This is a genomic window from Algibacter sp. L4_22, assembly GCF_023473045.1.
In the GTDB taxonomy this organism is placed as follows: Bacteria; Bacteroidota; Bacteroidia; order Flavobacteriales; family Flavobacteriaceae; genus Algibacter.
Genome location: NZ_JAMCOK010000001.1, coordinates 576,716 through 692,058 on the forward strand (window position 1 = coordinate 576,716; position 115,343 = coordinate 692,058).

Annotated in this window: 89 protein-coding genes and 1 tRNA gene (2 of these 90 running past the window's edge); 47 read left to right on the plus strand and 43 right to left on the minus strand. The window is 33.2% G+C overall.

Translation table 11 applies throughout. The features are described from left to right. From M4I23_RS02500 to M4I23_RS02520, 5 genes are all read left to right on the plus strand, one after another. A protein-coding gene (locus M4I23_RS02500; RefSeq protein WP_249753328.1) for a hypothetical protein crosses the window boundary here: on the plus strand, positions 1-85 show its end. It extends 1,160 nt beyond the left edge of the window; 85 of the gene's 1,245 nt are visible here — the last part of the coding sequence; its start codon lies beyond the left edge, outside the window; its stop codon occupies positions 83-85. Then, positions 82-1,188, plus strand: coding sequence for a glycosyltransferase (locus M4I23_RS02505; protein WP_249753329.1), 1,107 nt, complete (start codon positions 82-84; stop codon positions 1,186-1,188). The genes M4I23_RS02500 and M4I23_RS02505 overlap by 4 nt, the downstream gene beginning before the upstream one ends. 211 nt (positions 1,189-1,399) lie before the next feature. Next, positions 1,400-2,386, plus strand: coding sequence for a UDP-glucuronic acid decarboxylase family protein (locus M4I23_RS02510; RefSeq protein WP_249753330.1), 987 nt, complete (start codon positions 1,400-1,402; stop codon positions 2,384-2,386). Positions 2,387-2,397: 11 nt separating this feature from the next. Beyond that, positions 2,398-3,747, plus strand: a complete 1,350-nt coding sequence (locus M4I23_RS02515) for an undecaprenyl-phosphate glucose phosphotransferase (RefSeq protein WP_249753331.1) — start codon at positions 2,398-2,400, stop codon at positions 3,745-3,747. An 11-nt stretch (positions 3,748-3,758) separates the two neighbouring features. Beyond that, entirely contained in the window at positions 3,759-4,538 is a 780-nt protein-coding gene (locus M4I23_RS02520; RefSeq protein ID WP_249753332.1) for a glycosyltransferase family 2 protein, read from the plus strand. On the opposite strand, the gene M4I23_RS02525 is transcribed toward M4I23_RS02520, so the two are convergent. Next, the gene (locus tag M4I23_RS02525) at positions 4,519-5,829 is read right to left on the minus strand and encodes a phenylacetate--CoA ligase family protein (protein WP_249753333.1); all 1,311 of its coding nucleotides are present in this window, start codon (positions 5,827-5,829) and stop codon (positions 4,519-4,521) included. The genes M4I23_RS02520 and M4I23_RS02525 overlap by 20 nt on opposite strands. Before the next feature lie 154 nt (positions 5,830-5,983). Here M4I23_RS02525 and purD point away from each other — a divergent pair, with 154 nt between their 5' ends. Next, the gene (purD, locus tag M4I23_RS02530) at positions 5,984-7,255 is read left to right on the plus strand and encodes a phosphoribosylamine--glycine ligase (RefSeq protein WP_249753334.1); all 1,272 of its coding nucleotides are present in this window, start codon (positions 5,984-5,986) and stop codon (positions 7,253-7,255) included. On the opposite strand, the gene M4I23_RS02535 is transcribed toward purD, so the two are convergent. After that, positions 7,250-7,477 carry a uracil phosphoribosyltransferase gene (locus tag M4I23_RS02535; protein ID WP_158846555.1) on the minus strand — a complete coding sequence of 76 codons (228 nt, stop codon included), beginning with the start codon at positions 7,475-7,477 and terminating at the stop codon, positions 7,250-7,252. The genes purD and M4I23_RS02535 overlap by 6 nt on opposite strands. 70 nt (positions 7,478-7,547) lie before the next feature. Between M4I23_RS02535 and M4I23_RS02540 the strand changes: the two genes are divergently transcribed. Then, a complete protein-coding gene (locus tag M4I23_RS02540) occupies positions 7,548-8,471 on the plus strand; it encodes a DUF6427 family protein (protein ID WP_249753335.1) in 924 nt (307 codons plus the stop codon). Here M4I23_RS02540 and upp read toward each other — a convergent pair. Next, positions 8,460-9,119, minus strand: coding sequence for a uracil phosphoribosyltransferase (upp, locus tag M4I23_RS02545; RefSeq protein WP_249753336.1), 660 nt, complete (start codon positions 9,117-9,119; stop codon positions 8,460-8,462). The two genes, M4I23_RS02540 and upp, sit on opposite strands and share 12 nt — an antisense overlap. 72 nt (positions 9,120-9,191) lie before the next feature. Here upp and M4I23_RS02550 point away from each other — a divergent pair, with 72 nt between their 5' ends. Next, a complete protein-coding gene (locus M4I23_RS02550) occupies positions 9,192-9,797 on the plus strand; it encodes a DUF4254 domain-containing protein (RefSeq protein WP_249753337.1) in 606 nt (201 codons plus the stop codon). 68 nt (positions 9,798-9,865) lie between these two features. After that, complete coding sequence (locus tag M4I23_RS02555; protein ID WP_249753338.1) at positions 9,866-10,885, plus strand: glycosyltransferase family 9 protein; 1,020 nt, start codon at positions 9,866-9,868, stop codon at positions 10,883-10,885. 41 nt (positions 10,886-10,926) lie between these two features. Here M4I23_RS02555 and M4I23_RS02560 read toward each other — a convergent pair whose 3' ends face one another. Together M4I23_RS02560 and M4I23_RS02565 are read right to left on the minus strand one after the other, a co-directional pair. After that, complete coding sequence (locus tag M4I23_RS02560) at positions 10,927-11,415, minus strand: ATP-binding protein (RefSeq protein ID WP_249753339.1); 489 nt, start codon at positions 11,413-11,415, stop codon at positions 10,927-10,929. A gap of 13 nt (positions 11,416-11,428) precedes the next feature. Further along, a complete protein-coding gene (locus M4I23_RS02565; protein ID WP_249753340.1) occupies positions 11,429-12,487 on the minus strand; it encodes a ferredoxin--NADP reductase in 1,059 nt (352 codons plus the stop codon). A gap of 138 nt (positions 12,488-12,625) precedes the next feature. Between M4I23_RS02565 and M4I23_RS02570 the strand changes: the two genes are divergently transcribed. The 3 genes from M4I23_RS02570 to M4I23_RS02580 are packed head-to-tail and all read left to right on the plus strand — an operon-like array spanning position 12,626 to position 15,231. After that, entirely contained in the window at positions 12,626-13,033 is a 408-nt protein-coding gene (locus tag M4I23_RS02570; RefSeq protein WP_158846567.1) for a DUF2059 domain-containing protein, read from the plus strand. Between the two features lie 8 nt (positions 13,034-13,041). Beyond that, a complete protein-coding gene (locus tag M4I23_RS02575; protein WP_249753341.1) occupies positions 13,042-14,514 on the plus strand; it encodes a DUF5687 family protein in 1,473 nt (490 codons plus the stop codon). 6 nt (positions 14,515-14,520) lie between these two features. Continuing rightward, positions 14,521-15,231, plus strand: a complete 711-nt coding sequence (locus M4I23_RS02580; protein WP_249753342.1) for an ABC transporter ATP-binding protein — start codon at positions 14,521-14,523, stop codon at positions 15,229-15,231. A 4-nt stretch (positions 15,232-15,235) separates the two neighbouring features. On the opposite strand, the gene M4I23_RS02585 is transcribed toward M4I23_RS02580, so the two are convergent. The 17 genes from M4I23_RS02585 to M4I23_RS02665 form a co-directional block, all read right to left on the minus strand. Next, complete coding sequence (locus M4I23_RS02585) at positions 15,236-16,465, minus strand: murein hydrolase activator EnvC (RefSeq protein WP_158846573.1); 1,230 nt, start codon at positions 16,463-16,465, stop codon at positions 15,236-15,238. After that, positions 16,462-17,232: a DUF4292 domain-containing protein gene (locus tag M4I23_RS02590; RefSeq protein WP_249753343.1), complete on the minus strand. Its 771-nt coding sequence runs from the start codon at positions 17,230-17,232 to the stop codon at positions 16,462-16,464. The genes M4I23_RS02585 and M4I23_RS02590 overlap by 4 nt, the downstream gene beginning before the upstream one ends. After that, complete coding sequence (locus M4I23_RS02595) at positions 17,232-18,587, minus strand: lipopolysaccharide assembly protein LapB (protein WP_249753344.1); 1,356 nt, start codon at positions 18,585-18,587, stop codon at positions 17,232-17,234. The genes M4I23_RS02590 and M4I23_RS02595 overlap by 1 nt, the downstream gene beginning before the upstream one ends. A 103-nt stretch (positions 18,588-18,690) precedes the next feature. Next, a complete protein-coding gene (locus M4I23_RS02600; RefSeq protein WP_249753345.1) occupies positions 18,691-19,710 on the minus strand; it encodes a sugar phosphate nucleotidyltransferase in 1,020 nt (339 codons plus the stop codon). 49 nt (positions 19,711-19,759) lie between these two features. Next, the gene (gene dut / locus M4I23_RS02605; RefSeq protein ID WP_249753346.1) at positions 19,760-20,194 is read right to left on the minus strand and encodes a dUTP diphosphatase; all 435 of its coding nucleotides are present in this window, start codon (positions 20,192-20,194) and stop codon (positions 19,760-19,762) included. A 16-nt stretch (positions 20,195-20,210) separates the two neighbouring features. Beyond that, positions 20,211-21,674, minus strand: coding sequence for an oligosaccharide flippase family protein (locus M4I23_RS02610; RefSeq protein ID WP_249753347.1), 1,464 nt, complete (start codon positions 21,672-21,674; stop codon positions 20,211-20,213). A 58-nt stretch (positions 21,675-21,732) separates the two neighbouring features. Further along, on the minus strand, positions 21,733-22,233 hold the full coding sequence (locus M4I23_RS02615; RefSeq protein WP_249753348.1) for a hypothetical protein: 501 nt from the start codon (positions 22,231-22,233) through the stop codon (positions 21,733-21,735). Between the two features lie 142 nt (positions 22,234-22,375). Further along, positions 22,376-23,236 carry an ATP synthase F1 subunit gamma gene (atpG, locus tag M4I23_RS02620; RefSeq protein ID WP_249753349.1) on the minus strand — a complete coding sequence of 287 codons (861 nt, stop codon included), beginning with the start codon at positions 23,234-23,236 and terminating at the stop codon, positions 22,376-22,378. A gap of 106 nt (positions 23,237-23,342) precedes the next feature. Continuing rightward, on the minus strand, positions 23,343-24,923 hold the full coding sequence (gene atpA, locus M4I23_RS02625; RefSeq protein WP_249753350.1) for a F0F1 ATP synthase subunit alpha: 1,581 nt from the start codon (positions 24,921-24,923) through the stop codon (positions 23,343-23,345). 27 nt (positions 24,924-24,950) lie between these two features. Continuing rightward, on the minus strand, positions 24,951-25,487 hold the full coding sequence (gene atpH, locus M4I23_RS02630) for an ATP synthase F1 subunit delta (protein WP_158846592.1): 537 nt from the start codon (positions 25,485-25,487) through the stop codon (positions 24,951-24,953). Between the two features lie 6 nt (positions 25,488-25,493). Continuing rightward, positions 25,494-25,985, minus strand: a complete 492-nt coding sequence (locus M4I23_RS02635) for a F0F1 ATP synthase subunit B (protein WP_249753351.1) — start codon at positions 25,983-25,985, stop codon at positions 25,494-25,496. Positions 25,986-26,070: 85 nt separating this feature from the next. Beyond that, positions 26,071-26,271 carry an ATP synthase F0 subunit C gene (gene atpE, locus M4I23_RS02640; RefSeq protein WP_044401428.1) on the minus strand — a complete coding sequence of 67 codons (201 nt, stop codon included), beginning with the start codon at positions 26,269-26,271 and terminating at the stop codon, positions 26,071-26,073. 40 nt (positions 26,272-26,311) lie between these two features. After that, positions 26,312-27,397 (minus strand): F0F1 ATP synthase subunit A, encoded by a 1,086-nt coding sequence (gene atpB / locus M4I23_RS02645; RefSeq protein WP_249753352.1) that lies wholly within the window; start codon positions 27,395-27,397, stop codon positions 26,312-26,314. A 130-nt stretch (positions 27,398-27,527) separates the two neighbouring features. Next, a complete protein-coding gene (locus tag M4I23_RS02650) occupies positions 27,528-27,911 on the minus strand; it encodes a DUF6168 family protein (protein WP_249753353.1) in 384 nt (127 codons plus the stop codon). Further along, entirely contained in the window at positions 27,901-28,134 is a 234-nt protein-coding gene (locus tag M4I23_RS02655; RefSeq protein WP_249753354.1) for an AtpZ/AtpI family protein, read from the minus strand. Before M4I23_RS02655 ends, M4I23_RS02650 begins: the two co-directional genes overlap by 11 nt. Next, positions 28,097-28,510: a polymer-forming cytoskeletal protein gene (locus M4I23_RS02660; RefSeq protein WP_158846600.1), complete on the minus strand. Its 414-nt coding sequence runs from the start codon at positions 28,508-28,510 to the stop codon at positions 28,097-28,099. Before M4I23_RS02660 ends, M4I23_RS02655 begins: the two co-directional genes overlap by 38 nt. A gap of 6 nt (positions 28,511-28,516) precedes the next feature. Further along, entirely contained in the window at positions 28,517-31,084 is a 2,568-nt protein-coding gene (locus M4I23_RS02665; RefSeq protein ID WP_249753355.1) for a tetratricopeptide repeat protein, read from the minus strand. Positions 31,085-31,803: 719 nt separating this feature from the next. Between M4I23_RS02665 and M4I23_RS02670 the strand changes: the two genes are divergently transcribed. Continuing rightward, positions 31,804-32,820, plus strand: coding sequence for a TQO small subunit DoxD (locus M4I23_RS02670; protein WP_249753356.1), 1,017 nt, complete (start codon positions 31,804-31,806; stop codon positions 32,818-32,820). A 219-nt stretch (positions 32,821-33,039) separates the two neighbouring features. Here M4I23_RS02670 and M4I23_RS02675 read toward each other — a convergent pair whose 3' ends face one another. From M4I23_RS02675 to M4I23_RS02685, 3 genes are all read right to left on the minus strand, one after another. Next, complete coding sequence (locus tag M4I23_RS02675) at positions 33,040-33,495, minus strand: 6-carboxytetrahydropterin synthase (RefSeq protein WP_249753357.1); 456 nt, start codon at positions 33,493-33,495, stop codon at positions 33,040-33,042. Positions 33,496-33,594: 99 nt separating this feature from the next. Then, on the minus strand, positions 33,595-33,771 hold the full coding sequence (locus M4I23_RS02680; RefSeq protein ID WP_199269913.1) for a hypothetical protein: 177 nt from the start codon (positions 33,769-33,771) through the stop codon (positions 33,595-33,597). 42 nt (positions 33,772-33,813) lie between these two features. Further along, a complete protein-coding gene (locus M4I23_RS02685; RefSeq protein WP_158846608.1) occupies positions 33,814-35,148 on the minus strand; it encodes an MATE family efflux transporter in 1,335 nt (444 codons plus the stop codon). Positions 35,149-35,266: 118 nt separating this feature from the next. Between M4I23_RS02685 and M4I23_RS02690 the strand changes: the two genes are divergently transcribed. The 10 genes from M4I23_RS02690 (at position 35,267) to M4I23_RS02735 (ending at position 44,980) form a co-directional block, all read left to right on the plus strand. After that, positions 35,267-36,061 carry a universal stress protein gene (locus tag M4I23_RS02690; RefSeq protein WP_249753358.1) on the plus strand — a complete coding sequence of 265 codons (795 nt, stop codon included), beginning with the start codon at positions 35,267-35,269 and terminating at the stop codon, positions 36,059-36,061. A gap of 5 nt (positions 36,062-36,066) precedes the next feature. After that, positions 36,067-36,140 (plus strand) — tRNA-Ala (locus M4I23_RS02695). Between the two features lie 502 nt (positions 36,141-36,642). Next, positions 36,643-37,110 (plus strand): hypothetical protein, encoded by a 468-nt coding sequence (locus M4I23_RS02700; RefSeq protein WP_249753359.1) that lies wholly within the window; start codon positions 36,643-36,645, stop codon positions 37,108-37,110. 60 nt (positions 37,111-37,170) lie between these two features. Beyond that, on the plus strand, positions 37,171-38,955 hold the full coding sequence (locus M4I23_RS02705) for a class I SAM-dependent DNA methyltransferase (protein WP_249753360.1): 1,785 nt from the start codon (positions 37,171-37,173) through the stop codon (positions 38,953-38,955). Next, positions 38,955-40,274, plus strand: coding sequence for a restriction endonuclease subunit S (locus M4I23_RS02710; RefSeq protein ID WP_249753361.1), 1,320 nt, complete (start codon positions 38,955-38,957; stop codon positions 40,272-40,274). Before M4I23_RS02705 ends, M4I23_RS02710 begins: the two co-directional genes overlap by 1 nt. 13 nt (positions 40,275-40,287) lie before the next feature. Next, positions 40,288-40,767, plus strand: coding sequence for a chaperonin family protein RbcX (locus M4I23_RS02715; RefSeq protein WP_249753362.1), 480 nt, complete (start codon positions 40,288-40,290; stop codon positions 40,765-40,767). An 81-nt stretch (positions 40,768-40,848) separates the two neighbouring features. Next, positions 40,849-41,238 (plus strand): hypothetical protein, encoded by a 390-nt coding sequence (locus M4I23_RS02720; protein WP_249753363.1) that lies wholly within the window; start codon positions 40,849-40,851, stop codon positions 41,236-41,238. 99 nt (positions 41,239-41,337) lie between these two features. Beyond that, positions 41,338-41,478: a hypothetical protein gene (locus M4I23_RS02725; RefSeq protein WP_249753364.1), complete on the plus strand. Its 141-nt coding sequence runs from the start codon at positions 41,338-41,340 to the stop codon at positions 41,476-41,478. Positions 41,479-41,525: 47 nt separating this feature from the next. Continuing rightward, positions 41,526-41,993 (plus strand): hypothetical protein, encoded by a 468-nt coding sequence (locus M4I23_RS02730; protein ID WP_249753365.1) that lies wholly within the window; start codon positions 41,526-41,528, stop codon positions 41,991-41,993. A gap of 5 nt (positions 41,994-41,998) precedes the next feature. Further along, positions 41,999-44,980: a type I restriction endonuclease subunit R gene (locus M4I23_RS02735; RefSeq protein ID WP_249753366.1), complete on the plus strand. Its 2,982-nt coding sequence runs from the start codon at positions 41,999-42,001 to the stop codon at positions 44,978-44,980. Positions 44,981-45,235: 255 nt separating this feature from the next. On the opposite strand, the gene M4I23_RS02740 is transcribed toward M4I23_RS02735, so the two are convergent. From M4I23_RS02740 to M4I23_RS02805, 14 genes are all read right to left on the minus strand, one after another. Further along, positions 45,236-45,991: a relaxase/mobilization nuclease domain-containing protein gene (locus M4I23_RS02740; protein ID WP_249753367.1), complete on the minus strand. Its 756-nt coding sequence runs from the start codon at positions 45,989-45,991 to the stop codon at positions 45,236-45,238. Beyond that, positions 45,981-46,592 (minus strand): hypothetical protein, encoded by a 612-nt coding sequence (locus tag M4I23_RS02745; RefSeq protein ID WP_249753368.1) that lies wholly within the window; start codon positions 46,590-46,592, stop codon positions 45,981-45,983. Before M4I23_RS02745 ends, M4I23_RS02740 begins: the two co-directional genes overlap by 11 nt. A 10-nt stretch (positions 46,593-46,602) precedes the next feature. Beyond that, positions 46,603-46,944 (minus strand): plasmid mobilization relaxosome protein MobC, encoded by a 342-nt coding sequence (mobC, locus tag M4I23_RS02750; RefSeq protein ID WP_249753369.1) that lies wholly within the window; start codon positions 46,942-46,944, stop codon positions 46,603-46,605. A gap of 123 nt (positions 46,945-47,067) precedes the next feature. Beyond that, the gene (locus M4I23_RS02755) at positions 47,068-47,919 is read right to left on the minus strand and encodes a toprim domain-containing protein (protein WP_249753370.1); all 852 of its coding nucleotides are present in this window, start codon (positions 47,917-47,919) and stop codon (positions 47,068-47,070) included. Positions 47,920-48,011: 92 nt separating this feature from the next. Next, positions 48,012-49,037: an AAA family ATPase gene (locus tag M4I23_RS02760; RefSeq protein WP_249753371.1), complete on the minus strand. Its 1,026-nt coding sequence runs from the start codon at positions 49,035-49,037 to the stop codon at positions 48,012-48,014. After that, on the minus strand, positions 49,027-49,326 hold the full coding sequence (locus tag M4I23_RS02765) for a helix-turn-helix domain-containing protein (protein ID WP_249753372.1): 300 nt from the start codon (positions 49,324-49,326) through the stop codon (positions 49,027-49,029). Before M4I23_RS02765 ends, M4I23_RS02760 begins: the two co-directional genes overlap by 11 nt. A 141-nt stretch (positions 49,327-49,467) precedes the next feature. Beyond that, on the minus strand, positions 49,468-49,962 hold the full coding sequence (locus M4I23_RS02770; RefSeq protein ID WP_249753373.1) for a hypothetical protein: 495 nt from the start codon (positions 49,960-49,962) through the stop codon (positions 49,468-49,470). A 236-nt stretch (positions 49,963-50,198) separates the two neighbouring features. Next, a complete protein-coding gene (locus M4I23_RS02775) occupies positions 50,199-51,434 on the minus strand; it encodes a site-specific integrase (RefSeq protein WP_249753374.1) in 1,236 nt (411 codons plus the stop codon). 249 nt (positions 51,435-51,683) lie between these two features. Next, on the minus strand, positions 51,684-52,406 hold the full coding sequence (locus M4I23_RS02780) for a hypothetical protein (protein WP_249753375.1): 723 nt from the start codon (positions 52,404-52,406) through the stop codon (positions 51,684-51,686). Next, the gene (locus tag M4I23_RS02785; RefSeq protein WP_249753376.1) at positions 52,406-55,765 is read right to left on the minus strand and encodes an alpha-amylase family glycosyl hydrolase; all 3,360 of its coding nucleotides are present in this window, start codon (positions 55,763-55,765) and stop codon (positions 52,406-52,408) included. The genes M4I23_RS02780 and M4I23_RS02785 overlap by 1 nt, the downstream gene beginning before the upstream one ends. Before the next feature lie 144 nt (positions 55,766-55,909). After that, positions 55,910-57,376, minus strand: coding sequence for a SusE domain-containing protein (locus M4I23_RS02790; RefSeq protein WP_249753377.1), 1,467 nt, complete (start codon positions 57,374-57,376; stop codon positions 55,910-55,912). Between the two features lie 25 nt (positions 57,377-57,401). After that, on the minus strand, positions 57,402-58,529 hold the full coding sequence (locus M4I23_RS02795; RefSeq protein WP_249753378.1) for a SusE domain-containing protein: 1,128 nt from the start codon (positions 58,527-58,529) through the stop codon (positions 57,402-57,404). Between the two features lie 20 nt (positions 58,530-58,549). Continuing rightward, positions 58,550-60,151 (minus strand): RagB/SusD family nutrient uptake outer membrane protein, encoded by a 1,602-nt coding sequence (locus M4I23_RS02800; RefSeq protein WP_249753379.1) that lies wholly within the window; start codon positions 60,149-60,151, stop codon positions 58,550-58,552. 11 nt (positions 60,152-60,162) lie between these two features. Next, positions 60,163-63,084 (minus strand): SusC/RagA family TonB-linked outer membrane protein, encoded by a 2,922-nt coding sequence (locus M4I23_RS02805; RefSeq protein ID WP_249753380.1) that lies wholly within the window; start codon positions 63,082-63,084, stop codon positions 60,163-60,165. A gap of 237 nt (positions 63,085-63,321) precedes the next feature. On the opposite strand from M4I23_RS02805, the gene M4I23_RS02810 reads away from it, so the two are divergent. The 24 genes from M4I23_RS02810 (at position 63,322) to M4I23_RS02925 (ending at position 110,614) form a co-directional block, all read left to right on the plus strand. Next, positions 63,322-64,395, plus strand: coding sequence for a LacI family DNA-binding transcriptional regulator (locus tag M4I23_RS02810; RefSeq protein WP_158846634.1), 1,074 nt, complete (start codon positions 63,322-63,324; stop codon positions 64,393-64,395). Between the two features lie 164 nt (positions 64,396-64,559). After that, complete coding sequence (locus M4I23_RS02815; protein ID WP_249753381.1) at positions 64,560-65,927, plus strand: MFS transporter; 1,368 nt, start codon at positions 64,560-64,562, stop codon at positions 65,925-65,927. Between the two features lie 8 nt (positions 65,928-65,935). Further along, the gene (gene pgmB, locus M4I23_RS02820) at positions 65,936-66,598 is read left to right on the plus strand and encodes a beta-phosphoglucomutase (protein ID WP_249753382.1); all 663 of its coding nucleotides are present in this window, start codon (positions 65,936-65,938) and stop codon (positions 66,596-66,598) included. A 94-nt stretch (positions 66,599-66,692) separates the two neighbouring features. After that, the gene (locus tag M4I23_RS02825; RefSeq protein ID WP_249753383.1) at positions 66,693-68,999 is read left to right on the plus strand and encodes a glycoside hydrolase family 65 protein; all 2,307 of its coding nucleotides are present in this window, start codon (positions 66,693-66,695) and stop codon (positions 68,997-68,999) included. Positions 69,000-69,015: 16 nt separating this feature from the next. Next, entirely contained in the window at positions 69,016-71,127 is a 2,112-nt protein-coding gene (locus tag M4I23_RS02830; protein ID WP_249753594.1) for a glycoside hydrolase family 97 protein, read from the plus strand. Positions 71,128-71,145: 18 nt separating this feature from the next. Then, positions 71,146-73,098 (plus strand): glycoside hydrolase family 13 protein, encoded by a 1,953-nt coding sequence (locus M4I23_RS02835; RefSeq protein ID WP_249753384.1) that lies wholly within the window; start codon positions 71,146-71,148, stop codon positions 73,096-73,098. Between the two features lie 20 nt (positions 73,099-73,118). Beyond that, positions 73,119-74,090 carry an alpha/beta hydrolase gene (locus tag M4I23_RS02840; protein WP_249753385.1) on the plus strand — a complete coding sequence of 324 codons (972 nt, stop codon included), beginning with the start codon at positions 73,119-73,121 and terminating at the stop codon, positions 74,088-74,090. Between the two features lie 51 nt (positions 74,091-74,141). Continuing rightward, positions 74,142-76,022 (plus strand): alpha-amylase family glycosyl hydrolase, encoded by a 1,881-nt coding sequence (locus M4I23_RS02845; RefSeq protein WP_249753386.1) that lies wholly within the window; start codon positions 74,142-74,144, stop codon positions 76,020-76,022. A 53-nt stretch (positions 76,023-76,075) separates the two neighbouring features. Then, on the plus strand, positions 76,076-77,737 hold the full coding sequence (locus M4I23_RS02850) for an alpha-amylase family glycosyl hydrolase (protein ID WP_158846646.1): 1,662 nt from the start codon (positions 76,076-76,078) through the stop codon (positions 77,735-77,737). 197 nt (positions 77,738-77,934) lie between these two features. Further along, positions 77,935-80,748 (plus strand): triple tyrosine motif-containing protein, encoded by a 2,814-nt coding sequence (locus tag M4I23_RS02855; RefSeq protein WP_158846648.1) that lies wholly within the window; start codon positions 77,935-77,937, stop codon positions 80,746-80,748. 279 nt (positions 80,749-81,027) lie between these two features. Then, positions 81,028-84,162 (plus strand): glycosidase, encoded by a 3,135-nt coding sequence (locus M4I23_RS02860; RefSeq protein ID WP_249753387.1) that lies wholly within the window; start codon positions 81,028-81,030, stop codon positions 84,160-84,162. 13 nt (positions 84,163-84,175) lie between these two features. After that, a complete protein-coding gene (locus M4I23_RS02865) occupies positions 84,176-85,588 on the plus strand; it encodes a glycosyl hydrolase family 16 (protein WP_249753388.1) in 1,413 nt (470 codons plus the stop codon). A 32-nt stretch (positions 85,589-85,620) separates the two neighbouring features. Then, entirely contained in the window at positions 85,621-86,472 is an 852-nt protein-coding gene (locus M4I23_RS02870) for a family 16 glycosylhydrolase (protein ID WP_249753389.1), read from the plus strand. 40 nt (positions 86,473-86,512) lie between these two features. Then, positions 86,513-89,605 (plus strand): PKD domain-containing protein, encoded by a 3,093-nt coding sequence (locus M4I23_RS02875; RefSeq protein WP_249753390.1) that lies wholly within the window; start codon positions 86,513-86,515, stop codon positions 89,603-89,605. Between the two features lie 631 nt (positions 89,606-90,236). Continuing rightward, entirely contained in the window at positions 90,237-93,251 is a 3,015-nt protein-coding gene (locus tag M4I23_RS02880; protein WP_249753391.1) for a TonB-dependent receptor, read from the plus strand. 12 nt (positions 93,252-93,263) lie between these two features. Further along, positions 93,264-94,733 (plus strand): RagB/SusD family nutrient uptake outer membrane protein, encoded by a 1,470-nt coding sequence (locus M4I23_RS02885; protein WP_249753392.1) that lies wholly within the window; start codon positions 93,264-93,266, stop codon positions 94,731-94,733. Between the two features lie 12 nt (positions 94,734-94,745). Further along, positions 94,746-96,788 (plus strand): PKD domain-containing protein, encoded by a 2,043-nt coding sequence (locus tag M4I23_RS02890; protein ID WP_249753393.1) that lies wholly within the window; start codon positions 94,746-94,748, stop codon positions 96,786-96,788. Positions 96,789-96,800: 12 nt separating this feature from the next. After that, positions 96,801-98,474 carry a family 16 glycosylhydrolase gene (locus M4I23_RS02895; RefSeq protein ID WP_249753394.1) on the plus strand — a complete coding sequence of 558 codons (1,674 nt, stop codon included), beginning with the start codon at positions 96,801-96,803 and terminating at the stop codon, positions 98,472-98,474. A 107-nt stretch (positions 98,475-98,581) separates the two neighbouring features. Then, a complete protein-coding gene (locus tag M4I23_RS02900; protein WP_249753395.1) occupies positions 98,582-102,031 on the plus strand; it encodes a hypothetical protein in 3,450 nt (1,149 codons plus the stop codon). 10 nt (positions 102,032-102,041) lie between these two features. Continuing rightward, a complete protein-coding gene (locus M4I23_RS02905; RefSeq protein ID WP_249753396.1) occupies positions 102,042-103,286 on the plus strand; it encodes a glycosyl hydrolase family 17 protein in 1,245 nt (414 codons plus the stop codon). A 36-nt stretch (positions 103,287-103,322) separates the two neighbouring features. Then, entirely contained in the window at positions 103,323-104,813 is a 1,491-nt protein-coding gene (locus M4I23_RS02910; protein WP_249753397.1) for a glycoside hydrolase family 30 beta sandwich domain-containing protein, read from the plus strand. A 45-nt stretch (positions 104,814-104,858) separates the two neighbouring features. Continuing rightward, the gene (locus tag M4I23_RS02915; protein ID WP_249753398.1) at positions 104,859-107,192 is read left to right on the plus strand and encodes an MFS transporter; all 2,334 of its coding nucleotides are present in this window, start codon (positions 104,859-104,861) and stop codon (positions 107,190-107,192) included. A 4-nt stretch (positions 107,193-107,196) separates the two neighbouring features. Next, complete coding sequence (locus tag M4I23_RS02920; RefSeq protein WP_249753399.1) at positions 107,197-108,129, plus strand: glycosyl hydrolase family 17 protein; 933 nt, start codon at positions 107,197-107,199, stop codon at positions 108,127-108,129. A 445-nt stretch (positions 108,130-108,574) separates the two neighbouring features. Beyond that, positions 108,575-110,614 (plus strand): discoidin domain-containing protein, encoded by a 2,040-nt coding sequence (locus M4I23_RS02925; RefSeq protein ID WP_249753400.1) that lies wholly within the window; start codon positions 108,575-108,577, stop codon positions 110,612-110,614. Between the two features lie 74 nt (positions 110,615-110,688). On the opposite strand, the gene M4I23_RS02930 is transcribed toward M4I23_RS02925, so the two are convergent. The 4 genes from M4I23_RS02930 to M4I23_RS02945 all read right to left on the minus strand — a co-directional run. After that, on the minus strand, positions 110,689-111,408 hold the full coding sequence (locus M4I23_RS02930; RefSeq protein ID WP_249753401.1) for an NUDIX domain-containing protein: 720 nt from the start codon (positions 111,406-111,408) through the stop codon (positions 110,689-110,691). Positions 111,409-111,500: 92 nt separating this feature from the next. Beyond that, positions 111,501-112,349, minus strand: a complete 849-nt coding sequence (locus tag M4I23_RS02935; RefSeq protein ID WP_249753402.1) for a S9 family peptidase — start codon at positions 112,347-112,349, stop codon at positions 111,501-111,503. Position 112,350: 1 nt separating this feature from the next. Further along, entirely contained in the window at positions 112,351-115,110 is a 2,760-nt protein-coding gene (locus M4I23_RS02940) for a PD-(D/E)XK nuclease family protein (protein WP_249753595.1), read from the minus strand. A gap of 81 nt (positions 115,111-115,191) precedes the next feature. Further along, a protein-coding gene (locus M4I23_RS02945) for an OmpA family protein (RefSeq protein ID WP_249753403.1) crosses the window boundary here: on the minus strand, positions 115,192-115,343 show its 3' end. 1,243 nt of this gene lie beyond the right edge of the window; only the last 152 of its 1,395 coding nucleotides appear in the window; its start codon lies off the right edge, out of view; its stop codon occupies positions 115,192-115,194.

Consider the following 115,343-nt stretch of genomic DNA (forward strand, 5'->3'; position numbering starts at 1 on the left):
TATTAGAGGTGCTGGGATTTATCCTTTAATAAGTTTTCTTTTATTTTTTATTTTTATGAAAATCTCAGTTTTTAAATCTACATGAAACAAGCTTTAATACACGATTGGTACTACATCAGTGGCGGTGCTGAAAAAGTAGTACACTCTTTTAACAATATTTGGGATGATTTTGATCATTTTGCCTTGGTCGATTTTTTAAATGAAAAGGATAGAGCATTTATTTTAAATGGAAAAAAAGCGAAAACTAGTTTTATACAAAAATTACCAACAGCCCGATCTAATCACCGAAAGTTTCTTCAACTATTTCCTTTGGCAGTAGAACAATTTGACCTTAGAGAATATGACTTTATTTTATCATCTTCAGCATCTGTAGCTAAAGGTGTTTTATCTAATCAAAATCAACTACATATTTCTTATTGTCACTCTCCAATGAGGTATGCGTGGGATTTGTACCATCAATATTTAGAAGATGCTAAATTAAATAAAGGTCTTAAAGGAATGTATGCCAAATGGGTACTTCATAAAACAAGAACATGGGATTTTATTAACACGCAACGAGTAGATTATTTAATAGCGAATTCAAATTTTATTGCCAAAAGAATAAAAAAAGTATATGGCAGAGAAAGCACTGTTATTTATCCACCGGTAGATGTTGATAAGTTTCAACTACATGTAGAAAAGGAAGATTTTTATTTTACAGCATCTAGAATGGTGCCTTATAAAAAAATACAACTTATTGTAGAGGCTTTTAATAAATGTCCAAACAAGAAACTTATTGTTGGTGGAGATGGTCCTGAATTTCAGAAAATTAAGAGTATCGCTCAAAGTAATATTGTCTTTTTAGGCTTTGTGTCTAATGAGGTTTTAAGTAGTTATATCCAAAGGGCTAAAGCATTTGTTTTCGCCGCCGAAGAAGATTTTGGAATCATTCCTGTTGAAGCTCAGGCATGTGGAACTCCTGTAATTGCTTACGGTAAAGGAGGTGTTGAAGAAACAGTTATTCACGAAAAAACCGGAGTTCTTTTTAAAAATCAAACGCAAAAAGATATAATTGAGGCTGTTGATTATTTTGAAACACTAACTTTTTCTGCCCAAATGATCAGAGAAAATGCAGAAAGATTCAGTAAGGCTAGATTTGAAAAAGAAATTGAAGATTTTGTAAATAAGAAAAAAGAATCATTTTTTTAGAATTGTTTAAACTTTTTAAGTTGAGTGCATAATCATCTTATTTTATAAAAAAAATGATGCGTTTTTTTTATTTTTGTTTCCAAGGAATATATAATTTTTTATATGAAGGTTTAGCTTATTTAAACGTGACAATTATGTTGTTTTGAATTATGATGTAAAATAAATTGATATTTCGAATAAAATAAATTAAAGTTGTAGTAATTTGAAAAGAATGAAAAAGATTTTAATAACAGGTGCAGCAGGATTTTTAGGATCTCACCTCTGCGATAGATTTATCAAAGAAGGCTTCCATGTTATTGGAATGGACAATTATATTACTGGAGATCCTAAAAACCTTCTTCATTTAAAAGAACATCCAAACTTTGGTTTTATAGAGCATGATGTTACCGAGTTTATAAAAATAGAAGGCAAATTAGATTATATTCTACATTTTGCTTCTCCAGCGAGCCCGATAGATTATTTAAAAATTCCAATTCAAACTTTAAAAGTTGGTTCACTTGGAACTCATAATTTATTAGGTTTAGCAAAGGCAAAAAAAGCAAGGATTTTAATAGCATCTACTTCTGAAGTCTATGGAGACCCATTAGTACATCCGCAAACAGAAGAATATTATGGTAACGTAAATACCATTGGGCCAAGAGGTGTTTACGACGAGGCTAAACGTTTTCAAGAATCGATAACCATGGCCTACCATAGGTTTCATGGTTTAGAAACTAGAATTGTACGCATATTTAACACCTACGGACCAAGAATGCGACTTAATGATGGTAGGGTTATTCCTGCTTTTATGGGGCAGGCTTTGCGAGGAGAAGATCTTACAATTTTTGGTGATGGCTCTCAAACTAGATCGTTTTGTTATGTAGATGATCAGGTAGAAGGTATTTATAGGCTATTATTGAGTGATTATGTAGAGCCTGTAAATATTGGTAATCCACATGAAATTTCTATAAAAGATTTTGCTGAAGAAATAATTAAATTAACAGGAACCAATCAGAAAGTTATTTATAAAGAATTGCCTGTTGACGATCCGTTACAAAGACAGCCTGATATCTCGTTAGCGAAAAAATTACTAAATTGGTCTCCCAAAACCGATAGGAAAGAAGGAATGAAAATAACATTTGAATCATTCAAAAACTTGTCAGAATTAGAGCTTTATAAAAGCGAGCATAAAGATTTTAAAAAACATATTAAAAACTAGGTTGCGTAAACATGTTTAAACAAAACAGATATTCAGGTTTTATTAAGCCGCTTTCTTATATAGTAGACTTAAGTATCATTATAGGGTGTGTTTTTTTGTTTAAAATTAATATTACGCAGATATATGGTTTTATTGCATATGTAAGTTTATTTTGGATTATTATTGCATTTACAAATCATTTTTATGATATAAGTAGGCATACAAAAATTGTTAAAGTAGTTACTTTAGTTATTAGGCAGTTAGTGTTTTTTTCTATTACACTTTATGCTTTTATCGGTATATTTAGACAACCAAACATTAGTAGACTAGAATTAGGAAATTATTTAATTTGTATTTTTTCGCTGATAACCTTTGTTAAGGTTCTTGTATTTTCACTACTGAATAAGTATAGAGCAACCTTAGGAGGGAATTATAGGAAGGTCATCGTAATTGGCGATAACGAGAAAACTAGGCAGCTAATCAATATTTTTAATAAAAGGCAAGATTTCGGATATAAGTTTGAAAAACAGTTTACTATTAGGGATGATGATTTTTCGTTGCATAAATGTTTTAACTATATTATTGAAAATGATATTAACGAAATATATTCTTCAGTAGCCGAATTATCTAATAAACAAATAAACAGATTAGTTGATTTTGCAGATAATAACTTGCGAGAACTTAAGTTTATACCAGATAATAAAGATATTTATTCTAGAAAGTTGAAGTATGAATATTACGATTATATACCAATTTTATCATTTCGTAGTATTCCAATTCAAGAGCGAGTAAATAAAGTTGTTAAACGTATTTTCGATATATTGTTTGCATCTTCTATAATAGTATTTGTTCTATCTTGGTTAACTCCAATAATAGCGATTTTAATTAAATTAGAATCTAAAGGCCCTGTGTTCTTTAAGCAATCTAGAAATGGGTTTAATTACAAAGAATTTGATTGTTATAAGTTTAGGTCTATGACGCCTAATGAAGATGCGCATTTGCATCAAGCGACCAAAGGTGATATTCGTATAACAAAAATGGGAGCTTTTATTCGTAAAACGAGTATAGATGAGCTGCCTCAGTTTTTTAACGTGCTCTTAGGAGACATGTCTGTTGTTGGGCCAAGGCCTCACATGGTAAGTCATACTAATTTGTATGCCCGTAAAGTTGATAAATTTATGGTGCGCCATTTTGTAAAGCCAGGGATTACAGGTTTAGCTCAGGTAAGTGGTATGCGTGGAGAAATAGAAGAAGATAAGGATATTATAAATCGCGTAAAATATGATATCTTTTATATTGAAAACTGGTCGTTACTACTCGATATTAAAATTGTGATACAAACGTTTGTAAATGCAATAAAAGGCGAAGAGAAGGCTTATTAATGTTAAAAATTTTGACACCTTCAGTCTCCATAATAACACCCATGTTTAATTCTGAAGTCTTTATTTCAGAAACTATAGACAGTGTTATAAATCAAACTTATAAAAATTGGGAGTTGTTATTAATTGATGATTGTTCTAACGACAATACTTTAAAAATAATTCAACCTTTCTTGCAAGCGCATTCCAATATAAAACTTATTAAAAACCAAGTTAATTCTGGCGCCGCGATTTGTAGAAACAAAGGTATTCAAGCTGCAAAGGGTGATTATATTACTTTTTTAGATGCTGACGACCTTTGGAAACCAGAAAAACTTAAAACTCAAATTACTTTTATCGAAAAAGAAAATTGTGATGTGTGTTTTTGTAGCTATGATTTAATAAACGAAAAAGGAGACAAATTAAACAAACGAGTTAAAGCTTTAGAAATACTTAGCTATACCAAACTTTTAAAGAGTAATTACATTGGTAATTTAACGGGTATGTATAATGCTCGTGTTTTAGGTGAAATAACAACGTCTAATCTAAGAAAACGGCAAGATTGGCTCTTATGGTTAGCTGCAATTAAAAAGTCAGGAAAACCCGCCAGAGGCATTCAGGAATCATTGGCTTACTATCGTATTCACGAAAATTCAATGTCTTCAAATAAGTTAAGTTTGGTAAAGCATAATTATTGGGTTTATAAAAAAGGATTGAGGTTTTCTACGGTAAAGTCAATCTTTTCGATGCTTGTATTTTTAAATGAGCACTTTTTTGTAAAGTCGAAGCAAATCATTAAGATAAATAAGACTTAAATTGCTTTAGTTTACCACTTTTAGAGCGTTCAAGTTTTTCTTTACGTTCAAACACAACAATTAAATGAGGTTCTAGATATTTTGAAATCGCTTTTTTTATGTGTTCTAAATTTTCCTTAGTTAAAAGCTTATTACTAACATAGCTAATCTTGAAGGTGTCCAACTTTAGTTGCTCAATAATAAACTCTTTTACATTGCCATCATTCTCTATAATGGTTTTTGTAACGTAATAAAAAGTTAATCCGGCCGCTTTTTTTCCGCTGGGTAGCATCACCAAATCACTAGTTCGTCCTACTAATTTTTCTAGAATAGGTTTTTGTAACGTGCTTTTTTTAGATAGAGTTCCAATATCGCCTAAATCGTATCGAATAAATGGATGCGCTTTATTGTAAAGCGACGTAATAACAATACGTCCTTCTTCGCCGTAAGGTAATACGTTATTATTTTTATCTAAAATTTCAACAAATAAATCTTCAGTATTAACTACCCATTGGTCAGTTTTATTTTGGAAAGCAATTAAGCCTAATTCGGCAGCTCCATATTCATTAATAACAGGGATACCTAGTTGTGCTTCTAAAAGGTTTTTATCTTCGCGAAAAAGCATTTCTGAAGTTGTAATACAAGCTTTTAAGGATGGGCAAATGGTTTTTAAAACAATATTATGTTGTTCTAAATATTTTGCAAATTGAACAATAGAACTTGTGTAACCGTTAATATAATCGAACTTAGTTTTGCTGAATTTCTCAATATTTTTTTCTAATTGAGAATCACTTAAATCGAAAACGGAAAAGCGAAACCGATTACTTAATGCATCTTTAAAACGTTCTTTATAATAGTCTTTTTTATCTAAAGGAATTCCATAGAAACGGGCTTGTTTAGAGTGATTCAAATCTAAATTAAAGCAACTGTATCTATCCATAAAATTTGCCCAAATTAAGGCATGGCAAAATTTATCTTTCGCAAAAATAAAGGGTGTCCCCGATGATCCAGAAGTTTTATTAATAAAAACAGTTTTGGCAGTAAATCCTTCAGAAAGTCTTTGTTCTAGAGGTTGCTGTAAATCACGTTTTGTCATTACAGGAATGCTATTCCAATCGCTTAAATCTACGTTTTTTACAAACTGTTTATAAAACGGATTATGTTTTAAATGATGATCTAGAATATCACGTTTTGAGGTTTCAATATAACTTTGAAAATCTAATTTTTGTTTACTTTGGATTGTTTTCAAAAAGGCCTTAGCTTCCTTTATCGGGAAGCCTTTTAATTTTAAAGACAAGTTGAATAATTTCAAAATAAAATAGAGTATAATAGTTTTTGTAAAGTAAATAAAAAATATTCGTGTTTTCGTGGCATTAGTTTTATTTTTGTCTTTCGTAATTACGAAAAATAATAATCAACAATTTGTTATTTCCGTGTAAACGGAAGTATAAAAACATCGAAAAATAATGAATATTTTAATTCTTGGTTCAGGCGGAAGAGAACATACATTTGCTTGGAAAATTGCTCAAAGTCCTTTATGTAATCAGCTTTTTGTTGCTCCTGGAAATTCGGGAACTGCAAACGTGGCAACCAATGTAAATATTGGTGTTACCGATTTTGATGCTATTAAAGAATTGGTGTTAGACAAACAAATCGATATGGTTGTTGTTGGTCCAGAAGATCCTTTAGTGCAAGGCGTTCACGATTTTTTCTTGAATGATGATACTATCAAGCATGTCTCTGTTATTGGGCCGCAAAAAGTGGCAGCTGAGTTAGAAGGTAGTAAAGAATTTGCAAAAGAATTTTTATACCGTCATAATATTCCAACCGCAGCTTATGAGAGTTTTACAAAAGAAACTGTAGAAAAAGGTTATGCTTTTTTAGAAACTTTAAATGCGCCTTACGTATTAAAAGCCGATGGGTTAGCAGCTGGTAAAGGTGTTGTTATTCTTAATGATTTAGATGAAGCTAAAGCTGAACTAAAAAGTATGTTGGTTGATGCTAAATTTGGAGAAGCTAGTAACAAAGTGGTTATTGAAGAATTCCTTGACGGCATAGAATTAAGCTGTTTTGTTTTAACCGATGGAGAAAATTATAAAATTTTACCAACAGCAAAAGATTACAAACGTATTGGCGAAGGTGATACCGGTTTAAATACAGGTGGTATGGGAGCAGTGTCTCCGGTACCGTTTGCTACCGATGAGTTTTTAAGCAAAATAGATGAACGTATTGTAAAACCAACAATTAGTGGTTTTAAGAAAGATAATTTACCTTATGTAGGCTTTGTGTTTATTGGTTTAATTAAAGTTGGAGACGATCCAAAGGTTATTGAGTATAACGTGCGCATGGGAGATCCAGAAACAGAAGTGGTTTTACCAAGATTGAAAAATGATTTTGTTGAAATTCTTCAAGCTATGGCAAACGGTACTTTAGATAAAATTAATATCGAAATCGACGAACGCGCTGCAACAACCATTATGTTAGTATCTGGTGGGTATCCAGAAGCTTATGAGAAAGGTAAAGAAATTACAGGAGTAGATACTATTGAAGATTCTATAGCTTTTCATGCAGGTGCACAACTACAAGATGGAAAAATTGTAACCTCTGGAGGCCGAGTTATGGCAATAACATCTTATGGAAATACGTACCAAGAGGCCATAAAAAAATCTTACCAAAACATAGATAAACTAAATTTTGATAAGATGAATTATCGTAAAGATATTGGATTCGATTTATAAGTAAGAATGAGCAGAAATGCTTTTGTTTTCTTCGTTATTATCGTTGAAACTTTTTAATTGTAACATCCAGTAAACCATTGCTGCAAAGCCAATGATTACAAAAATCCAAGAAATAGTACTTGCTGCAAACCAATTTTCAAGTTCTAAAGCTCTTAAAGCATCCATAGGAGTTAAAAGAACATTAACAAATAAATCTTGTATTGCGTAAAAGAAATCTTTCATGTGTGTTATATTATTTCTAACTTGGTTAGATTGTTAGTATATTTACATGGCAAAAATACAAAAACAGTTAATGATTACAAGTATTTTTAGTAAATCTAAGCCAATAAATTTCATTATCGTATTTTTTATTACGCTATTGGCATTTATTGTGGGGCGGTTAGGTTTGCCAACCGAAGAGGTTACAACGCTTTTGGTATTGGAAGAATTCGGGCTATTTTGCGTTTGTTATGTCTCTATTTTACTTGTTAATTTTATAGTTAGTAAAAATAGTTTAAGCGGAAAAAGTAACTATGAAATCTTGTTATTTAGTCTATTTTTATTCAGCTTAACGCAAACTACGAGCAATATAAATATTTTGTTTTCTAACTTTTTTGTATTGTTGGGCTTACGGCGTGTTATAAGTTTACGTTCTCAAATCCAGATGAATAAAAAGTTGTTTGATGCAGCATTTTGGTTTGCTATTGCGGCACTTTTTTACTTTTGGGCCATTTTGTTTTTCATACTAATTTTGGTATCGTTGGCCCTTTATAACGATATAAAAGTAAACCATTGGTTTATTCCTTTTACAGGAGTTGGTGCCGTATTTGTTATCACTTCGGCTGTTTCTATTGTTTATTATGATAGTTTTTTTGATACATTTAAAAGCCTTCCAGAAGTTAGTTTTAACTTTAATAGTTACAATTCCGCCTCCTATATTATTGCAATAACCATCCTTTTATCCTTCGGTATTTGGTCTTCTTTTTATTATATAAAGAGTATTAAAGAGAAGAAAAAAGCATTTCGAGTATCATTTAAGTCTATTTTGCTTTCTGCGATAATAGGCTCTGCCATAGTAGTGTTATCGCCAATAAAAGATGGTAGTGAGTTTTTATTTGTATTCGCACCTTTGGCAATAGTTATAGCCAATTATATTGAGATTATTGAAGAGAATTGGTTTAAAGAAACCTTTCTTGCTATATTGTTTATTCTCCCTTTTGCACTGTTATTGTTGTAGTTTTTGGCCAAAAGCTAAATCTCCAGCATCACCAAGTCCGGGAATAATATAACCTTTATCATTCAGTTTTTTATCAATAGCAGCGATCCATAAATTTGTGTTTTTATCAAAATGTTTTTCAATAAAACCTACACCTTCTTGTGCTCCAATTATGCAAGCTAAATGAACTTCTTTTGGCGTCCCAAAAGGTTTTAAGGCTTCAAAAGTTGCAAGCATAGATTGTCCCGTGGCTAACATAGGATCTGCTAGAATTAGTGTTTTATTTTCTAAATCCGGACAAGCTAAATATTCAACTATAATCTCAAAACTTCCGGGCTCATGTTTATGGTGACGGTAGGCAGAAATAAAAGCATTTTCTGCAGTATCAAAATAGTTTAGTAAGCCATTATGCAAAGGCACACCAGCTCGTAAAATAGAGCATAAAACTATATTGTTATCCAACTCATTAATAACACAATCTCCTAAGGGTGTTTTAATTGTGGAAGCTTTAAAGTTGAAGTTTTTACTCATTTCATAACCCAAAATTTCACCGATACGTTCTATATTTCTACGGAAGCGCATGCTGTCTTTTTGAATTTCAATATCTCTCATTTCAGCGAGAAACGTGTTTAACACAGAGTTTTGTTCAGATAAATGATGAATATGCATAATGTTGTTCGAATTTCTATCAGTAAAGTTAAGTAAATATCAAGTATATTTGTACTTTAAAATTTATACAATATGTTTACAACTAAAGCTAATAAAATTTTTCAGGACGTTATTGCCAAATACCACATTATTAATACAGTCGATCAACCTTTTACAAACGCTTACGCGGAAAGTGATTTACTAGAACATTTATTATATAGAAAATGTTGGATTGATACCGTGCAATGGCATTATGAAGATATTATTCGTGATCCACAAATAGACCCGGTTGCAGCGTTAACTTTAAAACGTAAGATTGATGCATCTAACCAAGATAGAACAGATATGGTAGAATATATCGACAGTTATTTTCTTGAAAAATATAAAGATGTTAAGGTTAAAGATGGTGCTACAATTAATACAGAGAGCCCAGCTTGGGGTGTAGATCGTTTATCAATTTTGGCGCTAAAAGTATACCATATGAATGAAGAAGCAATGCGTACAGATGCTTCCGATACTCATAGAACAGCTTGCCAAACAAAACTTGATATTTTGTTAGAACAACGTGTAGATTTATCTACTGCTATCGATACGCTTTTAACCGATATTGAAAAAGGTGATAAATACATGAAAGTGTACAAGCAGATGAAAATGTATAATGATGATGAATTGAACCCTGTTTTAAGAGGGCAAAAATAATTTATAGAATTATAAAACGGATTGTGCTTTTTTTTGGTTCAATCCGTTTTTTTTAGTGTTGAAATTTAATGCCTAAACCAAAACAACATATTTTAGTTATCCGTTTATCAGCAATGGGAGACGTAGCTATGGTGGTGTCCGTTATACGTGGTTTAGTTGGTAAGTATCCAGATGTAAAAATCACAGTGCTAACCAGAGAATTTTTTACTCCATTTTTTAGAGGTTTACCTCAAGTAACCGTTTTTCCTGCCGATCTAAAAGGTAGGCATAAAGGCGTTTTTGGTCTTTGGAAACTTTCAAAAGAATTAAAGGCCTTTAAAATTGATGTTATTGCCGATTTACACAATGTATTGCGAAGTAATATTTTAAAATTATTTTTCTTCGGAAAACGAACAGTTCAAATTGATAAGGGGCGAGCAGAAAAGAAAGCATTGGTTTCTGGTAAAAAATTTCAGCAATTAAAAACCACACATCAACGTTATGCTGATGTTTTTGGTAAGTTAGGTTTCCCAATTGATATTTCTAACCCCACATTTCCAGAAAGAGTAGTTTTAAGTTCTAAGCTTCAAACGCTTATTGGGCACAGTTTTAAAAAAATTATTGGTATTGCACCTTTTGCAGCTCACGAAGGTAAAATGTATCCTTTAACTTTAATGAAAAAAGTTATTGATGCACTTTCAAAAGATTATCAAATTGTATTATTTGGTGGTGGAAAAAAGGAAGTGGAGGCTTTAAATGATATAGAAAATACATTTGAAAACGTTGTGAGTGCCGCAGGAAAACTTAGTTTAAACGAGGAATTGGACCTTATTTCTAATTTGGATGGTATGTTAGCCATGGATTCGGGAAATGCGCACATGGCAGCTATGATGGGCGTAAAAACAATAACTATTTGGGGTGTAACGCATCCGTTTGCTGGTTTCGCACCATTTAATCAACCTAAAGATTACGCTTTGGTTGCCAATAGAGATCTATTCCCTGAAATTCCAACTTCTATTTTTGGTAATAAATATCCCGAAAACTATAAAGATGCAGCAGGAAGTATTAGTCCAGAAACTATTATTTCAAAAGTAAAAGGTAGTATTTAAACCATTTTTTGTTTCAAGACAACGCTTCTAATGTTGAGGTTTTATTTTTTAATTATAATTCCGTTAGTCATTTCAATATCACCAGGTTTTTCAAACCAAGTTTCCATAAAATCAAAATCGGTTTTACTAACTTCAAATTCAAAAGTATCACCTTTTTCAATATTTCTTTTTAAAACTCTTTCGTAGCGTATTTCTTTAGAGATATCTAGAAAATATGTAGTGAGTTTATAGCCGTTTTCAGAAGAAAACGTTCTGAATTTTTCGCGATGTTTAAATTTTGATAGTCCTAAATCTAAAATAGAATCAGTTCCAGCTTTTTCTAGTTGATGGATTAAATCCAAAATTATGGTTTCAGAGCGTTCAATACGCTCAAGAAACCAGTCTAAACTATCTGTTGGTTTTTTATCCGGAAGAAACAAATTTTTATTCCATGTATCAATAGAAAAAAGAACAGCTTTAGATTTTTCTTTTAAACTATTTGCATAGGTTGTTTTCCCAGAACCTGTATTCCCAACAATTAAGTGAATCATTAAAACTTATTTTTTAAACATCATCAAAATCTACCGTAATAGTTTCTGTTGTTGGGTGTGCCTGGCAGGTTAAAATTAAACCTTCGGCAACTTCACTTTCGGTTAAAATATTGTTTTGGCGCATAGTGGCTTCTCCTTCAGTAATACGGGCTAAACAACTACTGCAAATCCCGCCTTGGCAGGAGTAAGGCGCATCTAAATCTTCATCTAAAGCGGCTTCAAGAATAGTTTGTTTTTGCGACATTTCAAAAGTTGTGCTTTCATCGTCAACGGTAACTGTAATTTTAGTTTTTCCGTTAGGAGTAGCACTGTCTTTGTTAATTTCAGCAGGTTTTGATGCTTTAAAAAGTTCAAAATGAATGCGGTTTTCATCAATATCATGTCCTGTTAAAACATCTTTCACCATATGTATCATAGCCTCTGGGCCACAAAGGTAAAAGGCATCTACTTCAATATGTTTATGTTTGTTTTTTATAACATAATTAACCGTGCTTTTTTCGATTCTACCAAAAATTGCATCGTCTTGATCTTGCTGACTAAAAACAAATTGTACAGAAAAACGATCTTTATGAGCATGTTGAAGTTCTAAAATTTCATCAAAAAACATAGTGTCTTCTTTAGTTTTGTTCCCATAAACTAAAATAACATTACTATGTGTTTCTTCTTCTAAAGCACATTTTATAATACTTAAAACAGGTGTAATACCACTACCAGCAACAAAAGCGGCAATATTTTTGGTTTTGCTATCGTTGGGTGTAAAAGTAAAACGACCTTTTGGTGGTGCAACATCTAGAGTATCTCCAACTTTTAAAGTATTGTTGGCATAAGCCGAAAAGGTGCCATCTTTCACTTCTTTTACGGCAACTTTAAGTTCACCGCTTTTTGGCGAAACGCATAGTGAATAATCACGACGTATTTCGTTACCATTAATTTCGGTTTTTAGGGTAATATATTGTCCCGCCGAAAAAGAAAAAGTTTCTTTTAAATTGTCCGGTAAATTAAAAGCAATGCTAATAGATTTTTCGGTTTCTCTAGTTATGGTCTTAACAGATAGTTTATGGAATGATGACATGTGTATTAATTTTTAACAAAAATAGTGAAGCTTTAAGTTTTTGCCGAAAATTTTTTAACTTACTTTGTAACAAATCACTTAAATTTCTTACTAACAATCATAATTCAATTAAGTATAACCTATTAAATTTCGATTAAAATGAAAAAAGTACTACTCGTTTGTCTATTTATGGTGGCTTTCGCTACAAAATCTAACGCACAAGATTCTTCAGAATTTAAAAATGAAACTGTTGAGTTTATTAAAATTACTGGGGCCGCTAGCGCCTTCGAGAATGCTATCGCGCAATTAGGTATGATGGTTTCTGATGAAAATAAGGAAGCTTACACTACAGAAGCAAACGGAACTTTAGTTGGTCTATACGATAAAATGGCTGATTTATATATGAGTGAATTCACGCAAGGTGAAATTCAGGAATTGGTTAAATTTTACCACACCGATTTAGGTAAAAAGTTAGCGACTAAGCAATTAAAACTAACACAACGCGCCATGGCTTTTGGACAATCTTGGGGAATAGAAGTACAGGGAATCGCTGCTAAATATAATTAAGACGCACCATGATTAAACTATTTTTAAGTTTAGAATGGAAAGCGTTTTTTAGGTCGGCTTCATTTAAAATGAATCTGGTTTTTAAAATCCTATTGGGATTTAGTGCTCTATGGATGCTCGTTACTTTTCTTGGTTTAGGTGTTGGCGCTTATTATTTAATTGAAAAACAATTGCATTTAGATCCATTAACAACCATTAATAATCTGTTGCTTTTTTATTTAGTTTTCGATTTAGTATTTCGTTATTTTCTCCAAAAAATGCCAATCGTTAATATCAGGCCATTGCTTTATTTGCCTATTAAAAAGAGTAAAGTTGTAGGTTTTGCTTTGAACAAAACTATTCTATCTTTTTTTAATATTTTACACGCCTTCTTTTTTGTCCCGTTTTCCGTGATCTTGGTTATTGAAGGACATCCATTTATCAATGTTTTAGGGTGGCATGCGGCAATTTTAGCATTAATTTATTGCAATAATTTTATTAATGTTTTTGTAAATAGTAAAGATTCTGTTTTTTATTCTATTCTTAGTCTTTTTGTTATTCTTGGTGGACTAAAATATTTTAATGTATTTGATATAGCGAGTTTTACAGAACCGATATTTCAAGCATTTTATAACGCTCCTTATTTTGCTTTAATTCCAATTTTGGGTTTAGGTATATTATATAAAACAGCGTTTAGTTATTTTAGAAGAAATTTATATCTCGATGCTGGTTTAGCGAAAAAGGTGAAAATTGTAAAAACTGAAGATTTTGCATGGTTGAATCGTTTTGGAAGTTTATCAACTTTTTTAAAGAATGATATTCGGTTATTAAAAAGAAATAAACGTTCTAGAACGACTTTATTAATGAGTGGTTTATTTATTTTTTACGGACTTCTATTTTTTACAAATTCAATAGAAGCTTACAATGGTCCTTTTTGGAAAATTTTTGCTGGTATTTTTGTTTCTGGTGGCTTTTTGTTCAATTTCGGACAGTTTGTTCCAAGTTGGGATAGTGCATATTACCCGTTAATTATGAGTCAGAATATTAGATACAAAGAGTATCTATCTTCTAAATGGTATTTAATGGTTTTCGCAACTATCGTATCGACCATCTTCGCTTCATTTTATTTATATTTTGGATGGCAAGCGTACGCAGCTGTAGTGGTAGGAGCTATTTATAATATTGGTGTAAACTCACATATGGTACTTTGGGGAGGCGCTTATATTAAAACACCAATAGATTTAACATCTAATAAAAAGGCTTTTGGCGATAAAAAATCGTTTAATGCCAAAACGTTATTATTAACTATTCCTAAGTTAGTTTTACCTATGGTTATTTATGCTATTGGTCATTTTGCTTTAGGAGAAGTATTTGGTTTTGTACTAGTATCACTGGTCGGTATTGCAGGGTTTTTATTTAAAAATAAGGTTTTTGGTATTATTGAAAAAGTGTATAAAGCAGAGAAATATAAAACTATAGCAGCTTACAAACAAAATAATTAAAGGATTATGATAACAACATCAAACTTATCAAAAACATATAACGGAATTCAAGTTTTAAACATTGAATCTTTAGACATCCCCAAAGGCCAAAGCTTTGGTTTAGTTGGTAATAATGGAGCCGGGAAAACTACTTATTTTAGCTTGCTTTTAGATTTAATACAGCCTACAACGGGCTTTATTACAAATAATGGTGTGCAAGTTAACATCAGTGAAGATTGGAAACCCTTTACTTCTGCCTTTATAGATGAAAGTTTTCTGATAGGTTATTTAACACCAGAAGAGTATTTCTATTTTATAGGTGAATTAAGGAATCAAAAAAAAGCAGATGTTGATGCGTTGATAGGTCAATTTGCTGATTTTTTTCACGGTGAAATTTTAGGTCAGAAAAAGTACTTACGTGATTTAAGTAAAGGAAATCAAAAGAAAGCGGGTATTGTTGCCGCACTTATTGGCAATCCTGAAGTTATAATTCTAGATGAACCTTTTGCGAATTTAGATCCAACTACACAAATCCGTTTAAAAGGTATTATTAAAGATTTAGCCGAAAAACAAGGCGTTACCGTATTAGTTTCTAGTCACGATTTATCGCATGTAACAGATGTTTGCGAGCGTATTGTAGTTTTAGAAAAAGGAATGGTAGTGAAAGATTTACAAACTAGTGAAGCAACTCTAAAAGAATTGGAGGCACATTTTGCTGGTGAAGAAGTTGTAGAATAGAAAATTACATCTTATAAATCCAACTCGCCGGATTTTGAGTATTCGTATCTTTAGAAATTACAAAACTCAAAATAGTTTCTCCAGTTGAAGGATTGGTAAATACCTCGCCAATATCCTGCTTTGTAGTTACTTTATCTCCGGTTTTCACATAGATTTTAGACAAGTTTTTGTAATAGGTAATATAATTTCCGTGTTGAATAATTACAAACGGATTCACATTTTTATTAGCAACAACTCCAATTACTTCGCCATTAAAAACAGCTCTAGCTTTTGCGCCTTTTTCGGTTGCAATACGCACACCGTTACTATTTATAGTTAGCGATTTTATTACTGGGTGAGGTTGTTTACCATAACCCATTTGTACGACGCCTTTACTTACTGGCCAAACTAATTTACCACGGTTGGCTTCAAAGTTTTTAGCTAATGCTAAGCCTTCCGGCGTTAGAGCAAAAGTTTTTGAACTCGTCGATTTACCTGCCTTTTTATTCGATTTTGCTATAGCTGCTCTAATAATTTTATTTATTTCTGCATCAATACGTTTGGCTTCTTTTTCTTTTTTCTTAATTTGGTTAGCGTAACGTGAAATGTTACCTTGAATCTCTTTCATTAAAGCTTGCTGCTGTCTGCGCTCACTTTCTAAAGATTTTTGTGTCACCTTGTTTTCAGCAATAAGTTTGTTTTTAATTCCTTTTTGCTTTAATAGGCTGGTGTTTATTGTTTGTAATTCCAGTGTTTTTGCTTTAATTGTTTCACCTTGTTTTTTTTGGTGATCCGCATATTGTTGCATGTATTGCACGCGTTTGTAAGCTTGTTTAAAATTGTTTGAAGACAATAAAAACATAATCCTGCTTTGCTGATTTTTGCTCTTATAAGACTTTACAATCATTGCGGCATATTCAGCCTTCAATTGCTTGAGTTCGTCTCTTAAACTGGTTATTTTGTTCTGGTTTGTGTTTATTTCACGCGTTAGTAAATTGGCTTGGCGGTTAGTAACCTTAATTAAGTTATCCAACACATTTATTTTGTGATTAAAATCTTCGATTAAAGAAAGTTTAGACTTAGCAATCGTTTTGTTTTCTGTACGTAATTCGTTTATTTTCTGAATTTCGCGACGTAATTCCTGACGACGTGTTTCTAACTCTTTTTGTTTATTGTTTTGAGAAAAACTAAGAGAGCCACAAAGCAAAAAGCCTAGTAGAAATATTATTTTATATGAAGATTTTCCTAAAATCATTCCAATTCAATTTTTTTGAAACCTGAAGGTATTTTAAACGGAAAACGTAAGTCTTCGTTTAAAGCAACACTTTTAAATTCGAGATTTATAATGGTTTCTTCATTACCTTCCACAGCAATTACTTTTATATTTTCTGGAAGAATTTGTTTTTCAACCTCTTGATGTGATAAATAATCGATTTGTAAATGTCTGAATTCTTTAGGTTGACTTATTTGTTGCGATTTTATTTTAAATAAAGACGGATCTATTAAAAAGAAAATTTCAAATAAAAGCTGTTGTTTTTTAGGTTGAAGTACATAGGCTTCATCAATAATCGAAGTGCTGTAAGAACCACTATTTAAGTTGAAAATAGCATCGCCTAAAAGTAAATTTTGTACTTTTTGAAAATCGAGCTCTGTTCCTAATAATTTGCTTAAATAACTAAAATCACCTTCAAAATAAGTATTGTCTAATTTGTTGTAGAAGCCAACTTTTTCGGGAGTTATCATGGCTCTAATTACCGAAAATGGAGCGTTCATCCATAATACTTCATCCTTTTTAGCTCTAAAACTTACGGTATTGGTTTGCGACTTTCCGTTTTTATTAAAGTTAATTCTAAGTTTAGCTTGCAGTGTTTTAAAATCTGGTCTTTTCTTAGTGTTTTCTTTAATAACAGCTTTGGACGACATGTTTAAATCGCCACCTCCACCAGTAATTGTTCGCGCCGATTTACAGCTAAAACTTAGTAGGAGGATAAAACTTAAAATGTAATATATAGATTTGTTCATTAATTTTTTAATTGTTGTGCCTTGTCACTAAACGTTTTCGCTTTGTCGGTATTGTTTAAAAGTGTGTAAGCTTTACTTAATTGGCTGTAAAAATCGGCTTCCATTTTAACATCATCAATAATATAATCTAAACCAATTTCTAAAGTATCGATTGCTTTTTTAGGTTGATTTAGGTTATTTAAAGCCACGCCGTTTATTAAGTATAGCAAAGGTTGCGATGGGTATTTTTCTAAAGCGTCTGTACTTTTTTCTTCAACTTGTTTATAATCTTGTAAATCTATTTGAAGCAATAAAATATTTTTTAGGACCGCAAAATTATTGCTGTCTTGGGCTAAAGCTTTTTCGAAATACTCTAGAGCTTTTGGTTTATCATTTTTAGACAAGTAATACTGGCCCATTTCTAATAACGATTTTTCGTTATCTTCCTGGCTTACCATAGCTGTGGCTTCTAGTAAATCGGCTTCGTATTGTGGGTTTTGTTTAACGAAATTCACAAAATCTGATAATACTTTTACTTTAGCTTCAGGTTTAATTTGTGTGCTTTGCACAACAATTTTCATAGATTCAATAGCTTTGTCTGTATTGTTTTCATCTAAATAAAACTTGTACAATGCCAAATGTACTAATTGCGAATTCGGGTTCGTTTTAAGAAGTTCCTTTGCTGTTTCAAAAGCCTTTTCTTTGTTGTTGTTTTCGCTGTAGCGGAAAATTAACGCTAAATAATTCGACTCTTTATCAGGGTTGTTTTCAACACGAGATTCTAAATTTTCTATCTGATCTTTTTTACGACCTGTCGCTTCATATGCTATATTTCGTAAACGATCTCTAGCGATAGAAACTCCAAACTTAGTATCTAATTCATCTAAAAGTTGAAGAGCCTCGTCGTACTTTTTAGTTTTCACATAAAGTGATGCTAAATCTTCTTTGTAATCGGGATGATAACTAACAAGTTGCTTAACCGTTTTAATGGCATTGTCTAAATCGTTTTGTCCTGCATAAAAACCGTAAAGTTCATCTAGAAACCATTCGTTATCGGGCTCTAAATCTACTGCTTTTTTCAAAGCATCTTCTGCAGCGTTATAATTTTTAAGTTTAAAATAGCTTTTCCCTAATTCAAAATATAAAACAGGAACTGCTTTATTTAAAGCAATACATTTCTGAAAATTTTCAGCCGCACGATCGAAATTCTCAATGCTTTTCTGTTTTAAAGCTTCGTAAAATAACTCTTGGAACTCATCGTCATTATTACCTAAATCATCATTTGGTAATTTGTTAAAATCCACTTGCGCATAGTTCACCTCCGGAAAGATTAACATTCCAATGGTGAAAATGAATAAGTAGATTTTTTGTTTCATTTTAAAAAGACCTTTCAACTATCATTAAAGTTGAGAGTTAGATTTTAATTAATAATGTAAACTTCAATTTATAAAATTTCCTGTTTCAAGGGAGTGGACAAAATTATTCTAAAACAGAATAATCACCAATACTAATACTTGTAAAATCTCCGTCGTATTTCACGTGATTTCCAATCATAGCATTATCTAAATTTGCGTTTTTAATGTTTGAATTTGTTTGAATTAAACTGTTTTTAATAGTCGAATTTTCAACAACTGTATTATATCCGATAGATACAAAAGGTCCAACGGTAGCATCCTTAAGCACTACATTTTCACCAATAAAGCATGGCTCTATGATGTTCGAGTTTTCTAACTTCGCCGATGAAGCTACTAATTGCTCTTCACCATCTGCCTTTAAAAAACCTAACATACGTTGGTTAGTTTCGATGGTAATAGCTTTGTTTCCACAATCCATCCACTCATCTACAGTTCCGGTTTTAAACACTTTGCCTTCGGCCATCATGCGTTTTATACCGTCGTTAATTTGGTATTCGCCACCGTTCATAATGTTTTCGTCAAGAATTTCTTGTAGCTTTCCTTTTAAAACAGCAACATCTTTAAAGTAATAAATACCAATTACGGCTTGATTGCTAACAAAAGATTCTGGTTTTTCAACAAGCTCTATAATTTCCTTATTATCGTTTAACTTTACAACACCATAAGCTTCTGGATTATCTACTTGTTTAGTCCAGATAACACTATCGGCTGTTGGATCTAAATCGAATTCGGCACGTATTAATGTATCGGCGTAAGCAATAACTGCTGGGCCAGAAAGTGAAGGCTCTGCACACATAATAGCGTGGCCAGTTCCTAATGGTTTATCTTGACGATAAATAGAGGCTTTTGCCCCTAAGTTTTCGGCTAATGCTTTTAGACTATCTACAACATCGTCACCAAACCAAGCAGGATCGCCTAAAACAAAGGCAATTTCTTCGATAGGTTGTTTTAAAACTTTTGCAATATCTTTTACCAAACGATGAACAATAGGTTGCCCGGCGACTGGGATTAATGGTTTTGGTACGGTTAAGCTATGTGGCCGTAAACGAGATCCTCGTCCTGCCATTGGAACTATTATTTTCATAGTAAGTCTATTTTATTCCTTTGTGAGGAATTGGTTTTGTTTAAGTTGATTATTTTACGCCTGTACTTCCAAATCCGCCTTCACCTCTTGAGGTTTCAGATAATTCTTCGACAGCTATCCATTCGGCACGTTCATGCTTGGCAATTACTAATTGTGCAATACGTTCACCATTTTCAATAATGAAATCCTCGTTTGAAATATTAACTAAAATCACACCAATTTCACCACGATAATCAGCATCAACGGTTCCTGGTGCGTTTAAAACGGTTACACCTTTTTTTGCAGCTAAGCCACTTCGTGGGCGTACTTGTGCTTCAAAACCTATTGGTAACTCGATAAAAAGCCCTGTTTTTACAATAGTTCTCGCTAAAGGTTTTAACGTGATAGCTTCTGATATATTTGCTCGTAAATCCATACCCGCCGATGCTATGGTTTCATAGTGCGGTAACTCGTGGATAGATTTATTTATTATTTTTATTTGCATGGTTTTTACTAACGTTTTACTTCGTTTTTAAGATATTTTTAATATCATCTTTCTCTGAAAAATAAACGATTCCCAAAAATACAATTAACATTGATATGCCTACAACATAATTGCCTCTAAATTGATAAAAGGATAATATGGCTAGACCAATGGAAAGGATAAGATATAATAATATTTTTTTTAGATTATATGGAATTGGATAATATTTTCGTCCAAAATAATAGGATAAAATCATCATAAAGGCATAAGCTGAAAGTGTAGCCACGGCAGATGCTTTATAGCTATATTCGTTTATAAAAAGGATATTGATTGTTAGAGTTATAATGGCGCCAGCTATTGAGATGTAAGCACCAAATTTTGTTTTGTCTGTAATTTTGTACCAAACCGATAGATTATGATAAATACCTAAGAAAAAGTTTGCCATTAAAATAATAGGTACTACCCACATAGCTTCCCAGTAATCTTCGCTTCTAACTATTATTGGTTTTAAAACATCGGCAAAAACAACAACGCCAAGCAAAATAATGGACCCAAGCGCTACGTAAAACTCTAGTATTCTAGCATAGTTCTTTTGCGGATTTTTAGTTTTTGCGTGACTGAAAAAATAAGGTTCAATACCTAAGCGATAGGCTGTTGCAAAAAGCGTCATAAACAGTGCTAGCTTATAACATGCAGAATACATGCCAATATCGGTATCGGCAATGTTTTCTGGTAATAGTTTTTTTAGTAGAATACGGTCGAATGTTTCATTTATAGAAAAAGCAACGCCAGAAATTAAAACGGGGTAGGCGTAACGCATCATACGTTTCCATAGATCGGAATTGAATATATATTTAACTCTCGTGTAGAAAGGAAACATTAAAAGTAGAGTTATTCCGCTTGCAATTAGATTGGCTATAAATATGTAACTAATTTCAAAGTTGTCTTTACAAATACTATCGAAAATTGAAAAGTTATATGATAAATCTTTTAAAGCGAGTAAAAAGAAGAGGTTTAATCCTAAGTTAATAGCGACATTCAAAATTTTTATTACAGCATAGCGCATGGGCTGCTGCGTTGCTCTTAGCCACGCAAAAGGTATAATAACTAAGGCGTCTAAAAGTAGTATCCAAATAACAAGGTTAATGTATTTTACGTCAATATCTATAAATGAAGCAATTTGGTTTTGAAAAAATAATGCCAAAACGAAAAAGAATATTGACGAAATGATAAGTGATATTGTTGAAGTCCCTGTAACAGTAGTGTTATCCTTTTCGTTATTGAAAAATCTAAAAAAAGCCGTTTCCATACCATAGGCAAGTATGACGTTGAATAGTACGAAATATGAAAAAATAACCGATACCTTACCATATTCACTAACCGATGAAAGCACGCCATCACTTGTATAGAGAGGTACAAGCATAAAACTCAACATTCTTGGCAAAACCGTGGCTAAACCATAAATAAAAGTTTGTTTGAATAGTGATTTAAGTGCGCTCAATGATTGCTTGTTTGATGGGCTAAAAATACGGTTTTAGCTAACGTAATGCAAAGATAAGTTATTGCTTGTTATGTGTTGTGCTTGGATAGTTAATTGATGGTTTTTTAGAGATATTCAAGATTTTATAATACATAGTTTTTTCACCATGTTTAAAGGTAATTACGCATTCGTCATTGTTTAAAACAAAGGGAATCGGTTTTGTCTGTTTTTGGATGGTATTCCCATATTCTTCTTCACGATTGCTACTTAGGTTTATATGAGGTTTTTGTTTTGTTATAAAATGTGCAACGTATATGTTGTTTTTTAATAGCTCTAGCTTTTTAACCTGATTTTTAAAGTAGACGCTATCTAAAGCAATTTCATTATTGGCATTTATGGAAATATATAAATTTGTGCCTGAATCACCATGTTTTATACCAGAATTCCAGTTTTGAAAGTAAGTCTCTCCGAGATCAAACGGCATTTTTTTTTGTAACTTTTGTGAGCTTGCACATTGTGTAAAAGTAAACGATATAACTAAAAGTAAAAAGGCAGATGATATGAGTTTTAAAAATTTCATTTTAATATTCGTTTGAATTTATAAAAGCATAGTTTCAATTTTAATGCCAAAAAGAAAAGGCCCTTCAGGTTATATAACTTGAAGGGTCTTTTAATATTTTAATGAGCTACTGAAAATCTCTTTAGCTAATATAAAGTTTCGTCTAATTATTTAATGCTTCTGCACCACCAACAATTTCTAAAATCTCGTTAGTAATAGAAGCTTGACGTGCTTTGTTGTAAGTTAATTTAAGTTGATCTCTTAGCTCGGTTGCGTTATCTGTTGCTTTGTGCATAGCAGTCATACGAGCGCCGTGTTCACTTGCAAAAGAATCGCGAATACCTTTATATAATTGTGTTTTTAAAGACTTAGGAATTAACTCCTCTACAATTTCTAGTTTTGATGGTTCGAAAACATAATAAGGAATATTATCTACTCCGCCCTCAACTGGTTCAACTGGTAAAAATTGCTCTGTTGTTACAATTTGTGTTGCTGCATTTTTAAATCTATTATAAACCATTACGATTTTATCGAATTCGGCGGTAATAAATTTATCCATTAACATTTCGGCAATTTCAGAAACGTTATCAAAAGTTAAATGATCGTAAATATCACTTTTGTTATCAATAACATTATTAGTTTTCTTAAAGGCATCATTTCCTTTTTTACCTATAGCAAGATAAGAAACCTCTTGGTTTGCATAAGTTTCAGAAGTCAATTTCGCAACTTCTTTAATAATGTTAGAGTTAAAAGCACCAGCTAAACCTCTGTTAGAGGTTATTGTTACAATTAGCACCTTTTTTACTTCACGTTGCGTTGCGTATGCACTTCCAGAATCATCATCCAAAGTGGCGCTCAAACTTTGTAAAAGTTCGGTTAACTTATCTGAATAAGGACGCATTGCGGTAATAACATCTTGTGCCTTTTTTAACTTTGCAGCCGATACCATTTTCATGGCACTGGTAATTTGCATCGTTGAAGATACCGATGATATTCTGTTACGTATTTCTTTAAGATTAGCCATTCTTTATTTTTATAAAGACTCTGTGATTGCCATCAGAGTGACGTTAATTTTATAATTTAAAAGAATTTATGAGTTAGACAATTCTAACTCATAAATTCAAAATGTTTTATGCTTTATATTTAGCTGAAAGCTCTTTACATACAGATGATAATGTATCTGTAACTTCATCAGTTAATTTACCTGCTTTTAAAGTATCTAAAACACCTCTATGTTTAGCGTTTAGGAATTCAAGATAATCTCTTTCGAATTCTTTAATTTTATTAACAGGAACGTCTTTTAATAAGTTTTTAGATCCAGCATAAATAATTGCTACTTGATCTTCAACTTTAAAAGGATCGTTTTGTGCTTGCTTTAAAATCTCAACGTTACGTTTTCCTTTATTAATTACGTTTAAAGTAACAGCATCTAAATCTGAACCAAACTTAGCGAAAGCTTCTAGCTCACGGTATTGTGCTTGATCTAATTTTAAAGTACCAGATACTTTTTTCATTGATTTAATCTGTGCATTACCACCAACACGAGACACCGAAATACCTACGTTAATTGCTGGACGTACACCAGAGTTAAATAAATCTCCATCTAAGAAAATCTGACCATCTGTAATAGAAATCACATTGGTTGGGATATATGCAGAAACATCTCCTGCTTGTGTTTCAATAATTGGTAAAGCAGTTAAAGAACCACCACCTTTTACTAATGGTTTTAATGAATCTGGCAAGTCATTCATTTCACTAGCAATAGCATCATTATTAATGATTTTTGCAGAACGCTCTAATAAACGAGAGTGTAAGTAAAATACATCTCCAGGATATGCTTCACGTCCCGGTGGACGACGTAATAATAAAGATACCTCACGGTAAGCAACAGCTTGTTTTGATAAATCATCAAATACAATTAAAGCTGGTCTACCAGTATCTCTAAAATACTCTCCAATAGATGCTCCTGTAAAAGGTGCATAAACTTGCATTGCAGCAGGATCTGATGCATTTGCAGCTACTATTGTTGTGTAAGCTAAAGCGCCTTTTTCTTCTAAAGTTTTAGCAATAAGTGCTACTGTTGAAGCTTTTTGACCTATAGCAACATATATACAATATACAGGCTCGCCTGCATCGTAAAATTCTTTTTGATTTAAGATAGCATCAATACAAACTGCAGTTTTACCTGTTTGTCTGTCACCAATTACTAACTCACGTTGACCTCTACCAACTGGAATCATAGCATCAATTGCTTTAATACCTGTTTGTAACGGTTCTGTTACTGGTTCTCTATAGATAACACCAGGAGCTTTACGCTCTAAAGGCATTTCATAAGTTGTTCCAGCTATTGGTCCTTTACCATCAATTGGGTTACCTAATGTATCAACAACACGACCAACAATACCTTCTCCTACTTTTACAGAAGCAATACGGTTAGTACGTTTAACTGTAGAACCTTCTCTAACTCCTACTGAAGTTCCTAAAAGTACAATACCTACATTGTCTTCTTCAAGGTTAAGTACGATGCCTTCTAAACCACCATCGAATTCTACTAATTCGCCGTATTGGGCATTAGCTAATCCGTAAGCACGAACAATACCATCCCCTACAGTTAATACAGTTCCTACTTCATCTAAAGTAGCACTTGCTTCGAAACCTGCAAGTTGTTGTTTTAAGATTGCTGATATTTCAGCTGGTTTTAATTCTGCCATCTTATTGTTTATTTAGATCTAAAGACCTTAGTTTAATGTAAATTCTCTTTTTAGTTTATTAAGCTGATTGGCAATACTTGCGTTGTACTGCAAGTCACCAATACGTAAAATGAAACCACCAATAATGTTTTCATCTATAATATTTTCTACTTCTACATCTTTTCCTGTAAAAGTTTTAGCTTTTGCTAAAACACTTTTCTTTAATGTATCTGTTAGCGCTACTGCTGTAGTAACGGTTGCTACTTCAATTCCTTTAGATTTATCTAATAATTGACTGTATTTTACAGCGATATCGCCCAAAATATTAATTCTATTATTAGTAATTAAAGTATCAATTAAATTATTTGTTAAATTATTAGAGTTTTTAAAAACTTCTAATAAAGTTGATTTTTTAATTGAAGATGGAATTACAGGACTTTGAAGTGCTTCGCTTAAATCTAAACTTGTAGCCAAAGTATTAGAGATTAGCTTCATATCATTACCAACAGCATCGGCTGTATTTTGATCTGATGCTAAACTTAATAATGCTTTAGCGTAACGTATTGCTGCTCTTGCTCCCGCCATTATAATTTAGTTTAATGATTTTTCAGCTAACATCGTTTCAACCAATTGTAATTGCTTGTCGTTGTTAGATAATTCTGTACGCATTACTTTTTCGGCAATTTCTAAAGAAATACCAGCAACTTGGCTTTTAAGTTCTGCTATTGCGGCTTTCTTTTCGCTTTCAATAGCAGTTTGCGCTTGAACTATCATTTTATTAGCTTGCGTTTGCGCTTCAGATTTGGCTGACTCGATCATGTTGTTTTTCATTTCGCGTGCTTCTTTAAGCATAACTTCACGTTCAGCTCTGGCTTCTTGCAATAACTTTTCGTTATCTGCTTGTAAATTTTGCATTTCAAGTTTTGCTTTCTCAGCAGACTCCAATGCATTATTAATAGATTCTTCTCTACTCTTAACGGCTCCTAAAATAGGCTTCCAAGCAAATTTCTTTAATAAGAAAAAGAATACAATAAAGATTATCGTAGTCCAAAAAATTAAACTTTCTGGTGCAGTAAAGTTCATGTCTCTATATTATTTAATTAAATGTTTAATTTTAAAACAGTTCCAGAACCAACCGTTCTGGAACTGTTTAATTTCTTTTCAAAAATTATTTTGCAATTAAAGCAACTACAACTGCGAAAAGTGCAACACCTTCAATAAGTGCAGCAGCAATAATCATTGCAGTTTGAATTTTTGAAGTAGCTTCCGGTTGACGTGCAATGGCATCCATTGCAGATCCACCAATTTTTCCAATACCGATTCCTGCACCAATTGCAGCTAAACCAGCTCCGATTCCAGCTAATACCATAATAATAAAATTTATTTAGTTAATAATTAAAAAACTCAAATTAATGATGGTCGTGTTCGGCTACTGCCTGACCAATAAATAATGCTGATAGTAATGTAAATACATACGCTTGTAATGCAGCAACCAACATCTCTAATACACTCATAAATAAAACAAACGCACCAGAAACGGGTGATATAAATATGCTTTTAAATATAAATATTAAAGAAATTAAACTTAAAATAATAATGTGCCCTGCAGTAATGTTTGCAAATAAACGAATCATTAATGCGAAAGGCTTTGTAAATATTCCAATAATTTCAATTGGTACCATAATAGGGTATAATGCTTTTGGTACCGGAGGTGTTAAAATATGTTTCCAGTAATCTTTATTACCGCTAAATGTAGTTATTAAGAAAGTGATAAAAGATAAAACAAAAGTAAAAAAGATATTACCTGTTAAGTTTGAACTAAATGGGAAAAAAGGAATTAATCCAAAGATGTTATTAATCCAAATAAAGAAAAATATTGTTAAAAGGTAAGGCATGTATTTAGCGTATTTTTTCTCGCCAATATTAGGGATAGCTATATCATCTCTTACAAACAACACTAATGGCTCTAAGAAGCCGGCTAGGCCTTTAGGGGCTTTGTTGTTTTTCTTATATGAGCGTGCAAGTGCGCCAAACAATAAAAACAACAATATTGCAGATAGTAACATTGAGAATACTAATTTCGTAATTGAGAAGTCCAAAGGTCTAGCTCCAAAATTAAAAGCACTTTTATCTTCTTCTGCTAATCCGGCATAATCATCAGCGTAGTATATTATTTCGTTATGACGTACAAATTTTTCACCGTTCGCCTCTACTACATGTTCACCGCTATTGTCGTGGTGAAATTTTTTCGAAGAAAATATAGTTAATCCATTGTCCGACAAAAGAATTACAGGTAGGTAAAAAGAAATAGGGTGTCCATCCCAATCTGCGATATGAAATTCGTGAGAATCGCCAATGTGACCGTTAATTAATTCACTTGCGTTAAATTCCTTATCGTCACCATGTTCACCACCATTATATGCAAACCCAAAGAATGGGAGCATAGCAATAATAAGCGTTGCGATTAATGTGATAGGTTTTTGTACTACCGTCATACCTTTTATAATAAAAAATTATAGTCCTAAAAATTCGGTGCAAAGGTATGGTTTTTCTTGAAACTTTATAACTATTCTTAAAAAAAAAACACCTAGAACGCAATTCATTAATAATTAAGGCTTGAAACAATTATTTATTAAGAAGCTTAACAACATATACTGTTTCTAACAACAGGAAAAGAAAGTAAGGTATAAAGAAAGCAATAACATCATTTATAGCATTTAATTCTTTGTTTTGAATTAGCGGTAATAAAAACACTATTGAAGCCATCATTTTTATTAAACCACAAGCCATAAAAGCAAATCCTGTTTTATCTGAATAGGTTTTATTTACAAAAAGTACAGATATGTAAACTAGTAAAGTAGCGATAGAATGAAATATATATACACTACATGTATTAAAAAATAGTGACAAATCGAGACCTACTTTTTTGACTATAAATAATTGAAGGGCAAATAAAATTAAAGAAAAAGGTATTAGTATTATTGAGAATGATATAAGTTTATTTTTCATTGTTCATTGAGGCCACTTGTTTAATAATTTTGTACATAGCTAGTAATACCCCTAATAAGGAGAATATTACAGTGTAGAGGCTATAATTATTGGTGAATTTAGAATCTAACCATTTGCCAAAAACCACAAATAGATATATGGTAATTCCCATTTGTACAGCAATCCCTGATAGCTCTGTAATTTGTTTAAGTTGTTTTTTGGGTTGCTTTTTGTTGTCCGCCATTATTTCCATCTTTTTTGTAACCCTTCATAGCACATGACACATTAAACGTAGCGCCAGGTTCAACGGCTAATTTTCCAGCCACAACGTCGCCTTCAATGTTTGCGGTAGATTTTAATGTTAAGGTTCCAGCTAAATTGAGCTTCCCAATAAAGGACCCTTCAAAATGTGCATCGGTACCTTGTAAAGAGCCCTTGATAGATCCAGATTTACCAACCACAACTTTGCCCGTAGTTTTAATGTTGCCTTCGACGTCGCCATCAATTCTAAAATCGCCTTCGCTAATTAAATCACCAACGATTTTGGTGCCTTTGGCTATAATATTTTGGTTTGTAGTAGCATCTGCCATTTTTTTGTTTTTTTTGTTATCTGAAAACATAACGTGTTATTGATTATTTATAGTTAAGTAAGATTCTAGATTTTTATGAGTTTGAACAACTTGATAATTCGCCGATGAAATTACGAAGAAAGGTTTAATAATCTTCTTTTTGTTTTTATCGGTTAATAATTGAGTAAATGTTTTAGCTACGGTTTCATTTTTTAATCCATGAGCTAAAACAAAGGTTGTATTGGGACTGTATAAATCTACAGATGATGATAATTTATAATATTTAATATCTTTTAAAACAGAATCCAGTGTTTTTTGAAATTCTAGAATATTTGCTCGTTCCGAATTTTTAAACTGAAAAACTACTTTGTAATGTGCTGGAATACTATCTATAGCTTCAATAAAATCGGTGCTTGCAATTTTTGGAAGCACTTCATTTATTATCTTTTGGGCTTGTTTACCTTCGTTAGTGTTGGCATAAGTTACAGATAAATGATTGATGCCTTTTTTGTAAGCCTCAAAACCATTTAGACGTCCGTTTGCAGTTGCTTTTAAAAGTTCTAACTTCGGAACAATAGGTTCGCCATCAAAGCGTTTTATATAGTCTTCACTTTTAGAAATAACTTCTGCATAGTTTTGCTTTCCATGCAAGCTATATAAAGCTTCATATAAGCTTTCTGGGCTGTTTTCATCTTTATCAGAAACTAATTCCGGATGCTCTAAAATATTTGCATAGCGAGAGTCGGGATAGTTTTTAATAATTTCAGATTTTGCAATCGAGGCTTCATCATTTTCACCTAAAAGCTCATAGATTTTATATAAATTATATTTTGAAGGAAGAATTAATCGTTCCTCAGGATCGCTTTCTAGTAAGTTTTGAAACTTAGTTTTGGATAACTGATATTCTTTGAATTTCTCTTTATATATTAATCCTAATTGATAATAAGCATAGTTCCTTTCTTTAGAAATACTGTCGATTTCTTTTTCTTCTGCAGGAATTTTAGAAATATAAAACTGCGGATCAAATTTTTCTTCATCTGATGCTAAAGCTAATAAATCGTTGGCCGATCCTGCAGCATTATTACCTGTAATGCTATTGCTTTTACTAGACCATCTCCAATTATCTTCTAAAGCACGGTTGCCCCAAACTTTAACAAATTCGTTTTTACCGTAAGATGTTGTGGTTGGATTGTAGAAATAAAATAGTGCAGCCTGGCCAGGTAAACCACCTCGCGAGCCAATAGTATTGTTGTTATTTGTTGTAATTAATCCTGTATTAGAATTCCGTTCTGCAGCTTCCGTTTTTTCCTTTTCTTCTTCTGCTCTAATTTTAAGTTCACTTATAAAGGATTCGAAAATAATTAATCTTTCAGCTTCTGGTAAGTTAACTAAGTGTAAAATGCTATCGTTTGTTTTGGCGATAGCTTCGTAATAAATAACATCTTCTAAGTTATCACGTTTGCGCTTAATAACTCGAAAAGGTTTTGAATTAAGCTTTAAATTACTCATGGTACTATCGAAATAAGCACCGGCTCTCGCATATTCCGAATTATCGAAATACATATCACCAAGCGTTTCGTAGTCTTTTGATTTTAATATGTTATCTCGGGAATTGGTGCGTAATGACTTATTGTAATAGGCAACAGCCAAAGAATCTGATCCATTATTTAAATGAAAATCACCAATTTGATAATAAATTTTATCTAAAAACGGACGGTTTTCTCGGTTCTCCTCAAGTTCTGTAAGTAATTCTACGGCCTCTAGCTTATTCCCGTTTTCGAAATCGAAGTTTTTAAATTTTTCGAGATAAGCGGTAATCATATAAATCCTTGGTGTTCTTCGATTAAGATCTATAACCTTATCGAAAGCATAATTAGCGCTATCTTTTAGGCCTAATTGGTTGTAAAGTTGTCCTTGAATAAAACGGTATCGCCCACGCTCGTCGTTATTTTTCGTTGAGTTAGATGCGATTTCTAATTCGGTAATTGCACTATCTATAGATTTTGTGTTTAAATATGCTTGTGCTAACATGGATGTAGCATCGGCTAAATCTTGACCTTCTAATTCTTCTTGTTTTAAAAGGCGTTTTAAGTTTTTAATAGCCAACTCGTTATTATCCAAACGCATATTGGTTTTTTCACGCCACACTTTAGCTTGGTTTATTTTATCGCTCGCAGGGTATTTGTAAAGAATATAGTTGAAAGCTTCTATTGCAGGTACAAAACGCTGATCGAAATATCTTGCTTTACCGAGTAGGAGGTAAGCCTCGTCCATTTGTGGGTTTATTTCTTTACCCCTAATATTCATGCTGTGTTTCTGGATGGCTTTAACTGCTTTTTCTTCGGCACGAGAAAAGTTTTCGTTTTTAGATTGGCCAGGCAGCATTACTTCTTCCGAAATCTGCATACGTTCTATAGGTAGCAAATCCCAATAGTTATCAAAGTAAGCGTCGTTTAAACTTGTTCTACCTTCTTCTAAAGCATTGTAACCATTAAAAAGCGGATTGAATTCGGCGGTGACTGCGTGGAAATTTCGACTAATGAATTTGTCTTTTTTTCGTGAGCAGCTCACTATTAAAATAGTCGCTATTAAAAGGAATAATATAGTTTTAAACGATGTTTTCAATGCTGGTGTTTTAAGTCTAAAATAATAACAAGAAACTCAGGGTATTATTATATAGTGTCGTAAAAATAAGCATCTTTTTGGATTTAAACCTTTTACTTTATGAAATTAGTTGGGTTTTGGATGTTTAATAGAAAGTTAGTTTTACTTTATTGTTTTTTTTACCATTAATTTTAATGGTTGGTGCCAGTTGCTTTTGAATAGCTTGTTTGGGTTGAAAAATGTTTTTATAAAAAAGGAAGAATTTGTTTTTTAGTATTAAATTTGCATAGTGAAAGACAAATTAAATATAAGAAAAACGAATGTTGTGATCTCTACTTTGGGGTTAGCGCTTTTGTTATTGCTTTCGCCATGCAAGGTTAGGAAATTTATCCAATTGGAACTCGGTACTCTTCAAACTGAAGTTTTAAATAAGAGTAAAACAACTATTGGTAATTCAAATTGCAATACGTTTGAAGTAACCGATAGTGTATTAACAGTTTCAAGATTATCCCTTCAGTTTTTACCTGCTTGTGCACTAAACTTAGTTCATTATTTTAGTGTAATTGAAGATAGGAGGCAACCTTTTGACTCTTATAAAACAAAGAATCACTCCATTTCTTTTGTTCCTTACTATATTTTGTATCGGAACTTTAAAGTTTATCTATAAGCATCTTTTTTTTAAAAAATGTTAACCAGTGTACTTTGCTGGGTGTTTATTAATTATAGATAAGTAAAATAAAATGAAAAATATTAGTATAAAAAATGATGCAGGACTCTTAGTTCTTGCTCTTAGATTGGTTGTGGGTTGGACATATTTTTCTGCTTTTTTTAGGCGGACGATTTTAGCAGATAAGTTAGACCCAGATTTAGCAGGATATATTGGAGTTAAGTTTAATCACTTTTTGCCAAACGCATTGGGTATAAAACCTATTATTCAATATTTAGTAGAAAATCCAGATGTTTTATGGATAAATATGGTTGCCTTTACTATTGTAGAAGGTATTGTGGGCTTGTTTATAATGTTCGGTTTGTTTACTCGAATTATGAGTATTGGTGTTTTTGGTTTAGCAATGGGTATTCTTCTTGGTTCGGGCTGGATAGGCACAACTTGTTTAGATGAATGGCAAATTGGGGTGTTAGGTATAGCCGCCGGATTTGTGTTATTTCTAAGTGGTAGTAGTAAGTATTCCGTGGATAATTACTTAATTAAGAATGGTTTTTCTATTACTAATAATAAGTGGTTTTCGTGGTTAGGTTCAGGTATGTTGCCTATTAGAGAAGGGGTGTTTCCTAAGGTTGTTTTAATTGGTTCTATTTTGATTTTTGGAATGACTTTAATGACAAACCAAATATTTCATGGTGGATTATGGGGGACGCTACATAACAAATCGGTAAAACCGAAGTTAGAAATTACTAATGGCATGATTGATAATAATAAACTTTCGTTTGATGTTTTTAGAACTGAAGGCGTTGATGTTTACGGAGCTTGGATAATTGGTGTAGAATTGTTGGATGAGCAAAATAGCACTGTTATTAAATATGCTCAAGATGATTTGGCTTTATTAGAAGATGAAAGTATTTTAAATTATTATGTTGCTAAGGTAAAGGCTGGTGCGCATAGTTTAATTGTGCCTTTAGGAGCGAAAGCAAAAATTAATTTATTTAATAAGGGTTTAGATAGTTTGCCTAAAGGTAATTATACTATTAAAATCACCGATATAAGTGATGCTTTTTGGGTGGTTAAATTAAAAAAATGACAACTAATAAAAGATGAAAAAAAAGAGCGACTTTAAAATTTGTTCAAAGTTGCTCTTTTTTATTTATAAGAAGTTTTACGATTAGAAAAAGCGATTTTTAGTTTATAGCCTAAAACAAAAATACATAAGACGAATTTGCGTTAGGGATTGAACGGCTTGTTTGAGCTCCCGACCTTAGGAGGAGCGAGTAGTGAAAGCCCGACCCTTTTGGGTAACGCCCTAGATATTATCGTGAGCAAACCACTGCGCGAACGAGCTATCTGTTTCTTGTAATTTTAGTGAGTGTAATTTGATATGGTTTGGTAAACGTTTCTGGATTTTTTTTGAAAAATCAATTACCATCATTTCGCTAGTTGGTTGGTAATCTACCAATAACACATTGTGATCGCGAGCTTGAAGTTCTTTTGCTAGTTCTACGTGTGGTGTGTTTTTATTGAAAACTGTGGCGTGATCGAAAACATCTACAATTTCTTCTTTTACAATTTTTTTAAGATCGCCAAAGTCGATAACCATTCCGTATTTTACATTGGTGTTATCTGTAATAGGTTCGCCAATTACGGTTACGGATAGCTTGTAGCTATGGCCGTGTACGTTTTTACATTTTCCGTCGTAGCCATATAGTGCGTGACCGGTTTCGAAAGCGAATTTTTTTGTAATACGAATGTTATTGCCCATTATCTTCTTTTTCTACGGTTTACTACGTAAACAACGATTAATACTATGGCTAATAGCAGAAATAATCCATTTCCGCTTATAAATGAGAGAATATCCATATTATAAAAATTTATTGTTATTTTTATTATATCTGTAAATAAGGTAAGCTAAAAGTACGAGTAGAATAAAAGGCAGCATTGCGCCAATAAAAACACCTATTTCATAAGCTTTATCGGGGGCGTCTTGTATTTTTTTTTCAATGCTATTTTCTTGAAAAAAACTTATTAATAAACTCATTATAATTTTTAGCGTATTTTATATAATAATTACGATACAAAGTTAATGTTTTTGAGACAGCGGAATAAATATTTTTCGGAATTTTATAATTAAAGGAATACCGCGTGCAATAATCCAGAAGGTGAGCGCAATGAATATGCCGTGAAGTTGGTAGCCTAGAGAATCTAGCCAAAATAAAATGGGTAGAAATACGAGTCCTGTGGCACATAAAAGTACGTTTCTTAGAAATTTCATTCTCCCTAAGCCTTTAAACATACCATCGAAAATAAAAGCTAAGGCGCAAAACGGTTGCATGATTAACACTAGCCAAAAGGTACTATAAAATAACGAAAGAACTTCGGGGTCTTTGGTGAACAAACGCCCTAAGGGATAATAAAAAAGGGCTCCGAAAACAGCTAGCATGATGCCAACAATAATGCCGTAGCGTATAAGTTTATTACTTAGTTTTAGTAATGTAGAATACGCTGTTTGCCCATACAGTTTACCTGATAAAATATTGCCAGCGCTTGCGTAGCCATCGACAAAAAAAGCTGCAAAAAACCATAAATTTATGCAAATAGTATAAGCTGCTATTTGTGTTGGGCCGTAACCTGTGGCAAAGCGTGTGGCGAAATATAATGTGATGTTTAGAGCTAAGGTACGCACGAATAAATTAAGAATCATGACAACCAATTTGTTGATTTCTTGGTTTAATGGAAACGTGGGTTTTAGTGGGATATCGGTTTTTTTAAGTAAATAAATGGCTGCTAAAATTGCCATAATAATTTGAGCAATTAAACTGGCGTAGGCTGCACCTTTTATATTCATGGCAGGAACGTAGTTTTCTATGCCGAAAACAAAAATATAATCGAGTCCAATGTTTAAAAATGCGCCAATAGTGGCAATTATCATCGGGTAATAGGTGTTTTGTAAACCACGGAATACTCCAAAAACAGCCATAGTAAATAAGGTAAAAGGGAAGCCGAAAACACGAATTCTGTAATAATCGACACTGTAATCTAAAATGATGTTTGTGGCATTGTATAGCTTGAAAATTGAGGTCGCGAATGGATAGGTACCAATTATTATGAGCAGGCTTAGCATAGTTACTAAAAAAATAGCTTGTGCTGGCAGGTTTTTAATTTCATGTAATTTGTTAGCTCCCAAATATTGAGAAATAATGGACGAAATAGCACTTCTAGTTTGTCCCAAAATCCAAATAAGCATGGAAATAAATGTACCCACAATGCCTACAGCTGCGAGAGATTCTGTTGCGTTGCTATCTATGTTTCCAATAATGGCGGTGTCGGTAATAGATAAGATGGGTTCTGCAATTCCGGCTATTAATGCTGGTATTGCCAATTTATTTATATGTTTAAAACTAATGTTTGTGCTCACAAGGTGTGTTTGATTTTGTATATTTAGCTAGCAATTTTTATATTGCAGTTAAATGAATCGTTTTAATGTTTACTTTTGCTTCTTTAAACAGCAAATTTAATATATAATATTAGTTATTATGAAGAATATTTTAGTTCCTGTTGGGTCGTCGAAAAATGCGTTAAGTCATTTACAATATGCAGTAGATTTTGCAGAAGCCGTTGGTGCTAAGCTTTTTGTAGTGCAAGTGTATAATGTTTATACAAAGGCTGGAACTATGATTCGGGTTGATGGGCCAATACAACGCGAAAGTAAAGAGTTTTTAGATAATTTAGTTTCTAAAATTGATACTAAGAATGTTGATGTTATTGTAAAAGTTTTAAAAGGAAAATTAATTGATACGTTAGAGTTGGCTTGTAAAACTGGAGATGTAGATTTAATTTTAGTCGAGCCTAGAACTAATTCCATAAAAGATGAAGTTTATTTAGGTAAAACCTCGGGTAAGATTATAAAACAAACTAATATTCCAGCGCTTATAGTGCCGGAAGGTTATGTTTTTAAGCCGGTAACAAGTATTTTATTAGCAATGAAATCGGCTATAATCAAAAATAAAAAAGCGTTAAATCCATTAAAAGAAGTAAAAGAAATATTTAAAGCTGAAGTGAATTTATTACTTGTTAAAACGCCATATTACAATGATGGTGATTTTGATGTTAATGAAACTTTAGGAGAGTTAGCAAGTAGTGTAACTAAAAGCGGGAACGCTACCACATTCCAAGGTGTTTTAGAACATTACAGATCGCACAATCCAGATATGCTTTGTGTGGTACGCCGTAAGCGTGGTTTCTTTGTTAAAAAATGGGAAAAAAATGTCATTCTTAAAAAGGATTTCTACAGCAACTTACCTGTTTTAGTACTACGTGGATTGAAATAATATTTGGGGATGTAGCTCAGTTGGCTAGAGTGCTTGACTGGCAGTCAAGAGGTCGTCGGTTCGAATCCGATCTTCTCCACTAGTGATAGCAAGGCTTCCAAGAAATTGGGAGCTTTTTTGTTTTTATAAATTACATACATTTTACATACTATTATCGATATATAATGAAAACAACATCCTTAAAGCTATTTGTTAAATTAATACTAGCGAAGTCTTTTTAATTGAAATTTCGATTTTATTTCATCTTAAATTATTAAAGAATTTATCTAGAGTTTTCTAATATTAATGTGCACGAGTACTGCACAAAATTTATTTATTTTTATGTTGAAGATTTGTAGGAGGTTATTACAAATAGTCATGAATTTAATCCTTATTCTTTAGCAAGAAAAAAATACTGAGACACTATAAAAAAAATTTGATTGATGAATTAAAAATATTATTGTTAATGAAGTTTTGAGTAAACTTGAACAACACTGTTTATTATTAAACTATCCCGAAAAAAAAGAAACTACAATAATTTTTTAACCAACGCAAAACCACTGCACACATAAAACTTACATTTGTAAAACAAAAATCAAGTTATGACAAAAACAAATTTTGGTGAATTTCGAGAAGAAAATTTATATGGCACTAATGGTGTTATTAACGAGTTTATGCGGGCCTTTGATTTAGATTTATTAATGTATATGTCCAATGGAGACACGCCTCTTGGTTTTGAAGTACGAGATTATTATGATATTAACGAAGGTGGTAAAAACTATCTATTAAGTCTTAATAGCGAACTAAAAGCATTTAGAGACGATTACTACAATCTAAAATCGGCTTACGAAATAGCAGAACGTATTGATTTAACTGTAAATATTGTGTATCCTTATGTAAAGAAAAGAACATATTCTGACAGTGGTTTAAACATGCGGCCTGTTCGGACTTCTGTCCCTTTTAAAGATTTTAATAAAGCTAGCAAAGTGAGTTATTTATCCAGCTTTCAAATACTAAAAGATATACAAAGAGATTATCAGTTAGAAAAATTAAGAGCAAGAATAAAATAACAAAGCACTACTGCGGCAATCACAAAACATATATTTGTATTATACAAAGAAAATCAAATAATGAGTAACATAAATAATAAAGTAGACGTAGGATTCATATGGCGTATAACAGACGATGTCTTGCGTGATGCATTTAAGAAAAATGAAATTGGAGATGTACTATTACCTTTTGTAGTGATACGCAGGCTAGATTGTATGCTAGAAAATGTAAACGAGAACGTACGTAAAAGCTACAACGATTTTAAAGATAAGGTTAGCGAAGACAAGTTAGACCCAATCCTTAAAAAAGCAGCAGGTGGTTTAACGTATTACAACACATCAAAACACACGCTTAATTCGTTAAAAGACGAACCACAATACATTGAAATTAACTTCAATAACTACTTAAACGGATTCAATCCAGAAGTACGCGATATTTTAGAAAGCTTTCAGTTCGATAAAATTATAGCGCGATTGGTAAAAAACCGTTTGTTGTATGAAATGATTGATGCCATCTGCAAAATAGACTTGCATCAAGATACTATAGATAACCATAGTATGGGTTATGTGTTCGAGGAGCTAATTCGTATTTCTAACGAGCAATCCAACGAAACCGCGGGAGAGCATTTTACCCCACGTGATGTTATTGCTTTAATGAATGCTATCATCTTCACTCCTGAAAAAGATGAGCTTTGTAAGTCTGGAATTATACGTACTATTTTTGATCCTGCTTGTGGTACAGGTGGTATGGTCAACTTGGGGAAAAACTTTGTGTTAGACGAGATCTGCAAAGACTCTAACAACAAACCAACCATGCTTACTTATGGTCAAGAATTAAATGAGCAGTCTTGTGCTATTGCAAAATCTGAAGCCTTAATCTCTGGTGAAAACCCTAGAGATGTAAAACACGGTAACTCGTTTACAGATGATCAATTTCAAGGGAAGCAATTTCACTACATGATGGCAAATCCGCCTTATGGAGTCACTTGGAAAAAAGATAAAAACTTTATTGAAAACGAAGCACTAAACCCAGCAGGTCGTTTTTATGCAGGAACACCACGTACTAGTGACGGCCAATTATTGTTCTTACAACATATGATTGCTAAAATGGACAAAACTAACGGTTCTAGAATTGGTGTGGTTACTAACGGTTCCCCATTATTTACAGGAGATGCAGGAAGTGGCGAAAGCGACATACGTAAATGGATTATAGAAAACGATTGGCTCGAATGTATTGTGGCTTTACCTAAAGATTTGTTTTATAACACAGGTATTAACACCTATATCTGGTTTTTAACCAATAAAAAAGCTGAAAACCGTAAAGGTAAAGTGCAGTTAATTAATGGTAATGCCAGTAAAATTATTGGCACTAACGCTAAAGGAAAAGAAGAAAGTGAGCACATTTTTGCACGCTCTAACAAAAAGAGTTTAGGGAACAAACGTAACGAGCTTACCGAAACACATATTGAAGCTCTATTGGATTTATATACCAATTTTAAAGAAACCGAGCATTGCAAAATTTACAATAACGACGATTTTGGCTTTTACCAACTCACCATAGAACAACCGTTATACAAAGATGGTAAAATGGTAATGACTAAGGGCAACCCAAAACCTGACTCTAAAAAACGCGATAAAGAAAACGTACCATTAACAGACGATATAGAAACCTATTTCTCTAACGAAGTATTACCACACGTGCCTGATGCTTGGATAGATTACGATAAAACACGTATTGGTTACGAAATTAACTTTACCAAATACTTTTACGAATACAAAGGCTTACAACCTGCTGCTAAAATTAAAGCTGAAATTGTTGAGCTTGAAAAAGACATTACAACCCTTTTAAATGATTTGTTAGCCTAATGAAGACATACGAAGCATATAAAAATAGTGGTATAGATTGGATTGGCGACATGCCTCAAGATTGGAATGTATCTCAATATAAATTTGTATCTGAAGTTCAAAATGGATTTGCGTTTAAATCTAATTTATTTGACAAATCTGAAGGATTTCCTATATTAAGAATTAGGGATATAACATCTGGAAGAATTAGTACATATTATCAAGGAAAATTTTCGGATGATTACATAGTCAGTGAAGGCGACCTTTTAATTGGAATGGATGGTGATTTTAACGTTAGATGGTGGGATAAAGAAGATGTTCTATTGAACCAGAGATGTTGTCGTATTTTTAATAAAAGTAATGCTGATAGAAGGTTTCTTTATTATATTATTCCAATCAATTTGCAGATAATTAATGATTTGACATATTACACTACTGTGAAACACTTGTCAAGTGGTGATATTAATAATGCTAAATTTTCTTTACCAAGTCTAAAAGAACAAACCCAAATAGCCAACTACCTAGACCACAAAACCCAAATTATTGATGCTTTAATAGAAAAAAAGGAGCTATTAATAAAAAAACTACAAGCACAACGCCAAGCCATAATTAACGAAGCAGTTACCAAAGGTTTAAACCCTAATGCCAAAATGAAAGATTCTGGTATTGAGTGGTTAGGTGGAATTCCTGAGCATTGGGAGGTTGTGAAGTTTAGGTATAAGTTTGAAACAACAAAAGGATTAACCATAACTAAAGCTAATTTGTTAGACAGTGGAATACCTTGCGTTAACTATGGAGAAATACATTCAAAATATGGCTTTGAAGTTAATCCAGAAATTCACAAACTAAAATATGTATCCGAAGATTATTTAGATACTAATGAAAATTCTTTGTTATACAAAGGTGATTTTGTCTTTGCGGATACTTCCGAAGATATTGAAGGCGCAGGTAATTTTACGCATTTAAATTCAGATATTCCAACATTTGCTGGTTATCATACAATTATTGCCAGATTAATTGATAATAGTAATTATCGATTTGTTGCTTATTTCCTTGATTCGATAACTTATAGAACTCAAATACAGAATCTAGTTAAGGGAGTTAAGGTTTATAGTATTACAAATAAAATTTTAAAGGATACATTTTTATTTTTTCCGCCAGAAAATGAACAGGATGCTATTGCTCAATTTATAGATAATAAAGTGAAGAAAATATCTTCTTCAATCAAAATATTAGATGAATCAATCAAAAAACTAAAAGCCTATCGTCAATCTATAATCAGCGAAGCTGTAACGGGTAAAATAAATGTAAGAGATTGGCAACCACAAAAGTTAAATTAAAAAAAAAGATACTATGCCAGCATATATTATTAAAAACGAAAAATTTAAGTTTGAAGTAGACAAAGCTTCAAAACATGACACTCGCTTACCTGCGTCATCTGTTTTTAATCAAGGATCTAGTTATTTTCAAAGCTATATTTTGGCTAATTTTGATATTCTTATAGGATGGTATGGTGCAAATGATGATTTTGAGACTAACACCTTTCAAGTTATTTATAAAGATGTTGTTTTAATATCCATTATTGTCTCGCAACTGCAAAATGTTGCAGATTATTTAAATAAGTTTAATTCAATTTCAAAAGAGGAACTAAAAGAACTGTATGAGCAGGCTCAGTTAAAAGAAAAAACGGAACTAGAATTAAGAATTGAAAAACTTAGAGAGACAGAAAAAGAACTTAAAGAAAACATTGCTCTCTTCATGGAAGTTGAAAATAAGGGGAAAGAATTAGGTAAGTTATTAGAAAAGCTGAATAATGTTAACATATTACCGTAAACCCATCATTAGTGAAACAGTAACAGGTAAAATAGATGTAAGAGATAGGGTAAAATAATTAAAAACGTTTAAATTTAAAATATGAAAAATATAGTAAATGTTAAATTTCATTATTTTGCTTCTCAAATCAAGCACATAAGTATCGAGTGCAAAAAGAAAGATTATTCTATGCGCCCCAAAGATGTAGGAGGTATTCATATTGGAAAATATGTTGGATCAGCTCATACAGACACTTTTACAAGAAAATATACTGAATTTTCAAAACAGCAATTGTTAGGTATACAAAATATTCTATTACAAGCATACGTGTTTTCACACGATAAACTTGAGGAAGCAATTGAAGATAATGATTCAAAAAAGAATTTAGAAGAACTGAAAGAGAAGATTCTTGTAATCCGTACTCATTTAAAATATATCACTAAATATATAGATGATTACGATGAGATGAAAAATGAATTTAAAGATGTTTAAGTAGTTTACAATGCAGTTTTCTTATTGAAAAACAGCAATAGAAAATTTAATATAGGTAAAAAATATACGATATAGTCAACCTAAGACAATACAAATAATATGCAAAACACAAACTTATTACAAACAGAAAACAATCTAGTAGAACCAATGCAAGCAAGTAAAGCTTATTGTGGCGCTTGTCAGGAAGATCCATGCATGTGCAGCGATCCTGAACAAACAAGTACAACACTAGATTGGTAATAAAAACACAACCCTCTCTTTTATTAACCCCATAAAAAAGCATTATTATGCAGAAAGACATTTTCCAATGTATTGTAAAAAACGAAAAATATGAAGCCGCTTCTTTTAAAGAAAGAGCTCCCGATAATACGGTCTTAACTCAGCTAAATCCTAAGCATAAAATTTATAAATACAAGCTAAGTAATGGGGTGTTTGCAGAAATAAAACGCACTCCGAATAAAGGATTTGAAGGTTCCCGATTATTGTTTTATTACAACGATCTTTTAATAGAGAAGCTAATAGAAACTAATTTTCAGTCGTTTGCAGATCATCTAAATATGTATAGCCAGTTTAACGATGTCGAGTTAAAAAAACTGCAAATTGAAGTTCAAGAAACTACACTTTTTCAACTTGAACAGGACATAGATAATTTGCAAATACAAAAAGACGCGCTTGAGGAAGATTTAGAAGTGCTTTTGGAAATCAAGAAAAAAGCTAAGGAGATTAAAAAGTTGAGTAAAAAAATATCAAAATAAAAATCATGGCAACTGGCACTAAAGAAATTCATTTTGAAGCACATATAGAAAACTACTTAGTTAATACAGTTAAAGAATACCATAGTGTATCACCTAATTTGTATGATAAAGACTTGTGTGTTATTCCTTCAGAAATTATTGTGTTTATAAAAGATACGCAACCTAAGAAGTATGAAGAATTAGCTAGACAATATGGTGCCTTAGTAGACGCCAAAATAGTAGAAAATGTTGCCAAAAACGTTACTAAAAACAAAACCTTAGAAGTACTGCGAAATGGTGTTAAAGATCGTGGACAGAAACTAGATATAGCTTATTTTAAGCCAGCCAATAACAAAACTCCAGAGCACGAAGTAGCATATACCAAAAATAGATTGTCGATTGTACGCCAACTTAAATACTCTAACCGCAACAACAACGAGATAGATATAGTTCTATTTATTAACGGCTTACCCGTAGTAACAGTAGAACTTAAAAATGCCTTAACAGGACAAAACCACCACAATGCTATTAAGCAGTTTATGCAAGATCGCGATCCTAAAGGTGAATCATTTTTAGATTTCAAACGTTGTTTGGTACATTTTGCAGTAGGTACAGAAAAAGTATTTATGGCTACGGAGTTAAAGGGGAAGTCGACTTATTTTTTACCTTTTAATACCGGATTAACAAACCATTCGGACACGGGGTATCAAGTAGAATACCTATGGGAAGATGTATTACGTAAAGATTCATTATTAGATTTAGTGCAAAACTTTATTAGCGTACAAACCGATAAGGAGAAAATGTATAATCCAAAAACCAAAAAGTTAGAAGATAAAAAATCTACTAAATTGTTGTTTCCTCGTTTTCACCAACGCAGAGCAGTAAAACGTATTTTGGAAGCATTAAAAGTAGATGGTACTGGAAAAAACTATTTAGTACAGCATTCCGCAGGTTCAGGTAAATCTAACACCATTACTTGGTTAGCTTACAGGTTAGCTAATTTTTATCAAAACTATACCGATACTAAGGCGCTATACGATTCGGTAATTGTGGTTACAGACCGTCGTGTGCTAAATAAACAGATACAGAATAACATTCGCCAACTAGACAACACACCAGGTGTTGTAGCCTACATCGATGAAAAATCTACCTCTCAAGATTTAAAAAATGCTATTGAAGATAAAAAACGAATCATAATTACCACCATTCAAAAATTTCCAGTAATTGCGCAAAATGTCACCAATTATCCAGATAGGAAATATGCTATTTTAATTGATGAAGCGCATAGTTCACAATCTGGAGAATCATCTCGACAAATGCGTAAAGCGTTAAGCTTAGAAGAAGCAGAGAAAGACGAATCAGATATAAAAACCGCTGATGAAATTATAGCTGAAGAAATTTCTAAAAAAGGACAACAGCCAAACATTTCGCAATTTGCTTTTACAGCAACTCCAAAGCAAAAAACAATAGAGTTATTTGGCACAAAAACAAATGGAAAGATTGAGGCTTTTGATGAGTATACCATGGAGGAAGCCATTAAGGAAGGCTTTATAAAAGATGTATTACAGAACTATATGTCTTTTAAGCGCTATTACAAACTAGTAAAGCGTACAGAAATTGAAGATAAAGAGTACGATAAAAAGAAAACAGTACGAGTTTTAGGTAACTATGTAGACTTGCAAGACCACGCTATAGAGAAGAAAGCACGAATTATGTTGGAGCATTTTACAAGCCAAACACAAAACGAAATACAAGGACAAGCCAGAGCAATGTTGGTAACAAAGTCTAGGTTACATGCTGTACGTTTTAAACTAAAGTTTGATGCTATTCTAAAGGAAATGAATTTGCCATACAGAGCATTGGTAGCATTTTCAGGCACCGTCAAAGATCCTGATACAAATGAGGAGTTTACAGAGAACGGCATGAATAACTTAGGCGGTAAAATTAGCATTCCAGAAGCTTTAAAATTACCCGCAAATAGATTGTTAATTGTGGCCAATAAATTTCAAACAGGTTTTGACGAACCTTTGCTGCATACCATGTTTGTAGACAAAAAATTAGGAGGTGCAAGTACGGTACAAACCTTATCCCGATTAAATAGAAATCGAAGAGGAAAGGACTCTACAATGGTTTTAGATTTTGTTAATGATCCCGAATTAGTGCGTGCTGATTTTCAGCATTTCTATGGTAAAAACTTTATGGAAGAAGAAAATGAAACCGATCCAAATAGTTTATATACTCTATTAGACGAAGTAGATAGCTTCAATGTGTTTTATGAAACCGAAGTAGACGCTTTTGCAGAGATATTCTTTAAGCCAAATGACAACATGGAGGCTATTCAGCCTATTTTAGCAGCTATTGCAAAACGTTTTGATAATGAGCTTGAGGATGAGGACAAAAATGCATTTAAAGCAGCTGCAAAGTCTTACACTAAAATATATCGCTTTTTAAGCCAAATTATTCAATTTACAGATATAGACTTAGAGAAAAAATATGTATTCCTTTCTGCTTTACTTAAAAAATTACCATACGTAAAAAGTGATTTACCTGTAGATGTAGTTAACGATATTGAATTAGATAGTTATAAAATACAACATAAGTTTACAGCAAGTCTAGACCTAGTGTCTGAGGATGGAGAAGATTATGGTATGACACCAGGAAGTGGAGGTCAAAAGCCAGAAGAAGAGGTTGATTTTTTAACCAAAATTATAAAAGTTTTAAATGACACGTTTGGGGCAGATTTTACCGAAGAGGACAAAAAGGACTATCAAAGTATTTTAGATAACACCTATGATGACGAGGAATTGTTAAGTTATTTTAATAAACAAAATTCGAAAAGCAATATCAAAGATAAATTTGATGAAAAGATAGATGACAATCTATTAAGCTTTATTGATAAAAAATTGGATTTCTATAACAAAATGACTGATGGAAAAACAAACATCTTATTTAAAACACTGTTATTTAATGAGATATATGACAGAGAAGTAAGAGGGATTAGGAAATAATATTTTATAATAAACAACCTACAAATAATTATATAGATTTCTGATTAAAAGTAAAGCTTACTCATGTGGTTTTACCGTTTTAAAAATCAGTTGATTTTTTCTTCACAAGCAAGCATTAAAAATCAACTGATTTTAAAAATGCGCCTCAGCGGCAGGCGTCACGTATTGCTGGTATATTTATATACTAAGCTATAAGTGTATAAAAATATAAAGCTACAATTGTATATTTATAGCTTTATACTTTTAAATAAAAACTTATCTTTTAAAGGGAAAGGGTCTATTTATTTTATTCATCTGTTTTTCCTGCTGTTCGTAAGACAATAGTTTTTCAATTCCTTTTAATGAGTATTTTCTATTAATATTAGAGCCTTTAAAGTAAACACCTTTTTCATCTGTAAAACCGACTCCTCTTCCTTTCTTTGTTTTAATTCCCATGTTTTTTAGATGAAAAACAAAATCTTCAAAGGAGTCTGATTGTTTAATAGCAGATTCTATTTTTTTCTCTAAAGGAGGAATTCGTTTATCATCTCTTATGAAAATCTCTTGATTTTTGACTGCCTCTAACACTCGTTTTACACGTCGTAAATTATATTTTTTTTCTATATCTCGACAAAAATCCATATTCCTATAATGTGTGTAATTATCCTTAACAGCTAGATTATTAGATTGAATTCTAGATGCTACTATATGGATATGCTCCTTGCCCGAATCTTTTTCATGCATATAGATTGCAAAAGGATTATCTTGGAAACCAAACTTTTTAGCATACTCATTAGAGATATCAATCCAATCTTGTGCATTTAGTTTCCCTTTATCTTCTGGAGCAATTCTAATTTTTATATGAAAGGTGTGGTTTACACACCTGTCATTCATACTATTATTCTTTTCCATCTGTGCGTTAATATCAAAACTGTTTCCTATGCATTTATTTGTGGATAGGAGTTCTCCACCTCGTTCACAGTATTCGAGTGCATTTTTCAAATATGGTATAGATTGAAGTTTAGCGATCATCGTTTTCAAGTGATTTAAGTTCTTCTTCTAATTCTTGCTTTTTTATTTCTCGCTGATGGGTGTTTAAAAGTGTGTGATACTCTTTCATAAACAAGGTGTCTTTTTGTTTTATCTTTTTTAGAATATCATTTGCAACATTAGGTTCATCCTTTTTAAAATGTTTTAAATAAACATAATTATAGAAAAGCTGATACTCTTCTCGTTCTTTGCTTAACAAACTTTTTTCAGTTAAATATGAAGGAAGATATTTTATGGAACACCAAATTGTTGTCAGGCCAAAAAAGAAAGCAACTAATATCCAGGGCTTAAAGTGAGACTTATTGCCAAACAAACTATACTCAGTATAGTTGTTGATATTAGGAGTTGTTTTGTTTTTTTCTATTGTATTAATAATTTTATTTTCTGAGTCTAAAATTAATCTATGTGCTAGTTTTACGAGTCGATAAATTTTGTCAAATTCTTCACCTAGTTCTAGGTGTCTTCGTAAATGAATGTTCTCTGATTCCTTATTACTCTTCGTGCTATCCTCTGAGATGTTTTTTAATTTATCTAACACCTTTTGCATAATCACGAAGATGTCATTATTTGTATTTTCTTCCATAATTAATGATTTAAAGTTTAGAATTTATTTCTGTAATATGGCTGTTAATATTTTTAATTTGATTCAAAACAGCCCGTTGATCTAGTAAATCTAATTCTAGATTTGAATTTAATTTTCGTGCTATTTGATTTAAATTATTTCCGATTTTATTCAGTTCAGATAAATATTTTCTAGTATCTAAATTGATTACGGTTTTTGTAAATGTTGGTTTGTTTAATTTTTCTAAGACAGCATTTCTAATAAAAAAAGAAGGCTTAATTTGCAACAAATCACATTGGTCTTTTACAAAGTCTTTATCCTCTGAATTGAGGTAAAAAACAACTTTCACTTTATGGTTTGAATTTGATTTCATCTTTTGTTTTTTTAGTCTTATGAACATTTTTTTTGTGAATAAGCCAGGCGGGTTTGGTTGATTTTTAGGGCACGGAGTAGGCACTAAAGGTCACCCAAAGCCACGACTGGCTAGACTCATGCGCTATTTTTCAAGAGCTATTAGGTATTCGTTTAAATCTTTATAATTCTCATATAGATTAGAACAATCTTGAAATTCATTATTGCAGTTTTCTTTAATAATTAAAGTTGCTTTTTTGCCAGAATCGTCATTGTCTAAATAAGTTTTTATAACATTATAATTTTGTAATAATGTTATACTTCTGCTTGCCAAAGAAGTTGAATTTAGAATGACATAATCTTCTTTTAGATCAATCAATCTTAAAGTTCTATAGGATAAGAAATCTGTGAATCCTTCAAAAATGCAGAGTGTCTTAGAGCCATTCAAAATGGTTGTTATGTTTTTATTTATTAAACAGCTTTTAAAGTATTTATTACGAAATTCAAATCCATCAAAATCGTTTTTAAATCCAATGCCAAAAAAAGGTTTTTGGTCGTCTTCTGTATAATGAATTTCTTTGCAATATATAAGAGCTTCATTAATGTTAATTTTTCTGGATTTTAAATATCCTTTTAGTGCAGGATTTTGGATTTGGCAAAGCTTTTTTATTATGATATTAGAATTCTGACTTTGAGTTAAAATACCTTGCTTTTGAAAAGAAAAAATATTTGAAGTGTTAGTACTTCTTAAATAATTTAGTGCTTCAGTAGTATCATAATTTTTTAGTTTTTTTATGAAATCGATTACGTTACCACCTTCACCTGAACCGTGGTCGTACCATACGTTTTGTAATCTGTTTGTTTTTAGAGAGGCCGTCCTTTCAGTTCTAAAAGGGCTTAAGAACCAAGATTCTTTATTATTGTATTTTGTGCAAGTCATCCCCATGGCTAATAAAATTTCATGGAGAGACAATCTATTTGCTTGTTCACAATTCATGTTTTATATTTTTTTTTCATTATCAAAATATAAATAGGTGGTTCAGGTTAGTTTATTACATATATAGCGCAACTTGACCCGAACCACTTATTTTAGTATTTAAATTCAGGGTTAAATTGATAGTTTTTCTCTGCTTGAGTAATCATTCTTTTGTTTTGTAGAAATACTTTTAGAGCTTTAGTCTTGCCTATTCCCATATCAAGATTAGCCACCTCCAAATAAGTGTCTTTTAATCTTGAAATCAGCTCGCTATATCCTAAAGACTTTACGTCTTCAAAAACCTTAATAAGAGCTTCTGTATGTGCTTCTTCAGATAGTTCTTTATAGCTAAACGGTTTTGTAGCTGTTGGTAAGAAATCTTCAACGGTTTCAGGTAATCCTTGTTCATTAATAAAAAAAGCAAAGTCTTCAAAAGGAATGTCGCGAACAGTTTTGGCAGAAACAGTACTTCTATCTCTGTCATTAGGATCTTTAGTTATTTGTAGTATAGACTCCGATTTATTGTTCAATTCCGTACCTAAATGACCTCTGGTATTATCATCTCCTTTGTTAAGGTGTAGAACGCAATGAATGTGGATATTTCTATCGTCAGTCCAAGTAAGTAGCTTAGTCATTATTTTTGTGGCTTCAGAGGCGTTGTTAATGTCCAAAACAAGGTCTCTTAATCCATCAATAACCACAAAGAATACTTCTGGATTGTCATAAATAGCTGTTTCTATTATCTCAATACGCTCCTCAGAAGTATATTTACGGAGTGCTAGAAATATTAACCTATCTTCAAGGTCTTCTAAGGTGGTATTGGTTAATTGCTGTATTCTAGTTGCAACTTTCCTACAATGGTAATCACTCTGCTCTGTATCGATATATAATATCTTATTTTTAGATTCAGGAATAAATGGCTTGTAGTTTAAGACTTTCCTTCCTGATAATAAAGAGGCCGTTATAGCACTTAAATTAAACGTTTTTTTGCTTTTTTCCTTCCCAGCTGATGCACTAAAATTCCCCAGAGTTGCTACAATAGAATCATCTATTTTTAGAATTACTGGCGGTAGCTCGTATTCTTTCCTTAAATCTAATCGGGTATCTATCCAATTGATAGGTTTTTTATTATTTTCCATGACCAGTCTCGTTTCTTAGTGATAATAAGGCATCTCTTTCAATGGAATCCTTTGTTAGATGCTCATTTTGAAGCATCCAAGCATCAAGATATTCTTTGTTGAAATAGACAAGCTTCCCTAAAGGTTTACTAAATTTTATTAACCTCAAAGATGTTAATTTATACATGTAACTCCTTGATAAAGATGTGTATAGATATGCTTCATCTAAGGTTAGAGCTTTCTTGTCTGCAAATATTATTTGTAGGAGGAGTTTTTCAATTCTTTCTAAGTTCACTGTTTTTGTACTCATTTTTATTTAATGTTTAAATTAATAAATGAGCAAATGCATTTGCTTTTGTTTTATCCGATCGATGAAACAAAGGAAGTTTTAAAAAGGAGAGATATGAAAGAAATAGGCAGAACAGAATCAGAACGATGGTTCTACCTAATCTTAATCATCTATAAATAAGTTATTTATGCGATTTTGTATAGAGGTGAATTTGTCTGATTCATTAATCTGCTCTCGGTATATTCCTGATATTTCAGAAGCCTTATCTTGAAGATTATATTTTTCTCCAGTTTTTTTCTCTATGAAATAATGAGATATAATTTCTTTTATTTGTTTGTGTGAGGTGTTATTGTTGTTTAAAGAAAATACAATAATTACAAAGCGAATTATATCACTTTTATAAAAACTAGATGTTATTTTATTTTTATCAGAAATTCTATTTCCTAAAAGGAGATTTTTGAAGGTATCGCTATCACAATCGAATTCGGGTAGTTTTTTGAGGATATCATTTAGGTCTGTTTTTTGATTATAAAAACTAGATTTCAACCCTTTACTTAATCTGTTTTTTACTTTTTCAATAAACTTATTTTCAAATTTATCAGTCCAGATAAAATAAAATATGGAACATGAGAATAGACACATTACTAATGCTATCACATTTATGAATGAATAATGGCTATCTTTTATTATTTTCAAGGAAAGTAAAGAAAACAATATTCCAAAGGAGAATAAGAACAATCTGGGCTTTTCTACTTCTTTTTTCCAAAAATAGATGGGTGAGCTAAATGAAAAATATACCAACAGTTTGAAGTATTTAATAAACATTGGGACTGAAGCGCATAGAACGATAATCGTTAAAACAGGTGGAAAATAAAGATTAATTTTGTCCATAATTAAAAGTCTAATAGTTTATTCTGAAATGATTCTCTAGTTTCATCTAAGAAGCTATCTAAGTAGTTTTCTGTGGTTCTTACGCTACTATGTCCTAAACTTTCACCTATGTACTCAGAAGAGGCTCCGGAACGCTTAAGGATAGTTGCAAATGAATGTCTTGCCGAATATGTAGTTAACTTCGATTCAATACCCAATTCTTCTGCTATACGTTTATTGTACTTGTTTATTGTTTTTACAGCTTGCTTAATCTTGTTACGCTCTTGATCTGGTGTATCTTCTTTTTTTAGAATAGGAAAAATAAAGTCATCAAGACTCGTCTCCTCATTACTCCACTTAGTTATAATTTCATTTATTTTCCCGATTCGCACAACGACTATGGGTTTTTGTTTTGTTTTTGTTGAACGTTCAGTTTTGGAACGTATAAAATAAATGTGGGTTTTATCAAGGTTTTTAAATTTTAGTTTAGCTACATCTTTAATATTTATGCCATTACATAAATAACTAAACAGCCACAAATCTCTTGCATAATCTTCGGCTTTTGTTTTAGGGGAGTATTCAACTATTTTTTTGATATCCTCAATAAACAGTGCTTTCTTTATATTTTTAGAAGAAGGGATTTGGTATTTGTTTTTTGAAAAGGGATAATTTTTCATTGGTAAACTTCCTTTTTCAATAGCTTCGTTTAATACGGTTCTCAGGTTTTTTAAATAAAAGCCAATTGTGGTAACAGATTTTCCTTTCGAAATCATCCAGTTCTCATAGTTCTGTAGCCATTCGGGTGTAATTTCTGAAAACATCAATTCTTTTTTACTATTAAAAGAAGTAATAAAACTGAGTAGGCTTTTGTATGTATATTTAAAGGTGTCTGCTGTACTTAATCTGTTTTCTTTAATTAATTGTTTTTCTCTTTTTTTTAAGGAATCAAAAACAGAATCTTCTTTCGTTGGTATTTCTAAAAGTTTTGATTTAAAATCATCTAAAGAAAAATAATTAATAGACTTAGCTAGATCAATAGCTTTAGATTCTATATGCTTTAACTCTATGTCTAATTCTTTTAAGTCGCTTCTACGATATGAACCTGATTTGTATAAATCCCAATCCTGTTTTGTTAGATACTTTCTTAGGTTTATGTAGTTTTGTTTGCGGTTATAGGTCAATCTAAGTTTAATAGAATGAGTTCCGTCTTTTCTTTGAGTTCTCGTATCTAGAATTATAGCTGTTAATATACCAATCATTTTTTTACATACATTTTACATACAAAAGTAAGAGTTATCATCTAATCAAAAGCAATTAAAAGAAAATAAAATGTAATTTACTACTGTTTTTCAAGGTTTTACGTAACAAAGGAAATAATAAGAAGTTAAAAGAAATGACTGGCAGTCAAGAGGTCGTCGGTTCGAGCCCGATCTTCTCCACAGTAATTAAAAAAAGCTTCTCATTTCTGAGAAGCTTTTTTGTTTTTATAAAAAAGGGTTGTTATTATTCTATTCCACATTAAACTCAAAAACCTGAGATTCCGAAGTGTTGTTATTATCATCTTTAGTAATAACACGCCAAAAATAAGTATTGCCAGAATTCACGGTTACCGAAACATTATTGCTGCTTGTGGTAGCCTGCGATTGTATTGGCGGATTTACGGTTCCAAAAAGGACTTCGTATTCTGTAATATCATTATCAACATCTTCTCCCGACCATTGTAGAGATAAGTTAGTGGTCGATGCTGCTAAGGAAACTGATAGAGCAGGACTAACTAATTCCGCTAGAAATGGCGCATAAGACGATGTTGCTTCGCCTGCGTTATAAAATTTCCAAGTATTACTTTGTGCTGTTTCTGTTCCTGTATTTTTAGAAACCACATACCAAGAATATGGAGTGCCGCGTAAAATAGTTACACTTTTTTCCGACACTGTACTTGTATAATTGGTTGTAGTTTGCGTGTCCAAATTCTTTAAAAATAATTGATACGTTGTGGTGTTCGTAGTATCATTCCAATTAAAAAGAATCGTGCTTTCTGTGCTTGTTAGACTAGAACCTTCGGTGCATTCCGAGTTTTCATTAGGAAAAACTAAAGTTGCAGCTGTTGGTGTTTTTACTTCGTTATCTGGATCGGGATCTTTGTCTCCATCATTGTCGCTTCCTCCACCGCAGTTAAAAAGGAAAAGACATAAAACGAAACTTCCGAAGATATATTTAAGTGAATTTTTCATTAGTTCTTAATTATTTTAAAGCTTTTGTTCGTTGTTTTTGTAATCACTTTCAATAAATACACCCCTTTATCAAGTTTCGATGCATTAATTTTAATTGTGTTGATAGTGGTTTCTTCGTGGTAAACACGTTTTCCTAGAATTGAATACATTTCTACAGTTGCTTTTTCATCTTGCAATTCTCCTAAATACACGTTTAATTCATTGTTTGAAATTGGATTAGGAAACGCTGCCATTTCATTGCCGTAAAAAATAGATTCTTCAAATTTACCTTGACAAATTTTATCAGTTTCAACCGTAATTTTGTTTTCGCCTGCTTGTAATGGGAGTTCTATTTCTGAGCTGGATGTTTCTGTTGTTACTCCATTAAACGTGATTTTATATGAAGAACCTCCACTCATATCCAATGAAACCGAATTTTTCCCTTTTGTTTGTCTAGAAAGTACCGATAGGTTTTCGGGTTCGGTAATGGCTACGTTGTAACATTGTTCATATTCAGGTTGTCCTTCGACTGTAATACAGATATTATAATTTCCAGCAGCTAAGTTATCTTTAATGAAACTACTTGTAAAGCCATCCTCACTGTTTAGGTTGCTACCTGTAATTTTTGCAGTATAGTTTAGGTTTTTTTCTGCGGAAATATCAATAAAACCATTGTTGCTATTTCGACAAGTTTCATTGCCTATTTGTAATTTGAAATTGTTGGCTGGTAAGCTAAATACTTCGCAACCATTAGCATCAACAGTAGCTCCAATTGGTGTGTCGTTACAAATATCATTATCATTTAAAACACCATCGCTATCTAAATCTTCTGGTGTTATAAAGGTTTTATCTCCGAAAATAATAAATTCGCCTGCTTTTAAAGTTATGGATGCTGTTGTGCTTGAAACTTCCATAGGCATATTTCTATCTAGTAAATTATACCACGTTCCTGTTTGTTGAAAATCTGGAATAATATTTTGTGCAGTAATCCCGAAATTCCCAAGAATGGTAATATATTTAATATCGTCTGCAGTGGCGCTATCTAAAGTTAAGTGAATAGATTTTACTCCTGATGTTTTATCGGTATCTACTTCAAAATTAGAAGTTTTAAAAATAGGTTCCTCAAGCTTAAGCCTAATTAAATTGCGCCAAGTATCATGAACAGATTTCCTATTAACGTCATCTAAATAGTCCCAAAGAATAGGTTTGTTACCAACTCTTCCGTTTTCATCAATCGAAATATCATAACCTAATTCACCAAATTGCCAAATCATTTTTGGACCAGGAACGGTGAAGAAAAATGCGCCTGCAGTTTCTACACGTTTTAAAGCGGTATTTAAATCTTTTACATTGTAAAGTGTATTTGAAGCTCCAAAATTTAGGTTTCTGTACATCATGCGTTCTTCATCATGACTTTCCATATAACTCACTGATGATGTTGCTTGTGCAAAACCTTTTTGTTTATATGAAACGTTTCCGAAGTTCGATTTTCCATTATCAAAGAAACCCATAGTAGCGTCGCTATAAGAACCGTTTAAATTATTCCAAAGCATAATGCCTTTGCCTTCGTTTACACGGTAGTTTGCCCATTCGCTTTCTTCGGTTATACCACCTAAATGTTCAAAAATTATATAGAAATCATCTTTTTTATCCCATTGATAATCGGCATATAGTTTTAAAACATCTACACGGTCTTGTTGATAACTACCTGTACAACTCTCATTGTTTTCGGTACAATTTTGTGTAAAACCTTTGGTTAGATCCCATCGGAAACCATCAATATTATATTCATCAATCCAAAATTGCGTAACGCGTTTTACATAGTCTCGTGTGGCTGTTTCACTGTGGTTAAAGTCGTTAAAAACACCGTAAGCATGCTTTGCTGTTTGGTTAAAAAAGGGATTATCGGCAGATGCTGTTCCTCCGTAATTTCCGTTATCGGTGTTCCAAAGGCGGTAATATGGGTTTTGCCCTGAAGCATGATTAAAAACGACATCGACAATAATGGCAATACCACGACGATGACATTCATCCACAAGAGCTTTAAAAGCATTTTGTGTGCCATAATATTTATCGAGCGCCATATGGAACGATGGGTTGTAACCCCAACTTTCATTACCATCAAATTCATTTAAAGGCATTAACTCTATGGCGTTTATACCGAGATTTTCAATATAATCGAGTCTGCTTTTTAAAGCATCAAAACTGTGTAAGGCATCAAAGTCACGAAGTAATAATTCGTAAATTACTAAATCGGTTTTTTCTGGTGGTGTAAAATTAGTTGTTTGCCAATTATATGTTGCATCCCCTGTTCTTAATAACGTGACGCTATGATTGGTTTTTCCTGTTGGATATGCTGGTAAATCTGGATAGGTTACCGCATTAATATATTGGTCGTTAGATTCTGCTAAAACTACTGGGGAATAAGGATCTGCAATTCTTATTGAAGCATCAACCATATATTGATACATGTGGTTGGTTTGTGGTGTTAATCCTGTTAATTCAATCCAAAAACGATCTTTACTACTGTCCTTTTTCATTAAAAAAGCATCATCAATTGTCCAGTCATTAAAATCGCCTATAACATGTACAAATTGTTTCCCTGGTGCGTAAAGTACTAAAGTAGCCTTTGTATTATCGGCTTCATTGTAATTAATACCATCCAATAAATCTGTTGGTAAAGCAGCTTCTGTAACTGTTGGAGTTACTATGGCTTCAAAAGTTTTAGATTGGGTTTGTATGCCATCGGTAATTTGTAATTCGAATGTTGTAGTTTCGTTTACTATATAATTGTTGGTATATGTTGTAACTCCTGTTGCTATATCTACAGAAATGTTATTAGCTAAAAGTGTGAAATCGGCTGTTGTACTTGAAGTTGCATTGATAGGTAATGTTTCTCCAGCATTTAAAATGGTTGTTGTTTCTGTAGGCATGTTTAAAAATAGTTGAAAAGAACCAATATCGAAAAAGAAATCGGAACAACCTGATGCTTTTAATTCTTGATTTCCCGATGCGTTTCTAAAAACCATACCCATTTTGGTAGATTCATTTTGTTGCTCGGTTGTTAAACTATAATAAACGGATGGTGTTATAGTAATGCTCCATGTACCGTTGTTATTGTTTGTCATTTCGCCAATGCCATCGTCAACGCCCCAATTACCTATGGTTTTAATACCCCAAGCATCAGCATCGTTTCCTGCGCCAGAGTGCATATATACTTTGTTAGGTGAGGAAATACTATTGCAGTCTGTTGCGGTACTGTTGAGGTCCACTGTTATGGTGATTTCGCTTGTAACTTCAAAAGTATTAGGTGAAATAGTAACTTGCGAAATAGCTGTTAAACTAAGTAGCAAGAAAGAAAATAGTAACAGTTTTTTCATCTGTTTTAGGTTTTAGTTAAGTTGGAATACTTTAAATAAAAGATGTTATTGAAGAAAACTATAATTGACAGTTTTATTCTACAACCTTCTTTTTAGAGAAAAAAAAGGCTGATAAAAACCAGCCTCTTTTGTATGTTGAATAATTTAGTTCGGAATTATATTATAACTTCCATCTAAATCGTTGAACCAGAAATCGTAACTTCCTGTTTCTGCGTTAAACGGAATGTTGTCTCCGCCGCCAGATAAATTAGCTTTACCATAAAGTTCATTAGATCCTGAATATCTCCAAACATCTGTCCAATCATCATTTGCTCTAATTAAGATAAAACCTCCATTTGTTAATGTTACACCATTGATGTACCATAAGTGTGGGTTATTTGCATCTTGAGTAAAATTAGTGTCATTATCACCATCCCAACCGTTTGGGGTAGCGTCTCCAATAATAGCCATAGAAGTATATGTTGGTGCTGCTGAAGCATCGTAAGCTTCTACTGTAAAACTTCCAGATTCTCCAACTGTAGTAAAATTATAAGAGTAATAACCTGCAGTTGCTACATTGAATGTTCCTGGGTCTGAACCACTACCGGTATTTACTGCTAAAGCAGCTCCGTCGTTTGTTCCCCATTGTGGTTGCCATGCGCCTTTAGTTTCTAGTAATTTAAAATCTCCTGCTCCAAAATACCCAATATAAACATAATTGTTTGGTACATCTTGATTTCTAAACAATGGTGTGTTGTTGTTATCATTGCTCCATCCTGGTGATGTTGCGTCTCCAACTACATATAAGTTAGGGAAAGCAGAAAGGTAAGGTGTAACAGAAACGGTTACCACTTCTGAAATTCTAGTTAATTCGTTTCCTCCTGCATTTATGTTTTTAGCAATAATTCTAATATCCATATCGCCAGCAACTTCAGGTGTTAAACCAATTCCGATAGCAACAGCATTTAATTCTGAATGTGTTGATGATACCGTACTAGCGTTAGTTGTAGTTCCAATAGAAACAGGACTTGCAAAATCGCTTCCTGCTATAGCGGCTTCTATGGTGTAGTTGATGTCGATTCCTAAAGAAGATTCTAAAACAGCATCCGTCCAATTTACAGTTAATACAGTTTCATCTACAGAGCCTATTGATAATACAAAAGCATCACTTTCTAGAGGGCTAGAAATTACCGGTGCATCTGTTGGATAACGGGTTGCTAGTAATAAAATACTGTTAGAGATTTCACTTCCAGCTGAAACTCTCATGTACGCTGGTACGTCTCTAAAGGTTGTTACTCCAGTGCTTGCAATTGCATTGTTGAATTCTGCAACCGTCATTGAAAAATTTTTCGCTTCGGTTGTTCCTAAAGTTATAGGTGATGTAAATTCAGCATCGGTTGACATTTCGATGGTGTATGAGCTGCTTCCTGTAACCTCATCTTCCCATGACAATGTAAATGCAGGATTATCTGGCAATGCAAAATTTAAAAACACTGTACTAATGCCAGGTGTATTTAGAACAAACTCAGCATCTGGTGCGGTAATTGTTAGGCTCTCTTCGGTTTCGCAAGACGCGAAAAGCATTGTTGACAAAAGCAACAGAAAGCTTATTTTGTTTATATAAAATTTCATATTTTTTCTATTAAGTGGATTAATATTATAAGTTTAATGGCACAAGAATGTAACGACCAGTGAAGTCGTTAAACCAAACATCGTAATCATCTTCTACTATTACGGGAACTTGTTCGCCACCATCGGTAGCTACTCCAGAGAATCCTGTTGATCCACCCCAAGTAGAGCCAGCGTTTGTTAAAAATGAAATATCTCCTGGTGTTAAATGTATAGCTGCTGCATACCACATGTGGCTGTCAATAGCCAATGGTGTTAAAGCGGTTGTTGCTGTACTTGACCCTTGGATATCAATACTAGAAAAATCTGTTGCTCCAGAATAATCAAACGGAGTTAATGTGTATTTTTTAGTAGAAAAATCGATTGTAAATTGATAATAACCAGCATTTGGTACTCCAAAACGTCCTGGGTCTCCAGATTGTGTTGTTGGATTTCCGGCAATATCACCCGCTTCTGCAGGGGTATCATCTCCTTCATTTGGAGTAACTCCCCATTGTGGTTGCCATAAACCTCGACTCTCTAAAATTTTGAATCGACCTTCGTCAAATCCTCCTGCGTTAGCAAAATAACCAGTATAGTAATATAAATTTTGGTTATCGGCATCTCTAAATAATGGTGGATTGTTAAGGTTGTTGTTCCAGCCTGGAGCCACGCCGTTTCCTACTAAATAGTAATCGTTAAATACGTAGTTGTAATACGGGTATACATCAAATTGTATTGCGTTTGATGCTGTCGATTCTCCATTTTGTGATCCTAAAGATGCTACTACTCTTGTGTATAAAGTAGCCCAACTAAAAGGATCTAAACCAGCACTACCTGCTGCTGCATTTATTTCGCTTGTAGATAATGTAAGGTTATTACGCCCAGTTACGGTAGATGCGGTTACAGGTGTTGTAAAAGCCTCGTCGTTTGCGAACTGTACCGCGTAATTAATAGAGGTTTGTTGTCCGTAATCCGATTCTTCCCAGTTTAGTGATAAAGCTGGGTTGTTTGAGTTATCGGCATCAAGTTCTATTTGGCTAAAGTTTAAATCGGCTAAAATTGGCGCTGATGGCGTTGAAACTTTATATATATCGGTAGTGTCGTCGCAAGAACTCAGGCATAGTAAAACTAAACCAATAATGCTAAACACTGAAATGTTTTTAAATTTTTTCATGGTCTTTATTTGTTTTTAATTTAGTACCCTGGATTTTGAGTAAGGTTAGGGTTTGCTGCAATACTAGCTGTTGGAATTGGGTACACATTAAAATGTGATGGTAAAGAAATACCATTACTTCCGTTGCCTTTCCATGCCCAATTGTAGTTTCCGCCTGTAAACTTATTGTAACGAATTAAATCTTGTCTACGGTGAGCTTCCCAATGTAATTCACGAGCACGTTCATCTAAAATAAAATCTAATGTTAAATCTCCAGAAGAAATGGTGTTTGGATTGTGTGCTCTAGTTCTTAAAGCATTTACATAAGCAACAGCGTCGGTAATGGTACCACCACCGCCTCTTAAGTGGGCTTCGGCATACATTAAGTATACATCTGCCAATCTAAATAAAGGGAAATCGGTATCAACAAACGTTTGATCTGCTCCAGTACCTCCTGTTGAGGTTGCATTCGAGTATTTTGTAATAACGTATCCAGTATCTTTATCAGAGATTTCAATAATATCAATAGGTCTGTCTGCCGAGATTATGGTGTTTCTATCATCGTCTGCAAAAGAAGAATCGAATAAATTTGCTAATTGCTTTCTAATTCTAAGTGCACCGCCCCAACCTGGTTTACTAACACCTAGTTCTAGTCCGTTTTCTTCTAAACTTCCAACTTCACCATTAATCATAACGGTTGTTGGTCCGTAATTTTGAGTTGTTGTACCATCGGAAACTATTGGGAAAATAATTTCGTTTACAGCAGAGTTTGTATTGTTGTCTGCCATAAAGTTGTATAAGTAATTAGGTGATAATGAATAACCACCATCCATTATTTTTTCACAATAAGTTAAACAATCTGTATAATGGTTTTCGCCAATGTATACTTCAGAATTTAAATACATTTTAGCTAAAATCATATAAGCGACAGATTTATCTGCACGGCCATATTCATTTTGTCTAGAGTCTACTAAATCAGTATCAATTGCAATTAATTCAGATTCAATAAAGTTGAATAACTCTGTTCTCTCATAAACAGGAGGAAAGGAATTAAGCGCATCATTTTCGGTAACAAAGTTTGCTTTCCCAAAAATATCCATCATGTAGTAATAAGCCATGGCGCGCATTAAGCGAGCTTCTGCTCTATAAGCTACAATTTCGGTTCTAATCGCTGTAGATACGTTTCTTTCATCGAGTTTATCATCTGTAGTCTCTCTTAAAAAGTTATTAGCTAAAGCAACAGAAAGGTGTGCTCTACTAAACATCCCTAGTAATAAAGGGTTTTGAGCTGTCCAGGTGTTTCTTTGAATTTCTCTAGCACCAGGGTCATTTTCGTAAGACCAAATCATTTGGTCGGCCGATAAGGTTTGTACATATAAAAGTACGCGTCCAAACTGGCTAGTTCCAGCATCAATGTTTTTTAGATTTGAGTTTCCTGGCCCATCTGTTCCTGTAAGTGCTAAGTTGGCATAAATACCAGCTAACACTTGTTTGTATGCAGCTTCGTTAGTAAAAAGATCGTCACTTAATGTGGTTTGATCATCATTAGGAACAATATCTAAATCATCCGTGCACGATGTTAGTGTCGCGAAAAAAAGTAGTGCGATCCCAACGGTATTTTGTATTTTAAATCTTGGTTTCATAGTTGTGTTTTTTAAAATTTAAAATTAGCTCCAGCCAAAATAGTTCTTGGTCTTGGATATATGTTATTGTCTATTCCTTGATCTGTACCAACCGATACTTCTGGATCTAATCCGCTATAATTTGTTATAGTGAATACGTTTTGAAGTCCAGCCCATAAACGGATGCTTTTTAACTTTTTAGAAACTTTCGGGAACGTATATCCTAAAGTAATATTATCCATTTTTAAGAATGAAGCATCTTCTACATAAATATCAGAGATAATAACATCTGCTGTACGTTGAAAGTTGTTATCTAACACCGATGTTGGTAGGTTTCCTAAAACTGCATTATCTTGAATTATTTGGTATTGTGCTCTAGATGAATTGACGTTATTATAAACGTAGTTTCCTAGGTTGGCTCTCATGTTAAATGAGAAATCGAAGTTTTTGTAGTTTACATTAGATTGAAAACCTAAAATAGCATCTGCGCCAGGGTTTTCTTTTAAATAACGGTCGTCTTCATTAATAACATTATCGCCATTTAAATCTACATAAGCACCTTCGATAGCATTTCCTGAGGTATCATAAAGTTGTTTGTACACATTAAAAGAGTTTGGCGCAAAACCTTCTCTTAGCATTTGAATGTTGTTACCTGTACCACCAGAAATCCCTCCAGTTTTTACATCTTGACCTTGAGCAAGTTCTTTAATTTCACGATCTAAGAAGGTTGCGTTAAAGTTGAAGTCGATTGTGAAATCTTCCTGTTTGATAATATCGGCATTAATTGAGAATTCCATACCGCGAGTTTGTAATTCGCCAATGTTTTGGATAATATTGTTTGAAAAGTTAGTACCATCTGCAACTGCTGCAGAGAATAATAAATCTGTAGAGTTCTTCTGGAAGAAATTTAATGAACCAGAAACTCTATTATCAAAAACACCGTAATCTATACCAAATTCTATAGTTGCTGTTTCTTCCCATTTAATATCTGGATTTATTTCTGAAGCAATAAGAGATTGAATCACTTGGTTTCCAAATTGATATTGTGAATTAGCATCACCACCCCTATATCTATTTAAGAAAATATCTTTCTCACTAATAGATTGCTGACCTGTAATACCATACCCTGCTCTTAATTTTAAGTTCGAAATGGTTTTAGAATCTTTTAAGAAATCTTCATCACTAATATTCCAAGCTACAGCAGCAGCAGGAAAGTTTCCCCAACGATTTTTATCGCTAAAACGAGAAGTTCCATCACGTCTATATGTTAAAGTTACTAAGTATTTCTCTAAAAATGTCAAGTTTGCTCTACCAAAAAAGCCAATTAAAACCACATCTGGATCGGCATAAGTATTTGCAAAAGTTTGAGGATCTCTTAAGTTGCCTGTATCGTTTCCGTTAAAGGTGAATTTTTGATAAGAATAACCGGCCATTAACTCAGTTCGGAAATTTTCGAATTCTTTGCTATAGTTTAAGTAACCATCTAATAATTTGTTGGTTCTATTTTCGTAACGACGCAACGTGTTCCCCTTTACAGGATCGTTTGTTGGCATGTTGTAAGATGTTGACTGAATTTCTTTAGCCTCAGTTTCATCATAACCAATGTTTATAACAGCTTTTAATTCTGGTAAAAAATGAAATTTATAATCGAAATTTAAATTACCATAAACTCTATTAGAATCTCCTGCGTTGTTAGTTTGAAGTAAAGAAGCAACAGGGTTTGTAGTTCCGTTTAATACTGTTGTTCCATTACGGTGTTGATAGTAACCATCAAAAGGAGATGATGTATCATAAACTGGTTGTGTTGGATCATAAGATAAAGCCGAACCTATTTGTCCTGAGTCTGCAAAACGGTTATCTTCAAAAGACATGTTTGCGTTTAAATTAATTTTTAAATGATCGTCAAAAAGTGAAGGGTTTAAAGCCAAACCTAAATTTCTACGTTCAAATTCCGAAGTCATTAAAGCGCCTTCTTGGTTGGTTAGTCCAAAAGAAAAACGCGTTGGGATGGCTTTAAATAAAGACCCTTGCATAGAAATATTGTGTTGAGAGGACACTGTATTTCTAAAAATTTCGTCTTGCCAATCTGTACTAGTTGGTCCTAGTAAAGTTTCATCTAAAGTTGTTCCATTTAAAGGTTGCGATGCTATAAGCGCTCTGTATTCATCTCCAGAAAACACATCGATACGGTTAGCTATTTCGCCAAAACTGTATTGCGTATCATAAGTTGCGCTAAATGTAGATTTACCTTTTTTAGTTACAATAATAATAACACCGTTTGATGCTCTAGAACCATAAATAGCTGTTGCTGAAGCATCTTTTAAAACAGAAAAAGAATCGATGTCGTTTGGGTTAATACTTGCCAAAACACCACGCGATCCTTTTACACTATTGTTATCTATTGGTAAGCCATCTATAATAATAAGTGGATCGTTAGACCCATTAATAGATGAACCACCACGAATTCTAATTTGAGAACCAGAACCCGGCGCACCACTTGTGGTAACACTAACACCCGATACACGGCCGCTTAATAAGTTTTCTGGTGTTACAATGTTTCCTCTAGTAAAATCTTTCGAAGTTATGGCTTCTACTGAGCCAGTGGCGTCTTTTTTAGTGGTAGAACCATATCCAATAACTACTATTTCGCTAAGTTGAGCAGCATCTTCACTAAGTTCAATGTTAAGTGATGCTTGTCCCGAATATGTAATTTCTTGTGATTGAAAGCCTACATAAGTAACAACAAGGATGTCGCCATTATTAGCTTCAAGTTGATAATGACCGTCAAAATCTGTTGCTGTTCCCGTTGAGGTACCTTTAATTACAATATTTACCCCAGGAAGTGGAATAGAAGTTGCTTTTTCTGTTACTGTTCCTTTTAGCCTAGTTTGCCCGAACATTAAAGTAGGTGCAAACAGTAAAAAGAAGAGCAATCTTTTAATAGTTGTCTTCATACAAATTAGTTTAATTAATGTCTAAATTAGTTGTTTATATTTTCAATCCTCGTGTTAAAAATATGTAAAGAGAAAGTTAAACTGTAATTTTGAGTTACGAAATTCCTAGCGAAAACGTTTTCGTGTTGATAAGTTTTCATTATTTAGCTCTTAAATTGTGAATTTCATAGAAACAGGCTGTGTTAAATAATGAAATATCTATATGGCGTTAAGTATATTTTTTGTTATTTTACTTCAATGAAAAGAAAGATAACCCTTAAACAAATTGCTCGCGAATTAGAAGTCTCAATATCAACGGTTTCTAAAGCTTTAAGCGGTAGCAAAGAAATTAGCGAAGACACAACACAAAAAATTCAGGCATTTGCTAAACTTTACAATTACAGACCAAACAATATAGCACTCAGTTTAAAAAACCGAAAGACGAAAACAATAGGTATTCTTATTCCAGAGATTGTTCATCATTTCTTTTCTACCGTTATTTTTGGTATTGAAAGAGTAGCAAATAAACGCGGGTATAACGTAATTGTTGGGCTTTCTAACGAGTCGTTTACCAAAGAAATTATAAATATGGAAATGCTTGCCAATGGAAGTATTGACGGCTTTATTCTTTCTATTTCTAAGGAAACATTGCTTAAACAAGACTATCATCATTTTCATGCCACAATAAATCAAGGCATGCCAATTGTAATGTTTGATAGGGTTGTGAGTGAAGTAGATTGTGATAAGGTTATTGTGGACGATTTTAATGGAGCTTTAAAAGCAGTGAGTATGCTAGTTAGTAACGGTTGCAAAAATATAGCACTTTTAACCACCATGGATTATGTTAGTGTTGGTAGGTTGCGAACTCAGGGGTATTTAGAGGCTTTAGAACGGAATCAAATTGAGCCGAATTCAAATCTGATTTTAAAAATTAATGATAGTTTAAATTTTGCAGATCATCTTGATTTTTTAGAGAATGAAATAAGTAAGTTTTTTGAATTAAACCCAAATATCGATGGGGTTTTTGCTGTAAACGAACTCTATGCTATTACAGCAATGAAGGTTGCTAAAAAATTAGGATATAATATCCCGGATGATATTCAAGTTATTGGTTTTACAGATGGTGTGCTTTCAAAACATGCCACGCCAACATTAACAACAGTAAGTCAACATGGGCAGAAAATAGGTGAGCAAGCCGCTAATTTACTGATAGATAGATTGGAGTCGGACGATGTGGAACCGGATTCATTTATCGCAAATAATAACAGAAAAGCCGACTTTATAAAACTAGTAATTGAAACCGAAATAATTGAAAGAGAATCTACTAAATGATTTTTTTTCTTTGAAAATTTAAAATCTTTCATATCTTTACACCGAAATCAAAACTTATATTTTCACTCCTCACTTAAGTTTTGATAAGTTATATCAATCTTCATTTTTACTGAAATTGGTATAAAACCGCTTATCAAATAGTATTAACCATAATATACTATTTAATGGAAAAGCGTAAATTAAGTTTCTGGCAAATTTGGAACATGAGTTTCGGATTTCTAGGAATTCAATTCGGATTTGCACTTCAAGGAGGCTTTATGTCTCGAATTTTTCAAACATTAGGCGCCAGTCATGACGATATTCCATTGTTATGGATTGCTGCACCCTTAACAGGTTTGCTTGTACAGCCCATTATTGGCTATATGAGTGATAGAACTTGGCATTCAAAATTAGGTCGCCGACGCCCATATTTTTTAGTAGGCGCCGTTTTAAGTTCTATTGCTTTGTTTTTTGTGCCGCATTCTTCTGCACTTTGGATTGCTGCTGGGTTTTTATGGATTCTAGATGCTTCCATCAATATTTCAATGGAACCTTTTCGAGCTTTAGTGGCCGATAAATTACCAGAATCTCAACGCTCATATGGCTTTGTTGTACAAACCTTAGTTATTGGTATTGGTACTTGGGTGGCTAGTAATTTACCTTGGATGGTTTCGCAATTAGGCGTTTCGGATGCTGCGCCACAAGGCGTGGTTCCTATGTCGGTAAAAGTAGCTTTTGGTATTGGTGCAGTTGTGTTTTTGTTAAGTGTTTTGTATACCATTTTCACAACTTCGGAATATCCACCAGAGGATATGGAAGCTTTTGAAAAGGAGAAACAAAAGAAAAATCAATTCATTCCAGATATTATAAATAACATTGGTAATATGCCTATGACCATGAAAAAGTTGGGTGTTATCCAGTTCTTTTCTTGGTTTGCGTTTTTTACTATGTGGAGTATGGCAAACCCAGCATTAACCGAGCATATTTTTAATGCACCTGCTCCCGTTGAAGCAAGTTATAATATGAGTGTTCTTGTTCAAAAAGAAGCTTTTAATGTCGCAAATACAACATTTCAAAAAGCATCGAATTTAGTCGGTTCGGCTATGGGTATTTATGGATTAACGTCTATGGTTTTTGCTTTGCTTTTAACGTTTTATACATCAAAAAGAAATATTAACCGAAAATATGTTCACATGGGGTCGCTTATCTTAGGAGGCCTTGGTTTTATTGGTATGTATTATATTTCGAGTCCCGAAAATTTAAAGTATTGTTTTGCTTTAGTCGGTATTGCTTGGGGTAGTATTTTATCAATGCCTTATGCTATGTTGTCTAGTTCGGTAGACCCAAAAAAAATGGGTATGTTCATGGGGATTTTCAATATGTTTATTGTTATTCCACAAATAATTGCAGCTCTTGGAGGTATCAATTATGTGTCAAGTTTAATTGGCGATCAAGCCATTAATGCCATGCTTGTGGCAGGAGGAAGTTTAATAATTGCAGGCTTATGTAATTTCTTAATTACAAATAAATCAGCCATTTCATATCAATCATAAAAAGAAAAATGAATACAGTAGGAGTAATATTCGATTTAGACGGTGTTATTGTAGATACCGCAAAATACCACTATTTAGCATGGAAAAGTCTTGCCGATAGTTTAGGTTTTGAGTTTACAGAGGCAAACAACGAATTGCTAAAAGGTGTTAGCCGTGTACGTTCTTTAGAAATTTTATTAAATCTTGGAAACGTTACGCTTTCCGAAGAAAAAAAACAAGAATATTTAATAAGTAAGAATGAGCATTACCTCACCTATATCACAAAAATGGGAGCAGATGAAATTCTTCCTGGTGCCTTAAAATTACTAGATACTTTAGATGAATTAGGCGTTAAATACGTACTTGGTTCTGCTAGTAAAAATGCACCATTAATTTTGAAACAAGTTGGTTTGTTTGAAAGGTTTAATGGTATTGTTGATGGAAATAGTGTTTCTAAAGCTAAGCCAGATCCAGAAGTGTTTTTAATAGGTGCCGAAAAACTAAACCTTAAACCCGAAAATTGTATCGTTTTTGAAGATGCGATTGCAGGAGTAGAAGCAGCAAATAGAGCGCATATGGTTTCTGTTGGAATTGGTGATAAGAATACATTAAGTGAAGCGGATTATAATTTTAATGATCTAACGGAAATTCCTTCCGATTTTATTGAGAAAATAATAAGTAAGAAAAAATAAATAGTTAAGAAAGAAGAATATAGAAGAAGGACAGTAGAAAGTATTCGGTTATCGAAAAACTGTTTATTCTCTTTAATCTCAAAATATAAAACAAATGAATCAAGATTATATAAAACCAGATAATTGGTCCGTTATAGAGGAAGGTTTTAATGCCGAATGCGTAAAATCTTCCGAAAGTTTATTTAGTATTGGAAATGGTGCCATGGGGCAGCGTGCTAATTTTGAAGAGCAATATTCAGGCGCAACGTTTCAAGGTAGTTATATTGCTGGTGTGTATTACCCAGATAAAACGCGTGTAGGTTGGTGGAAAAATGGCTATCCTGAATATTTTGCAAAAGTGTTGAATGCACCAAATTGGATTGGTATTAATGTATCAATTAATGGAGAACAACTCGATTTACATACTTGTAAAACCGTAGAAAATTTTAGAAGAGAACTTAACATGAAAGCGGGTTGGTTGTCTCGTAGTTTTACGGCAACACTTCAAAACAATACTGTTGTTGAGGTGGAAACTAAACGTTTTTTAAGTTTGAATTTGGATGAAGTTGGAGCAATTGAATACAGCGTAAAGCTTATAAATTCTGATGCTGAAATTATATTTCAACCTTATTTAGACTCTGGAATTACTAATGAAGATACCAATTGGGACGATAAATTTTGGGATACTTTAAATATTTGTAATGAAAGAAATCAGGCTTTTATTGAAGCCAAAACCATGAAAACCGAATTTCATACCTGTACTTTTATGGAATCGGAGGTTTTTGTAAATGGAGAGTCTTTATCGATCGATCCAATTATTAAAACAGAATCTAATACGGTTTCTTTCAGTTATTCAAAACAAATAAAAGAAGGGGAAACTTACACTATCAATAAGTTTGGTGGTTATGTTGTGGATACAAATCATGATAAAAACGAGCTTGTCTTAGCTGCAAAAAACGTTTTAAATTCAGCTTCGGAAAAGGGTTTCAATGTATTATTAGAAGAGCAAAAACAAGCTTGGGAACGTATTTGGAGCATGTCGGACATTACCATTTCGGGAGATGTAAAAGCACAACAAGGTATTCGATTTAATATTTTCCAGTTAAATCAAACATATTTAGGTAAAGATTCTAGATTAAATATTGGCCCAAAAGGTTTTACAGGAGAAAAATATGGTGGTAGCACTTATTGGGATACCGAGGCGTATTGTATTCCATTTTATATGGCCACAAAAGACCAAAATGTTGCCCGAAGCTTATTAGAATACCGTTATAATCATTTAGAAAAAGCTATTGAAAATGCTGAAAAATTAGGCTTTACAAACGGAGCAGCTTTATACCCAATGGTAACCATGAATGGCGAAGAATGCCATAATGAATGGGAGATTACTTTCGAGGAAATTCATAGAAATGGCGCCATTGCGTTTGCTATTTTTAACTACCACCGTTACACGGGCGATTATAGCTATATTCCAGAAAAAGGTTTGGAAGTTTTAATTGGAATTGCTCGTTTTTGGCAACAGCGTGCCACGTTTTCTACAGCTAAAAACAAGTATGTTATTCTTGGCGTTACCGGGCCAAATGAATACGAAAACAACGTAAATAATAACTTTTATACCAATTATTTGGCGCAATGGTGTCTTAAATATGCTTTAGAAAATGTTTTAAAGGTTGAAAGTGAATATCCTTCCGATTTTAACAGAATAATGAATAAGGTAATGTTGTCGGAAGATGAATTAACCCAATGGAAAGCTGTTGCTAAAAATATGTATTTTCCTTTTTCAGAAGAAAAACAAGTGTATTTGCAACAAGATGGTTTTTTAGACAAGGAATTAATTACAGTAGCTCATTTAGAGAAAGCGCAACGACCAATAAATCAAAAATGGAGTTGGGATCGTATTTTACGTTCTCCATATATCAAACAAGCTGATACTTTACAGTGTCTTTACTTTTTTGAAGATCAATTTTCCGATGAAGAATTGGAACGTCATTTCGATTTTTACGAACCTTTTACAGTTCACGAAAGTTCATTATCACCTTGTGTACATAGTATTCAAGCGGCAAAACTGGATAGAATGGAACAAGCATATACTTTTTATTTGCGTACATCACGTCTAGATTTAGACGATTATAATAATGAAGTTCACGAAGGTTTACACATTACTTCAATGGCTGGAACATGGATGAGTATTGTGGAAGGTTTTGGTGGTATGCGTGTTAAAAATGATATGCTTTCTTTTACTCCTAAAATACCGAAAGAATGGGATGATTATTCATTTAAAGTAAATTTTAGAAATCAAATTTTAAAAGTTAATGTTAATCAAAACGATACAAAATTTGAATTGGAAGGTAATTCGGATTTGGAAATTCTAGTCAACAATGTACCCGTAAGTATTTCACCAAATAGTTTAATAACTGTTTAAATAAAAATAAAAAATGATGAAGTCATTTATATTGATAATTGCTGTTTTGTTTTCTGTAATATTAGGAAATGCTCAAGAGCTGAAATCGCCCAATGGCGAATTAAATATGCAGTTTTCGTTAGAGTTCAATGGTGTGCCAACCTATAAGTTGGGGTATAAAAGCAAACCGGTAATTAAACCAAGTCATTTAGGCTTGGAGTTGAAAGATGATGAAAAATCGTTATTAAACGACTTCAAAATTTCAAATACAGAAACTGCAACTTTCGATAATATATGGCAGCCAGTTTGGGGTGAAACCAAAGATATTCGTAATCATTATAACGAATTAGCAATCACTCTAACTCAGAATGAAACGGATAGAAAAATGATTATCCGTTTTCGTTTATTTAATGATGGATTGGGCTTTCGGTATGAATTTCCGTCACAAGAAAACCTTGTTTATTTTGTAATTAAAGAAGAAAAAACGCAGTTTGCCATGACTGGAGATCACACGGCTTTTTGGATTCCAGGGGATTATGATTCTCAGGAATACGATTTTACAGAATCAAAATTATCAGAAATTAGAGGTTTGTTCGATACAGCTTTAACCGATAACGCATCGCAAGAGCAGTATTCTAAAACAGGAGTGCAAACGTCTTTAATGATGAAAACTGCCGATGGTTTATATATTAATTTACACGAAGCTGCGCTTGTTAATTATTCTTGTATGAATCTTAAATTAGATGATGAAAACATGATTTTCGAGTCCTGGTTAACACCAGATGCTATAGGTGATAAAGGTTATATGCAGGCGGCATGCACATCGCCTTGGAGAACCATTATGATAAGTGATGATGCTCGAGATATATTAGCGTCTAACATAACATTAAACTTAAATGAGCCTTGTGAAATTGAAGATACATCTTGGATTAAACCCGTGAAATACATTGGTGTTTGGTGGGAAATGATTACAGGAAAAAGTTCTTGGCAATATACAGACGAATTACCAAGTGTGGAACTCGGTGTTACAGATTACACTAAAGTGGAACCAAATAAAACGCATGCTGCAAACAATACCAAAGTGAAGGAATATATTGATTTTGCTTCCGAGCATGGCTTCGATGGTGTTTTAGTTGAAGGTTGGAATGAAGGTTGGGAAGATTGGTTTGGGAAATCGAAAGATTATGTATTCGATTTTGTAACGCCATACCCAGATTTCGATGTAGAAGCTATACATAAATATGCGAAATCTAAAGGTGTAAAAATGATTATGCATCACGAGACTTCCGGTTCTTCGCGTAATTACGAACGACATCTAGATCAGGCTTATCAGTTTATGAAAGATAATGGTTACGATGCTGTAAAAAGTGGGTATGTTGGAGATATGTTACCACGAGGTGAGCATCATTATGGGCAATGGATTGTAAACCATTTTCAATATTGTGTAGAAAAAGCGGCAGATTATGAGATTATGGTTAATGCGCACGAAGCAGTGAGACCAACGGGAATTAGCAGAACGTACCCAAATTTAATTGGGAATGAATCTGCTCGAGGAACCGAGTTTCAAGCCTTTGGTGGTTCTAAACCAAACCATGTTACGGTATTGCCGTTTACGCGTTTAATTGGCGGACCTATGGATTATACGCCAGGTATTTTTGAAATGGATATCAGCAAGCTTAATCCAAATAATAATTCGCATGTAAATAGTACTATCGCCAATCAATTAGCGCTTTATGTAACGATGTATTCGCCGTTACAAATGGCAGCCGATTTGCCAAAAAATTACGAGCGTTTTATGGATGCCTTTCAGTTTATAAAAGATGTGGCTATCGATTGGGATAAGAGCGTGTATTTAGAAGCCGAACCAGGTTATTATGTTACTATTGCTCGAAAAGAAAAAGGTTCCAGCAATTGGTTTGTTGGTAATGTAAACGGTAATGAATCTCGGGTTTCGACTATTAAATTCGATTTCTTAGAAAAAGGAAAAAAATATAAAGCAATTATTTATGCCGATGCCAAAGACGCGCATTATAAAACCAATCCGCAGGCTTATAAAATTACTACGAAAACGGTAACGAGTAAATCTAAATTATCGCAATTATCGGCTCCTGGCGGAGGTTATGCAATTAGTATTATGGAAGTTAAATAGGTTCAAAACATATATAATATGAACTATCTAAATATTCAAAATTCGTGGTTTTCATTTTTAACTTTTTGTTTTTTCGGAATGAATATGTCTTGTGATCAAGAAGAGAAAACTTCAATTTTAGAAGAAGAGTCTCTTGCTGTATCCAATATCGAGTATAAAAATGAGATTGAACGCATAGAACCAATGAATTGGTGGATAGGTTTTAAAAATACCGAGGTGCAATTGTTGGTAAAGCATCCAAATATTTCAGAAGCTATACCAGAAATTTTATATACAGGCGTTTCAATTAAAAAAGTAAATAAAGCAGATAGTCCAAACTATCTTTTTATCGATTTAGATATTTCAAAAGAAACTAAAGCTGGACAATTCAACATAACGTTTAAGTTTGAAAACGGAAATGAATTAATTCAAACTTACGAATTGAAATCGCGTAAAAAACCAGCTGATGAATTCATTGGTTTTGATAGTAGTGATGTTATTTATTTAATCACGCCCGATAGGTTTGCAAACGGTAATTCTGGTAATGATACAGATGAAGAACTTCGCGAAAAAAATATCGACAGAAAAAATGATTATGCACGCCACGGTGGTGATATAAGGGGAATAATCGAACATTTGGATTATATTGATGATATGGGTTTTACTGCCGTTTGGCCTTGCCCGCTATTAACGAACGATATGTCTAACTCATCGTATCACGGTTATGCAATGACAGATTTTTATCAAATAGATTCACGTTTTGGAACACTAGATGATTATCTAGAATTGGCTAATAAAAGTAAGTCTCATGGTATAAAACTAATAATGGATCAAGTCGCTAATCATTGTGGAAGTGAGCATTGGTGGATGAAGGATTTGCCTTTTAGAGATTGGCTGAATTATCAGGAAAACTTTGAAAATGGTGGCGAGTTAAAAATATCTAATCACAGACGCACAAGTAATCAAGATTTATACGCCTCAGAAATTGATAAAGAAGAAATGTCGAATGGTTGGTTTGTTTCGGCTATGCCAGATCTTAATCAACGCAATCCGTTTATGGCTAAATACATTATTCAAAATAGTATTTGGTGGGTTGAAACGGCTGGTTTAAATGGAATTCGTCAAGATACTTATCCGTATTCTGATAAAGTATTTATGAGTCATTGGGCAGGAAGTATCATGACCGAATACCCTAATTTTTCGATAGTTGGAGAGGAATGGACCATAAACCCATTACTTATTGGTTACTGGCAAGAAGGTGCAAATAACCGAGATGGTTACGATTCAAATTTAAAATCACCGATGGATTTTGCTATGCAGAATTCAATTGTAAAAGCTTTAAATGAAGATGAAACATGGGATGAAGGCTTAATAAGAATGTATGAAGGTTTGGCAAACGATTTTTATTATGCTTCGCCGAAAGACCTTATGGTTTTTCCGGATAACCATGATATGAGTCGAATTTTTACGCAACTTAAAGGTGATATTCCTAATACGAAAATGGCGTTGAGTTATATTTTAACTTTACCTAGGATTCCGCAAATTTATTATGGTACCGAAATATTAATGAATGATTTTGAAAAACCTGGCGATCATGGATTAATTAGAACCGATTTCCCTGGGGGTTGGCAAGGAGATAAGGTAAATGTATTTACGGGAGAAGGGTTAAGCGATGTTCAAAAAGACATGCAATTGTATTTGAAAAAATTGCTAAATTTTAGAAAGAACAGTCAGGCTATTCATAATGGTAAAACGTTGCATTTTGCACCATTTCAGGGGACTTATTTTCTGTTTAGAATACTTGGTGATGAGGTGGTTCTTCATATTATTAATAAAAATGGAACGCCTATAACACTCGATTTAAATCGTTATGCAGAAGTTGGGTTAAAAGGTAAAACCTTGAAAAATATTATAACAGACGAAACCTTTGTTTGGGAAGATAGTATGACTTTAAATGAAAAAGGAAGTTTGATGTTTACAACCAAGTTGTAATACTTTAATGCACTTATAAAATGAAATTAAACATCATTATAATTACGTTTTTATTTTTTGTTTCGTGTAAAGAAACTTCAAAAGCAAGGAGGTTAATTAAAGAAGAAAAAATGATTAATATGCATGCTAAAAAACTACCAAATGCTCAATTGTATAGCGGAGCATTATTAAGGATAGATAGTCTATCTTCAAAATATATAAAATCTAGACCAGTCGATATTTGGTTGCCCGAAAATTATTCAAAAGATAAAAAATATGCTGTGCTTTATATGCACGATGGGCAAAATCTATTCGACTCTACAACCACATGGAATAAGCAAGAGTGGAAAGTAGATGAATGGGCAACACAATTGGTGAAGGAAGGTAAGATTAAAGATTTTATTGTAGTTGGCATTCACAATATTCCCGAAATTCGATGGCAAGATTTATTTCCTCAGAAAGCTTTTGGTTACTTAACCAATGTTGATAAAGAGGCTATAATAAATGAGGCTAAATCTCAAAAAATTAACTTGAATTTTAATGGTGATAATTATTTAAAATTTTTAGTTGAAGAGTTAAAACCAATAATCGATTCTGAATTTTCGGTATTTACAAACCAAGAGAACACCATGGTTTCTGGCTCAAGTATGGGAGGACTTATGAGTATGTATGCAATATGCGAATACCCAAATATTTTTGGAGGAGCAGCTTGTTTGTCTACACATTGGGAGGGTGCTGAACCAAAAGAAAACAACCCGGTGGCAAAAGCAATTTTAGATTATATGGAAAGCAACTTGCCTAATCCGGAATCACATAAGATATACTTTGATTATGGTACAAAGACATTAGATGCATATTACCCAAAATTTACACCCGAAATAAATAGAATTTTAAAAGTTAATGGATATACTAGTGAAAACTCTGCGAATATTGAGTTTGAAGGCGCTGATCATTCCGAGAATTCATGGAATAAACGTTTAGATGTTCCATTAGTTTTTTTGTTAAAAAACTAGGGTTAGAAGGTTAATAATAGAATCTTTTTTTGTTTAAAAAAAAATCACAAAATGAAAGCTGTAAAATATATCATAGTTGTATTTTTATTTATCGGATTAAGTTGTAATAATGAAGAAAAAGTGGTGGATAAAACCATTGAGCAAGAGAACAGAGTAATGAATAGAAAAGAAGTAGTTTACCAAGTGTTTACACGTTTATTTGGTAACACAAATACTAATAATAAACCATGGGGAACCATTGAAGAAAATGGTGTAGGTAAGTTTAACGATTTTACAGACAAAGCTTTAAATGAAATAAAAGATTTAGGAGTAACTCATATTTGGTATACAGGTGTGCCACATCACGATGTAATTACCGATTATACCAAATACGGTATTTCTAACGACGATCCCGATGTGGTAAAAGGTCGTGCAGGTTCGCCATATGCAGTTAAAGATTACTACAATGTAAATCCAGATTTAGCAGTAAATGTAGAAAATAGATTAGGGGAGTTTAAAGCCTTAATTGATCGTACACACGCGGCTGGATTAAAAGTTATTATGGATATAGTGCCTAACCATGTTGCGAGAAATTACAAAAGTATTTCGAGACCAAAAGGCATAAAGGATTTTGGCGAAAATGATAATAAAACAGTAGTTTTCGATGCGAATAATAACTTTTATTATAACCCTAACGAAATGTTTAAGGTGCCAGATTGGGAACACCAATATATGCCTTTGGGTGGCGAGAAGAATGTGTTGGCTGATGGTGAGTTTCTTGAGTTTCCTGCTAAGTGGACTGGTAATGGTACAAGTGCTTCTAAGCCAAATATGAACGATTGGTACGAAACTGTAAAAATAAATTACGGAATTTCGCCCGAAGGAGAAAAGGATTTTGATGAATTACCTGATGGATTTGAAAATGAAGATTATAAAAAGCATTTTGAATTTTGGGAAGATAAAATGGTTCCGAATTCTTGGATGAAATTTAGAGATATTGCATTGTATTGGTTAGGTTTTGGGGTCGACGGATTTCGTTATGATATGGCCGAAATGGTACCGGTCGAATTTTGGAGTTATATGAATTCGTCTATAAAAATGAAAAAACCAGATGCTTTTTTGTTAGCCGAAGTTTACACGCCTAGCTTATATCGCGATTATATCAAAAAAGGAAAAATGGATTATCTGTATGATAAAGTACAGTTTTATGATACATTAAAACATGTGGTACAGGGTTATGGGAAAACGGATAATATTCCGCCTATTCTAAGTGATTTGGCAGATATTGAACATCATATGCTTCATTTTTTAGAAAACCATGATGAGCAACGTATCGCTAGTCCTGATTTTGCTGGCAAAGCGGAAAAAGGAAAGCCTGCTATGGTAGTTTCGGCAACATCAACTACAGCTCCAGTAATGATTTATTTTGGACAAGAAGTAGGTGAGGATGCCTCCGAAGAGCCTGGTTTTGGAGCGCCTACCCGAACATCGATTTTTGATTATATTGGAGTTCCTGCTCACCAACGTTGGGTTAATGATAAAAAGTTTGATGGTGGACAATTAACCGAGTCTGAAAAAGGTTTGAGAGATTTTTATAAACGTCTTTTAAATTTTACAATAAATAGTTCTGCGTTAATGGGTGATTATGCCGATATCCATCAGTATAATCGAGAACATACAGAAAACTATACTGATAAATTGTTTTCTTTTGTGCGTTATAGTGATTCTGAAAAGGTTATCGTTGTTTCAAATTTTGATTCTGAAAACAGATTTGACTTTCATTTAAAAATACCTGAAAATATTATTAAATCATGGCAGTTATCTGATGGGGAATATGAGCTCGAAGATCAATTATATCATAAGGTTCTATTAAAATTAGTAGTTGAAAATGGACTCGGCAATGTCAATATTAATTTAATGCCTTTAGAATCTTTCATCTTAAAAATGAAATAAACTACTAGCTTTCTTTAGGTCTTAGGAGGTTAAAACACAAAAAACATATTAAAATGAAACAAATTTTAGCTACCATTATAGTTCTATTTATTTTAACAGGTTGCAATAAAACTGTAAAAACAGAAGTTGTTAAGCCCGAAGTCAAAACGCCGTTTGTTTGGGAAGGTGCTAATGTTTATTTTTTGCTTACGGACCGTTTTAATAACGCAGATACAGTTAACGATATTAACTTTAATAGGACTGCTAAAACGGGTAAACTCCGTGGCTTTGAAGGTGGGGATTTAAAAGGTGTTACTCAAAAAATTAATGAAGGTTATTTTACTAATTTAGGAATTAATGCTATTTGGATGACGCCTATTGTTGAACAAATTCATGGAGGAACGGACGAAGGCACGGGTTTAAGTTATGGATATCATGGTTATTGGGCAAAGGATTGGACGTCTATCGATCCAAATTTTGGTAGTAAAGCCGATTTGCATGAATTAATTAAAACGGCTCATAAACACGGTATTCGTGTTTTGTTGGATGGTGTAATAAACCATACAGGGCCAGTAACCGATAAAGATTCTGTTTGGCCGAAAGAGTGGGTGCGTACCGGTCCACAATGCAGTTATGATAATTATGAGAACACTGTTGCATGTACGCTTGTGAAAAATTTACCAGATCTTAGAACGGAAAGCAATGAAAATATTGATTTACCGCCGTTCTTGATCAAAAAGTGGAAAACTGAAGGTCGATACGATCAAGAAATTAAGGAATTAGATGCGTTTTTTGAGCGCACCGGCCATCCTAGGTCGCCACGTTTTTATGTTATGAAGTGGCTAACGGATTATATTATAGAATACGGTATTGATGGTTACCGTGTAGATACTGTAAAGCACACCGAAGCTTATGTTTGGCAGGAATATAAAGCAGAGTGCGATTATGCTTTTGCACAGTACAAAGAGCAAAACCCAGAAAAGGTTTTGGATAATAATGAGTTTTATCTTGTTGGTGAGGTTTATAATTATAACATATCAAATGAAAAGACCTACGATTTTGGGGATAAAAAAGTTAACTATTTTGACAATGCTTTTGAAAGTTTAATCAATTTTGAAGCTAAATGGAATTTAGCACAAAGGCTTATGGAAGATGTGTTTAAACGTTATTCAGGGATATTAAATGGTGGTTTAAAAGGTTATAGTGTTTTAAATTATTTAACCTCGCATGACGATGGACAGCCATTTGATGCGAAGCGTGAGAAACCTTTTGAAACTGCCACAAAATTGTTGTTGTGTCCTGGTGCATCGCAGGTGTATTATGGCGATGAGTTAGCTAGACCACTTGTTATTGAAGGTGCGGAAGGAGATGCTACACTGCGTTCTTTTATGAATTGGGACGATTTTAAAAACAATACAAAAACCCAAGCTATTTTAAAACATTGGCAGAAATTAGGACAATTTAGAGCGAGCCATCCAGCGGTTGGAGCTGGTATTCATCAAATGATATCTCAAGAACCTTATTTATTTACACGTCGTTTTTCAAAAGAAGATTTTAATGATGTCGTACTTGTTGGTTTGGATTTTCCTAAGGGAGAAAAAATAATTGATGTTTCGGAAGTGTTTGAAAATGGCATTAAAATTCATGATGCATATTCTGGTGTTTATTCCGAAGTGAAAGATGGGCAAGTTCTTATTAATTCAAATGATACTATTATGCTTTTAGAGAAGAAATAATTGATTTTCACCTATACTAATGTGCTTTTTCTAGAAAGACATATTAGTATAATTTGATAGCTAATTTTTTATTCATATATGAAATATGAGTAGTTATTTGAAGATGATATAAAACTGTGATTACCTATACAATTATTTTTTAGCACCTTTATTTAAAGGATATTCAGTATCTTGTTGGCCCAACATTAGGGTTAAAAATGAAAAAGCATTATTGTTTCTTGTTTTGTTTCTGTATAGGCTTAGTATTTACACTAAGTTCACAGGAATTTCCACCAATACAAACCTATACACCTGAAGTTTATGGAGGTGAAAACCAGAATTGGTCTATTTCTCAGTCTTCCGATAAGTATCTTTATTTTGCCAATAACAAAGGGCTGCTAGAATTTAGTGGTGCCAAATGGAATTTGTATCATTCACCAAACGAAACGATTCTTCGTACTGTAAAAGTGATTGATTCGCTTATTTATACAGGTAGTTTTAGAGGGTTTGGTTATTGGGAAAAGGATGATTTTGGACTTTTAAATTACACGCCGCTATCAAAGCAACTTAATGTCGATTTTTTAGAAGATGAAGAAATTTGGACGATTTTAAAACTCGAAAACTGGATTTTATTTCAATCTTTAGATCGCATTCATATTTACGATCAGGTAAAGAAAACTTACAGCGTAGTAGATTCTGAATCTAAAATTTCGAGGTTGTTTCTAGTAGGAAAGAATCTATACTTTCAAAATGTAAATAAAGGTTTATATCAAATTGAAAATGGTAAGGGCGTTCTTGTATCTGATGATGCTATTCTTCAAGAAAATTTAATCGTAAATATTTTTAAGCAAAACCAGGAATTGCTGATTTTAACTCAGGATCGTGGCTTTTTTAAATTTATCGATGGGGCATTAACGCCATGGGATATTGCAGACAAAGAGATCTTGGATAATGTTAGTGTTTTTAGCGGTATTCAACTTCAAGATAAGAGTTTTGTGTTGGGTACTATTTCCGATGGATTAATACATTTAACTTATGATGGTAGTGTAAAGCATGGTGTTAATCAATCTAACGGGCTTAGTAATAATACGGTTTTATCTTTGTTTGAAGATGAAGATCATAACATTTGGCTAGGTTTAGATAATGGTATTGATTGTATAAATAGTAAATCACCTTACTTGCAATATATTGATAACAATGGCATTATTGGCAGTGTTTATACATCTAAAGTTTACAATGGTTTGCTTTATTTGGGGTCTAATCAAGGTTTGTTTTGTAAACCATTAAATAGTTCTGAAGATTTTCAGTTTGTCCCAAATACTCAAGGGCAGGTATGGTGTTTAGAGATTTTAGATAATCAGCTTTTTTGTGGTCATAATTCAGGTACGTTTTTAATTGAAGGTGCCGAATCGAAAAAAATATCTAATGTATTAGGCGCTTGGCAAATTAAGAAAGTTCCTAATCATGAAAATTTATTGATTCAAGGAAACTATAATGGTTTAAACATTCTTGAGAAAATAAATGAATCATGGCAGTTTAGAAATAAAATTGAAGACTTTAATATCTCTAGTCGATATTTTGAGTTTTTAGACCCAGAGAATCTTATTGTTAGCCATGAATATAAGGGTGTTTTTAATGTTAAAGTTGATAGTAGCTTCCGAAAAACCGTAAGTTTTAAACAAGATACATTAGTTGAAAAAGGTTTAACTTCTAGCTTTATTAAGTATAATGATGATTTGTTGTATACTACTAAAAAAGGTGTTTTTAAGTATCAGAAAGCTATTAATCGGTTTCAAAAAGATACGCTTTTAAGTAAGTTAATAAATGGAAGTAATTATACTTCGGGTAAGTTAATTCTAGATTTAGAAACCGATAAGCTATGGAGTTTATCTACTTACGGGCTGCATTATTTAACTGCTGCAAAATTAACCGGTGAACAGAAAATAGAAACTATTTCATTTCCTTCTGAAATTAGAAAGGATATTACCGGTTTTGAAAATATAACGAATATTGTTGATGAACAATTTTTAGTTGGTTCTGCAACGGGATATTTTATTTTCGATTTAAAAAAGATTCATAGTTACCCTTCAGAAATAAGTATAAATCAGGTTGAAGTAAGTGCATCTAAAATAGAAACAGCTTTCGAGTACGTTAACTTAAAAACTTCGGCAGTATTTAAAAATAAGAAGAATAACGTGAAATTTACTTACAGTATTCCTCAATATTTAAAAATTCAGAAACTAGAATACCAATACAAGCTAGAGGGAATTTATGATACTTGGAGCCATTGGAGTAGTAAGGGTGAAGTGGTTTTTGAAAACCTGCCGTATGGCGATTATAGCTTTGTGGTTCGTGGGCGTATTGGTGATGAGTTAACTTTAAATTCGGCATCGTATGCATTTAAAATAGAGCGTCCATTGTTGCTTTCAAACATAGCGATTGCTTCTTATATTATTGCTGTATTGTTGTTCTCCTTGTTTATGCATACGTTTTATAAGCGTTATTATAAAAATCAACGCGAACGATTATTGCAAAAAACCACAAGAGAATTTGAGCTTAAAGAACTTGAAAACAACCAAAAGCTTATGCGTTTTAAGAATGATAAGCTTCGTGAGGATATTGAGGCGAAAAATCGTGAATTGGGAGTATCTACCATGAGTCTTATAAAGAAAAATGAGTTTTTAAATAGCTTAAAGAAAGAGCTTGAAGATGTAGAGGGTAGTAAAACTATAAAGCAGGTTATTAAGATAATTGATAAAAATATTAACCATACAGACGATTGGAATCTGTTTCAGGAAGCTTTTAATAATGCTGATAAAGATTTTCTAAAAAAAATAAAAGGAATCCATCCAAAGTTAACATCTAACGATTTACGTCTTTGTGCTTACTTACGATTAAATCTGTCTTCAAAGGAGATTGCGCCTCTGTTAAATATTTCACATCGAAGTGTAGAAGTGAAACGGTATAGATTACGAAAGAAAATGGAGCTACCTCACGAAACAAGCTTAACAAACTACATTTTGGAGTTGTAGTATCCTTAACATATTGCTTACTTACCCATACAGCACCACAACATTTAATATTTTAAGTAGAATTTAACTAGTTTTTTTAAAAAAAAAGCAATTGTATAAAACCCTTACATACTATGGGTTTTATACAAAAATATGCTTTTGTCTTCTAGTGTATGCTTTTTGTTGGGGTTATTAAAGTTAATTTAACATATATATAGGTTAATTTTACATAGCTGTACGTTTTGTGAGCTTTATGCTACTAAACAAGCTATTAACTAAGACAACTTAAGTATTAATATTATGAGAAAAAACTTTCTAAAATTAGTCTTGATTTTATTTTCAACATCACTTTTTGCGCAAGCGGATAAAGTAATGGTTGAGAGTAATAGTGAAGGCATGTTTCTTTCCGTTAATGGAGAGAAATTAATGATTAATGGAATGAATTGGGATTACTTCCCAATTGGCACCAATTACTCCTACAGTTTATGGAAACAATCTGATGATGTTATTAAAGCTGCATTAGATTCCGAAATGGGATTGTTAAAAAATATGGGTGTAAATGTTATTAGACAGTACACGGGAGTACAACCAAAGTGGATTAAATATATTTATGAAAACTACGGTATTTACACCATGCTTAATCATTCTTTTGGGCGTTATGGGTTAAATTTAAATGGTGCGTGGGTTGCTGTAACAGATTACAGTCATAAAGATGCTCAAGAAGTTTTATTGACCGAAGTTTCAGAAATGGCGCAAACTTATAAGAATACACCAGGTTTGTTATTATTCCTTTTAGGAAATGAAAATAATTATGGTTTGTTTTGGGCAGGAGCAGAAACTGAGGATTTCCCGGACGATGAGGAGAAAAAGAAATTTATTGGTGATACACGCGGTAGAGCAATGTACAGACTAATGAATGAAGCGGCCATTAAAATGAAATCTATTAATGCTTCATTACCAATTGCTATTTGCAATGGAGATCTTTTGTTTATAGAGATTATTGCTGAAGAATGTAAAGATGTAGATATTCTAGGAACTAATATGTATCGTGGGGCTTCTTTTGGAGATGCTTTTGATGTTGTAAAAGAAAAACTAAACAAACCTATTCTCTTTACCGAGTTTGGAGCCGATGCTTTTAATGCCATAGAAAATCAAGAAGATCAAAAGTCTCAGGCTTATTATATGGTAGAAAACTGGAAAGATATTTACCAAAATGCTGCAGGTTTAGGAAAAGCAAATAATTCTATTGGTGGTTTTACTTTTCAATTTAGTGATGGATGGTGGAAATATGGTCAAACTACAAATTTAGATGTGCATGATAATAATGCTTCTTGGTCTAATGGTGGTTATGAACTTGATTTAGAAGGTGGTAATAATAATATGAACGAAGAATGGTTTGGTATTTGTGCCAAAGGAGCAACAAATTCTAGAGGACTTTATGATTTGTATCCGCGTGCAGCATATTATGCTTTAAAAGAAGCGCATCAATTAAATCCTTACACGTCTGGTGTAGATTTAGAATTTGTAAGCAATCATTTTAAAAACATTTCACTAATGGACGCTGTTTTACGCGCCAGAGGGGATAAAGCAGCATTAAAAGGAAATGGTTCTGATAAGATTAGAATTAGTAACATGAGAGCAGAGTTTACAACTTTTAATACCGGAGGAAGTTTAATTACAACGCCTAATACAGCCGATCCAGACTCAAATACTTATCCAAACGAGTTGGGTTTCGATCATATGCAATCTTACTATATTGGTGTAGAGGGTAATCCCGCACCAAATATGAAAGCAGAAGTTAATGTTAGTATTTTAGGTAATGTAGCAGCCAACCCTATTGATGAAATTTTTTATGAGAATAGAGGGAGACCAGTAACAGTAAACTCAGATGATGGAGATGTTACTATTACCGATCCTAATCGCGTACAAATTTACAATGCAAGTTATACTTGGACGGCTAAAGATTTTGATGTTCGTGGTTTTTATCGTACTGGCCATTATCACTGGGCTTATGAAGGTGATTTTTTCAATCTTTATCCAGAAGCCAATTATGGTGAAAATTTAGATATTTATAACGGTGAAACTTCTGGTTTTGAAATTGATGGAAAACGTGGTTTAAAAGGATTAAAGGCTGCCTTTGGTCCGCAATTATGGTGGGGTGCAAATCCAGCAGTATTATTAAAATACACACGCAAAATAGGCAAGTTTGATGTTACTGCGGTATATCACGAAGATATTGATGATATAGGTGAAGCGGTAACCTCTATAGCAATTCCATTACCTAAAACACGTCGTGTTACGCTTCATGCTAAAAGGCAATTTGGAAATCTTGGTTTCGAAATAGGTGGTATTTGGGGTGGTCAGCCATTAAATGGAAGACAATTTCAACTTGTAGAAGGAGAGCCTGGAAGTTATATTGTTTACAACGATGAAATAAATAATGAAGATAACTGGGGAGCAAAAGCCAAAATAACTTATCAAAAAGGAGCTATTAACTGGTACGCTCAAGGAGCAGCCATGGGCTTAGTTGCAAATGGTGGTGCCGATCAAACAAAAACGTTTACAGGTTGGAGATTAAAAGATTCTGGTAGTGGCAATCAAACTAATTTCCTTTCTGGATTTACTTATACTTTTGGTGATTTTCAAATTGCACCAAATTTCTTATGGCAAAAGCCAATTGTAGATGCTATGCCCAACGATGTGCAAGCACCTGGAAGACTTAGAAATATTCAAGACGATCCATTTGCAGTTCGCGCAAATAGAGAAACTACGGCAGGAGAGCTTTTGTTTTCATTCGATCCAACTCCAGGAACATGGATGTACGATTGGGATAACGATAGATCGGAAGATGCCAAATTTGCTATGAATTTTGGTTTTGTATACCGCCATCTTCCAACGGCTCAAGATGCTGCTGTAGGGTTTTTAGGTAATAGAACATCTTTTGCTTTTCCAAATTCTGCACCAGCAGAAGATCTTTGGGAGGCTCATTCTAGAATTGTTTCTAAAGTGCACCCAGATTTAGGTGTAATTGCTAATTTTTACGCAGGTAATGGTCAAGCTAATGGTAGTGATGAGCGAATGATTCAACGTGTTGGAGGTGATATTAGACTTATATATAATAAATTAAAGCTAGTGCATTCTTTTAAAATTAATGATTGGGGACCATTTGATTATCATCGTGATTTTAACTTAACATATCCTGTGCAATTAATGCTAGATTTATCTACAACCTTAGGTAAACCCGATTGGTTTATTTTACCCGATACTAAAATTGGAATTAGAGGAACATGGCGTTCTTTAGATCAATATTCTCCAAGGTATAGCCCTAATACAATAGGTGAGTTTGCTACAGCGCCAGTAATAAGTCCTGTTGGTTTTGGAAATGGAAACGAGTGGGAAATTAGAACCTACATACACATCAATATTGGAAAATAAAAAAGATAGAAAAATGAAAAACATAAAATTTATATCTTCAAAAATCACCTTCCTATTAGGTTTAATTTTTGTTACTGCAGTAAGCTGTGAAAGAGAAGCTTCTGATGCAGTAGAATTTGCTACACACGCTGCTACAGGCGAAGTTTTTATTGATGGGTTTGTTGGTGGATTGGATTATTTTCCTTTCGGAGGATCTTTTGAAGACGCCTTTTCAGTAGAACAAAATGAAACTTATAAAGGAGATGCATCTATGCGTTTTGATATTCCGGCATTTGGTGTAGGTTATGGCGGAGCTACTTTCCCTAGTACTAGTCCGCGCGATTTAACAAGTTATGATGCTTTAACGTTTTGGGCTAAAGCTTCACAAGGCGCCGACATAAACGAAATAGGTTTTGGTATTGATGGAGATGACAGTAAGTTTCAGGTGTCTTTAAGTAATTTGGAGATATCAACAAAGTGGACAAAGTATGTTATTGCTATTCCAGATCCTACAAAATTAATTGAAGAAATAGGCATGTTTTATTATGCTGAAGGCGCGGAAAATGCAGATGATGAGGGTGGTTATGTTTTTTGGATAGATGAATTGCAATTCGAAAAATTAGGGACTATAGCACAACCACAACCGGCTATGTTAAATGGAGAAGATGTTGTAGAGCAAGTGTTTTCTGGAAGTACTATAAACTTGGTAGATCGTGGGCTTACTCAAACGTATAATTTATCATCAGGTGCAAACCAAACGGTTACTGCGGCACCGTCTTATTTCACGTTTATTTCATCGGATATTGAAGTTGCAAGAGTGAGCGAGTTAGGTGTGGTTTCTATAATAGGCGATGGTACGGCAACTATAACGGCAATGTTAGGTAGCGAAAAAGCACAAGGTTCACTTACCATAGAGACTATTGGAGGGTTTGATTTTGCTCCTACTCCAACATTGGCGTCAAGTCAAGTTATTTCTATATTTAGCGATGCTTACACCAATGTGCCTGTAGACTTTTATAACGGATATTGGGAGCCTTTTCAAACAACTCAATCGGCCGATTTATTTCTAAATGGAGATAATATATTGTACTACACTAGTTTTAATTTTGTTGGTAACCAGTTTGCTAACCCAACGGTAGATGTGACTGAAAAATCTACTTTACATCTTAATATGTATATACCGGCTGAAATTCCATCAGATCTAGATTTTTTAATTACAATAAAAGATTTTGGTGCAGATGCTGTTGATGGTGGTGATGATGATACAACACAACAAGTGTTTTTTTATGCATCTGATTTTACTGCATATACTTGGGCTACATTAGAAATACCTGTAACCTTAGCAAATAAGAACAATATTGGTCTTATTATTTATGAAAATATAAATAACCCAACAACATCATCAATAGAGAGTTTCTATTTAGATAATATTTATTTCCATAACTAAAAAGTTGCTTCTAAAACCAAAAACACGAAAAGATGAATAAAATAAATAAATATAAAAAACGAATTAAAGCGACACTGCTTAAAATTTCCTTGTTCGTATTGCCAATTTTGGTGATAACGAGTTGTGCTACAGATGATACCCAAACTGTTGCAAAGTTTACAGATTTAGTGATGCAAGATGAGTTTGATACAAATGGTGCTTTGGATAGTTCTATTTGGGATTTCAATATAGGAAATGGTGAAAATGGCTGGGGAAATAACGAGCTTCAATATTATACAAACCGTGCAGAAAATGCTGTTGTTCAAAATGGAGTATTGATAATGACGGCTAACAAAGAATCTTTTCAAGGTTCTGATTATACATCTGCTAGAATATTAACAAAAGGAAAGTTTGAGCAAACTTATGGACGTTTTGAAGCACGTATTAGATTGCCTTACGGTCAAGGTCTTTGGCCTGCATTTTGGTTATTAGGTGCAGATGTTGATGAAGTTGGTTGGCCACAATGTGGTGAAATCGATATTATGGAAAACCGTGGGCAAGAGCCAACTTTAATTAGCGGTACTGTACATGGTCCAGGATATTCAGCCGGAGAATCTATATCGAAAAGTTATGAATTAACAAATGACAGATTCGATACAGGATTTCACATATTTGGTATTGAATGGGGACCAGAATATATTAACTATTACGTGGACGATGTTTTGTATAACCAAATAACACCAGAAGATGTTACAGGAGAATGGGTTTACGATCATCCTTTCTTTATCATAATAAATATGGCCATTGGAGGAGATTATGTAGGCGCACCAAATGAAGAAACTGTTTTTCCTCAAACTATGCTTGTGGATTATGTAAGAGTGTATAAAAATAATTTAATTGACTAAACTGAAAATATCAAAGACTATGAAACAAATAATTAAAAAAATGAAGCAAATTTCAATTTTGCTTTTAGTGTTATCCTTTGTAGGGTGTAACAACGACGATGATAATTATCCTCAAGTTATCGCAGGATTTACTTATACCATTAATTTAGAAACGGGAACAGTTGTTTTTATAAATATTTCTGAAAACGCGAGTAGTTATGAGTGGTCTTTTGGAGATGAAAACACATCTACGGAAAAAAACCCAATAAATACATATGATAAAAGCGGAACATATACGGTTGTATTAGAATCCAAAAATGTTGCAGGAGCAACAGATACTTTTGAGAGTGAAATAACATTTACAATACCAGAAAAACTTGGTTTGCCAATTAATTTTGATAATGCAGATGTAATTTATAATGCGGCTGTTTTTAACGGTGCTGCTTTTGAAATTGTTGAAAATCCAGATGTATCAGGTACAAACAGTGTAGCTTCTAATGTAGGTGCTATTACTAATAGTGGAGCCGAGTATGAGGGTATTAACTTCGATCTTGGAATTGATATAGATTTGGCAACAGAAAAAACTGTAAGTATGAGTTTTTGGGCAGATGAGGCTACAACTGTTTTAATGAAACTGGAAGAAGGTACAGGTGCAGATACTGAAGTTGCAGTGAGTCATACAGGTGCCGGATGGGAAACATTATTATTTAGTTTTAATCCTTCAGATAAATATTCAAGATTAACATTGTTTGTGGATGGTCCAGGGGAAACTGCGGGTACATTCTATATCGATGATGTTATGCAAGTAGAAACGCCTCCAGCACCATGTACTGCAGAAACTGAAGAGTCTAATAGCGCAGTGGATTTAAACATGACGTTCATGTCAGATCCTACAGCGAGTGTTGTTGCAGATGGTACTTCTTTCGAATGGGCAGCGAATCCTGATTTTGATAATGATTTAAATATGTCTTGTAAAGTTGCTAAAATAACAAAGTTAGGAATCAATCTTTGGGATAATACTCAAATCAGTTTAGATGCTAAATTAGACTTTGTTGCAAACGCAGGTTTAAAAATGAAAGTATATTCGGCTGTGCCAGGCTTCACAGTAAGAGTGAAACTTGAAGAAAACGGTGCTCCAGAAAATAACACTGAATTAGAGGTTGCAACTACCAAAACTGATGAATGGGAAGAAATAGAATTTCCATTTGCGAGTACGGAAAGCGAAAAGTTTGATAAGATTGTTATTTTCTTTGATCTTAATGCTGGAAACACAGATACTTATTACTTCGATGATTTAATGCTTTATGGTACAGGTTCAGTAGGAAGTGCTTGTGTTGCGGAGTCTACAGAAAACAATACAGCAGCAGGTTTAAATATGACTTTTATGTCTGATCTTACTTCTAGTATTACAAATGACAATGCAACGTTTGTTTGGGCGGATAATCCAGATTCTGATAATAGTGTAAATAGTTCTTGTAAAGTGGCTCAAATCACAAAAAGTGGAACTAATCCTTGGGATAATAACCAAATAGATTTAGATGCTAAATTAGATTTAAGTGCAAATGCAGGGTTAAAAGTTAAAGTGTATTCTGCTCAACCAGGTTATACTGTGTTATTAAAATTAGAATCTATTGCAGATCCAGGTGTAAATACTGAAATAGAATTAACAACAACGAAAACCAATGAATGGGAAGAGTTATCATTTGCTTTTACAAGTAATCATGATGCTAAGTATGATAGAATTGTTTTAATCTTTGATTTAGCAGAAGCAAATACCAATACGTATTATTTTGACGATCTAAAACTTTATGAAAGAACTAGTGGCGGTGGGAGTACTGGAGCATATAGCCTTGATAAACCTATCGATTTTGAGTCTACAGGGTTTGGAGCTAATTGGTCTTGGAATGTTTTTGAGAATGAAGATAATCCACCAGTAGAATTTGTAGCTAATCCAAGTGCGTCAGGTATAAACACATCTGCTCAAGTTGCCAAAATAACAGCAAGACAAGCAGGTGCTCCATGGGTAGGTGCTGAAACAGTACACGGAGAAATGGGAATTACATGGGATCTTTCAGCTTCAAATGCAGTAATCAAAATTATGGTATATAAAACGGTAATTAGCGATGTTGGTATTAAGTTGGCAAATGCTGCAGGAGGTGCGCAAGGAGAGATAAAGGTTGCTAATACTAAAATTAACGAATGGGAAGAATTAACATTCGATTTTAGTAGTAGAATTGGTAATGGACTTGATGGTTCTACCAATATTGATCAAATTATTGTGTTTCCAGAATTTACTGATGGAAGATCTTCAGATGTAGTAACTTATTTTGATAATATTACGTTCAATAAATTCGAAGTTTCAACAGAACAGGATGCAACTCTATCAGACTTGAAGGTTGATGGTAATAGCATTTCAGGTTTCAATCAGGATACATTAAGCTATTCTGTAACATTACCTGAAGGAACAACAACAGTTCCAACGGTAACAGTAACCGAAACTCAAGGAGCTGCCAGTTCTTTAATAACTCCAGCGGGATCACTTCCAGGTGAAACTACCATTGTTGTAACAGCAGAAGATGGGTTAACAACATCTACCTATACTGTTACTTTTACGCTACAAGCATCAGGTGGTAATAGTGGAGATTATAACCTGACACTTCCTATTGATTTTGAACCATCTGGGTTTGGTGCAGGCTGGACATGGAATGTTTTTGAAAACGTAGGGAATTCACCATTAGAATTTGTAACCAATCCAAGTGCGTCAGGAATAAATACATCTTCAACGGTAGCTAAGATTACTGCATTACAAGCTGGAGCACCATGGGTTGGAACTGAAATAGCACATGGTGAAATGGGTATTACTTGGACCGTTTCTGCTTCTAATACGACTATTAAGATTATGGTATACAAAACCGTGATTAGCGATGTTGGAATTAAATTGGCTAGTGCAAATGGTGGAGCTCAACCCGAAGTAAAAGTAGCTAATACTAAAATTAATGAATGGGAAGAGTTAACATTCGATTTCAGTCATCTTCTTGGTATAATAGGTCAAGATGGAACTACGAATGTAGATCAAGTTATTGTTTTTCCAGATTTTATAGATGGTAGAGCTTCAGATAACGTGGTGTATTTTGATAATATTACATTTAATTAGAGAGAGTTAGTTTAGAGTAGTAGTTTTTAGAGTAAAGGGTTGAGGAAATATTTCCTCAACCCTTTTTTTTTAAGTATTAAGTTAGAGTAAAGTTTTAATTTTTTTTAGTGTATTACTTTACTTAGTAACGTAGAACGTGATTGGTTAGCTTTTATAATTGCACTATAATAAGGAGAGTGAATTAGTTGGTGTATGGTAGGTGATGTGTTAAGCATCATGTGTCAAAACCTTATGAGTTTTTATGTCTAAATACGTTCATTTTTAACGGTTTCAAGCTTTAATTCATGCAGCTTGCGCCGGTTTTTAATTTTACAAGATCAAGATGAAGTGTTACATCTTTTTAATCAAAAATATGTCCGTAGACTAAAATCGAAGGCAGGTCTGTTTTTTTAATCTATACAGGGTACAACATTGCTGTTTATTACCTATACATTACCACAACATTTTTGATTTTAACACTGTTTTGGTGTTTCTAAATTCAAGTATGAATGCCCTTAAAACCTAGTTATTATTAATTATTTGATAAAAAGTAACGTATATTTTTACGATGTATGTTTTTTGTTGAGGTGTATTTTATTAATACTTCAATCTGTTATGTTAATTTTATGATAAACAAAAACTAAACAAATTTATGAGACACACGCTATTCAAAATTTTAGCTTTATTCTTTATGGCATACTCAGGTGCGCAGAATATAGATATAAGCGGAAATGTACAGGACGGAACGGGGTTTCCAATTCCTGGAGCGAACATCATTATTAAAGATTCCAGCAAGGGAACAACAACAGATTTTGATGGTAATTTCGCATTATCAGATGTTGCAAGTGGAGCAACTATTTCGGTAAGTTACATTGGTTATGTAACTAAAAATATAGTGGTTACAAGCAACAAAAAATTAACCATTCAATTAGAAGAAGATTTAGCTCAGCTAGATGAAGTAGTTGTAGTTGGTTATGGTACACAGAAAAAGAAAGATGTTACAGGAGCAGTATCTATTGTAAGTGCCGCGACTTTAGAAGATTTAAGACCTGTAGATGCCGCACAAGCATTACAGGGTACATCGGCTGGGGTTTCGGTAACGTCGCCCTCAGGTTCACCTGGTGGAGAATTTAACATTTTAATTCGTGGAGTAAGTTCTAATGGAGATAATGGGCCGTTAGTAATTATCGATGGTTATAAAGGGGATTTAAACTCTATTAACCCAAGTGATATTGAAACCTTCTCTATTTTAAAAGATGCACAAGCTGCTATTTATGGTATTCAAGGTGCAAATGGAGTGGTATTGGTTACTACTAAACGTGGTAAGAAAAATTCGGCTGCAAGTATAAGCTATAATGCTTATACTGGAATTCAAGAAACCACGCGTGAATTACCGTATTTAAATGCTACCGAATATGCTTTAATTTTAAATGAAAGTTATGCAGCAAACGGCCAAGCATTACCTTATCCAAATATTAATGGTTTAGGCACAGGTGTTAACTGGCAAAGTGAGCTTTTTGGTCAAGCGCCAATTACAAGTCATAATTTATCGGTTACAGGTGGTGGTGAAAAAAGCACCTATTATTTTGGTGGTTCGGTTTTAGAACAAGACGGAATTATTGCTAGCGATAAATCTAACTTTAGCCGTGCGAATGCTAAAATTAAATTAGGTTTCGATATTACTGAAAAATTGACATTCACAACTTCTGCAAATTATTTCGCCAATAATAGAAAAACTATTGGTGAAAATGCTTTGGGTACGCCTTTATTCAATGCGCTTAATTATGCACCAACTTATAGTTTAGATCAACAAGATACTGCCGGTTTTTTAGGGAATGAGGTTGTTAATCCAATTTCACAATTATCAAATGTATTTAATAAATATTCTGGAAATTCTATAGAAGGTACGTTTCAATTAGAATACGAAGCTTTTGAGGGATTCAAAATCACATCTCGTATCGGTTTAAAATCATACAACGATAACAAAAAGGAATTTTTCCCAATTGTAGGTTATGGTTCTGGTAAAGTTTTTAATAATGATAGAAGTAGTGTAATACAAACACAAAATACCGATAATTCTTATACATGGGATACTTTTGCTACTTATAATAAGGTCTTTAACGAAAAGCATAATACTACATTAACATTAGGGACTAGTGCGCAACGTGCTTGGGGGGATAATCTTCAAGGAACAGGTTTCGATGTCCCAAACAATTCTTGGGAATTTGCCGATATTTCTTTAGCAAACGGTTTAAGTGAAGCTAAATCAACAAGCTCTTACATTTACGATTCTAGGTTATCATCTTACTTCGGAAGATTACAATATGATTATAATAGAAAATATTTACTTTCTGCTATGGTACGTCGTGATGGTTCTTCAGATTTTTCACCAGAAAACAGAATTGATTATTTCTATTCAGCAACAGCAGGTTGGAAAGTTTCTGATGAAGACTTCTTAAAAGATTCCAAAGTAATAAACTTCTTAAAACTTAGAGCCAGTTATGGTACTCTAGGGAACAATGTTGGAGACGATTTATACCGCGCTTTATTAAGTGGGGAAGCTACTTATGTTTTAGATGGAGCATTAATAACAGGTACAGCAAATGGAAGAATACCTAATGCAGATGCATCTTGGGAAACTGCAGAAAAACTGGATATTGGTTTAGACATGAATATGTTTAATAACAAACTTGAAATTGTAGCTGATTATTTTATTGAAGATAGAAATGATTTATTAATTGAAGATTTTCCAATTTCAGGTATTTTAGGTGGTGGTGCTCCAGGTGCTGGTCTACCAACAGTTAATGCAGGAACAACACGAAATAAAGGTGTTGAGCTCTTTTTAAATTATAAAGAATCTGTATCTGATAATTTTTCATACGGTATAAGTTATAACGTAACTAAAATTGATGGCGAAGTTACTGCTGTTAGTAATGGTGTTGTTTCAGAGGGCGGAACTTTTAGTGTTGGGCAACCTTCTATTTCTAGAATGGAAGTAGGGCAACCAATTGGTTATTTCTACGGACTTAAATCTGACGGTATTTTCCAAAATCAAGCAGAAGTAGATGCAGCGCCTTCGCAAGTTGGTTTAGGGTCTGCAGCATCTCCTGGAGATATTCGTTTTGTAGATGTTAATAAAGATGGAGCTATTACAATAGACGACAGAACTTATATTGGTAAGCCTCAGGCGGATTATATCATGGGTTTAAATTTTAGTTTCAATTACAAAAATTTAGATTTCAGTGCTTATATGTATGCTGAGCTAGGTAAGGAAACTGTTCGTAATTATGAACGTGACCAGCCTAATGTAAATCGATTAAGCTTGTATTTAGATAGATGGACTGGAGAAGGTACAAGTAACAGTGTGCCAAGAGCTACAACTGGAGCAACAACGAACAAATTGTTTTCAGATTTTTATGTTGAAGATTCTTCATTCTTAAGAATGCAAAACATTCAACTAGGCTATTCGTTACCGCAAGATGTTATCGATAAGTTGGGGATTAGTAAATTCCGTATATATACTAAAGTAAACAATGCTTTTACTTTAACAAAGTATAAAGGTTACGATCCTGCAGCAACTAATGGAGACGCTATTGGTGGTGGAATCGATTATGGTTTTTACCCAATTTCAAGACAATTTATTCTAGGTTTAAACCTTTCCATATAAAATATTTAAAAGATGAAAAAATATATAAATAAACTTAAAGGTCTCTTTTTATTGGTTTTGGTGTTAGGCGCTAATTCTTGTGGAGATGATTATTTAGAAGAAGTTGATAGATACAGTATAGATTCTGAAAGTTATTTCAACTCCGAAACCGATTATTATAATGCCCTAGTTGGTGCGTACGATTTAATGCAGTCTACTTACTTAAATGTTATTTTAGGTGAAATAGCTTCTGATAATACATTGTGTGGAGGAGAAAGTGCAACCGATGTGGTAGCATGGCAGCAAATTGATGATATGATTCATACACCCGTTAATGCGGAATTAAAAAAGCTTTGGGAATGGATGTATGCCGGTGTAAACCGTGCTAACTTTATTTTAGAATTTCAAGATAAAACGGAATTTGAAGGTAAAGAAATTATACTTGGTGAAGCACATTTTTTAAGAGCTTACTATTATTTTGAATTAGTAAAATGGTTTGGCGATATTCCTTTAAAAGAAACTCGTTTTACATTAGGAGATGAAACAAGTATTCCGCGTTCACCAGCTGCTGATGTGTATGCTTTAATTGAAACCGATTTAAAATATGCAGTCGATAACTTAACCTATACGGCACCACAAGTGGGTAGAGCTACAAAAGGTTCTGCACAAGCTTTATTAGGGAAGGCGTATTTATATCAAAATAAATTTATAGAAGCGACAACGATTTTAGATAAATTAATTACTGAAGGGCCGTACGATTTAGTTAGCGATTACGATACTATTTTTGAAACCGATGGAGAGAACAATATCGAATCTGTTTTTGAGGTTCAATATTCTGATGCCGAAGGTGCTGGTTTCGAGTGTTTACAATGTAGTGAAGGAAATGTAGCTGTTGGTTTTAACGGAATTAGAAATTATACAGGGCCATTTTTCGATTCTGGTTTTAGTTTTAATGTGCCAACACAAGAAGTAGTAGACGAGTTCGAAGATGGAGATTTACGTAAAGATGTTGCTATTTTAGATATTGAAGCTTGGGCAACAGCAAACAGTGCAACTTACGGAGAAGGAAACGAACACACAGGATATTTCAATAGAAAATATATTGCACGTAAAGGCGATTTAAATACAGGCGATCAAAACTTAACAAATCCAAATAATTATCGTGCTATTCGTTTTGCTGATGTTTTACTTATGGCAGCCGAAGCTTATAATCGTGGAGGAATTAGCGATAGTAAAGCGCAAGGCTATTTAAACCGCGTGCGTGAAAGAGCTTTTGGAATAGCAAATGATGTTACTTCAACAGGAGCAACACTTACCGATGCTATTGCTCATGAACGTCGTGTGGAATTAGTAGGTGAAGGTCATCGCTTTTTCGATTTAGTTCGTACAGGTAGAGGTGCAGAAATCGACGGATTTACAACTGGTAAAAACGAAGTATTTCCAATTCCAATTGAGGAAATTCAATTTTCAAACGGAAACTGGGCACAAAACGATAATTATTAATAAAAACATACGATGATGAAATTTATAAAATACGCATTCAGTTTATGTCTTTTTACACTAATAGCTATTAGTTGTGTGGAGGATGATAATTTAGATTATGCAGAGGAAATCACCGCTCCAACAAATGTTACGGCAGCAGTAAGCGTAACACAAGATAATACAGGTACGGTAACTATTACGCCATTGGCGGAAGGAGCTGTTAGTTATACGGTTAGTTTCGGCGATGGATCGGAAGAGGTTTCAGATATAACTCCAGGGAACGGAGCAGAGCATATATACGAAGAGGGAACTTACGAAGCTACAATTACAGCTGTAAGTTTAAACGGATTAACTACAACGGTTACTCAAAGTGTTTTGGTTTCTTTTAAAGCGCCAGAAAATTTAGTAGTAATTATTGATAACGATGCCGCTATTTCAAAACAAGTAAACCTTTCAGCAACTGCAGATTTTGCAACTATGTACGAAGTTTATTTTGGTGAATCTACAGATGAAACTCCTGTAGTTTTAAATTTAGAGGAAACTATTTCTTATCAATATGAAGAGGCTGGAACTTATACTATTAAAGTGATTGCAAAAAGTGCGGCTATTGAAACTACAGAATACAGTGAAGAATTTGTAGTTACAGCAATATTGCAACCATTAACAGGAGCTCCAGTACCATTTAGAGCGCAAACTGATGTAGTTTCTATTTATAGTGATGTTTATACAGATCCAGATCCAATTGATTATTATCCAAATTGGGGACAAACAACAACTTATACTCAGATTGCAGTAGACGGTAATAATATGATTCAATATGGTGATATTACTTATCAAGGAATCGATTTTAATGGTGCAGCGTTAGATGCTTCTGCAATGGAATTTATTCACGTAGATGTTTGGACTGCAGATGCTGATTTTGATGCTAAAATGTCTCCAATAAGTGCGGGGCCTAATGAAACAGCTATTACTTTAGAGTTGAATCAGGATCAATGGACATCTTTTGATATTCCATTATCGAGCTTTACAGATCAAAATCCTTTAGTTGACTTTTCAAATATTATTCAATTTAAGTTTGAAGGAGCACCATCAGGAGCTGGAACTATTTTTATAGATAACCTTTATTTTTATAAAGAATCAGCAACTGGTATTTCAGGTGTTTTACCGTTAACTTTTGAGAGCGGATTTACTTTGGATCAATTTGATGGTGGAGGAACTTCAGTAATTGCAAATCCAGATTCAAACGGAAATACATCATCTACTGTTTTAGAGTTGGTTAAAGGTGCAGGACAGACGTGGGCAGGATCTAAAGTAACTATTCCAACTCCATTTGATTTTTCGTCTAGTACAACAATAACTGCAAAAGTTTGGTCGCCAAGAGCAGGATTAAATTTATTAATGAAATTTGAAGATGTTACACCTTGGCCAAATACGCAAGCAACAGCCGAAATTACGGCAACAACAACTTTAGCAAATCAATGGGAAACTGTAGCCTTCGATTTTGCTGGTGTTGATATGGCTGTAGAATATTACAATATGGTACTTATTATGGATAATGGTACAGTGGGTGATGGTAGTGTAAATTATACTATTTATGTTGATGATATTTCATCAAGCCCAATGTTAACTTTCGAGCCAGAATATACTTTAGATCAGTTTGATGGAGGAGGAACATCGGTTATCGCGAATCCGGATTCAAACGGAAATACATCGGCAAATGTTTTAGAATTAGTAAAAGGTGCTGGGCAACCATGGGCAGGATCTAAAATTACGGTTCCAACACAATTCGATTTTACTGCTGGCACAACAATTACCGCAAAAGTTTGGTCGCCAAGAGCAGGATTAAATTTATTAATGAAGTTTGAAGACGTTACGCCTTGGCCAAATACTATAGCTACAGCCGAAATTATTGCAACAACAACTTTAGTAAATCAATGGGAAACCTTAACGTTCGATTTTTCTAGTGTTGATATGGCTGTAGAATATTACAATATGGTACTTATTATGGATAATGGTATAACAGGTGATGGTACAGCAAATTATACCATTTACGTTGATGATATTGCTCAAAATTAAAACTTAAGATATATGAAAAACTTAAAATATTATATAGGATTTATTCTGTCGGTAACATTACTCTTTACAAGTTGTCAAGATGATGATATAACGATAGGTGATATTGTGGCTCCAACTGGAGTAACCATATCTGCTGAAATTGTTGGACAAGATGCCGAAAACCCTTATGGGGATGGTAGCGGAATTGTAAATTTTACATCTACTGCCGATAACGAAATTACATACCAATTTAATTTTGGAGATGGCAAAACAGGAGTTGCTCCATCTGGAGAAACGGTACATAGGTTTACACAAACAGGTGTAAATACTTACACGGTTGTAGCAAGTGCTGTTGGTACTGGTGGTGTTATGTCGAGTACGTCTATGGAAGTGCAAGTGTTTAGTTCGTTCTCTGATCCTGATGCTGAAAACTTTTTAGCGGGTGAGTTAGTTGGTGATTCTAAAACATGGTATTGGGCAGCAAATTTACCACTTCATGTTGGTTTAGGTCCAGTTGAAGATGATTATGGTAATGGCGAGTTTGCTTATGAAGCTTGGTGGAATACAATTCAACCTTGGGATGAAGAGAAATATTGTATGTATACAAATGAGTTTGTATTTACTCGTTCTGCGGAAGGTTTAACTTTCGAGCAAACAGTAGGTCCTGCTTTTGTTCCTGGAACTTATGCTGGTATAATTGGAGTAGACGGAGATACTTGCCATGATGAGTCCGTTGCAACAACAATGTTTGGTGTTAAAAATGTATCATTTTTACCGTCAACATCAAAAGCTGCTTTAGAAGGAAGTTATAATGAAGAGCCGTATAGACAAACAGCTTTCGAAATTTCGGAAGGTGGTTTTATGGGTTGGTATGTTGGAGCAAGTACTTATGATATTATTTCAATTACCGAAAATGAATTACGTGTTAGAATTATTGAAGCTGGTGGTGGAGCTGCTTGGTATCAATTATTTACTTCTAGTAAACCGGTTGAAGGTGAAGCTGAATTCGAATCTGAGTTTAATACCTTATCATGGTCTGATGAATTCGATACAGATGGTGCTCCAGATACAGCAAGTTGGACTTACGACTTAGGCGATGGTGGCTGGGGGAACGGAGAGGTTCAAACATATACAGACGATGCTAGTAATGTTATTGTTTCCGATGGAACTTTAAAAATAACAGCGATAAAAGATGGTAGTGATTACACTTCAGCAAGATTAAAATCTATTGATTTACAAGAGTTTCAATATGGTCGTGTAGAAGTTAAAGCAAAACTTCCAGCAGCGCAAGGTACATGGCCAGCTATTTGGATGTTGGGTGCTAATTTTCCAGATGTTGGATGGCCACAATGTGGTGAAATTGATATCATGGAGCAGACAGGTGGAGATAAAAACACATCGTTAGGCACGTACCATTGGTTCGATACAGGCACAAACGCCAATGCAAGTTATGGAGAAACATTAGCAGTAGAGGACGTTTCAACAGAGTTTCATTTATATACTTTAGAATGGACGGCAGAAAAACTGACTGTTTTAGTAGATAATGTAACGGTGGTAGCTATGGATAATAATGCAGACTTACCATTTTATGATAAGGATTTTTTCTTGATACTAAATGTAGCTATGGGAGGTTCTTTAGGTGGAGATATTGATCCAGCATTTACTGAGGATACTATGGAAATAGATTATGTAAGAGTTTACGAGTAATAGTTTAGTTGTTGATAGTAAAAAGGCCGGAAAAATCTCTCTAAACCGGCCTTTTACATTACGTATTTTTAATTAAACATTATACCCTTTTAATACCAATTATAATAATGAATAAGACAGAAAAAGATAATCAGATTTTTTCAGAAGAGCAAGCTATAGATTCTAAGTTAGTAAAACTTAATGGCGAAACATATTTTAAAATATCTAATAGCGACAAAATGCGTCCGTTTTTTATGAGCATCGTGAGTGACTCTAATCACTGGATGTTTATTTCAAGTAATGGAGGTTTAACTGCTGGTAGAAAAAATGCCGAGTCTGCACTTTTTCCTTATTATACAGATGATAAAATTACTGAGCTTGCTGATATAACAGGAAGTAAAACAATTTTTCAAATTCATATTAAAGGGCATACTTACGTATGGGAACCGTTTTCGGAAAGACAAACGGGATTATACAGAACAACAAGAAATCTTTATAAAAACACCTTTGGAAATAAAATTATTTTCGAAGAAGTTAATAGAGATTTACGACTTACTTTTAGATACCAGTGGAGCTCTAGTAATCAATTTGGTTTTGTGAAAGAGTCTACTATCGAAAATAATTCGGGCAAAGAAATTAATATAACAGTTTTAGACGGTTTACAAAATATTTTACCAAGCAATGTTGGTTCAGATATGCAAAATAGCTATTCTAATCTTGTAGATGCTTACAAAAAAAGTGAATTACAAACCGAATCTGGTTTAGGTATTTACGCTTTAAGTGCTGTTATTGTTGATAGAGCAGAACCTAGTGAAGCTTTAAAAGCAAACGTGGTATGGTCTTCAGGAATGGAAAATCCATCACATTTATTATCATCTCGCCAATTATACAATTTTAGAAAAGGCGAAGCTATTACAGAAGAAGTTGATGTAAAGGCAGAAAAAGGTGCTTATTTTATTTCTTCAGATTTAATAATGGCCGCGTCATCAGAAAAGAGCTGGATGTTTGTTGCCAATGTAAATCAATCTATTACAGATGTTGTTCAAATTTCGGAACTTATCAAAAACGAAGATAGCATTGAAGCATTAGTTCAAAAAGATATTGAGGAGGGCACCAAAAAATTATTAGCATTATCTGGTGCTGCAGACGGTTTACAATTAACCGATGATCCGTTAATAAATTCAAGACATTTCGCAAATACGTTATTTAATATTATGCGAGGTGGAATTTTTGACGATGATTATAAAATTGAAAAGCAAGACTTTGTAAAATATATAGCTCACGCAAACAAAAAGGTTTTTAAGAAAAAGCAAGATGTATTAAATACATTGCCAGAACTTTTTACGTTGCACGACATTCGAAAGATAGCTGAGCAGGACGAAGACAAAAATTTAAAAAGACTTTGTTTTGAATATTTACCGCTTAAATTTAGTCGTCGTCATGGCGATCCGAGTAGACCTTGGAATAAGTTCTCTATAAACACGCAAAGTGAAATAGATGGTTCTAAAATTTTAGATTACGAAGGGAACTGGAGAGATATTTTCCAAAACTGGGAAGCCCTAGCGCACTCATATCCAGAGTTTATTGAAGGGATGATTCATAAGTTTTTGAATGCCACAACATTTGAAGGTTACAACCCTTACCGTGTTACAAAAGGTGGATTTGATTGGGAAGCTATCGAAGAAAACGATCCGTGGTCTTACATTGGCTACTGGGGAGATCATCAAATAATATATCTTTTAAAATTCTTAGAGTTTATAGAAAAGTATTATCCAAATCAGTTAGAAAAACGTTTTTCAGAAAACATTTTTGTATACGCTAATGTTCCTTATAAAATTAAGAGTTATGAGGATATACTAAAGCACCCAAAAGATACTATTGATTTCGATTACGAATTAGATGCTAAAATTCGAGAAAAAAGAGAAGAATTAGGTGCCGATGGTGCTTTATTGAGAGATGAAAATTTCTTCATTTATAAAGTAAATTTAATAGAGAAGTTACTAGCCACTGTTTTGGCAAAAGTATCAAACTTTATACCCGAAGGTGGTATTTGGTTAAATACGCAACGTCCAGAATGGAACGATGCTAATAACGCATTGGTTGGTAATGGAGTGTCTATGGTTACGCTTTATTATTTAAACAGGTTTTTAAATTTCTTTGAAAATATTATAGCAAAATCTAAAACGGAAGAGGTTGAAATTTCTTCGGAATTGGCTACTTTCTTTAATGAAGTGGTTAAAACATTTCAAACTAATAAAAATATAATTTCAGGGAAGATTTCAGATAAAGATAGAAAAACAGTGCTCGACGGATTAGGTTTGGCCGGAAGTAAATACAGAGATACAATTTACGAGAATGGTTTTTCTAGTGATAAATCTATAATTGATAAGCAAGAACTATTAGAGTTTATTCAAATTACAAAATCGTATTTACAACATACTATCGATGCCAATAAACGTGATGATAATATGTATCATGCTTATAATTTAATGACGGTTGAAAATGGAGAAGAGGTTTCTATTTCATATTTATCCGAAATGTTAGAGGGGCAAGTATCTGCTTTAAGTTCTGGTTATTTAACGCCAACACAGGCTTTAAGTTTGTTGGATGGTTTAAAAAGTAGCGCTTTATTTAGAGAGGATCAGTACAGTTATATTTTATATCCAAATAAGGAATTACCTCGTTTTGATAAAAAGAATAATATTCCTTCGGAAAAGGTTGAAGCTTCAACCTTATTAAAAACATTAGTTGCCGATGGAAATAGACAAATTATAGAACAAGATTTTTTAGGTAATTACCATTTCAACGGCAATTTTAATAATGCCAATAGTTTAAAAGATGCTTTAGGTAATTTAGATGAAAACTATCAAGCTTTGGTTGAAAGTGATACTGAAAAATTACTTCAAACTTTTGAAGACATTTTCGATCATAAATCGTTTACAGGTCGTTCGGGAACTTTCTTTGGTTACGAAGGTTTAGGTTCTATTTATTGGCACATGGTTTCTAAATTATCATTAGCCGTTCAAGAAAATTGCTTATTAGCTATAAATAGTAAGGAAAGCAATGTTGTTATTGGACGACTTTTAGATCATTATTACGAAATTAATGCTGGAATAGGTGTGCATAAATCACCGGAATTATATGGTGCTTTTCCAACAGATCCGTATTCGCATACACCAGCCTCAAAAGGAGCACAACAACCAGGGATGACAGGGCAAGTTAAAGAAGATGTACTTAGTCGTTTTGGAGAATTAGGTGTATTTGTTGCCGACGGGAAAATAGTATTTAAACCAAGTTTATTACAAACTAAAGAGTTTTTACACGCTCCATCAACTTTTAATTTTACAAATATTAATAAAGAGAACCAATCTATCGATTTGGAGGTTGGCTCATTATGTTTTACATATTGCCAAGTTCCCGTAATTTATAAAATTTCAGAAAACGAAGGCATTGAGGTTGTTTTTAATGATAACAGGCAAATTGATATAAATGAAATGAGTCTCGATTTAGAAATCTCAAAATCTATTTTTGGGCGCAAAGGCGAGGTGAATCAAATTATAGTTTCAGTAAACAAATAGGCGTAAAGCAATGTGTGAATTAAAAACGTATATAACACTTTTTTTAGTATTTATGATGTTAGGATGTAATGAGAAACCACAGGCTGTTAAGCAAAAAACTGCAGCCGATATTCTAGGAGATTCAAATTATTTAGCAATTTCCTATGGTGGTTATCGTGAAAATACGCGAGATATTCAGCCTAGCATTCCGGAATTAAAAGAAGACATGAAGTTGCTTTCGGCAATGGGTGTAAAAATATTACGGACATATAACGTGCAATTACAACAAGCGTCAAATTTATTAAAAGCCATTAGCGAATTAAAAGAAGAAGATTCAAATTTCGAAATGTATGTAATGCTTGGTGCTTGGATAGATTGCCAAAACGCATGGACAGATAAAACGCCAAACCATGACATTGAAGATTTTGAGAATAATAAAGGTGAAATAAACAGAGCTGTAAACCTTGCTAAGCAATATCCAGATATTGTTAAAGTAATTGCTGTGGGTAATGAGGCTATGGTAAAATGGGCGGCTAGTTATTATGTGCAACCTAGTGTTATTTTAAAATGGGTCAATCATTTACAAGGGTTGAAAGTTTCTGGTGAGCTATCTAAAGATTTATGGATAACAAGCTCCGATAATTTTGCCTCTTGGGGTGGTGGTGATAGCGAATATCATGTTGAAGATTTAACCAAACTTATGAATGCGGTAGATTATATTTCTATGCATACATACCCTATGCACGACACACATTATAATCCTGTTTTTTGGGGTGTTGGTGAAGAATCTGATACGTTATCAGATTTGGATAAAATTGATGTTGCCATGCTTAAAGCTAAAGAATACGCGATATCGCAATATGATAGTGTTTTCAATTATATGAAAAGTTTAGGAATTAATAAACCCATTCATATTGGTGAGACAGGCTGGGCATCTTCAACAAATGAACTTTACGGAAACGAAGGGTCTAGAGCAACCGACGAATACAAAGAAGCTTTGTATTACAAACATATGCGCGATTGGACGAAGAAAGCAAATATGGCGTGTTTCTATTTTGAAGCTTTTGATGAAAATTGGAAAGATGCGCAGAATCCAGAAGGTTCTGAGAATCACTTTGGCCTTTTCACTATCGATGGAAAAGCAAAATATTCACTTTGGGATTTGGTAGATTCTAATGTGTTTAAAGGACTTTCAAGAAATGGAAATCCGATTACAAAAACATTTAACGGAAACAAAAACGATTTATTAAAAACAGTATTAGTTCCGATAAAATAAATAAGCTGTTAATAATACTCAACTAAATAATTAGAGATGAAAAAGATTAATACCCTCATAGTTTTTACGATAATGATTTTATTATCAAGTTGTGCTAAAGAAGATAAATCGATGAAATTTGAAGTGTATGAAACTTCTGCTAGTGGTAATAAACTAACTAGAATTAACGAATTTCAAACTAGTGATGACAAAGTTATTATTACCCTAAAACCCGAGCAGAAATTACAAACCATTTCAGGTTTTGGTGGTGCTTTTACAGAATCTTCAGCATATTTATTAAATAAATTAAGTAAAAAAAATAGAGACACTATTCTAAAAGCGTATTTCTCGAAAGAAGGTGCTAATTATTCCTTAACAAGAACGCACATGAATTCTTGCGATTTTTCTCTAACTAATTATTCATATTCTCCAGTTGAAGGCGATAAAAACCTAGAACACTTTAATATTGAAGAAGATCGCGATGATTTAATTCCGATGATAAAAGATGCTTTAGCTATTTCGGAAGATGGGTTCGATATTTTTGCTTCACCTTGGACAGCTGCACCTTGGATGAAAGATAATAACCATTGGGTTGGTGGTAAGTTATTACCAGAATACTATGATACTTGGGCTTTATTCTTTTCAAAATATATAGAGGCTTATAAGGCCGAAGGTATCGAGATTTGGGGTTTTACTGTTGAAAATGAACCACACGGAAATGGAAATAACTGGGAAAGCATGCATTTTTCTCCAAAGGAAATGACCGATTTTGTAGAATTTCATTTAGGTCCAAAATTGGAAGCTGATGGTTATGGAGATAAAATTATTTTAGGTTACGATCAAAATCGCGGTGGACTTAAAGAATGGGTAGATGAAATGTTTAGAGATGAGGCGTCATCGAAATATTTTGATGGCACCGCTATTCATTGGTATGAAAGCACTTATGATTATTTTCCGGAAGCCTTGCAATATGCACACAACAAAGCACCAAATAAATATTTAATAGAAACTGAAGGTTGCATTGACTCTCAAGTGCCTGTTTGGAAAGATGATGCTTGGTATTGGAAAAAAGAAGCCACCGATTGGGGTTGGGATTGGGCACCTCCGGAGGATAAACATTTACACCCTAAATACGCGCCCGTAAACCGTTATGCAAGAGATATTATTGGTTGTTTAAACAATTGGGTAGATGGTTGGGTAGATTGGAATATGGTACTAGATCGCCAAGGTGGGCCAAACTGGTTTAAAAACTGGTGCGTAGCTCCTGTAATTGTTGACCCAGATAATGATGAGGTTTACTTTACACCGCTATATTATACTATGGCTCATTTTAGCAAGTATATTAGACCAAATGCAAAAGTAATAGCTCTAGATAATACCGATGAAGATTTAATGGTTACAGCAGCTAAAAATCCCGATGGTTCTATTGCTGTTGTTTTATTTAATGAAGGAGATATCGCTAAAAGTTTCAAAATTATATTAGGCGAAAAATCTTTTGATGTTAAAATAAATGAGAAAGCTATACAGACTATCATAATTCCTGAATAGTAAATCATTTAATTATTCATTCTAACTAACCAAAAACTAAATATTATGTCTAAAATAAATAAAGTCCCGTTCGGTCAAAAAGTTGCTTTTGGGGTAGGCATGCTTGCCAATCAAATGTTTCCAGCTGCTTTGGGAATTTTTATGGTAGTTTTAGTCCAAGATTTAGGTTTTCCTGGTTGGATGTGGGGTGTTATTTATTTTTTTCCAAGAATTTTTGATGCTTTTACAGATCCTATTATGGGGTTTATTTCAGATAATACAAAATCACGTTGGGGACGTCGTCGACAATATGTATTCTTAGGAGCCATTATCATGGGGATCTCTTTTATCATCATGTGGCAACTATTTAGAGAGAATGGGGTAGATTACAATTTTACATACATAATGATTTGGTCATTTTTGTTCTATTTAGGGTTAACTATTTTTAGTGTTCCTTATGTGGCAATGGGTTATGAAATGAGTAATGATTTTCATGAGCGTACCAGTATTATGGCCGTTGCACAATGGATTGGGCAATGGGCATGGGTTATTGCACCATGGTTTTGGGTAATTATGTACGATCCAGATTTGTTTCCTTCTGCAGATGTTGCCACGAGAACATTAGCTGTTTGGGTTGGTGTCACTTGTATGATTTTTGCTATGATTCCTGCCATTTTTATTAAAAGTAAATCAACTTTAGATGAAGATTATTCTCCTCTTAATTTTAAGAATATAGGTGGTAGTCTTTGGAAAATATTATATGGTTTCCTAGAGGCATTTAGGATAAAGCCATTTAGAAAACTATGTATTGCAACATTTTTGGTTTTTAATGCTTTTAATACCATTGCGGCATTTTCTTTTTTTATAATTGTATATCATCTTTTTGATGGTGATGCTGCTGCCGCTGGTATTTGGCCGACACTTTTTGGGTGTTTAGGTGCTTTAGGAACAACATTTTTGGTTATTCCAATTGTGACACGAATGTCAAAAAAAATAGGTAAGAAGAAAGCCTTTATCTATTCTCAAGGCATATCTGTTATAGGTTATATTATGCTGTGGTTTTTGTTTATTCCGGGTAAACCGTATATGTTCATATTTGCCTTACCATTTTTCTCTTTTGGAATAGGAAGTCTATTTGTGTTAATGATGTCTATGACTGCGGATGTTATTGATTTAGATGAACTTAATACAGGAAAGCGAAGAGAAGGAACCTTTGGAGCGATTTATTGGTGGATGGTAAAATTTGGTTTTGCTATTGCTGGTGGATTAAGTGGTGTTATCATGAGTTCCGTTGGTTTTGATTCTGGAGCCGAAACCCAACCTGAAGGTGCTATTGATGGTTTAAGATTCTTTTTCTCAGGGCTTCCGGTTCTAGGAACGTTAGCTGCCATGTATGTTATGAGGAATTATGATGTTACAGAAGCGCGTGCTGGTGAAATTCGTGCAGAATTGGATCAACGCGAAGCAGATAAAAAACCTAAGTCAAGTTCTTATTATCAAACACAAAAGCTATTATCATTTAAAAATGTTGATTTAGATTCTAAATCAGATAGTGCTTTGTCTTCAAAAACGGATGGAGAAATAGTTGAGCTTTTCTCAAAATCATTAAACCAAGGATTACATGGGTTATGTTTTAGCCCTTATTTGGAAGGACAAAACATAGGCGATACATTGTCTAAAAAACAGATAGAACAACGTATGGATATCATTGCGCCTTATACTAAATGGGTGCGTTCTTTTTCGTGTACAGATGGTAATGAACTTATCCCTATAGTTGCTCATAATAAGGGGCTGAAAACAATGGTTGGCGCTTGGATTGATACTGATAAGTCCAAAAACGATAGAGAAATTAAGGCTTTAATTAAATTGGCTAAAGATGGCTATGTAGATATTGCTGTTGTTGGAAATGAAGCGCTATTACGTGATGATTTAACAGAAGAAGATATACTAGAATATATTGCTGAGGTAAAGAAAGCATTGCCAAATACACCTGTTGGTTATGTTGATGCTTATTTTCAATTTAGTGAACGTGCAAGATTAGTAGATGCCTGCGATGTTATTTTGGCTAATTGCTATCCGTTTTGGGAAGGTTGCCATATAGATCAAACTTCTGCCTATTTAAAACAAATGTACGCTGTAACTAAAGAGGCTGCAAAGGGTAAACCTGTTATTATTACAGAAACGGGTTGGCCAAGTAAGGGTGATAATACAAAAGAAGCAGAACCGTCTCAGGTGAATGCAATGAAATATTTTATTGAAACTAATAATTGGGCGAATCAACAAGGAATAGACCTATTTTATTTCTCTTCATTTGATGAGTCTTGGAAAGTACATAATGAAGGTGATGTCGGGCAACGTTGGGGATTATGGGATAAAAACGAAAATTTAAAGTTTCACTAAGATTATGTCATATAGAAAAGGAAACATTATGGCGCTTTCTGGAATTCATCTAGAAGGTAAAACTACAAAAGGTCTTGAAAACACATTGCATAGAGTTCTAAAGGATGGCATGCATGGTATTTGTTTTAGTGCATATGAAGAAGGACAAAAAGCTGGTGATAAAATTAGTGAAGCACAAATTAGGAGACGCTTAGAAATTTTGAAGCCATATACAAATTGGGTTCGTACGTTTTCTTGTACTGATGGGAATGAACTTATACCAGAAATAGCTAAAGAATTAGGAATGAAAACTCTTGTTGGAGCTTGGCTAGGTAATGATGCTGAAATTAATAACAAAGAAATATTAGGGCTTATTAAACTTGCAAAACATGGTTTTGTAGATATTGCAGCAGTAGGAAATGAGGTGATGTATCGAGGTGATTTATCGGAAGATGAATTATTAAGTTTTATGTGGCAAGTTAAACAAGCTATTCCAGAAACTCCTATGGGCTATGTAGATTCTTATTATGAGTTTGCCGATCGCCCCAAGATAACCGAAGCGTGCGATGTTATTTTAGCTAATTGTTATCCTTATTGGGAAGGTTGTAGTTTAGAGTATTCTTTACTTTATATGAAAGATATGTTCAACATAGCTACCAAAGCAGCTAATGGCAAAAAAGTGATTATTACCGAAACAGGCTGGCCAAGTCAAGGCTTTGGATTGGAAGGCGCTAAACCTTCGCATGAAAATGCAATCAAGTATTTTATTAATAGTCAACAGTGGTCTAAAGAAGATAATATTGATATGTTTTATTTTTCCTCTTTTGATGAATCATGGAAAGTAGGAACCGAAGGTGACGTTGGCGCATATTGGGGCTTATGGGATAAGAACGAAAAACCTAAATACTATAGAAAATCTATTGTTTTAGATAAAGTAAAATCCCTAGTAAAATTATAAGGTTATTTATTGTATTGCACTTCTTAAGGATAAAATTATTTTATCTTCTCTCAATTTAATTATTAATTTACATGGCTTGGTATTTATAATAAATGCTGCCTTATTCTGTTTGGTCTCTTAAATCTAAAAGGTTTATTCACAATTTTCAATAGTAAAGAATTGCAGGTAAAGTCTTTGTTTATAAATAATTACGTTAACTGCTTGGAATTTAGAAAGTAAAACACCACAACATTACCACAACATAGGTTAAAACAGGTTCTTAGTATTTGTTTTGATTTAGTATTCCTTCTCTTGCCTTTGTTTGAGGTAGAGTGCAAGATTTATTAAGAATTATTTAAAAAATACGGATTAATTTTGCGATGTATGTTTTTTGTAGCCTATTAAAATGATAAATTAATAAATATTAGACGTTATTTTTACTAATAACTAATCTAAATAATTTATTATGAAAAAAATTACATTATTATTTATTGCATTAATGTTTTTAGCATTTGCGCAATCACAGAACATTGCACTTAGTGGAGCTGCAATAGGTTCTACAGAAAATCAAGCGGCAAGTAATGCCATCGATGGAGACCTTGGTACACGTTGGGAGTCTGCTACCGAAGACCCACAATGGATATCTATTGATTTGGGAGCTACCTATGATATTACCCAGGTTATTTTAAATTGGGAAGGAGCATTTGGAAGTGCCTATGAAATACAAATATCCGATGACTCGTTGTTTACTACATATACTACGGTATACACCGAAGCAGCTGGAGATGGTGGAGAGGATAATCTTAATGTTACAGGATCAGGACAATATGTGAGAATGTATGGAACGGCAAGAGGTACTGTGTATGGCTATAGCTTATATGAGTTTGAAGTATATGGAGTAATTCCTGCAGGAACAGATGCTAGATTAAGTGATTTACAAGTAGATGCTGCTACAATAAGCGATTTCTCATCAGGTACAGAAGATTATGATTATAGTTTGCCAGAAGGAACAACACTAGTTCCAACTATTACTTCTGCAACACCAATAGAAGGTACTGTTGTAATTACCCAAGCCGCTGGAATACCAGGAGATGCTACTGTGGTAGTTACTGCTACAGATGGAACCACTACAAAAACATATACGGTTTCTTTTTTTATAGCACCGCCAACAGCGCCAACAATAGATGCGCCTTCTCCAAGTCATTTAGCTGCTGATGTAATTTCTATATACAGTGATGCTTATACCGGTGTTGCAACAGATTATAACCCAGGTTGGGGTCAATCTGGTGCAGTAAATACAACATATGATCCAACAGGTGGAGGAACAAACTTTGCAATGGCGTATACAAATTTTAATTATCAAGGAACAATATTAACCCCTCAAGATGCTTCTGAAATGGAGTACTTACATGTTGATATTTGGACAGCAAATGCTACTGATGTAAAAGTAACACCTATCAATAATGGTACTGGTCCTAGTGAAGTTCTCGTTTCTCTACCGGTTATAAATGGGTCTTGGAGTAGTGTAGATTTACCTATTGCTAGTTTTACAGGAATGACGTGGGATTCAGTTTTTCAATTGAAGTTTGATGGACAAGGAGGAGTTTCTCCATCTGATATTTATTTAGATAATATTTATTTTTGGAAAGCACCTGTTGTTCCGGGAACTGATGCAGATTTAAGTGATTTGCAAGTTGATGGTATTACCATAAGCGATTTTAGCTCTAATACTTTAGATTATACAGAAAATGTAACTTCGGAAATTGTTATTGTTCCAACGGTAACCGTTACTACAAATGATGCAGGAGCAACAGCTGTTGTAACTCCTGCTTCTCAAATTCCAGGAACAACAAGTATTGTTGTTACTGGTGCAGATGGAATAACCACAAAAACATATACAGTATCTTTTACGGTAGATACAAACACACCGTGTGATGGTACTTCAACGGATGCCCAGCAAGGAACTTTTTCTAACGGAGGATATAGTTATAAATTTGAAACATTAGGAAATGGAGATGTTCGAATGACTTTTGATTTATTAGAAGCGGGAGCTGTTGGTATTGTAGCATATGCTTGGAAAGAAGATCCGTTTGCAGAAACAGCTATGACGGTTGCAGAAACCGTGGCTACAATAGATTTGTCTGGTTATTCGATAGGAGAAGACATTAGTTATGCTGTTAAATTTGCTTGGGCAGATGGAGGATTTGGTGTAACTAAATATTTTACTTATACCGTTGGTGATGCTTGTACATTAGGAATAGAGAGTGTGAATATAACAGCTTATAGTGTGTTTCCAAATCCCACTCAAAATAGTTGGACTATTAAGACTAAGTCCGAAAACATATCATCTATTAAAGTATTCGATGTTTTAGGAAAAAATGTATTATCAGTAGCACCAAATACAACTGAAGCAACTATAAATGGTTCAAATTTAAAAACGGGCTTGTACTTTGCCATTATAAAAACGGTAAAAGGAACAAGTAGTTTAAAGCTACTAAGAAATTAGAGAAAAGTATTTAAATATTTCTTTAGTTAAGTTTGAAAAAGGTTGAGCATTTATCGCTCAGCCTTTTTTTATGTTCAATTTTTGAACAACGAAAAATTAAACCCTTTTTGTTCTAACCTTTTATATTTTGTATAATCGAATTTATAAAGGAAAGCTCCTTTTTTAGAACCCGATTTATCTTTTTCATTTAAAGGAATAAGCAATTTTAGAGACATTAATTTTTTTCTGAAATTCCGAGTATCTAATGTTTTCTGAAAAATAGCTTCATATAAATTTTGAAACTGCGGAATAGTAAATTTCTTAGGTAGTAATTCAAATCCAATTGGGTAAAATCTAGCTTTTCGACGTAATCTATTTAGTGCATCTTCAATCATTAAATCATGATCTAAAACTAAATTAGGGAGTTTATCAACCTCATACCAAATGGCATCGTGTTTTGCAACCAATTCCTTATCGTAATCATCAATACGAATTAATGCATAGTATGCTATAGAAATACAGCGAGCACCCGGATCTCGATCAATATTAGAGTAGGTCTTTAACTCTTCCATAAAGATGTTCTCTAAGCCTGTAATTTCATTTAAAACACGACGAGCAGCTTCATTTGCAGCTTCATCAGGCTTTACAAAACTTCCAATTAAAGATAAAGTGCCTTTAAAAGGTTCCACGCGTCTTTCAAAAACTAATAGTTTTAAAATACCGTTATCAAACCCAAAAATGATGCAATCGGTTGCAACATAGATTCGCATTTCGGGTGCATAAATATCATTTAACGGTAAATTACTGTTATCCATAAAAACAAAAGTAAAAAATAGCTTTAATTAAAAGGGGTTAAATAGAATATTTAAAGATTTTTGCTAATAGAATTAACTCAAATCTTAAGGTTTTATATTGAATTTTTTATAAACGACACCGCACATTCAACAACATTTTTAAGTTCTTTCGGCAGAACATTGCTTTCCCAAGGATGTTTTGTATTAAAAACATGATTGGCATTTTTAATAATTTCTAATTCGCTTTTAGGATTCCATTTATGCAAGTGTTCTGCTTCGTCAATTAAAACGCTAGTATCGTTATTACCATGAATAATTAAATGCGGAATTTTTAAGTTTGAAACGGCTCGCTTTATCGTAAGTCGTTCTTCATTTTTAATGAAATCTTCATAAAACTGATAAAAATGTGGCATTTGTTGTTTTGTTCGGCCGTTTAAAACATATTTTACACCTGTGTTTTTCCAATCATCCAAATCGCCAATGGTTGCTGTTCGTTTGCCTAAATCGCAAACACCTGCTAAACCTATCACAGTTTTAATTCGAGGATCTTCTTCGGCTTTAATAGCAACAATTCCGCCACCTCTGCTGTGTCCAATTAAGTTTATTGCATTTAGACGCCCAATCGATTTAATGGTTTCGTTTTCGTTAGTCCAATTAATAACCGATTCCAAATCGTCTAACTCTATAGTGTAATTGTTATTTCCAAAAGCTTCCAAATCAGGGAAGTCTATGGGCTGCTCCATAGTACCGCCATTATGGGAAAAATTGAATTTTATAAAGCAAAAGCCAGCTTCTGCGAAAGCGTTTGCCATTAAACCCCAAGCACCCCAGTCCTTAAAACCTTTGTAACCATGGCAAAAAATAATTATTGGTAAATTAGATTTTTCTGAATCAAAAGTTATATCAATTAAAATTGGCTTTTCGTGTTTGCCGTCAATAATAAAATTGTCGTTTGCTATCATATTAAACTTCTTTTTCGGTGAATGGAATATTTGGATTGCATATTTCTAAAATTAAAGTTTTTAATTCAACATAGAAATTATCGAGTGTTTCTTGAGTAATTAATGCATCTTTTATAGCGCCATTTCCTGACTTATCTTTTTTAGAAAACTTTAAAAATCCAGCTTTCAAGTTTTTAAATGAAATAATACCGGCTTCAACAGGAAGTGTAATTTCATTAGAAAGTAACATCATATAGGCATAGGTTAAAACCTGGAAACTTTTGCTGTATTTAGTGTAATCTGTCGTGATATCTTCCCAATTTACAATTTCAACTTTATTGGTGTCAACTCGTCCTGTTTTGTAATCTACAATTCTGGTAACGCCGTTATATTCGTCTACACGATCCACTTTTCCTGTTAAGTTAACAGGGAAATCTAGTTCTGGAATTTTTATTAAAACCTTGTTATTAGATTCTATGGCTATTATTTTTATTTTGTTCCCTGCTTTTAAATCTTCAATTTCTAAATCTAAAAAGTTTGAAACATAACGCTTTGCAATTTCATAAATAATCAGGTTTTTACCTTTAGTGATATCTCCTTCTTTAAATTCGTTTTTAAAATGAAAGGTTACTTTTTCGTTAATTTTTGTTTTTAATTTCTTAATAGTTTCAACCGATAAAAATGTATTTACCAAAGGTTTGTAAAAATCTTCGAGGGTATTGTGTACAACGGTTCCTAATGTGTTGGCTGCAACTGTTTCTTCAACTTCGTCGTGTTCTTTGATTTTTAAAATTTTCTGATAATAAAAATCCATCGGATTCCTTATATAATTAGTAAGGGAAGAAGGGGAAAAACCTTTTGCAGCTATTTCTTTTAATCTATTTTGGGAATCTTCAGTTTTGGCTACAACCTTTAATTCGGGAGAAATTACCGGTACGTGTGGCGCTATTATTTCGTGGTGAATGTTATGTATATTTTCTAGCTCTAGTTGAGTTATAAAACGGCTTTTTTCACCACCAGTAAGTGCATCAGCTTCTGTGTTGTAAAGTATATAGACATTTTTAGCACGCTGTAGTAAACGATAAAAGTGATAGGTGTAAACCGCATCTTTTTCTTTATAAGTGGGTAGTTTATTTTCTATCTTAACATCAAATGGAATAAATGAATTGTTACTTTTTCCTGATGGTAATATACCTTCGTTAACCGATGAGATAATTACAGTTTCAAAATCTAACACCCGAGACTCTAACATACCCATAATTTGTAAACCCTGTAGAGGTTCGCCTTGGAAATCTAGTGTTTCAGAGCTTAGTAATTCTTTGTAAACACCAAATAAGGTCGAAATATCTTTAATGTGGTGATATTCTGAATTTAACAAAGAAAGGGAATTAAATAATTCATTAAAGCGAAACAAGTATTCTAGCGAGAGTAAATTCGCTTCTTTGTTTTCATCTAAATGATTTTTTATTTTTGAAATAATTTGGCTAGAGTTTTTTAATGCTAAATCTATGGATATATTCCAGTTAGAAAACAATAAATCTAAGATATCATTCGATGGGTTCTTTATCTCTTTTAAACGTGAAACTGTAAGATAAACTAAGTTATTGGAATCTATAGTTTCAATTATTTTAGCTGCATAATCAACGTTATCAATATAGAATAATGGACGAATAAACTGATGAGATAACACCGTTACAATATCTTTAAAATAAAAAGTGTTGCCAGAGCTTTTATGAATGTGAAATAAACTTTCGAATAGTGATGCTAGTGGAATTGATTTTAACGGGAATCCCATTGTAATATTGAGCGCATCTACTGCTGGTGGTATTGAATTTAATACGGGAATTAATAAGTTTTCATCTCCTAAAACTACCGCGGTGCTTTGTAACGATTTAGTTTCGGCTTCAATGTTTTTTAAAAGTGTACCAATATATTTAGCTTGCCCGATATTTTTTGGAACACCATAAATATTTATGTTTTTTTCTTTTGAATAGTTCTCGGTAATCCACTCGAAGGGTTCTTTTTCAAAGTATTTCCAATTTTTTTTATGTTGTCTTGTAAAAAGTGCTGCATCGTGTTTTGGATTATTGATAAACACGCTATCAATATCCCAATAAACCTTCGCTAAGCTACTTTTTAATAGTTTTTGTATAATGGTCTCCTCAGCTGTGTTTAACGCGTTAAAACCTAAAAAAACGTGATGTTTATTTGAGTTGTTATTTATGTATGTATCACAGTTTTCTGCAGCTTTACGGTAAATTAAACCTTGATAGCCAATCTCTTTATCTAAAAGTTGTTTGGTAAAGTGGGTGTAGTATTTATAAAGTTTATTCCAGAACTGTAAATATTTTTTAACAAAGTCTGTTTGGTTCGCTTCTACCGACCAATGTGTCAATTCTTGAATATCGCTTAAATAGTTAAATATGTTTTCCTGTGGTATCAGGTAACGATCTATTTCATTAAAATCTTGAAGTAATATTTGGGCCCATTTAGAAAAGGATTCAAAACTATCTTGATCTTCCTTATTAGTAAGTGCTAAATAGCTATTGTAGAATTTGAAAAGTAACTCGGTATTCGATGTGGTTTTAAGTCCAGATAAATCTTCAACAAACTCTTCGATACTAATGATATCTGGAACGAATATAGTTTCTTGTATAACATGGACTAATTGATGTTTTAAAAAGAGACCGGCTCTTTTACTCGGTAAAACAAAAGTGATTTCAGAAAGGTTGTAGTTGTTCTTTTTTAAATCGTTTAAAACATCAAAAATGAAAGTTGTTATCATTTTATAAAAATAAAAAACGCTTCGGATATCCGAAGCGTTTTTTGTAAACTTATTTTATTTAAAGTTAACTATATCTAATTACTTAGCTAAGTTAATTTCAACACGTCTGTTATTTGCTCTACCAGCTCTAGTTTTGTTAGAGTCGATTGGTTTAGATTCACCATAACCAAGTGCAGATAATCTAAATGCATCGATACCGTTTTGAATTAAGTATTCTTTTACAGAATTAG

Bases quoted from the DNA above. Each gene is read 5' to 3' on its own strand.
- M4I23_RS02505 (WP_249753329.1), top strand. From the start codon at position 82: ATGAAACAAGCTTTAATACACGATTGGTACTACATCAGTGGCGGTGCT.
- M4I23_RS02510 (WP_249753330.1), top strand. From the start codon at position 1,400: ATGAAAAAGATTTTAATAACAGGTGCAGCAGGATTTTTAGGATCTCAC.
- M4I23_RS02515 (WP_249753331.1), top strand. From the start codon at position 2,398: ATGTTTAAACAAAACAGATATTCAGGTTTTATTAAGCCGCTTTCTTAT.
- purD (WP_249753334.1), top strand. From the start codon at position 5,984: ATGAATATTTTAATTCTTGGTTCAGGCGGAAGAGAACATACATTTGCT.
- M4I23_RS02535 (WP_158846555.1), bottom strand. From the start codon at position 7,477: ATGAAAGATTTCTTTTACGCAATACAAGATTTATTTGTTAATGTTCTT.
- M4I23_RS02540 (WP_249753335.1), top strand. From the start codon at position 7,548: ATGATTACAAGTATTTTTAGTAAATCTAAGCCAATAAATTTCATTATC.
- upp (WP_249753336.1), bottom strand. From the start codon at position 9,119: ATGCATATTCATCATTTATCTGAACAAAACTCTGTGTTAAACACGTTT.
- M4I23_RS02550 (WP_249753337.1), top strand. From the start codon at position 9,192: ATGTTTACAACTAAAGCTAATAAAATTTTTCAGGACGTTATTGCCAAA.
- M4I23_RS02555 (WP_249753338.1), top strand. From the start codon at position 9,866: ATGCCTAAACCAAAACAACATATTTTAGTTATCCGTTTATCAGCAATG.
- M4I23_RS02560 (WP_249753339.1), bottom strand. From the start codon at position 11,415: ATGATTCACTTAATTGTTGGGAATACAGGTTCTGGGAAAACAACCTAT.
- M4I23_RS02565 (WP_249753340.1), bottom strand. From the start codon at position 12,487: ATGTCATCATTCCATAAACTATCTGTTAAGACCATAACTAGAGAAACC.
- M4I23_RS02570 (WP_158846567.1), top strand. From the start codon at position 12,626: ATGAAAAAAGTACTACTCGTTTGTCTATTTATGGTGGCTTTCGCTACA.
- M4I23_RS02575 (WP_249753341.1), top strand. From the start codon at position 13,042: ATGATTAAACTATTTTTAAGTTTAGAATGGAAAGCGTTTTTTAGGTCG.
- M4I23_RS02580 (WP_249753342.1), top strand. From the start codon at position 14,521: ATGATAACAACATCAAACTTATCAAAAACATATAACGGAATTCAAGTT.
- M4I23_RS02585 (WP_158846573.1), bottom strand. From the start codon at position 16,465: ATGATTTTAGGAAAATCTTCATATAAAATAATATTTCTACTAGGCTTT.
- M4I23_RS02590 (WP_249753343.1), bottom strand. From the start codon at position 17,232: ATGAACAAATCTATATATTACATTTTAAGTTTTATCCTCCTACTAAGT.
- M4I23_RS02595 (WP_249753344.1), bottom strand. From the start codon at position 18,587: ATGAAACAAAAAATCTACTTATTCATTTTCACCATTGGAATGTTAATC.
- M4I23_RS02600 (WP_249753345.1), bottom strand. From the start codon at position 19,710: ATGAAAATAATAGTTCCAATGGCAGGACGAGGATCTCGTTTACGGCCA.
- dut (WP_249753346.1), bottom strand. From the start codon at position 20,194: ATGCAAATAAAAATAATAAATAAATCTATCCACGAGTTACCGCACTAT.
- M4I23_RS02615 (WP_249753348.1), bottom strand. From the start codon at position 22,233: ATGAAATTTTTAAAACTCATATCATCTGCCTTTTTACTTTTAGTTATA.
- atpG (WP_249753349.1), bottom strand. From the start codon at position 23,236: ATGGCTAATCTTAAAGAAATACGTAACAGAATATCATCGGTATCTTCA.
- atpA (WP_249753350.1), bottom strand. From the start codon at position 24,923: ATGGCAGAATTAAAACCAGCTGAAATATCAGCAATCTTAAAACAACAA.
- atpH (WP_158846592.1), bottom strand. From the start codon at position 25,487: ATGGCGGGAGCAAGAGCAGCAATACGTTACGCTAAAGCATTATTAAGT.
- M4I23_RS02635 (WP_249753351.1), bottom strand. From the start codon at position 25,985: ATGAACTTTACTGCACCAGAAAGTTTAATTTTTTGGACTACGATAATC.
- atpE (WP_044401428.1), bottom strand. From the start codon at position 26,271: ATGGTATTAGCTGGAATCGGAGCTGGTTTAGCTGCAATTGGTGCAGGA.
- atpB (WP_249753352.1), bottom strand. From the start codon at position 27,397: ATGACGGTAGTACAAAAACCTATCACATTAATCGCAACGCTTATTATT.
- M4I23_RS02650 (WP_249753353.1), bottom strand. From the start codon at position 27,911: ATGAAAAATAAACTTATATCATTCTCAATAATACTAATACCTTTTTCT.
- M4I23_RS02655 (WP_249753354.1), bottom strand. From the start codon at position 28,134: ATGGCGGACAACAAAAAGCAACCCAAAAAACAACTTAAACAAATTACA.
- M4I23_RS02660 (WP_158846600.1), bottom strand. From the start codon at position 28,510: ATGTTTTCAGATAACAAAAAAAACAAAAAAATGGCAGATGCTACTACA.
- M4I23_RS02670 (WP_249753356.1), top strand. From the start codon at position 31,804: ATGAAAAATATTAGTATAAAAAATGATGCAGGACTCTTAGTTCTTGCT.
- M4I23_RS02675 (WP_249753357.1), bottom strand. From the start codon at position 33,495: ATGGGCAATAACATTCGTATTACAAAAAAATTCGCTTTCGAAACCGGT.
- M4I23_RS02680 (WP_199269913.1), bottom strand. From the start codon at position 33,771: ATGAGTTTATTAATAAGTTTTTTTCAAGAAAATAGCATTGAAAAAAAA.
- M4I23_RS02690 (WP_249753358.1), top strand. From the start codon at position 35,267: ATGAAGAATATTTTAGTTCCTGTTGGGTCGTCGAAAAATGCGTTAAGT.
- M4I23_RS02700 (WP_249753359.1), top strand. From the start codon at position 36,643: ATGACAAAAACAAATTTTGGTGAATTTCGAGAAGAAAATTTATATGGC.
- M4I23_RS02705 (WP_249753360.1), top strand. From the start codon at position 37,171: ATGAGTAACATAAATAATAAAGTAGACGTAGGATTCATATGGCGTATA.
- M4I23_RS02710 (WP_249753361.1), top strand. From the start codon at position 38,955: ATGAAGACATACGAAGCATATAAAAATAGTGGTATAGATTGGATTGGC.
- M4I23_RS02715 (WP_249753362.1), top strand. From the start codon at position 40,288: ATGCCAGCATATATTATTAAAAACGAAAAATTTAAGTTTGAAGTAGAC.
- M4I23_RS02720 (WP_249753363.1), top strand. From the start codon at position 40,849: ATGAAAAATATAGTAAATGTTAAATTTCATTATTTTGCTTCTCAAATC.
- M4I23_RS02725 (WP_249753364.1), top strand. From the start codon at position 41,338: ATGCAAAACACAAACTTATTACAAACAGAAAACAATCTAGTAGAACCA.
- M4I23_RS02730 (WP_249753365.1), top strand. From the start codon at position 41,526: ATGCAGAAAGACATTTTCCAATGTATTGTAAAAAACGAAAAATATGAA.
- M4I23_RS02735 (WP_249753366.1), top strand. From the start codon at position 41,999: ATGGCAACTGGCACTAAAGAAATTCATTTTGAAGCACATATAGAAAAC.
- M4I23_RS02740 (WP_249753367.1), bottom strand. From the start codon at position 45,991: ATGATCGCTAAACTTCAATCTATACCATATTTGAAAAATGCACTCGAA.
- M4I23_RS02745 (WP_249753368.1), bottom strand. From the start codon at position 46,592: ATGGAAGAAAATACAAATAATGACATCTTCGTGATTATGCAAAAGGTG.
- mobC (WP_249753369.1), bottom strand. From the start codon at position 46,944: ATGAAATCAAATTCAAACCATAAAGTGAAAGTTGTTTTTTACCTCAAT.
- M4I23_RS02755 (WP_249753370.1), bottom strand. From the start codon at position 47,919: ATGAATTGTGAACAAGCAAATAGATTGTCTCTCCATGAAATTTTATTA.
- M4I23_RS02760 (WP_249753371.1), bottom strand. From the start codon at position 49,037: ATGGAAAATAATAAAAAACCTATCAATTGGATAGATACCCGATTAGAT.
- M4I23_RS02765 (WP_249753372.1), bottom strand. From the start codon at position 49,326: ATGAGTACAAAAACAGTGAACTTAGAAAGAATTGAAAAACTCCTCCTA.
- M4I23_RS02775 (WP_249753374.1), bottom strand. From the start codon at position 51,434: ATGATTGGTATATTAACAGCTATAATTCTAGATACGAGAACTCAAAGA.
- M4I23_RS02780 (WP_249753375.1), bottom strand. From the start codon at position 52,406: ATGAAAAATTCACTTAAATATATCTTCGGAAGTTTCGTTTTATGTCTT.
- M4I23_RS02785 (WP_249753376.1), bottom strand. From the start codon at position 55,765: ATGAAAAAACTGTTACTATTTTCTTTCTTGCTACTTAGTTTAACAGCT.
- M4I23_RS02790 (WP_249753377.1), bottom strand. From the start codon at position 57,376: ATGAAATTTTATATAAACAAAATAAGCTTTCTGTTGCTTTTGTCAACA.
- M4I23_RS02795 (WP_249753378.1), bottom strand. From the start codon at position 58,529: ATGAAAAAATTTAAAAACATTTCAGTGTTTAGCATTATTGGTTTAGTT.
- M4I23_RS02800 (WP_249753379.1), bottom strand. From the start codon at position 60,151: ATGAAACCAAGATTTAAAATACAAAATACCGTTGGGATCGCACTACTT.
- M4I23_RS02805 (WP_249753380.1), bottom strand. From the start codon at position 63,084: ATGAAGACAACTATTAAAAGATTGCTCTTCTTTTTACTGTTTGCACCT.
- M4I23_RS02810 (WP_158846634.1), top strand. From the start codon at position 63,322: ATGAAAAGAAAGATAACCCTTAAACAAATTGCTCGCGAATTAGAAGTC.
- M4I23_RS02815 (WP_249753381.1), top strand. From the start codon at position 64,560: ATGGAAAAGCGTAAATTAAGTTTCTGGCAAATTTGGAACATGAGTTTC.
- pgmB (WP_249753382.1), top strand. From the start codon at position 65,936: ATGAATACAGTAGGAGTAATATTCGATTTAGACGGTGTTATTGTAGAT.
- M4I23_RS02825 (WP_249753383.1), top strand. From the start codon at position 66,693: ATGAATCAAGATTATATAAAACCAGATAATTGGTCCGTTATAGAGGAA.
- M4I23_RS02830 (WP_249753594.1), top strand. From the start codon at position 69,016: ATGAAGTCATTTATATTGATAATTGCTGTTTTGTTTTCTGTAATATTA.
- M4I23_RS02835 (WP_249753384.1), top strand. From the start codon at position 71,146: ATGAACTATCTAAATATTCAAAATTCGTGGTTTTCATTTTTAACTTTT.
- M4I23_RS02840 (WP_249753385.1), top strand. From the start codon at position 73,119: ATGAAATTAAACATCATTATAATTACGTTTTTATTTTTTGTTTCGTGT.
- M4I23_RS02845 (WP_249753386.1), top strand. From the start codon at position 74,142: ATGAAAGCTGTAAAATATATCATAGTTGTATTTTTATTTATCGGATTA.
- M4I23_RS02850 (WP_158846646.1), top strand. From the start codon at position 76,076: ATGAAACAAATTTTAGCTACCATTATAGTTCTATTTATTTTAACAGGT.
- M4I23_RS02855 (WP_158846648.1), top strand. From the start codon at position 77,935: ATGAAAAAGCATTATTGTTTCTTGTTTTGTTTCTGTATAGGCTTAGTA.
- M4I23_RS02860 (WP_249753387.1), top strand. From the start codon at position 81,028: ATGAGAAAAAACTTTCTAAAATTAGTCTTGATTTTATTTTCAACATCA.
- M4I23_RS02865 (WP_249753388.1), top strand. From the start codon at position 84,176: ATGAAAAACATAAAATTTATATCTTCAAAAATCACCTTCCTATTAGGT.
- M4I23_RS02870 (WP_249753389.1), top strand. From the start codon at position 85,621: ATGAATAAAATAAATAAATATAAAAAACGAATTAAAGCGACACTGCTT.
- M4I23_RS02875 (WP_249753390.1), top strand. From the start codon at position 86,513: ATGAAGCAAATTTCAATTTTGCTTTTAGTGTTATCCTTTGTAGGGTGT.
- M4I23_RS02880 (WP_249753391.1), top strand. From the start codon at position 90,237: ATGAGACACACGCTATTCAAAATTTTAGCTTTATTCTTTATGGCATAC.
- M4I23_RS02885 (WP_249753392.1), top strand. From the start codon at position 93,264: ATGAAAAAATATATAAATAAACTTAAAGGTCTCTTTTTATTGGTTTTG.
- M4I23_RS02890 (WP_249753393.1), top strand. From the start codon at position 94,746: ATGATGAAATTTATAAAATACGCATTCAGTTTATGTCTTTTTACACTA.
- M4I23_RS02895 (WP_249753394.1), top strand. From the start codon at position 96,801: ATGAAAAACTTAAAATATTATATAGGATTTATTCTGTCGGTAACATTA.
- M4I23_RS02900 (WP_249753395.1), top strand. From the start codon at position 98,582: ATGAATAAGACAGAAAAAGATAATCAGATTTTTTCAGAAGAGCAAGCT.
- M4I23_RS02905 (WP_249753396.1), top strand. From the start codon at position 102,042: ATGTGTGAATTAAAAACGTATATAACACTTTTTTTAGTATTTATGATG.
- M4I23_RS02910 (WP_249753397.1), top strand. From the start codon at position 103,323: ATGAAAAAGATTAATACCCTCATAGTTTTTACGATAATGATTTTATTA.
- M4I23_RS02915 (WP_249753398.1), top strand. From the start codon at position 104,859: ATGTCTAAAATAAATAAAGTCCCGTTCGGTCAAAAAGTTGCTTTTGGG.
- M4I23_RS02920 (WP_249753399.1), top strand. From the start codon at position 107,197: ATGTCATATAGAAAAGGAAACATTATGGCGCTTTCTGGAATTCATCTA.
- M4I23_RS02925 (WP_249753400.1), top strand. From the start codon at position 108,575: ATGAAAAAAATTACATTATTATTTATTGCATTAATGTTTTTAGCATTT.
- M4I23_RS02930 (WP_249753401.1), bottom strand. From the start codon at position 111,408: ATGGATAACAGTAATTTACCGTTAAATGATATTTATGCACCCGAAATG.
- M4I23_RS02935 (WP_249753402.1), bottom strand. From the start codon at position 112,349: ATGATAGCAAACGACAATTTTATTATTGACGGCAAACACGAAAAGCCA.